The 111,716-nt window shown below is 76.2% G+C and carries 110 protein-coding genes, 3 pseudogenes and 2 riboswitches (2 of these 115 running past the window's edge); of the genes and pseudogenes, 53 read left to right on the top strand and 60 right to left on the bottom strand.

Annotated features, from left to right (window positions below; genetic code table 11):
• The 4 genes and pseudogenes from ACI8AK_RS06915 to ACI8AK_RS06900 all read left to right on the top strand — a co-directional run.
• Positions 1-238, top strand: partial view of a DeoR/GlpR family DNA-binding transcription regulator gene (locus ACI8AK_RS06915; protein ID WP_387991913.1) — the end only. The gene continues 530 nt to the left of window position 1, outside the view; only the last 238 of its 768 coding nucleotides appear in the window; the start codon falls outside the window, past its left edge; its stop codon occupies positions 236-238.
• On the top strand, positions 235-1,245 hold the full coding sequence (locus ACI8AK_RS06910) for a 1-phosphofructokinase family hexose kinase (protein ID WP_387991910.1): 1,011 nt from the start codon (positions 235-237) through the stop codon (positions 1,243-1,245). Before ACI8AK_RS06915 ends, ACI8AK_RS06910 begins: the two co-directional genes overlap by 4 nt.
• 18 nt (positions 1,246-1,263) lie before the next feature.
• Positions 1,264-3,381, top strand: coding sequence for a PTS fructose transporter subunit IIABC (locus ACI8AK_RS06905; protein ID WP_387991907.1), 2,118 nt, complete (start codon positions 1,264-1,266; stop codon positions 3,379-3,381).
• Positions 3,382-3,433: 52 nt separating this feature from the next.
• A pseudogene (locus tag ACI8AK_RS06900) lies at positions 3,434-3,613 on the top strand (HPr family phosphocarrier protein); the annotation flags it as partial.
• Positions 3,614-3,760: 147 nt separating this feature from the next.
• Here ACI8AK_RS06900 and ACI8AK_RS06895 read toward each other — a convergent pair.
• The 4 genes from ACI8AK_RS06895 to ACI8AK_RS06880 all read right to left on the bottom strand — a co-directional run bounded on the left by ACI8AK_RS06895 (position 3,761) and on the right by ACI8AK_RS06880 (position 7,342).
• Positions 3,761-4,228 (bottom strand): SRPBCC family protein, encoded by a 468-nt coding sequence (locus ACI8AK_RS06895; RefSeq protein WP_387992170.1) that lies wholly within the window; start codon positions 4,226-4,228, stop codon positions 3,761-3,763.
• A gap of 78 nt (positions 4,229-4,306) precedes the next feature.
• Complete coding sequence (locus tag ACI8AK_RS06890) at positions 4,307-5,473, bottom strand: AGE family epimerase/isomerase (RefSeq protein WP_456955609.1); 1,167 nt, start codon at positions 5,471-5,473, stop codon at positions 4,307-4,309.
• A gap of 19 nt (positions 5,474-5,492) precedes the next feature.
• The gene (locus ACI8AK_RS06885; protein ID WP_387992175.1) at positions 5,493-6,158 is read right to left on the bottom strand and encodes a response regulator; all 666 of its coding nucleotides are present in this window, start codon (positions 6,156-6,158) and stop codon (positions 5,493-5,495) included.
• Positions 6,155-7,342 carry a sensor histidine kinase gene (locus ACI8AK_RS06880; RefSeq protein WP_456955607.1) on the bottom strand — a complete coding sequence of 396 codons (1,188 nt, stop codon included), beginning with the start codon at positions 7,340-7,342 and terminating at the stop codon, positions 6,155-6,157. The genes ACI8AK_RS06885 and ACI8AK_RS06880 overlap by 4 nt, the downstream gene beginning before the upstream one ends.
• A gap of 198 nt (positions 7,343-7,540) precedes the next feature.
• Here ACI8AK_RS06880 and ACI8AK_RS06875 point away from each other — a divergent pair, with 198 nt between their 5' ends.
• Positions 7,541-8,116 carry a hypothetical protein gene (locus ACI8AK_RS06875; protein WP_456903148.1) on the top strand — a complete coding sequence of 192 codons (576 nt, stop codon included), beginning with the start codon at positions 7,541-7,543 and terminating at the stop codon, positions 8,114-8,116.
• A gap of 57 nt (positions 8,117-8,173) precedes the next feature.
• Here ACI8AK_RS06875 and ACI8AK_RS06870 read toward each other — a convergent pair whose 3' ends face one another.
• Genes ACI8AK_RS06870 through pdhA form a run of 3 tightly spaced genes read right to left on the bottom strand, consistent with a single transcriptional unit; the run spans position 8,174 to position 11,771 of the window.
• On the bottom strand, positions 8,174-9,652 hold the full coding sequence (locus ACI8AK_RS06870) for a dihydrolipoamide acetyltransferase family protein (protein ID WP_456955605.1): 1,479 nt from the start codon (positions 9,650-9,652) through the stop codon (positions 8,174-8,176).
• Positions 9,652-10,632 carry an alpha-ketoacid dehydrogenase subunit beta gene (locus tag ACI8AK_RS06865; RefSeq protein WP_387992187.1) on the bottom strand — a complete coding sequence of 327 codons (981 nt, stop codon included), beginning with the start codon at positions 10,630-10,632 and terminating at the stop codon, positions 9,652-9,654. The genes ACI8AK_RS06870 and ACI8AK_RS06865 overlap by 1 nt, the downstream gene beginning before the upstream one ends.
• Entirely contained in the window at positions 10,632-11,771 is a 1,140-nt protein-coding gene (gene pdhA, locus ACI8AK_RS06860; RefSeq protein ID WP_387992190.1) for a pyruvate dehydrogenase (acetyl-transferring) E1 component subunit alpha, read from the bottom strand. Before pdhA ends, ACI8AK_RS06865 begins: the two co-directional genes overlap by 1 nt.
• 216 nt (positions 11,772-11,987) lie before the next feature.
• Between pdhA and ACI8AK_RS06855 the strand changes: the two genes are divergently transcribed.
• On the top strand, positions 11,988-12,488 hold the full coding sequence (locus ACI8AK_RS06855; protein WP_387992192.1) for an Lrp/AsnC family transcriptional regulator: 501 nt from the start codon (positions 11,988-11,990) through the stop codon (positions 12,486-12,488).
• A gap of 37 nt (positions 12,489-12,525) precedes the next feature.
• Positions 12,526-13,587: a M42 family metallopeptidase gene (locus tag ACI8AK_RS06850; protein ID WP_456955603.1), complete on the top strand. Its 1,062-nt coding sequence runs from the start codon at positions 12,526-12,528 to the stop codon at positions 13,585-13,587.
• On the opposite strand, the gene ACI8AK_RS06845 is transcribed toward ACI8AK_RS06850, so the two are convergent.
• Entirely contained in the window at positions 13,580-13,831 is a 252-nt protein-coding gene (locus ACI8AK_RS06845) for a DUF3253 domain-containing protein (RefSeq protein WP_387992198.1), read from the bottom strand. The two genes, ACI8AK_RS06850 and ACI8AK_RS06845, sit on opposite strands and share 8 nt — an antisense overlap.
• A 54-nt stretch (positions 13,832-13,885) precedes the next feature.
• On the opposite strand from ACI8AK_RS06845, the gene ACI8AK_RS06840 reads away from it, so the two are divergent.
• A complete protein-coding gene (locus tag ACI8AK_RS06840) occupies positions 13,886-14,404 on the top strand; it encodes a hypothetical protein (protein ID WP_387992201.1) in 519 nt (172 codons plus the stop codon).
• Positions 14,405-14,458: 54 nt separating this feature from the next.
• Here the strand turns inward: ACI8AK_RS06840 and ACI8AK_RS06835 are convergent, their stop codons facing one another.
• Both ACI8AK_RS06835 and ACI8AK_RS06830 read right to left on the bottom strand, forming a co-directional pair.
• On the bottom strand, positions 14,459-15,799 hold the full coding sequence (locus ACI8AK_RS06835; RefSeq protein ID WP_456955601.1) for a serine hydrolase domain-containing protein: 1,341 nt from the start codon (positions 15,797-15,799) through the stop codon (positions 14,459-14,461).
• A 15-nt stretch (positions 15,800-15,814) separates the two neighbouring features.
• A complete protein-coding gene (locus tag ACI8AK_RS06830; protein ID WP_456955599.1) occupies positions 15,815-16,132 on the bottom strand; it encodes a DUF3817 domain-containing protein in 318 nt (105 codons plus the stop codon).
• Between the two features lie 102 nt (positions 16,133-16,234).
• On the opposite strand from ACI8AK_RS06830, the gene ACI8AK_RS06825 reads away from it, so the two are divergent.
• Positions 16,235-16,372 carry a hypothetical protein gene (locus ACI8AK_RS06825; protein ID WP_456903152.1) on the top strand — a complete coding sequence of 46 codons (138 nt, stop codon included), beginning with the start codon at positions 16,235-16,237 and terminating at the stop codon, positions 16,370-16,372.
• On the opposite strand, the gene ACI8AK_RS06820 is transcribed toward ACI8AK_RS06825, so the two are convergent.
• Positions 16,345-17,460 carry a C40 family peptidase gene (locus ACI8AK_RS06820; RefSeq protein ID WP_456955597.1) on the bottom strand — a complete coding sequence of 372 codons (1,116 nt, stop codon included), beginning with the start codon at positions 17,458-17,460 and terminating at the stop codon, positions 16,345-16,347. The genes ACI8AK_RS06825 and ACI8AK_RS06820 overlap by 28 nt on opposite strands.
• 11 nt (positions 17,461-17,471) lie before the next feature.
• Positions 17,472-17,604, bottom strand: a riboswitch (cyclic di-AMP (ydaO/yuaA leader).
• Positions 17,605-17,798: 194 nt separating this feature from the next.
• Here ACI8AK_RS06820 and ACI8AK_RS06815 point away from each other — a divergent pair.
• Complete coding sequence (locus tag ACI8AK_RS06815; protein WP_387992213.1) at positions 17,799-18,023, top strand: hypothetical protein; 225 nt, start codon at positions 17,799-17,801, stop codon at positions 18,021-18,023.
• Positions 18,024-18,077: 54 nt separating this feature from the next.
• Positions 18,078-18,893, top strand: a pseudogene (locus ACI8AK_RS06810) (YhjD/YihY/BrkB family envelope integrity protein); the annotation flags it as partial.
• 26 nt (positions 18,894-18,919) lie between these two features.
• Here the strand turns inward: ACI8AK_RS06810 and ACI8AK_RS06805 are convergent.
• A complete protein-coding gene (locus ACI8AK_RS06805; protein WP_456903154.1) occupies positions 18,920-21,421 on the bottom strand; it encodes a transglycosylase domain-containing protein in 2,502 nt (833 codons plus the stop codon).
• 88 nt (positions 21,422-21,509) lie between these two features.
• Entirely contained in the window at positions 21,510-23,561 is a 2,052-nt protein-coding gene (locus ACI8AK_RS06800; protein WP_456955595.1) for a HelD family protein, read from the bottom strand.
• A gap of 150 nt (positions 23,562-23,711) precedes the next feature.
• Between ACI8AK_RS06800 and ACI8AK_RS06795 the strand changes: the two genes are divergently transcribed.
• The gene (locus ACI8AK_RS06795; RefSeq protein WP_387992221.1) at positions 23,712-24,728 is read left to right on the top strand and encodes a zinc-binding dehydrogenase; all 1,017 of its coding nucleotides are present in this window, start codon (positions 23,712-23,714) and stop codon (positions 24,726-24,728) included.
• A 2-nt stretch (positions 24,729-24,730) separates the two neighbouring features.
• On the opposite strand, the gene ACI8AK_RS06790 is transcribed toward ACI8AK_RS06795, so the two are convergent.
• The 3 genes from ACI8AK_RS06790 to ACI8AK_RS06780 form a co-directional block, all read right to left on the bottom strand.
• Positions 24,731-25,396 carry an acVLRF1 family peptidyl-tRNA hydrolase gene (locus ACI8AK_RS06790; protein ID WP_456955614.1) on the bottom strand — a complete coding sequence of 222 codons (666 nt, stop codon included), beginning with the start codon at positions 25,394-25,396 and terminating at the stop codon, positions 24,731-24,733.
• Entirely contained in the window at positions 25,393-26,607 is a 1,215-nt protein-coding gene (locus ACI8AK_RS06785; protein WP_387992224.1) for an MFS transporter, read from the bottom strand. Before ACI8AK_RS06785 ends, ACI8AK_RS06790 begins: the two co-directional genes overlap by 4 nt.
• A gap of 227 nt (positions 26,608-26,834) precedes the next feature.
• Positions 26,835-28,649: a phosphoenolpyruvate carboxykinase (GTP) gene (locus ACI8AK_RS06780; RefSeq protein WP_456955593.1), complete on the bottom strand. Its 1,815-nt coding sequence runs from the start codon at positions 28,647-28,649 to the stop codon at positions 26,835-26,837.
• Between the two features lie 217 nt (positions 28,650-28,866).
• Between ACI8AK_RS06780 and ACI8AK_RS06775 the strand changes: the two genes are divergently transcribed.
• The gene (locus tag ACI8AK_RS06775) at positions 28,867-30,051 is read left to right on the top strand and encodes an NADH:flavin oxidoreductase/NADH oxidase (protein WP_456955591.1); all 1,185 of its coding nucleotides are present in this window, start codon (positions 28,867-28,869) and stop codon (positions 30,049-30,051) included.
• A complete protein-coding gene (locus ACI8AK_RS06770; RefSeq protein ID WP_456955589.1) occupies positions 30,048-30,473 on the top strand; it encodes a hypothetical protein in 426 nt (141 codons plus the stop codon). The genes ACI8AK_RS06775 and ACI8AK_RS06770 overlap by 4 nt, the downstream gene beginning before the upstream one ends.
• On the opposite strand, the gene ACI8AK_RS06765 is transcribed toward ACI8AK_RS06770, so the two are convergent.
• On the bottom strand, positions 30,449-30,976 hold the full coding sequence (locus ACI8AK_RS06765) for an SRPBCC domain-containing protein (RefSeq protein WP_387992236.1): 528 nt from the start codon (positions 30,974-30,976) through the stop codon (positions 30,449-30,451). The genes ACI8AK_RS06770 and ACI8AK_RS06765 overlap by 25 nt on opposite strands.
• A gap of 92 nt (positions 30,977-31,068) precedes the next feature.
• On the opposite strand from ACI8AK_RS06765, the gene ACI8AK_RS06760 reads away from it, so the two are divergent.
• Positions 31,069-31,302, top strand: a complete 234-nt coding sequence (locus tag ACI8AK_RS06760) for a hypothetical protein (RefSeq protein ID WP_387992239.1) — start codon at positions 31,069-31,071, stop codon at positions 31,300-31,302.
• 76 nt (positions 31,303-31,378) lie between these two features.
• Entirely contained in the window at positions 31,379-31,621 is a 243-nt protein-coding gene (locus ACI8AK_RS06755) for an acyl carrier protein (protein ID WP_387992242.1), read from the top strand.
• A gap of 61 nt (positions 31,622-31,682) precedes the next feature.
• Here ACI8AK_RS06755 and ACI8AK_RS06750 read toward each other — a convergent pair whose 3' ends face one another.
• The 3 genes from ACI8AK_RS06750 to ACI8AK_RS06740 all read right to left on the bottom strand — a co-directional run bounded on the left by ACI8AK_RS06750 (position 31,683) and on the right by ACI8AK_RS06740 (position 33,891).
• Positions 31,683-32,375, bottom strand: a complete 693-nt coding sequence (locus ACI8AK_RS06750) for a DsbA family oxidoreductase (RefSeq protein WP_456903159.1) — start codon at positions 32,373-32,375, stop codon at positions 31,683-31,685.
• Positions 32,376-32,404: 29 nt separating this feature from the next.
• Entirely contained in the window at positions 32,405-33,409 is a 1,005-nt protein-coding gene (locus tag ACI8AK_RS06745; protein WP_387992248.1) for a cation diffusion facilitator family transporter, read from the bottom strand.
• 101 nt (positions 33,410-33,510) lie between these two features.
• Positions 33,511-33,891 (bottom strand): FKBP-type peptidyl-prolyl cis-trans isomerase, encoded by a 381-nt coding sequence (locus tag ACI8AK_RS06740; protein ID WP_387992251.1) that lies wholly within the window; start codon positions 33,889-33,891, stop codon positions 33,511-33,513.
• Between the two features lie 117 nt (positions 33,892-34,008).
• Between ACI8AK_RS06740 and ACI8AK_RS06735 the strand changes: the two genes are divergently transcribed.
• The gene (locus tag ACI8AK_RS06735; RefSeq protein WP_456955587.1) at positions 34,009-35,718 is read left to right on the top strand and encodes a glycoside hydrolase family 13 protein; all 1,710 of its coding nucleotides are present in this window, start codon (positions 34,009-34,011) and stop codon (positions 35,716-35,718) included.
• Here ACI8AK_RS06735 and ACI8AK_RS06730 read toward each other — a convergent pair.
• Positions 35,681-37,009 (bottom strand): MFS transporter, encoded by a 1,329-nt coding sequence (locus tag ACI8AK_RS06730; protein ID WP_456903162.1) that lies wholly within the window; start codon positions 37,007-37,009, stop codon positions 35,681-35,683. The genes ACI8AK_RS06735 and ACI8AK_RS06730 overlap by 38 nt on opposite strands.
• Positions 37,010-37,172: 163 nt before the next feature.
• Here ACI8AK_RS06730 and ACI8AK_RS06725 point away from each other — a divergent pair.
• Positions 37,173-38,306: pseudogene (locus ACI8AK_RS06725) on the top strand (MFS transporter); the annotation flags it as partial.
• A 131-nt stretch (positions 38,307-38,437) separates the two neighbouring features.
• Here ACI8AK_RS06725 and ACI8AK_RS06720 read toward each other — a convergent pair.
• A complete protein-coding gene (locus ACI8AK_RS06720; RefSeq protein ID WP_456955585.1) occupies positions 38,438-39,694 on the bottom strand; it encodes an acyl-CoA dehydrogenase family protein in 1,257 nt (418 codons plus the stop codon).
• Positions 39,695-39,860: 166 nt separating this feature from the next.
• On the opposite strand from ACI8AK_RS06720, the gene ACI8AK_RS06715 reads away from it, so the two are divergent.
• From ACI8AK_RS06715 to ACI8AK_RS06705, 3 genes are read left to right on the top strand one after another with little or no spacing between them, the layout of a single operon-like run.
• Positions 39,861-40,661 carry a DeoR/GlpR family DNA-binding transcription regulator gene (locus ACI8AK_RS06715; protein WP_387992265.1) on the top strand — a complete coding sequence of 267 codons (801 nt, stop codon included), beginning with the start codon at positions 39,861-39,863 and terminating at the stop codon, positions 40,659-40,661.
• On the top strand, positions 40,658-41,032 hold the full coding sequence (locus ACI8AK_RS06710; protein ID WP_456955583.1) for a DUF4406 domain-containing protein: 375 nt from the start codon (positions 40,658-40,660) through the stop codon (positions 41,030-41,032). Before ACI8AK_RS06715 ends, ACI8AK_RS06710 begins: the two co-directional genes overlap by 4 nt.
• Positions 41,029-41,733, top strand: coding sequence for an NUDIX domain-containing protein (locus tag ACI8AK_RS06705; protein WP_387992271.1), 705 nt, complete (start codon positions 41,029-41,031; stop codon positions 41,731-41,733). The genes ACI8AK_RS06710 and ACI8AK_RS06705 overlap by 4 nt, the downstream gene beginning before the upstream one ends.
• Here ACI8AK_RS06705 and ACI8AK_RS06700 read toward each other — a convergent pair.
• Positions 41,683-43,662 carry an acetoacetate--CoA ligase gene (locus tag ACI8AK_RS06700; RefSeq protein ID WP_456955581.1) on the bottom strand — a complete coding sequence of 660 codons (1,980 nt, stop codon included), beginning with the start codon at positions 43,660-43,662 and terminating at the stop codon, positions 41,683-41,685. The two genes, ACI8AK_RS06705 and ACI8AK_RS06700, sit on opposite strands and share 51 nt — an antisense overlap.
• A 173-nt stretch (positions 43,663-43,835) precedes the next feature.
• Here ACI8AK_RS06700 and ACI8AK_RS06695 point away from each other — a divergent pair, with 173 nt between their 5' ends.
• The 8 genes from ACI8AK_RS06695 (at position 43,836) to ACI8AK_RS06660 (ending at position 51,147) form a co-directional block, all read left to right on the top strand.
• Positions 43,836-44,726: a hypothetical protein gene (locus ACI8AK_RS06695; protein WP_456955579.1), complete on the top strand. Its 891-nt coding sequence runs from the start codon at positions 43,836-43,838 to the stop codon at positions 44,724-44,726.
• Positions 44,727-44,814: 88 nt separating this feature from the next.
• Positions 44,815-46,215, top strand: a complete 1,401-nt coding sequence (locus tag ACI8AK_RS06690) for a hypothetical protein (protein ID WP_456955578.1) — start codon at positions 44,815-44,817, stop codon at positions 46,213-46,215.
• Between the two features lie 99 nt (positions 46,216-46,314).
• Entirely contained in the window at positions 46,315-46,722 is a 408-nt protein-coding gene (locus tag ACI8AK_RS06685; protein ID WP_456903832.1) for a DUF2237 family protein, read from the top strand.
• A 55-nt stretch (positions 46,723-46,777) separates the two neighbouring features.
• Positions 46,778-47,272 carry a glutathione peroxidase gene (locus tag ACI8AK_RS06680; protein ID WP_387992286.1) on the top strand — a complete coding sequence of 165 codons (495 nt, stop codon included), beginning with the start codon at positions 46,778-46,780 and terminating at the stop codon, positions 47,270-47,272.
• 60 nt (positions 47,273-47,332) lie between these two features.
• Positions 47,333-48,049: a mycothiol-dependent nitroreductase Rv2466c family protein gene (locus ACI8AK_RS06675; RefSeq protein WP_456903834.1), complete on the top strand. Its 717-nt coding sequence runs from the start codon at positions 47,333-47,335 to the stop codon at positions 48,047-48,049.
• Between the two features lie 68 nt (positions 48,050-48,117).
• Positions 48,118-49,188, top strand: a complete 1,071-nt coding sequence (locus ACI8AK_RS06670) for a FecCD family ABC transporter permease (protein ID WP_387992292.1) — start codon at positions 48,118-48,120, stop codon at positions 49,186-49,188.
• 10 nt (positions 49,189-49,198) lie between these two features.
• Positions 49,199-50,308 carry a FecCD family ABC transporter permease gene (locus ACI8AK_RS06665; RefSeq protein ID WP_387992295.1) on the top strand — a complete coding sequence of 370 codons (1,110 nt, stop codon included), beginning with the start codon at positions 49,199-49,201 and terminating at the stop codon, positions 50,306-50,308.
• Positions 50,305-51,147 carry an ABC transporter ATP-binding protein gene (locus ACI8AK_RS06660; protein ID WP_456903837.1) on the top strand — a complete coding sequence of 281 codons (843 nt, stop codon included), beginning with the start codon at positions 50,305-50,307 and terminating at the stop codon, positions 51,145-51,147. Before ACI8AK_RS06665 ends, ACI8AK_RS06660 begins: the two co-directional genes overlap by 4 nt.
• Before the next feature lie 71 nt (positions 51,148-51,218).
• Here the strand turns inward: ACI8AK_RS06660 and ACI8AK_RS06655 are convergent, their stop codons facing one another.
• The gene (locus ACI8AK_RS06655; protein WP_387992301.1) at positions 51,219-52,157 is read right to left on the bottom strand and encodes a siderophore-interacting protein; all 939 of its coding nucleotides are present in this window, start codon (positions 52,155-52,157) and stop codon (positions 51,219-51,221) included.
• 112 nt (positions 52,158-52,269) lie between these two features.
• Here ACI8AK_RS06655 and ACI8AK_RS06650 point away from each other — a divergent pair, with 112 nt between their 5' ends.
• A complete protein-coding gene (locus ACI8AK_RS06650) occupies positions 52,270-53,271 on the top strand; it encodes an ABC transporter substrate-binding protein (RefSeq protein WP_456903840.1) in 1,002 nt (333 codons plus the stop codon).
• Here ACI8AK_RS06650 and ACI8AK_RS06645 read toward each other — a convergent pair.
• Both ACI8AK_RS06645 and ACI8AK_RS06640 read right to left on the bottom strand, forming a co-directional pair.
• On the bottom strand, positions 53,220-54,248 hold the full coding sequence (locus tag ACI8AK_RS06645; protein WP_456903842.1) for an EamA family transporter: 1,029 nt from the start codon (positions 54,246-54,248) through the stop codon (positions 53,220-53,222). The two genes, ACI8AK_RS06650 and ACI8AK_RS06645, sit on opposite strands and share 52 nt — an antisense overlap.
• A gap of 47 nt (positions 54,249-54,295) precedes the next feature.
• Positions 54,296-54,694 carry a VOC family protein gene (locus ACI8AK_RS06640; RefSeq protein ID WP_387992426.1) on the bottom strand — a complete coding sequence of 133 codons (399 nt, stop codon included), beginning with the start codon at positions 54,692-54,694 and terminating at the stop codon, positions 54,296-54,298.
• Positions 54,695-54,819: 125 nt separating this feature from the next.
• On the opposite strand from ACI8AK_RS06640, the gene ACI8AK_RS06635 reads away from it, so the two are divergent.
• The 6 genes from ACI8AK_RS06635 (at position 54,820) to ACI8AK_RS06610 (ending at position 61,082) form a co-directional block, all read left to right on the top strand.
• Entirely contained in the window at positions 54,820-55,179 is a 360-nt protein-coding gene (locus tag ACI8AK_RS06635; RefSeq protein WP_387992310.1) for a hypothetical protein, read from the top strand.
• 43 nt (positions 55,180-55,222) lie between these two features.
• A complete protein-coding gene (locus ACI8AK_RS06630) occupies positions 55,223-56,005 on the top strand; it encodes a thioesterase family protein (RefSeq protein WP_456903845.1) in 783 nt (260 codons plus the stop codon).
• A 70-nt stretch (positions 56,006-56,075) separates the two neighbouring features.
• Positions 56,076-56,966 carry a mechanosensitive ion channel family protein gene (locus ACI8AK_RS06625; RefSeq protein ID WP_387992316.1) on the top strand — a complete coding sequence of 297 codons (891 nt, stop codon included), beginning with the start codon at positions 56,076-56,078 and terminating at the stop codon, positions 56,964-56,966.
• Positions 56,963-57,460, top strand: coding sequence for a hypothetical protein (locus tag ACI8AK_RS06620; RefSeq protein ID WP_387992319.1), 498 nt, complete (start codon positions 56,963-56,965; stop codon positions 57,458-57,460). The genes ACI8AK_RS06625 and ACI8AK_RS06620 overlap by 4 nt, the downstream gene beginning before the upstream one ends.
• A 71-nt stretch (positions 57,461-57,531) precedes the next feature.
• Positions 57,532-59,112: a carboxyl transferase domain-containing protein gene (locus ACI8AK_RS06615; protein ID WP_456903849.1), complete on the top strand. Its 1,581-nt coding sequence runs from the start codon at positions 57,532-57,534 to the stop codon at positions 59,110-59,112.
• A 5-nt stretch (positions 59,113-59,117) separates the two neighbouring features.
• Positions 59,118-61,082 (top strand): acetyl/propionyl/methylcrotonyl-CoA carboxylase subunit alpha, encoded by a 1,965-nt coding sequence (locus ACI8AK_RS06610; RefSeq protein ID WP_456903852.1) that lies wholly within the window; start codon positions 59,118-59,120, stop codon positions 61,080-61,082.
• Positions 61,083-61,189: 107 nt separating this feature from the next.
• Here the strand turns inward: ACI8AK_RS06610 and ACI8AK_RS06605 are convergent, their stop codons facing one another.
• Positions 61,190-62,329 (bottom strand): ROK family transcriptional regulator, encoded by a 1,140-nt coding sequence (locus ACI8AK_RS06605; protein ID WP_456903854.1) that lies wholly within the window; start codon positions 62,327-62,329, stop codon positions 61,190-61,192.
• A 323-nt stretch (positions 62,330-62,652) separates the two neighbouring features.
• Between ACI8AK_RS06605 and ACI8AK_RS06600 the strand changes: the two genes are divergently transcribed.
• From ACI8AK_RS06600 to ACI8AK_RS06580, 5 genes are all read left to right on the top strand, one after another.
• Entirely contained in the window at positions 62,653-63,726 is a 1,074-nt protein-coding gene (locus ACI8AK_RS06600; protein WP_456955612.1) for a YbiU family protein, read from the top strand.
• A gap of 40 nt (positions 63,727-63,766) precedes the next feature.
• Positions 63,767-64,807: an NAD(P)H-dependent flavin oxidoreductase gene (locus ACI8AK_RS06595; RefSeq protein WP_456903856.1), complete on the top strand. Its 1,041-nt coding sequence runs from the start codon at positions 63,767-63,769 to the stop codon at positions 64,805-64,807.
• A gap of 23 nt (positions 64,808-64,830) precedes the next feature.
• A riboswitch (SAM riboswitch) is annotated at positions 64,831-64,947 on the top strand.
• Positions 64,948-64,991: 44 nt separating this feature from the next.
• Positions 64,992-66,284 carry a bifunctional o-acetylhomoserine/o-acetylserine sulfhydrylase gene (locus ACI8AK_RS06590; RefSeq protein ID WP_387992337.1) on the top strand — a complete coding sequence of 431 codons (1,293 nt, stop codon included), beginning with the start codon at positions 64,992-64,994 and terminating at the stop codon, positions 66,282-66,284.
• A 10-nt stretch (positions 66,285-66,294) separates the two neighbouring features.
• Positions 66,295-67,368 (top strand): homoserine O-acetyltransferase MetX, encoded by a 1,074-nt coding sequence (gene metX / locus ACI8AK_RS06585; protein WP_456955576.1) that lies wholly within the window; start codon positions 66,295-66,297, stop codon positions 67,366-67,368.
• A gap of 73 nt (positions 67,369-67,441) precedes the next feature.
• Positions 67,442-68,509, top strand: a complete 1,068-nt coding sequence (locus ACI8AK_RS06580; protein WP_456903861.1) for a threonine aldolase family protein — start codon at positions 67,442-67,444, stop codon at positions 68,507-68,509.
• Between the two features lie 73 nt (positions 68,510-68,582).
• Here ACI8AK_RS06580 and ACI8AK_RS06575 read toward each other — a convergent pair whose 3' ends face one another.
• Complete coding sequence (locus ACI8AK_RS06575; protein ID WP_387992346.1) at positions 68,583-69,170, bottom strand: gamma carbonic anhydrase family protein; 588 nt, start codon at positions 69,168-69,170, stop codon at positions 68,583-68,585.
• Positions 69,171-69,213: 43 nt separating this feature from the next.
• Here ACI8AK_RS06575 and ACI8AK_RS06570 point away from each other — a divergent pair, with 43 nt between their 5' ends.
• Complete coding sequence (locus ACI8AK_RS06570) at positions 69,214-70,248, top strand: uroporphyrinogen decarboxylase family protein (RefSeq protein WP_387992349.1); 1,035 nt, start codon at positions 69,214-69,216, stop codon at positions 70,246-70,248.
• Between the two features lie 8 nt (positions 70,249-70,256).
• Here ACI8AK_RS06570 and ACI8AK_RS06565 read toward each other — a convergent pair whose 3' ends face one another.
• Positions 70,257-70,565, bottom strand: a complete 309-nt coding sequence (locus tag ACI8AK_RS06565) for a hypothetical protein (RefSeq protein WP_387992352.1) — start codon at positions 70,563-70,565, stop codon at positions 70,257-70,259.
• 46 nt (positions 70,566-70,611) lie between these two features.
• Here ACI8AK_RS06565 and ACI8AK_RS06560 point away from each other — a divergent pair, with 46 nt between their 5' ends.
• A complete protein-coding gene (locus ACI8AK_RS06560) occupies positions 70,612-71,190 on the top strand; it encodes a YdeI/OmpD-associated family protein (RefSeq protein WP_456955574.1) in 579 nt (192 codons plus the stop codon).
• On the opposite strand, the gene ACI8AK_RS06555 is transcribed toward ACI8AK_RS06560, so the two are convergent.
• The 7 genes from ACI8AK_RS06555 to ACI8AK_RS06525 all read right to left on the bottom strand — a co-directional run bounded on the left by ACI8AK_RS06555 (position 71,187) and on the right by ACI8AK_RS06525 (position 78,734).
• The gene (locus ACI8AK_RS06555; RefSeq protein ID WP_456903866.1) at positions 71,187-72,668 is read right to left on the bottom strand and encodes an APC family permease; all 1,482 of its coding nucleotides are present in this window, start codon (positions 72,666-72,668) and stop codon (positions 71,187-71,189) included. The genes ACI8AK_RS06560 and ACI8AK_RS06555 overlap by 4 nt on opposite strands.
• Positions 72,669-72,717: 49 nt before the next feature.
• Positions 72,718-73,746: a C40 family peptidase gene (locus ACI8AK_RS06550; protein ID WP_387992361.1), complete on the bottom strand. Its 1,029-nt coding sequence runs from the start codon at positions 73,744-73,746 to the stop codon at positions 72,718-72,720.
• A gap of 175 nt (positions 73,747-73,921) precedes the next feature.
• Entirely contained in the window at positions 73,922-74,377 is a 456-nt protein-coding gene (locus ACI8AK_RS06545) for a hypothetical protein (RefSeq protein WP_456955572.1), read from the bottom strand.
• 237 nt (positions 74,378-74,614) lie between these two features.
• Complete coding sequence (locus tag ACI8AK_RS06540; RefSeq protein WP_387992366.1) at positions 74,615-74,917, bottom strand: hypothetical protein; 303 nt, start codon at positions 74,915-74,917, stop codon at positions 74,615-74,617.
• A 543-nt stretch (positions 74,918-75,460) separates the two neighbouring features.
• A complete protein-coding gene (locus ACI8AK_RS06535; RefSeq protein ID WP_456955570.1) occupies positions 75,461-76,849 on the bottom strand; it encodes a metallopeptidase TldD-related protein in 1,389 nt (462 codons plus the stop codon).
• Positions 76,846-78,357 carry a TldD/PmbA family protein gene (locus ACI8AK_RS06530; protein WP_456955568.1) on the bottom strand — a complete coding sequence of 504 codons (1,512 nt, stop codon included), beginning with the start codon at positions 78,355-78,357 and terminating at the stop codon, positions 76,846-76,848. The genes ACI8AK_RS06535 and ACI8AK_RS06530 overlap by 4 nt, the downstream gene beginning before the upstream one ends.
• Before the next feature lie 38 nt (positions 78,358-78,395).
• On the bottom strand, positions 78,396-78,734 hold the full coding sequence (locus tag ACI8AK_RS06525; protein WP_387992375.1) for a UBP-type zinc finger domain-containing protein: 339 nt from the start codon (positions 78,732-78,734) through the stop codon (positions 78,396-78,398).
• A gap of 219 nt (positions 78,735-78,953) precedes the next feature.
• Here ACI8AK_RS06525 and ACI8AK_RS06520 point away from each other — a divergent pair, with 219 nt between their 5' ends.
• Complete coding sequence (locus tag ACI8AK_RS06520; protein WP_456955566.1) at positions 78,954-79,799, top strand: MBL fold metallo-hydrolase; 846 nt, start codon at positions 78,954-78,956, stop codon at positions 79,797-79,799.
• Positions 79,800-79,843: 44 nt separating this feature from the next.
• Here the strand turns inward: ACI8AK_RS06520 and ACI8AK_RS06515 are convergent, their stop codons facing one another.
• The 4 genes from ACI8AK_RS06515 to ACI8AK_RS06500 all read right to left on the bottom strand — a co-directional run bounded on the left by ACI8AK_RS06515 (position 79,844) and on the right by ACI8AK_RS06500 (position 81,987).
• Positions 79,844-80,251, bottom strand: coding sequence for a VOC family protein (locus ACI8AK_RS06515; RefSeq protein ID WP_387992381.1), 408 nt, complete (start codon positions 80,249-80,251; stop codon positions 79,844-79,846).
• Positions 80,244-80,726 (bottom strand): SRPBCC family protein, encoded by a 483-nt coding sequence (locus ACI8AK_RS06510; protein ID WP_387992384.1) that lies wholly within the window; start codon positions 80,724-80,726, stop codon positions 80,244-80,246. Before ACI8AK_RS06510 ends, ACI8AK_RS06515 begins: the two co-directional genes overlap by 8 nt.
• Complete coding sequence (locus tag ACI8AK_RS06505) at positions 80,723-81,085, bottom strand: ArsR/SmtB family transcription factor (protein WP_387992387.1); 363 nt, start codon at positions 81,083-81,085, stop codon at positions 80,723-80,725. Before ACI8AK_RS06505 ends, ACI8AK_RS06510 begins: the two co-directional genes overlap by 4 nt.
• A gap of 62 nt (positions 81,086-81,147) precedes the next feature.
• Complete coding sequence (locus ACI8AK_RS06500; RefSeq protein ID WP_456955564.1) at positions 81,148-81,987, bottom strand: endonuclease/exonuclease/phosphatase family protein; 840 nt, start codon at positions 81,985-81,987, stop codon at positions 81,148-81,150.
• A gap of 177 nt (positions 81,988-82,164) precedes the next feature.
• Here ACI8AK_RS06500 and ACI8AK_RS06495 point away from each other — a divergent pair, with 177 nt between their 5' ends.
• Entirely contained in the window at positions 82,165-82,638 is a 474-nt protein-coding gene (locus ACI8AK_RS06495; protein ID WP_387992392.1) for a hypothetical protein, read from the top strand.
• Here the strand turns inward: ACI8AK_RS06495 and ACI8AK_RS06490 are convergent.
• Positions 82,635-83,930, bottom strand: coding sequence for an amidohydrolase family protein (locus tag ACI8AK_RS06490; protein ID WP_456955562.1), 1,296 nt, complete (start codon positions 83,928-83,930; stop codon positions 82,635-82,637). The genes ACI8AK_RS06495 and ACI8AK_RS06490 overlap by 4 nt on opposite strands.
• A 90-nt stretch (positions 83,931-84,020) precedes the next feature.
• Between ACI8AK_RS06490 and ACI8AK_RS06485 the strand changes: the two genes are divergently transcribed.
• The 3 genes from ACI8AK_RS06485 to ACI8AK_RS06475 are packed head-to-tail and all read left to right on the top strand — an operon-like array spanning position 84,021 to position 86,001.
• Positions 84,021-84,704, top strand: a complete 684-nt coding sequence (locus tag ACI8AK_RS06485; protein WP_387992397.1) for a DedA family protein — start codon at positions 84,021-84,023, stop codon at positions 84,702-84,704.
• Positions 84,701-85,366 carry an HAD family hydrolase gene (locus ACI8AK_RS06480; RefSeq protein ID WP_456902884.1) on the top strand — a complete coding sequence of 222 codons (666 nt, stop codon included), beginning with the start codon at positions 84,701-84,703 and terminating at the stop codon, positions 85,364-85,366. Before ACI8AK_RS06485 ends, ACI8AK_RS06480 begins: the two co-directional genes overlap by 4 nt.
• Positions 85,363-86,001, top strand: coding sequence for an alpha/beta hydrolase family protein (locus tag ACI8AK_RS06475; protein ID WP_387992403.1), 639 nt, complete (start codon positions 85,363-85,365; stop codon positions 85,999-86,001). The genes ACI8AK_RS06480 and ACI8AK_RS06475 overlap by 4 nt, the downstream gene beginning before the upstream one ends.
• A 78-nt stretch (positions 86,002-86,079) precedes the next feature.
• Here ACI8AK_RS06475 and ACI8AK_RS06470 read toward each other — a convergent pair whose 3' ends face one another.
• The 8 genes from ACI8AK_RS06470 to ACI8AK_RS06435 form a co-directional block, all read right to left on the bottom strand.
• A complete protein-coding gene (locus tag ACI8AK_RS06470) occupies positions 86,080-87,168 on the bottom strand; it encodes an SRPBCC domain-containing protein (RefSeq protein ID WP_456902886.1) in 1,089 nt (362 codons plus the stop codon).
• Between the two features lie 95 nt (positions 87,169-87,263).
• Positions 87,264-88,121: an FAD binding domain-containing protein gene (locus ACI8AK_RS06465; protein WP_387992409.1), complete on the bottom strand. Its 858-nt coding sequence runs from the start codon at positions 88,119-88,121 to the stop codon at positions 87,264-87,266.
• Complete coding sequence (locus ACI8AK_RS06460) at positions 88,118-90,619, bottom strand: xanthine dehydrogenase family protein molybdopterin-binding subunit (RefSeq protein ID WP_456902887.1); 2,502 nt, start codon at positions 90,617-90,619, stop codon at positions 88,118-88,120. The genes ACI8AK_RS06465 and ACI8AK_RS06460 overlap by 4 nt, the downstream gene beginning before the upstream one ends.
• Positions 90,616-91,110 (bottom strand): (2Fe-2S)-binding protein, encoded by a 495-nt coding sequence (locus ACI8AK_RS06455; protein WP_456955560.1) that lies wholly within the window; start codon positions 91,108-91,110, stop codon positions 90,616-90,618. Before ACI8AK_RS06455 ends, ACI8AK_RS06460 begins: the two co-directional genes overlap by 4 nt.
• Positions 91,111-91,329: 219 nt before the next feature.
• A complete protein-coding gene (locus ACI8AK_RS06450) occupies positions 91,330-92,553 on the bottom strand; it encodes an MFS transporter (protein ID WP_456955559.1) in 1,224 nt (407 codons plus the stop codon).
• Between the two features lie 82 nt (positions 92,554-92,635).
• On the bottom strand, positions 92,636-93,958 hold the full coding sequence (locus ACI8AK_RS06445; RefSeq protein ID WP_387992420.1) for a phytochrome sensor protein: 1,323 nt from the start codon (positions 93,956-93,958) through the stop codon (positions 92,636-92,638).
• A gap of 80 nt (positions 93,959-94,038) precedes the next feature.
• Positions 94,039-95,472, bottom strand: a complete 1,434-nt coding sequence (gene mftF, locus ACI8AK_RS06440; protein WP_456955557.1) for a mycofactocin biosynthesis glycosyltransferase MftF — start codon at positions 95,470-95,472, stop codon at positions 94,039-94,041.
• Entirely contained in the window at positions 95,469-96,008 is a 540-nt protein-coding gene (locus ACI8AK_RS06435) for a cysteine hydrolase family protein (protein WP_456955555.1), read from the bottom strand. The genes mftF and ACI8AK_RS06435 overlap by 4 nt, the downstream gene beginning before the upstream one ends.
• Positions 96,009-96,089: 81 nt before the next feature.
• On the opposite strand from ACI8AK_RS06435, the gene ACI8AK_RS06430 reads away from it, so the two are divergent.
• Positions 96,090-97,103: an iron-siderophore ABC transporter substrate-binding protein gene (locus tag ACI8AK_RS06430; RefSeq protein WP_456955553.1), complete on the top strand. Its 1,014-nt coding sequence runs from the start codon at positions 96,090-96,092 to the stop codon at positions 97,101-97,103.
• A 5-nt stretch (positions 97,104-97,108) separates the two neighbouring features.
• Here ACI8AK_RS06430 and ACI8AK_RS06425 read toward each other — a convergent pair whose 3' ends face one another.
• From ACI8AK_RS06425 to ACI8AK_RS06415, 3 genes are all read right to left on the bottom strand, one after another.
• A complete protein-coding gene (locus ACI8AK_RS06425) occupies positions 97,109-98,611 on the bottom strand; it encodes a purine-cytosine permease family protein (protein ID WP_456955551.1) in 1,503 nt (500 codons plus the stop codon).
• A gap of 66 nt (positions 98,612-98,677) precedes the next feature.
• A complete protein-coding gene (gene mftE / locus ACI8AK_RS06420) occupies positions 98,678-99,361 on the bottom strand; it encodes a mycofactocin biosynthesis peptidyl-dipeptidase MftE (RefSeq protein ID WP_456902893.1) in 684 nt (227 codons plus the stop codon).
• Positions 99,362-99,399: 38 nt separating this feature from the next.
• Positions 99,400-100,656 carry a multidrug effflux MFS transporter gene (locus ACI8AK_RS06415; protein WP_456902894.1) on the bottom strand — a complete coding sequence of 419 codons (1,257 nt, stop codon included), beginning with the start codon at positions 100,654-100,656 and terminating at the stop codon, positions 99,400-99,402.
• 90 nt (positions 100,657-100,746) lie between these two features.
• On the opposite strand from ACI8AK_RS06415, the gene ACI8AK_RS06410 reads away from it, so the two are divergent.
• The gene (locus ACI8AK_RS06410) at positions 100,747-101,238 is read left to right on the top strand and encodes a pyridoxamine 5'-phosphate oxidase family protein (RefSeq protein ID WP_387991639.1); all 492 of its coding nucleotides are present in this window, start codon (positions 100,747-100,749) and stop codon (positions 101,236-101,238) included.
• A gap of 265 nt (positions 101,239-101,503) precedes the next feature.
• On the opposite strand, the gene mftC is transcribed toward ACI8AK_RS06410, so the two are convergent.
• From mftC to mftA, 3 genes are read right to left on the bottom strand one after another with little or no spacing between them, the layout of a single operon-like run.
• Positions 101,504-102,739, bottom strand: a complete 1,236-nt coding sequence (gene mftC, locus ACI8AK_RS06405) for a mycofactocin radical SAM maturase (protein ID WP_387991642.1) — start codon at positions 102,737-102,739, stop codon at positions 101,504-101,506.
• On the bottom strand, positions 102,736-103,029 hold the full coding sequence (gene mftB, locus ACI8AK_RS06400; RefSeq protein WP_387991645.1) for a mycofactocin biosynthesis chaperone MftB: 294 nt from the start codon (positions 103,027-103,029) through the stop codon (positions 102,736-102,738). The genes mftC and mftB overlap by 4 nt, the downstream gene beginning before the upstream one ends.
• 13 nt (positions 103,030-103,042) lie before the next feature.
• A complete protein-coding gene (mftA, locus tag ACI8AK_RS06395; RefSeq protein WP_387991648.1) occupies positions 103,043-103,180 on the bottom strand; it encodes a mycofactocin precursor MftA in 138 nt (45 codons plus the stop codon).
• A gap of 133 nt (positions 103,181-103,313) precedes the next feature.
• Between mftA and mftR the strand changes: the two genes are divergently transcribed.
• Positions 103,314-103,925: a mycofactocin system transcriptional regulator gene (gene mftR, locus ACI8AK_RS06390; protein ID WP_456950260.1), complete on the top strand. Its 612-nt coding sequence runs from the start codon at positions 103,314-103,316 to the stop codon at positions 103,923-103,925.
• Between the two features lie 8 nt (positions 103,926-103,933).
• Here mftR and ACI8AK_RS06385 read toward each other — a convergent pair whose 3' ends face one another.
• The gene (locus ACI8AK_RS06385; protein WP_456902896.1) at positions 103,934-105,148 is read right to left on the bottom strand and encodes a cysteine desulfurase-like protein; all 1,215 of its coding nucleotides are present in this window, start codon (positions 105,146-105,148) and stop codon (positions 103,934-103,936) included.
• 58 nt (positions 105,149-105,206) lie between these two features.
• Complete coding sequence (locus ACI8AK_RS06380) at positions 105,207-106,172, bottom strand: oxidoreductase (protein ID WP_456955549.1); 966 nt, start codon at positions 106,170-106,172, stop codon at positions 105,207-105,209.
• Positions 106,173-106,368: 196 nt separating this feature from the next.
• On the opposite strand from ACI8AK_RS06380, the gene ACI8AK_RS06375 reads away from it, so the two are divergent.
• Positions 106,369-106,836, top strand: a complete 468-nt coding sequence (locus ACI8AK_RS06375) for an SRPBCC family protein (RefSeq protein WP_387991660.1) — start codon at positions 106,369-106,371, stop codon at positions 106,834-106,836.
• 39 nt (positions 106,837-106,875) lie between these two features.
• On the opposite strand, the gene ACI8AK_RS06370 is transcribed toward ACI8AK_RS06375, so the two are convergent.
• The 3 genes from ACI8AK_RS06370 to ACI8AK_RS06360 all read right to left on the bottom strand — a co-directional run bounded on the left by ACI8AK_RS06370 (position 106,876) and on the right by ACI8AK_RS06360 (position 111,035).
• Positions 106,876-109,038, bottom strand: a complete 2,163-nt coding sequence (locus tag ACI8AK_RS06370) for a glycoside hydrolase family 15 protein (RefSeq protein ID WP_456955548.1) — start codon at positions 109,036-109,038, stop codon at positions 106,876-106,878.
• Between the two features lie 291 nt (positions 109,039-109,329).
• Complete coding sequence (locus tag ACI8AK_RS06365; RefSeq protein WP_387991665.1) at positions 109,330-109,557, bottom strand: hypothetical protein; 228 nt, start codon at positions 109,555-109,557, stop codon at positions 109,330-109,332.
• 17 nt (positions 109,558-109,574) lie between these two features.
• On the bottom strand, positions 109,575-111,035 hold the full coding sequence (locus tag ACI8AK_RS06360; protein ID WP_456955546.1) for a bifunctional 3-(3-hydroxy-phenyl)propionate/3-hydroxycinnamic acid hydroxylase: 1,461 nt from the start codon (positions 111,033-111,035) through the stop codon (positions 109,575-109,577).
• 53 nt (positions 111,036-111,088) lie between these two features.
• Here ACI8AK_RS06360 and ACI8AK_RS06355 point away from each other — a divergent pair, with 53 nt between their 5' ends.
• Positions 111,089-111,716, top strand: the 5' portion of a protein-coding gene (locus ACI8AK_RS06355) for a class E sortase (RefSeq protein WP_456955544.1). Its footprint extends 167 nt past the window's final position; 628 of the gene's 795 nt are visible here — the first part of the coding sequence; the start codon lies at positions 111,089-111,091; the stop codon falls past the right edge of the window.

Below are 111,716 nucleotides of genomic sequence, written 5' to 3'. Positions count from 1 at the left end.
CATCACCCCCGGCCACGGCCTGACCACCCCGGACGAGGCCGAGGCCTCGGTGAAGCGGGCGATGGTGCGGGCCGGGCAGCGGGTGGTCGTGCTGGCCGACAGCAGCAAGCTCGGCCGCGAGCACCTGGTCCGCTTCGCCTCCCTCGACGACGTCGACGTCGTCGTCACCGACGACGGCGCCGACCCCGCGGTCCTCGACGAGCTGGACGCCGCGGGCGTCGAGGTCGTGGTCGCGTGAGCGGGGGACGGGTCGTCACGCTGACGGCGAACCCCAGCCTGGACCGGACGCTGGCCCTCCCCGGCGCGCTGGCCCGCGGCGAGGTCGCCCGGCTGGGCGCGAGCTCCACCGAGCCCGGCGGCAAGGGCGTCAACGTCGCCCGCGCGCTGGCGGCCGCCGGCGCCGACGTCCTCGCCGTCGTGCCCGCCGACCCCACCGACCCGCTGGTGACCGCGCTGCACGCGCTGCACCTGCCGCTGGTCACCGTTCCCACCGGCGCCCCGGTGCGCACCAACTACTCGCTCACCGAGCCCGACGGGACCACCACCAAGCTCAACGAGCCCGGCACCCCGCTGGACGCCGGCCTGCGCGCCGCGCTCGCCGCCGCCGTGGCCGCGGCCGCCGCGGGCGCCGACTGGGTGGTGCTGTCCGGCTCGCTGCCGCCCGGCACGCCCGAGGACTGGTACGCCGAGCTGGTCCGCGCCGTCCGCGGCACCGGCGCCCGGGTCGCCGTCGACACCTCCGAGGGGCCGCTGCGGGCGCTGCTCGCCGCGGGCGCCGCGTCCGCGCCGGACCTGCTCAAGCCCAACGCCGAGGAGCTGGCCCAGGTCGCCGGCACGACCGAGGCCGCGCTGCTCGCCGACCCCGCCGTCCTCCTCGCGGCGGTGCGGGCCCTGCACGCCGGCGGCGTCGGCGAGGTGCTGCTGACCCTGGGCGGTGCCGGCGCGGTGCTGTCCACGGCCGACGGCGTGTGGTCGGCGCGCGCGCCGCGGATCGCCGTCCGCAGCACCGTCGGCGCCGGCGACTCGAGCCTGGCCGGCCACCTGCTGGCCGACCTGGCCGGCGCCCCGCCCGCCGAGCGGCTGCGCCGCGCGGTCGCCACCGGCTCGGCCGCCGCCGCGCTGCCGGGCTCCGCCGTCCCCACGCCGGAGCAGGTCCACCCGGACGCCGTCGAGGTGTCCCCCGGCCTGCCCGGCACCCCTCCCCTCCCCGAGCCCGTCCCGGCCGCCGGCCGCGACGTCCCCTGACGCCCCGGAAGGTCCGTCATGTCCGCACTCATCACGCCCGAGCTGGTCGTCCTCGACGCCGACCTCGGCTCCGACAAGGCCGCGGTCGTCCGCCGGCTGGCCGGCCTGGTGGCCGACGCCGGCCGGGCCACCGGCGCCGAGGCGCTCGCCGGTGACGCGCTCGCCCGCGAGGCGCAGGCCGCCACGGGCCTGCCCGGCGGCATCGCCATCCCGCACTGCCGGTCGGCCGCGGTCACCCAGGCGTCGCTGGCCTTCGCCCGGCTGACCCCGGGGGTCGACTTCGGCGCCGCGGACGGCGCGGCCGACCTGGTCTTCCTGATCGCGGCGCCCGCCGCCGGCGACGCCGACCACCTCACCCTGCTCTCGGCGCTGGCCCGCGCGCTGGTCCGGCCGGACTTCGTGGCCTCCCTGCGGGCGGCTGGCTCGGCGGAGGACGTCGTCCGGCTGGTCGAGGAGGTCGTCTCCCCGCAGCCGGCGGCCGGCGCGACCGCGGCCCCGTCGGTCCCGGCCCCCGCCACCGCGCCGGCCGCCGCGGCGCCGTCGGCCGCTCCCGCCGACGCTCCTGCCGCCGCCCCGGCCGCGCGGCGGAAGCTGGTCGCCGTCAGCGCCTGCCCGACCGGGATCGCGCACACCTACATGGCCGCCGACAAGCTCACCGCCGCGGCGCAGGCCGCCGGCGTCGACCTGGTGGTCGAGACGCAGGGCTCCTCGGGTTCCACTCCCCTGGACCCGGCCGTCATCCGCTCCGCGGACGCGGTCATCTTCGCCGTCGACGTGGGCGTCAAGGACCAGGAGCGCTTCGCCGGCAAGCCCCTGGTGCAGTCGGGGACCAAGCGGGCCATCAACGAGCCCGACGTGATGGTCCGCGAGGCGCTGGCCGCCGCCGACGACCCCAACGCCCGCCGGGTGCCCGGCACGGCCGCCGCCGCGTCCGACGGTGCCGCCACCGGCCCCAGGCCGAGCCTGGGCGCGGAGATCCGGCGCTGGCTGCTGACCGGCGTGAGCTACATGATCCCGTTCGTCGCCGCCGGGGGTCTGCTGATCGCCCTCGGCTTCCTCCTCGGCGGCTACGACATCACCGCCACCGCCGACGACATCGTCATCAACAACTCGCTGGCGGACCTGCCCGACGGCGGCTTGTCCGCGTATCTCGGCGCCGTGCTCCTCAAGCTCGGCCAGCTCGCGTTCAGCTTCCTCGTCCCGGCCCTGGCCGGCTACATCGCCTACGCGATCGCCGACCGGCCCGGCATCGCCCCCGGCTTCGTCGTGGGCACCGTGGCCAGCTTCGTCAGCGCCGGCTTCCTCGGCGGCATCGTCGGCGGCGTCATCGCCGGGCTGACCGCGCTGTGGCTGTCCCGGCTCAAGGTGCCGGCCTTCGCCCGGGGGCTGATGCCGGTCGTGATCATCCCGCTCGGCGCCACGCTCGTCGCCGGCGGGCTGATGTTCCTCGTGCTCGGCCGGCCCCTCGCCGCCGCGACCGAGGGCCTCACCAACTGGCTCAACGGCCTGTCCGGCAGCTCGGTGATCCTGCTCGGCATCATCCTCGGCCTGATGATGGCCTTCGACATGGGTGGTCCGGTCAACAAGGCGGCCTACGCCTTCGCCACCACCGGCCTGGCCGCGGTCGACCTCGGCGACCCCGGCGCGGACCGCTTCCCGCTGGTCATCATGGCGACCGTCATGGCCGCCGGCATGGTCCCGCCCCTCGCCCTGGCCCTGGCCTCCGCCCTCCGGCCGAAGGTGTTCACCCCGGCCGAGCGGGACAACGGCAAGGCCGCGTGGTTGCTGGGTGCCGCGTTCATCACCGAGGGCGCCATCCCGTTCGCCGCGGCCGACCCGCTGCGGGTCATCCCGTCGATCATGCTGGGCGCGGCGACTGCCGGGGCCATCGTGGCCGGTGCCGGCGTCGAGCTGCAGGCTCCCCACGGCGGGATCTTCGTGTTCTTCGCGATGAACGGGATCCTGATGTTCCTCCTGGCGCTGCTCGTCGGCACGATCGTCGGTGCCATCGCGGTCGTCGTCGCCAAGAACATCGGCCGGCCCAAGGCCGAGGCCGTCCCCGAGGACGCCGTCGACCTGGCGCACGCCCACACCGCGGCGCCCGCCGCGACCGTCGACGCGCCCACGCGCGCCTGACACGGCAGGCTCGACCCCACCACCCACCCCGAGCAGCGAGGACATCCATCCCATGCCCAGTCAGACCGTCACCGTCGGCTCCCGGGTCGGCCTGCACGCCCGCCCCGCCGCGCTCATCGCGGAGGCCGTGGGCAAGGCCGGCGTCCCGGTCACCCTGGCCACCCCCGGAGGCAACCCCGTCGACGCCGGGTCGCCGTTGATGATCATGACGCTCGGTGCCCAGAAGGGCGCCGAGGTCACCGTGACCAGCGACGACGCCTCGGTGGTCGAGCACATCGCCGGCCTGGTGGCCATTTACCTGCACGCCCTTAAGCCGCCCGCCCCCCACACGCCGCCCCCCGCCCCCACCGCCCGGGGGGGACGGGCGCCGTCGTGTGCGCTACTGCTGGTCCGGGCGCGGGACGTCGCCGCGCCAGGCACCGGTCTCGGTGCCGCGGCTCTCGATGAACTCCTTGAACCGCTGGGCGTCGGCCTTGACCTGGCGGTCGTCGAAGCCGAGCGCGGCGCCGGCCTTCTCGATGACGCCCTGCGGCTCCCAGTCGATCTGGATCATGACCCGGGTCTTGTTGTCGTCGAGGCGGTGGAAGGTCACGACGCCGGCGTGCTTGGCCTCGCCGCCGGTGCTGGCCCAGGCCACCCGCTCCTCGGGGTGCTGCTCGGTGATCTCGGCGTCGAACTCGCGCTTGACGCCGTCGATGTTGGTGACCCAGTGGGTGAGCGTGTCGTTCACCTGGGTGATGCGCTCGACCCCGCCCATGAACTGCGGGAAGGACTCGAACTGCGTCCACTGGTCGTAGGCGACACGGATGGGGACGTCGACGTCGACGGATTCCTGCACGCTGGCCACGGGAACGCTCCTCCTTGCTCGGGACTCGTTGCGGTCACGGCTGGCCTACCCATGCCCGCTGGAGTGGACACACCGAGGTCAGCGCAGTGCCGCGGCCACGCTCCCCCGCACCGGGGCGCCCTCGAGCAGCAGCATCTGCGCCAGGTGGTAGGCGTCCGGCTGCCCGGCCCAGGTGCCGGTGGCCACCTCGCCCGACGGCGTGAGCTCGTGGTGCCAGTTGCCGGTGGCGGGGTCGGCGAAGCGCTCCTCGCCGTGCGCCCGCCAGGCCGCGGCCAGGTCGGCGTAGCGGTCCTCGCCGGTGACCGCGCCGAGCACGGTGGCCGCCGCCACCGCCTCGCACAGCACCCAGTGCATCCGCGCGGTCACCACCGGCCGGTCGTCCCAGTCCAGCGTGTACGGGAAGCCCGGCTGCCCGTCCGCGGCCCAGCCCCGGCCGGCGGCCGCCTCGAACAGCCCGACCGCGTCGTCGAGCAGCCAGGCCGGCGCGCCGTCGCCCAGCGCCGCGCGCAGGTGCAGGCACAGCCGCGACCACTCGAACTGGTGCCCGACGGTGACCCCGTAGGGCCGGAACGGGTCGGCCGGGCGGTCCCGGTTGTGCTCGGGCAGCGGCGTCCAGGCGGCGTCGTAGTGCTCGGGCAGCCGCCAGTCCCGCTCGCGGGCCCAGCCGTGCACGATCCGCTCCGTGCTGCGCAGCGCGTGCTGCCGCAGCCGGGGGGCCTCCGCACCGCCGAGGGCGTCGGCCGCGGCGAGGGTCGCCTCGACGCCGTGCATGTTGGCGTTGGCGCCGCGGTAGTCCGACAGCCGGGACCAGTCCGCGGTCCACTCCTCGACGGCGAGGCCCGCGTCGTCGTCCCAGAAGTGCCGGTCCCACACCGCCAGCGCCTCGTCGAGCAGCGCCGGGCCCCCGTCGACGCCCGCGGCGGTGGAGGTCGCGCCCGCGAGCACGGCGAAGGCGTGCACGTACGCGCTCTTCGTGTCGTCGTCCTCCGCCGCCCGCCAGCCGCCGTCCGTGCCGTCGTGCAGGGGCCCCTCGCGCAGCGCCGTGAGGCCGTGACGGGCCAGTTCCTCCGCGCCCGGCCGGTCCAGCAGGTGCGCCAGCGCGAAGACGTGGGTCATCCGCGCGACGATCCAGGTCTGCTGCGGGCGGCCGGGCACGAGGGCGCCGTCGGCGCCGAGGTAGCCGAACCCGCCCTCGGGCACCCGGGCGCGGGCGGCGGCGGCGAGCAGCCGGTCGAGGTCGGTCACCGGCGCACGGTAGCGCCGTTCAGCCGCCGGGGCGGACGAGTCCGGTCTCGTAGGCGCGCACGACCGCCTGCACCCGGTCGCGCACGCCGAGCTTGGCCAGCAGGCGGGTGACGTGCGCCTTGACCGTGGCCTCGGTGACGACGAGCGTGCCGGCGATCTCGGCGTTGGACAGCCCCCGCGCGACGAGCAGCCACACCTCCCGCTCCCGCGGGCTGAGGTCGGCGGCGGGGTCCGGCCCGGTCGCCGGCGCCGGCGCGCGCAGGTGCCGCTCGACGAGCCGGCGGGTGACGGCGGGGGCGAGCAGCGCGTCGCCGTCGGCGACGGTGCGCACGGCGTCGACCAGCCGGCCGGGCGGCGCGTCCTTGAGCAGGAACCCGGCGGCGCCCGCCTCCAGCGCCCGGAAGACGTACTCGTCGAGGTCGAAGGTGGTGAGCACGAGCACCTGCGGGCCGGCCGGGTCCCGGCGCAGCCGGCGGGTGGCCTCGATGCCGTCCAGGCGCGGCATGCGCACGTCCATCACCACGACGTCGGGCCGCACCCGCAGCGCCACCTCGACCGCCTCCACGCCGTCGGCGGCCTCCCCGGCCACCTCGACGTCGCCCGCCTCGAGCAGGCCGGTGATGCCCGACCGGACCAGCGCGTGGTCGTCGGCCACGACGACCCGCAGCCGCCGCGGCGCCGTCACGACGACCCCACCGGGAGGACCGCGCGGACCAGCCAGCCGCCGTCCGGCTCCGGACCCACGGCCAGCGACCCGCCGTACACGCGGACCCGCTCGCGCATGCCCGGGATGCCGTAGCCGCCGGAGCTCAGGCCGGACGGCGCCGGCGGCGCGTCCCCGGACGCCGCGCGGCGACCGTGGTCGCGGACCGCCACGGTGAGCTCGTCCCCGGTGCGGCCGACGGTGACGGCGGTCCGGGCGCCCGGCGCGTGCCGCAGGACGTTGGTGAGGGACTCCTGCACGATCCGGTAGACGGCCAGGGAGGGCCCGTCGGGCACGGTCCCCGCGACGTCCACGGTGAGCGCCACGTCCAGGCCGGCGCCGCGCGCCTCGTCGACCAGGTCCGGCAGCCGCTCGATGCCCGGCTGCGGCAGGTAGACGGCCTCGCCCTCGCGCAGGACGTCGAGCAGGTGGCGCATCTCCGCCATGGCCTCGGTGGCGGTGCGGCGCGCCGTGCCGATGTGGTCGCGGGCGCGGTCCGGGTCGCGGCCGACGAACAGTTCCGCGGCGCCGGTCTGCAGCACCACGACCGACACGGCGTGCGCGACGACGTCGTGCAGCTCCCGGGCGATGCGGGCCCGCTCCTGCGCCACGGCCCGGTCGGCCGCGGCGGCCGAGCCGGCCTCGGCGCGCAGGGCGGCCAGCGCCCGGTGGTGGACGACGCGCCCGCCGGTCCAGGCGCCGGCGACGAAGAAGAACAGCAGGACCAGCGCGCGGGGACGGGACGCCTCGACGCCGAAGTAGCCGAGCTGCCCCGCCGCCGCCATGGCGGCCACCGGCAGCGCGCCCAGGCCCACGGCCGCGGGCAGGGAGCGGACGTGCACGGCGACGGTGAAGGCGGCCAGCAGCAGGCTCGGGAAGGGCGTGAAGGTCGCCGCCGCCTCCGCGGTCGCCGCGTGCACGACGAGCGCGGCCGCGACCACGGCGGTCACCGAGCCGGGGAACCGGCGGCGCACCGCCAGCGGGAGGGTCGACACCAGGACGAACAGCGCGCCCGGGACCGGTGCCAGGCCGGGTGAGAGGACCACCTCGACCAGCCCCCACACGGCCAGGCCCGCGGCGACCGCCAGGTCCAGCCCGCTGGTCCAGCGGGGCACCGCCGCCGCCGCGACCGCGGGGTGCCGGGCGGTCCCGGCGGTCGTCGTCACGGCACGGGAACCTACGGGTCCCGGAGCCGGCCGCGCGTCCCCCGGAAGGCGACACGGGGGTTCGACCGAGGTCGACACCGCGGTCGCGACCCGCCGCCGCCGGATGTGGACCGCAGGCCGACGCCGGCGGGCCCCGGCCGTTCCTAGCGTCCTCGGCGACCGCCTGACCAGGCGTCCCCACCGAGCCGAGGAGCCCTCGTGACCACCACGCTGCCCACCCCCGCCCCCGCCGCGACCCGGCCCCGGACCGGCGCCCGGGCCGGCACCCGGGCCGGCGCCGCCGCCCTCGTCGCCGCCGGCATCTCGGTCGCCGTCGGCGTCACCCAGCTGCTCCACCCGCAGGACACCGACCCGGCGATCGAGCCGCGCACCGCCGCCATCCTCGTCGGCACGGCCGTGATGCTCTGGGCGCTGCCGGTCCTCCACCTGCACCTCGCCGCGCTGGCCGGCACCCGCTGGCCGGCCATCGTGGCCTCCACCGGGACGGTGCTGCTCAGCGGCGGCATGCTGTCCAGCGTCGTCAACGGCGAGGACCTGGCCTTCTTCCCCGCCGTGGCGCTGGTGGCCAACGCGCTGTGGTTCCTCGGCTCGGTCGCCCTGGCCGTCGGCCTGTGGCGCTCGGGGCGGGTGTCCCGCCCGCTGGTCGCGCTGCTGCCGCTGGTGACGCCGGTCTTCCTGTTCCTGTCCCAGACGGGCGGGGGCGTGCCGGTGGGCGCCTACCTGGCCGTCGTCGGCTGGCTGCTGCTGCGCGGGCAGCTCGACCGCCGCGCCTGAGCCCCGGACCGAGGGCCTGCCGACCGGTGTCGGCAGGCCCTCGGCCCGTGCCCGGGGTCAGAACGCGAGCGCCAGCCCGGGGTCGGCCAGGAGCGCGCCGACGTCGGCGAGGAACCGGCTGCCGAGCTCGCCGTCGATGATCCGGTGGTCGAACGACAGCGCCAGCTGCGTCACCTGCCGGACGGCGACCCTGCCCTTGTGCACCCACGGCATCTCGCGGACCGCGCCGAAGGCCAGGATCGCCGACTCACCGGGGTTGAGGATCGGCGTCCCGGTGTCGACGCCGAACACCCCGACGTTGGTGATCGTGATCGTCCCGCCGGTCATGTCCGCCGGCGCGGTCCGCCCCGCCCGCGCCGTCTCGGTGAGCTCGGTGAGCGCCCGGGCGAGCTCGGCCAGCGACAGCCGCCCGGCGTCCTTGACGTTGGGCACGACCAGCCCGCGCGGGGTGGCCGCGGCGATGCCGAGGTTGACCTGCCCGTGGACGACGATCTCCTGCGCCGCCTCGTCCCACGAGCTGTTCACCACCGGGTGGCGCTGCGCCGCGAGCAGCAGCGCCTTCGCCACGAACAGCAGCGGGCTGACCTTGACCCCGGCGAACTCCGGGCGGGCGGCGACCCGCGCGCGCAGCTTCATCGTCCGGGTGACGTCGACGGTCAGGAACTCCGTGACGTGCGGCGCGGTGAACGCGCTGGCCACCATCGCCGCCGCCGTCGCCTTGCGCACGCCCTTGACCGGGATCCGCTGGTCGCCGGCGGCGGGGGCCACGGGCGCGGGCGCCGTGGCGGGGGCCGACGGCGCGCTCGCGGCGGCGGTGACGTCCTCCCGGGTGATGACGCCGCCGGCGCCGCTGCCGGTGAGCGCCGCGAGGTCGACGCCGAGGTCGCGGGCGAGCTTGCGCACCGGCGGCTTGGCCAGCGGGCGCACCGATCCCCGGCCGGGCGCGGCCGGCCGGGACGGGGCGGCCGCCTCGGCGCGGGCGTGCGCCTCGGCCTGCCGGCCCACCTCGAGGCCGCCGTGCCGCACGGGCTTGACCGTGGCGTCGGGGGCGGTGGCCAGCAGCGGCGGCCGCTCGAGGTCATCGGCCGCCCGGGAGTGGTCGGCGCCGGCGGGCGCGGGCGCGGCGGCGTGCACGGCGGGCGCCGACCGGCGCGGGCGCCGGCGGGCCTCGGTGTTGCGCGGCCCGTAGCCGACGAGCACCGCCGTCCGCCCGCCCGGGGCGGCCCCGCCGATCAGCCCGGCCCCGGCCTCCCCGCCGTCCGCGGGAGCCGCGGGGGCGGGGGCGTCCTCGCCGCCGACGTCGATCGTGATGATCGGCGTGCCGACGTCGACGGTCGTGCCCGCCTCGTGCAGCAGCTCGGTCACCGTGCCGGCGTACGGCGAGGGCAGCTCGACGGCGGCCTTGGCGGTCTCCACCTCGCACAGCGGCTGGTTGACCGTGACGGTGTCGCCCACGGCCACCAGCCACTGCAGGATCTCGCCGTCGGTCAGCCCCTCCCCGACGTCGGGGAGCCTGAACTGGCGCAGCTGCCCCATCAGGACGCCACCACCCGGTCGACGGCGTCGAGCACGCGGTCGAGGTCGGGGAGGTACTCCTCCTCCAGCTTCGACGGCGGGTAGGGGGTGTCGTAGCCGCCGACCCGCAGCACCGGCGCCTCCAGCGAGAAGAAGCACTCCTCGGTGATCCGCGCGGCGATCTCCGCGCCGAGGCCGAGGGTCACCGGCGCCTCGTGGACGACGACGCAGCGGCCGGTGCGGCGCACCGACTCGAACACCGGGTCCAGGTCCAGCGGCGAGAGGGTGCGCAGGTCGACGACCTCCAGCGAGCGGCCCTCCTCGGCGGCGGCGTCGGCGGCCTGCAGCGCCGTCTTCACCATCGGGCCGTAGGCCAGCACCGTGACGTCGTCGCCGCCGCGGACCACCCGGGAGGCGAACAGCGGGTCGGGCGTGGCGTCGGTGTCGACCTCGGCCTTCTCCCAGTACCGCCGCTTGGGCTCGAGGAAGACGACCGGGTCGGGGTGGGCGATCGCCTGCTGGATGCCCCAGTAGGCGTCGACCGGGTTGCTGACCGCGACCACCTTGAGCCCGGGGGTGTGCGCGAAGTACGCCTCGGGGCTCTCGCTGTGGTGCTCGACGGCGCCGATGCCGCCGCCGAACGGGATGCGGATGACGATCGGCACGGCCAGCTTCCCGCGGGAGCGGGCGTGGATCTTGGCGACCTGGGTGACGATCTGGTTGTAGGCGGGGAAGACGAACCCGTCGAACTGGATCTCGCAGACCGGCCGGTAGCCGCGCATGGCCAGGCCGACGGCGGTGCCGAGGATGCCGGCCTCGGCCAGCGGGGTGTCGACGACGCGGTCCTCGCCGAAGTCCTTCTGCAGGCCGTCGGTGATGCGGAAGACGCCGCCGAGGCGGCCGATGTCCTCGCCCATGAGCACGACCTTGGCGTCGTCCTCCATGGCGCGGCGCAGGCCGAGGTTGAGGGCCTTGCCGATGGTGAGCGTCTCGGTGCCCATCAGGAACCCGCCCCCTCGAAGCTCGCCTGGTAGGCCTCGAAGGCCTGCTGCTGCGCGGCCAGGTGCGGCGTCTGCTCCGCGTACACCCGGTCGAACATCGCCGTGCCCGGCGGGTCGGGCATCTCCAGCGTGCCCTTCCGGATGCGCGCGGCCAGCTCGTCGGCCTCGGCCTCGACGGCGTCGAAGAACTCCTGGTCGGCGGTGCCGCTGCGGGACAGGTGCGCCTTCACCCGCGCGATCGGGTCGCGCAGCTTCCACTCCTCCAGCTCGCTGGCCAGCCGGTAGCGGGTGGGGTCGTCGGAGGTGGTGTGGGCGCCCATCCGGTAGGTGAACGCCTCGACGAACGTCGGGCCCTGGCCCTCGCGGGCGGCCTGCAGGGCGGCCCGGGTGACGGCGAGGACGGCGAGGACGTCGTTGCCGTCGACGCGGACGCCGGGGAAGCCGAAGCCGGCCGCGCGCTGGTACAGCGGGACGCGGGACTGCCGCTCCAGCGGCACGCTGATGGCGTACTGGTTGTTCTGGCAGAAGAAGACGACCGGGGCCGAGAAGCTGGCCGCCCAGATCATCGCCTCGTTGACCTCGCCCTGGCTGGTGGCGCCGTCGCCGAGGAAGGCGAGCGTGGCGGTCTCCGCGCCGTCGCGCTGCAGGCCCATCGCGTAGCCGGTGGCGTGCAGGGTCTGCGCGCCGATGACGACGGTGTAGAGGTTGAAGCCGGTGGCCACCGGGTCCCAGCCGCCGTTGTCGACGCCGCGGAACAGGCTGATGACGTGCAGCGGGTCGACGCCGCGCACCCAGGCGACGCCGTGCTCGCGGTAGGTGGGGAAGGCCATGTCGTCGGCGGCCATCGCGCGGCCGGCGCCGATCTGCGCGGCCTCCTGCCCCAGCAGCGAGGCCCAGATGCCGAGCTCGCCCTGGCGCTGCAGGGCGGTGGCCTCGACGTCCCAGCGGCGGACCAGCACGAGGTCGCGGTAGAGCCCGCGCAGCTCCTCGTCGCCGATCTCGAGGGGGTAGTCGGGGTGCTCGACCCGCTCGCCCTCGGGGGTCAGCAGCTGCACCAGGTCCGGTTGCTGGGGCAGGTGCGGCGCCGCTGCCCCGGGTACCGGGTCCACCGCCTCCGTGGTCACGCTCGGCACGCTCACGCGCTCCTCCTCGCCGTCGGCCGCGGCTGCCGGGGTCGCCGGCCGGTCGCGGTGCTGGACGTCCTGTGTGCGCCGGGGTGTGGCGGCACTCACACATCGTGGCACGACCGACCCCGTCCGGAGGAGATCACCCCCCTCCCGGATTGCGCAAGGTCGGGACGGCGGACTGCGCAGGATGACGACTGGTAGGACGTCCGAACGTGTCAGACTGAGCAGATGCCGCCCGGTCCGGACCGTCTGGACGCCACCGACGCCCGCCTGGTGCAGGCGCTGACCGACGACCCCCGCGCCACGGTCATGGCCCTGTCCCAGCGGCTGGGGCTGGCGCGCAACACCGTGCAGGCGCGGCTGGCCCGGCTGGAGTCCGGCGGCTTCCTGGCGCCGTTCGACGCCCGGGTGCGGCCCGAGGCGCTCGGCTACCGGCTCGGCGCCTACGTGACCGTGCAGGTCGTGCAGCGCAGCCTCGAGGAGGTCGCGGCCGCGCTCGCGGCGCTGCCGGAGGTGCTCGAGGTGACGGCGCTGTCCGGGGCCGCCGACCTGCTGGTGCGCGTGGTCGCGGTCGACGCCGACGACCTGTGGCGGCTCACCGAGCAGGTGCTCGCGGTCCCCGGCGTGGAGCGCACCGACACCGCGCTCGCGCTGCGCCGCTACGTCGACCACCGGGTCGCCCCGCTGCTGGAGCGGGCTGCGGGGGCGGACCCGGCGCCGGGTGGGTAGGACGGGTCGGACCGCCGTCACCGACCCGAGGAGCCCCGTGGCCACCCCGCTGCCCGACCTGCTCGACGAGCTGCTGCGCACCTACGGCCCCTGCGGGGAGGAGCAGTCGGTGCGCGACCTCGTCCGCCGGGAGCTCGAGCCGCTGGCCGACGAGGTGTCGGTGGACGCCGCGGGCAACCTGGTCGCGCTCCTGCACGGGCGGGACCGGTCGGCCCCGGCCGTCCGCGTCATGGCGCACCTGGACGAGCTGTCGATGATGGTCAAGCGGGTCGAGCCCGACGGCACGCTGCGGGTGAGCTCGCTGGGCGTCATGTACCCGGGCAACTTCGGCCTGGGCCCGGTCGCCGTCCTCGGCCGGCGGGAGACGCTCACCGGCGTGCTCACCCTCGGCTCGGAGCACACGACCACCGACAGCCCGCGGATCTGGGAGACCAAGCCGGACCAGGGCGACAAGGCCATGGACTGGTCGCACGTGTACGTCTTCACCGGGCGCCCGGCCGACGAGCTGGCCGCGGCCGGCGTGCACCCCGGCACCCGGGTGTGCGTGCACGCCGACCGGCGCGGGCTCACCCGCTTCGGCGACTTCGTCGGCGGCTACTTCCTCGACGACCGCGCCGCGCTGACCGCCCTCGTCGGCGCCGCCCGGCTGCTGCGCGGGCGCCCGCACGGCGACGTGCACCTGGTCGCGACCACCAGCGAGGAGATGGGCGGCATCGGCGCCTCCCACGCCGCCCGCACCCTGCCCGGCGACCTCACCGTCGCCCTCGACGTCGGCCCGGCGGAGGCCGAGTACCAGGTCACCGTCGACGGCGGCCCCGTGGTCGCCTACGCCGACGACGCCGTCGTCTACGACCGGGCCGTCGCCGACGCGCTGGTCGACACCGGCCGCGAGCTCGGCGTGGACCCGCAGACGGCGGTGTGGCAGTCCTTCGACTCCGACGCCTCGCAGGCGAAGGCCTCGGGCCAGACGGCGCGGGCGGCGCTGCTCAGCCTGCCCACGCTGAGCACGCACGGGTACGAGGTGCTGCACACCGGCACCGTCGACCGGACCGCCCGGCTGCTCGCCGCCTTCCTCGCCCGCCCGCTGCCGGTCAGCTGACCCGGCGGACGCGCACCGGGCCGCGGGCGGTGGCGACGTCGACCACCGCGCCGCGCTGGGTCACCTCGACCGCGCCCCGCCGTGCGAGCCGGCCCGCGGCGGCGCGGGCCTGCGGCATCAGGTCGCGCCAGCCCTCCGGGTCGACCGCGCGGGCCGCCTCGGAGGGGCAGATCGTGGCGCCCGGTGCGCGGGCGTCGAGCAGCGCGTCGATGGCCCGCTCGAGGGCCGCGCCGGCGTCGTCCACTCCCCCAGGATGCGCCCGTTTGCCCTGGTGAGCGCGGCGGGTACCGCGGGCGGCATGGCGAGACGCACCCCGGTGGGGACGTTCGGCAAGGGCAGGCGGGGCATCAGCACGCTCGGCTGGGCGCTGCGCGGTGCGGCGGCCGGCGCGGCGGGCTCCACCGCGCTCAACGCCGTCACCTACCTCGACATGACCGTCCGTGGCCGCGGGACCAGCTCGACGCCCGAGCAGACCGTGGAGAAGCTCGCCGAGAAGGCGCACGTGCCGATCCCCGGCGACGAGGAGCACCGGCAGAACCGGGTCCAGGGGCTCGGGCCGATGACCGGCCTGGTCGCGGGCGTCGGCGTGGGCGTCGTCGTCGGGCTGGCCCGCGCCTCGGGCTTCCGGTCGCAGCCGCTGGTCGGGACGCTGCTCACCACGCTCGGCGTCCTGGTGGCGGCCAACGGCCCGATGACGGCGCTGGGCATCACCGACCCGCGCACCTGGTCGGCCACCGACTGGGTGAGCGACCTCGTGCCGCACCTGGCCTACGGCGCCGTCGTCAAGACCACGATGGACGCCTTCGACCGGCCCTGAACGGCATGGGGAGCTCTCCGCGCGTACGGGCCGTCGACACGTGCGGATCGCTTCCTACGCCTCGCCGGCCCTCGCCGACCAGCCGCGGGGGTCGACGTCGCCGGGGACGGGGGCGGCGGGGTCGTAGGGCGAGCGGGTGAAGACGAACGTGCCCAGGTCCAGGTGGTCGCCGGCGATCCGCAGCGGCTCGCCGGCGTAGTAGCCGTCCAGGCCCACCCAGGTGCCGTCGGCGTCGCGGCGGAAGCGGCTGGCCCGCCCCGACCGGCCGGGCAGCGGGCCGAGGTGCAGCAGGCCGCCGTCCACCGCGCGCAGGGCGTGCGGCGCGGGGCCCCAGTACCAGACGCCGAGCTGCTCCAGCGGCACCGGCGGCTCGGCCGGGCGCCACGGCTCGGCCACCCGCGGCTCGGCCGCGCGGAGGTCGGCCAGCAGGCCGGGGACGAGCACGTCCAGGCCGCTGGTGGTGTTGGCCAGCGAGACGCCGCCGGTCCCCTCCTCGCGGTCGACGAAGACGCCGGCCAGGAAGCCGGGCATCGAGCCGCCGTGACCGGTGAGCGTGCGGCCGTCGACCCGCAGCACCTGCAGGCCCAGCCCGTAGGCCGACCAGGCCGGTGAGGAGCCGTCGACGCCGGCCGGCACGGCCATCTCCTCGAGCGTCGCCGGGGACAGCACGTCGCCGGTGTCGCCGAGCAGGAAGGCGGCGAAGCGGGCGAGGTCGGCCAGCGTCGCCCACAGCTGCCCGGCGGCGGCCATCACGCCGGCGTCGTGCTCGGGCTCGGGCAGGACGACGTCGGCCCACGGGTGGACGGCGTAGCCCTGCGCGGCGCGGCCGGAGGGGCGCGGCGTCGTCCGGGTCATGCCCAGCGGCCCGAGCACCTCGGCGGTGACGACGTCCTCCCACGAGCGCCCGCGCAGCCGGGCCACGAGCTCGCCGAGCAGGCCGAAGCCGAGGTTCGAGTAGTGGAAGCGCCGGGCCTCGCCCAGGACGACGTGCTCCCCGGACAGCCGCAGGTCGGCCAGCGGGCCGCCGGGCACCCGCTCCCACCAGCCGCCCGGGCTCTCCGCGGCGGCGCCGGCCAGGTGCGAGAGCAGCTGGCCGACCGACCGGTCGCCGAACGGCGTGCCGGGCACGTGCCGGTCCAGCGGGTCGTCCAGCGCCAGCCGGCCCTCGTCGCGCAGCCGCATGACCGCGACGGCGGTGACGGTCTTGCTGATGGAGCCGAGCCGGTACTGGACGTCGGTGTGCGGCTCGGCGACGTCGCCGCGGCCGGCCGACCAGGCCAGCCCGCCGTCCCGGACCACCCCGGCGACCAGGCTGGGCGCCCGCCCCTCGCGCTGCACCCGGGCGGTGCGGGCCAGCAGGGTGCGGGCGGTCGAGGGCAGCACGGGCTCCGGCATGACCGGAACGGTAGGTCAGGCGCGGACGGGCGCCGCCAGCCGCCCGGTGCGCCCGGCCCAGCGCTCGAACACCACGGTGACCAGCGGCGGGATGGAGGCGGCCAGCGCGAGCAGCGTCGTCCACCGGGACCAGCCGAGCACCCGCGCGGCGACCAGCGCCACGACCACGTAGGCGATGAACACCGCGCCGTGGACCGGCCCGAACACCTGGACGCCGGCCTCCGAGGTCTCCGGCACGTACTTGACGTACATGCCGGCCAGCAGGCCGATCCAGGAGAGGGCCTCGGCGACGGCGACGACGCGGAAGGCCAGGACGACGGTGCGGGAGTTCATCGGTGCGCGGTCCTCGGGTCGGGGGCGGTTCCGGAGGGTCAACGCGGCAGCGGGCGCCGGCGTCCCGGTCGCGGGGTGTGAGGTGCGTGGCAGGGTCGGGTCGTGCGGGGTCCGGCGCGGCGGGGGTCCCGTCCGGTCCTGCTGCGCCGGCTGGCCGACCTGCGGCCGGACCCGGTGGCCGCGGCGCTGCCCCGGCTGGAGCGCGACCCGCGTCAGCCGATGCGGCGAGCGCCGGCGTAGCCGCCCATCGCGTCGATGCTGGCGACCTTGACGACGTCGCCCGACGTCGGCGCGTGCACCATCTGGCCGTTGCCGATGTAGATGCCGACGTGGCTCACCGGGCTGTAGAAGAAGACCAGGTCACCGGGCTGCAGGTTCGCGCGGGAGACCGCGGTGCCCATCGTCGACTGCATCCTGCTGGAGTGCGGGAGGCTGATCCCCGCGGCGCGGAAGGCGTACTGGGTGAGGCCGGAGCAGTCGAACGAGCTCGGGCCGGCGGCCGCCCACACGTAGGGCTTGCCGCGCTGGGCCATGGCGGTGGCGACGACGGTCCCGGCGACGCCGCTGGGCGGCGCGGCCGCCGCGGCCGGCTCCTCGGCGGAGGAGGACGCGGAGGACGACGCGGTGTCCTCGCGCTCCTCGTCCCGGCTGGCGCGGGAGTCCTCGGCGGCGTGCGCCGCGGCGGCGGCCTCGAGGGCGGCGCGCCGCTCCTCGGCGCTCAGCCGGGCGTAGTCGGCCTGGTAGGCGGCGATCTGCGCCTCGAGGTCGGCCTGCTGGGCGGCGACGGCGTCGTACTGGCGCTGCGCCTCGGCGGCGGCCGCGGCGGCGGCGGCCTGCGCGGCGGTGGCGGTCTCGGTGGCGGCCGCGGCCTGGCCGAGCAGCTCGCCCTGGTAACCGGCGACGCCCTGCAGCAGGGTGACGCGGTTGACGAACTCGTCGGCGTCCTCGCTGGTCATGAGCGCCTGCAGCGAGCCCATGCTGTCGCCGGTGTAGGCCGACCGGGCGATCCCGATCACCTGCTGCCGCGCGGTGTCCACGGCGGCCTGGGCGGCGGCCAGCTGCGCGGCGGCGGCGCCGGCGGCGGCCTGCTGGGCGGCGAGCGCCTCGCGGGCCTCGTTGAACTGCTCGGTGACGGCCTCGAGCTCGTGGCCCCGGGCGGCGACCAGCTGCGCGGCCTCGGCGGCCGACGTCGGCTCCTCCGCCCGGGCCGGCGCCGGGACGGCCCCCAGCCCGAGACCGATGCCGAGGGCGCCGACGAGCGCGAGGGCGGCGCGGCGGCCGCGGCCGGTCGCGGGCGTGCCGGGGACGGACGTGCGCAGGGACGCCACGCGGCGGTCTCTCCTTCTCCCAGGCCGCCTACCGGGTTAGCTGACGGGTTCGGGCGTGGAGTCGCCCGGCGCGTGCGGACACGCGCTACACCCCAGGACTGCGATGGGTCCCCGGCCCGGTCTCCGCTGCGGGAGGACCGGCTCGACGGCGTCCACGGGGTGTCACCCGGACTGGTGACGGAGCGCCCCGTTGGACACACTCAGCGTAAGGTCCGTGACCGGCGTGTGACAATCACCCCGGTGTAATTACATCAGTCACGAACGGTGACCAGGCGACTCCGGGAGGTTCCCGACCCCCGCCGGTTTGCGCGGCCGTGGGGACGTGTACCGATTGCTGCATGTCCTCTTCCACGCGGATGCGCCTGGCCCGGCCGCTCGTCGTGCTCGCCCTGCTCGGCTCCCTGGTCGCCTGTGGCGACAACACCGACTTCTCCCGCGGCCCGACCAACTGCGACTCCGCCGGCGGCAACGCCAGCAACGAGAACGACGCCAGTTGCCAGGAGACCGGCCAGAACCCGGGCAACGACGCCCCCACCACCGACGACGCGAGCACCGACGACTGAGCGCCGTCCGGTCCCCGGCGGGCGCCGGGCCGCCGGGACTGGTGGCATGGGCGGGTGAGCCCGGCACGCAGGTGGACGGCGGCCCGGTTGCGGGTCGAGACGCGCGCGCTGCTGGCCGGTGCCCGGCGCCTGCTGCGCGGCCGTGACCTCGCGCTGATCGGCGCGGGCCTGACCTTCTACGCCGGCATCGCGGTGGTGCCGCTGGTGCTGGTCTCCGTCCGGCTGACCGCGCTGGCCACCTCGGCCGGGGAGGTCCGCGCGCGCAGCGAGCGGCTGGCCGAGCTGCTGCCGGAGTCACTGGGCGCGCCGGACGCGGTGGCCCGGCTGGTCGACGCCGGCGTCCGGCTGGACCTGCTGGGGTTCGCGCTGGCGCTGCTGCCGCTGTCGCTGTACGGCGAGGGGCTGCGGCGGGCGCTGATGCGGTTCAGCCAGCGGCGGGAGAACCTCACCGGCTGGCGGGGCCGGCTGCTCACGCTGCCCCTGGTCGTGGTGACGCCCCTGCTGCTGTACCCGCTGCTGCTGGCCGCCACGGCCATGGCCGACCTGGCCCGCGAGGACGGCGCCGGGCCCCTGATCGGGCGGTTCGCCGTCGGCTACTACTCGGTGCTGTTCGTGCTGACCGTGCCCATCCTCTGGGGCTACGGCGTGGTGGCCGGCGGCCGGCGCCGGTGGGGCGCGCTGGTCAGCGGCGCGCTGTTCACCGCGGCCTGCCTGTCCGGCTTCCTGCAGGGCTTCGTGCTGTTCCTGTCGCTGCCCCTGGACCTCGGCGCGCCCTTCGGCGGCCTGGTGGTCGTCGGTGCGGTGGTCGCCATCGGCCTGTGGCTGTTCCTGCTGCACCTGGTCCTGCTGGCCGGGTGGCTGCTCACCCAGTCCCTCGACGCGCGGCTGGGGCGGCGTCAGGCCGTCGGCCGCCAGGGGGAGCCGGGCGGCGGGGCCTCCGTGGCGGGCGCGGCGGGCGGGGGCGGCGGCGTGGCCGGTGCGGTCGGCGGCTCCGTGGCCGGTGGCGGCGGCTCCGGCGTCTGGGGCGGCTCCGGCGCCGGGGGCGGGGGCGGGGACGTCGGCGGGGTCGTGCCGGGCGGCGTCGTCCCGGGCGCGGGCGGCGGCCCGGTCGGGGGCGCGGGCGCCGGCTCCGTGGGGGGCGCGGGCTCGGGCGCCGGTTCCACGTAGTCGCTGCCGTTGCTCACCAGGATCGACACCAGCTGGCCCGGCACGGCGCGGCCGCCGCGCGGCGGGCTGGTGCCCAGGAGGGTGCCGGCCGGCTCGTCGCTGTCGACGCGCACCGTCCGCGCGGTGAACCCGGCGTCGGTGAGGGCCCGCTCGCAGGCCCGGACGCCGGAGCAGCCGGGCACCGGGCGGGTGTTGCCGTTCTGCACGGTCTCGTCCGCGGGCGGGAACTCGCCGCTGCCGCGCGCGGTGAGGATCGGCTCCATCGCGTCGTGCCAGATGGTGGCGCCCTTGCCGCCACCGAAGCCGCCGACGTCCTCGTTGCGCTTGGGGTTGAGGACCATGACGCTCGCGGTGATCTCGGGCGTGTAGCCCACGAACGCCACCGAGTAGTTGTCCTGCGAGGTGCCGGTCTTGCCGGCGATCTGGTGGCCGCGGACGTAGGCGCGCGCCCCGGTCTGCCCCGGGTTCCCCGGCTCGACGTCCTTGCGCAGCATCTGGTTCATCGTGTTGGCCACGCCCGGTGGGATCGCCTCGGGCGTGCACCGGTCGCCGACCGCGAGCGGTTCGCCGTCGGCGCCGACCGCCGGCTCCCCGTTCCGGTCGAGGACGGCGGTCACCGGGACGACGTCGCACTGCGTGCCGCCGGCGGCGAACGTCGAGTAGGCGCTGGCCAGCGCCAGCGGGCTGGTCGCCTCGGCGCCGAAGGTGAACGACCCGCGGTTCTCGTCGATGATCTGCTGGGCCAGCCCCGGCGGGCTGAACTGGAACAGCCCCGCCGCCTCGGCCATCCGCACCGGCTCCTCGACGCTGCCCAGGGCGTCCTCGAGCGCGAGGAAGTAGGTGTTGGAGGACTGGTACAGCGCCGTCGTCAGGTCCAGCGTCGAGCGGTAGCCCGACCCGGCGTTGCGGACGCAGTACCGGCCGTCGGTGTCCCGGCCCTCGCACGGGCCGGAGTAGACCCGGGAGACGTAGGGGTCGGGTGCGGTGAGCGTGTAGTAGGACGAGTAGCCCCGGGCCAGGGCCGCGGCGGCGACGAACACCTTGTACGTGGAGCCCGAGCCCTGGCTGGGCGCCACGTTGAGGTTGAACGACTCCTGGGTGCGGTCGGCGAGGTCGTAGCCGAAGGTCCGGTTGACGCTCATCGCCAGCAGGTGGCCGGTGCCGGGCTCGACGGCGGTGAACATCGCGGCCAGCGAGTCCTCCCGCGGGAGCGTCTCGAGCACCGCGGCGTCGCCGGAGCGCTGCAGCTCGGGGTCCAGGGTGGTCTGGACGGTGTAGCCGCCGTTGTCCAGCTGTTCCTGGCTGAGCCCGAGCTCCTGGATCAGGTACCGCTGCACGAAGTCGCAGACGAACGGGCCGACGCTCGCCTGGACGCAGCCGCGGGGCGGGGCGGGTGCGGGTGCCAGCCCGAGCGGCGCGGCCGCGGCCGCCGCCGCCTCGTCGGCGGGGACGAGGCCCTGCTCGGCCATCCGGGACAGCACCTCGTTGCGCCGCGCGGTGGCCGCCTCGGGGTCGGTGAACGGGTCGTCGTTCACCGGGCTCTGCACGAGGCCGGCCAGCAGGGCCGCCTGTGGCAGGGTGAGCGCCGCGGCGTCGACACCGAAGAAGGCGCGGGCGGCCGGCTGCACGCCGTAGGCGTTCTGGCCGAAGTAGACGGTGTTGAGGTAGCGGGTGAGGATCTCGTCCTTGCTGTAGAGGTCCTCCAGCGCCAGGGCCAGGCGCGCCTCGCGCAGCTTGCGGCCCACCGTCTGCTCGGTGGCGGCGGTCCGCTCCTCGGGGGTGTCGGCGGTCTGCAGCAGCGTCTGCTTGACCAGCTGCTGGGTGAGCGTCGAGCCGCCCTCGGCCACCTCGCCGGCGGCGATGTTGGTGACCAGCGCGCGCAGCGTCCCCTGCACGTCCAGACCGCGGTGGCCGTAGAAGCGGGAGTCCTCGATGGCCACCATCGCGTCCTTCATGACGTCCGCGATCTCGGCGGGCTCCACGGGGTCGCGGTTCTCGTCGTAGAAGTACGTGATCGGCTCGCCGTCGGCGGCGAGCAGCACGGTGTTCCCCGGCGGCGAGGGGTCGGTGAACTCGGTGGGCAGGTCGCCGAGCAGCCCGGTGGACTGCTGGGCGGCGATCGCGGGACCCCCGATCCACGGGAGGAGCAGGCCCGCCACCAGTGCCCCGGCGACCACGATCGTCGCGGCCAACCGGAGCAACGTGCCGGCCCGGCTGTCCTGCCGGTCCATGGGCCTCCCTCCCGTGCGCGCACACTGCAACAGAGATCACGTCCGGCCACAACGACCCGCGCCGTGCGGTCCCGCGGTCGGGGGACGCTCAGCCCTCCAGCAGGGCGGGCAGGTCGTCGCGGTGCAGCACCACCAGCGTGCTCACCGCCCGGGTGAGCACGACGTAGAGCCGGGACAGCCCCCGCGGCTCGGCGGCCACGATCGCCGCCGGGTCGGCCACCACGACGGCGTCGAACTCCAGCCCCTTCGCCAGCGCGGCGGGCACGACGGCGACCCGCCCGGCCGCCGAGCCGTCGTCGGCGAGCACCGACGCCGGCAGGCCCGCGGCGGCCAGCAGCCGCGCCACCTCGGGGACCGCGGCGTCGGCGCAGACGACGCCGACCGACCCGGGGCCGGCCGCGAGATCGGCGACCACCTCGGCCAGCGGCCCGGCGAGGTCGGCGACCGGGCGGACGGCGAGCGCACCGGGGTCCCGGCGCACGGCGGTGGCCGCGGGCAGGCCGGGCGCGATCGCCGGCAGCAGCCGGTTGGCGTAGTCGAGGACCTCCCCCGGGACCCGGTAGCCGCGGGTCAGCGGCCGGACGGCGGTGTCCGGGCGGCCCAGGCCCGCGAGCGTCGGCGCCCAGTCGGCCGGCGACCACGGGCTGGTGGCCTGCGCGAGGTCGCCGAGCACGGTGAGCGAGCCGGCGGCCAGCCGGCGGGCCACCGCGCGGCACTGCATGGGCGAGAGGTCCTGCGCCTCGTCGACGACGACGTGCCCGTAGCCCGCCGTCCGCTCGAGCAGCCCGGCCACCTCGTCGACCAGGACGGCGTCGGCGGCGGTCCACGGCGCGGTGCCGACCGAGCGCGGCGCCGGGCGGAGCAGCAGCGCCTGCTCGTCGTCGCCGAGCACGCCGCGGGCGGCGCGGGCCAGGACCGCGGGGTCGCCGAGCAGCTCCAGGACCAGGCCGGCCGGGTCGCGGGCGGGCCAGACGGCGTCGCAGAACGCGCGGACCTCGGGGCTGCGTGCGGCCCGGCGGGTCTCGGCGTCGGTCGGGCTGCCGCCGGCCTCCTCCTGCTGCCGGCGGGCGTCCTCGGCGAGCAGCAGCGCCAGCCGCTCCCGACCGGCGGTGTGGTGCAGCCGCTGCTGGTCGTCGGGCACGCGGCCGCGCCGCCGCAGGTCGTCGACGTACCGCTTGAGCCGCTCCACCGGCACCCGGTAGCGGCGGCCGGCCAGCGGCACCAGGACGTCGTCGGCGGGCTTGGCGATCGCGCCCCACAGCGCCCGCTCCAGCACCTGCGCCATGCGGGCGTCGCCCTTGAGGGCGGCGACCTCCGGGGCGTCCTGCGCCCGCACCGGCACCCGGCCGGTCAGCTCGGCGACCGTGGTCTGGTCGACGTCGACCTCGCCGAGGGTGGGGAGCACCTGCTCGACGTAGCGCAGGAACGCCCGGTTGGGCCCGACGACGAGGACGCCGGTGCGGGCCAGCTGCCCGCCGTGCGTGTAGAGCAGGTAGGCGGCGCGGTGCAGGCCGACGGCGGTCTTGCCGGTGCCCGGCGCGCCCTGCACGCACACCGACTCGGCCAGCGGGGCCCGGACGATCTCGTCCTGCTCGGGCTGGATGGTGGCGACGATGTCGCGCATGGGGCCGGAGCGCGGGCGCTCGATCTCCTGGAGCAGGACCCGGCTCGACGTCTCCGCCCGCGGCAGGGCGCCGTCGCCCTCCTCCCCCGCCCCGAGCAGCTCGTCCTCGTAGGAGGTCAGCTCGCCCCCGGAGAAGCCGAACCGGCGGCGGCGGACCAGGCCCTGCGGATCGGCGGCGCTGGCCCGGTAGAACGGCCGGCTCATCGGCGCGCGCCAGTCGATGACCACCGGCCGCCCGGCGGCGTCGCGCACGTGCCGCCGGCCGATGTGGAAGGTCTCCCCGTCGCCGTCGGTGCGGCCGAAGAACGGCGGCACGCCGGGGTCGGCGGCCAGCGAGCGCAGCCGCTCGGCGCGGGCGGCGCCGAGGCGCTCGGAGGCCCAGGCGTCGACGCCGGCGTCCACGACGGCGGAGGCGGCGGCGCGCATCCCGGCGAGGCAGTCCCCGGCGAGGGCCAGGTGGGCGCGCTCGGCGGTCAGGACGGGGTCGGCCCCCGCATCGCTCGGAGTGGCGGTCACGGTCGTGTCGGTCGGTGTCGCTGACACGGCCGGTGGACCTTACGCCGTCGTGTGCCGTGGGTCACGTCCGCCCCCGGGGTCGTGCGACTCCGCGGGCGTGCACCGGAGGCGGCGGTGTGGTCCCGCGGGCCGGTGGGGAGGATGCGGGACATGCCCGACTCGATGCTCGCCGGCCGGCTCAACGTGCGCACCAAGCAGTTCGAGGTCAAGGAGGTGCCGCGCCCGGTGCCCGGGCCGGGGCAGGTCCTCGTCGAGGTCCGCGCGGCCGGCATCTGCCTGTCCGACGTCCACCTCGTCGACGGCACGCTCAACCCGCTGTTCCTGCAGGGCGAGGAGGTCACGCTCGGCCACGAGGTGGCCGGCGTCGTCGCCGGGCTCGGGGACGGCGTGACCGGCTGGCAGGCCGGGCAGCGGGTCCTCCTGCAGGCCGGCGAGGAGGTCGACGGCTGGATCCACACCCGCGGCGTCGACTACGACGGCGGCTGGGCGCAGTACGCGCTGGCCACCGTCGAGACCCTGGTCCCCATCCCCGACGAGCTGCCCTTCGAGCAGGCGTGCATCGTGCCCGACGCCGTGTCGACGCCGTGGGCCTCGATCGTCAAGACGGCCGGGGTGCGCGCCGGGGAGCCGGTGGGCGTGTGGGGCATCGGCGGTCTCGGGGCGCACGCGGTGCAGCTGCTGCGGCTGGCCGGCGCGGCGCCGATCGTCGCCGTCGACCCGGTGGAGTCCGCCCGGCAGCGGGCCCTGGACCTCGGCGCCGACCTCGCCCTGGACCCGTCCGAGGACGTCGCCGGCGGGGTGCGGCAGCTCACCGGCGGCGCGGGCCTGTCCTGCGCGTTCGACTTCGCCGGCGTGGCCGCGGTGCGCGAGCAGGCGGTGCGCTGCCTGGAGCGCGAGGGCAGGCTGGTGCTCGTCGGGCTCACCGACCAGCCGCTGACCATCCGCAACGGCACGCAGTTCAGCTACTTCTCGCAGCAGGTCCTCGGCCACTACGGCTCCGAGCCCGGGCACGTGCAGCAGCTGGTCGGCCTCGTCCGGCACGGCCGGCTGGACCTGTCCCGCTCGATCTCCGGCACCCTGCCGCTCGAGGACGCGGCGAAGGGCATCGAGATGCTCGAGCGCAAGGAGGGCAACCCGATCCGCCTGGTCCTGCTCCCGAACGGCTGAGCTCAGGGCCGGTCGCCGGGTTCCACGACGTGCACCCGCACGGCGCGGAACCGGGCGGGGGTGGCCAGCAGGACCTCCTTCGTCGGCTCGCCGACCTCCAGCGCCGGTTCCCGGCGCAGCGCCGCCAGCGGGGCGAGCCGGGGGTCGGCGAGCACGGCGTCGACCATCCCCCGGTCCCCGCCGGTGAACAGGGCGTCGACCCCGCCGGCGTGCGGCAGCAGCACCCGGGCCGCGGTGTCGGCGGCCGCGGCGACCACGGCGTCGGCCTGGTTGCCGCGGCGCCGGGCGAAGCGCTGCTGGCTCCAGCCGCCGGCCGCGCTGCGGCCCTGCACCAGCCGGCTGTCGACCTTGGAGACGACGAGGTCCGCGCCGTCGAAGACGCCGGTGGCCCAGCGGCCGCGGCGCACCAGCAGGACGGCGGCCCGCCGCGGCCGGCGTGCGGCGGCGGTGAAGGTGGCGAGCGGCGCCGGGCCCGGGGTCCAGCCGAACGGCGCGCGCAGCGTCACGGTCGTGCCGTCGGCGCAGGTGATCCGCACGGTGCCGTCGTCGTCGACGGCCGTGTCGAAGGCGCCGTGCCGGGTGGCGACGCCGTCCAGCCACCGGCCGAGCCGCTCGGGCGCGACGCCGAGGACCCGGCCGCCGCCCGCGGCGGGACGCGGCCGGGTCAGCGCGCCATCGCCGGCTCGGCGGCGTGCTCGGCCGGCACGTGCAGCAGCCGCTGCGCGGCGAGCACGACGACGGCGGCGATCCCGGCCGAGACCGTGGCGACGAGGAACGCGGCGTTGGCGCTGACGGTGTCGACGACCTTCCCGGCGATCGAGGTGCCGACGGCGACGCCGAGGCCGAGCGCGGTGCCGATCCAGGTGAACGCCTCGGTCACCGCCACCCGCGGCACGATGAGCTCGGCGAGGGTGAACGAGCTGATCAGCGACGGCGAGACGGCCACCCCGGCCACGACGACGAACGGGATCATCACCCAGACGTTGCCGATGAGGACCAGCGGCACGGTGAGCACGGTCAGCGTCGCGAGCACGACCAGCAGCCGGTGCCGCAGCGGGTGCCGCCAGTGCACGGCGCCCCAGCCGATCCCGCTGATCATCGAGCCGAGCGCGAGGCCCGCGATGAGCACGCCGGACAGGCCCATCGCGCCGACCTCGTCGGCGAAGGCGACCAGCGCGATCTCCAGCGTGCCGAGGATCGACCCGACGGCGGCGCCGACGACGAACAACACCCGCAGGCCCGGCGTGCGGATGGCCGAGGGCCCCTTGCGCGCCTCGTGCCCGTGCGGCGGCGGCTCGGTGCGCCCCTGCGCGGCGAACAGCAGCGCCCCGACGACGGCGAGGGTGAAGGCGGTGACGACGCCGGAGGTCGAGTGCCCGGTGGTGGACAGGAAGGTCACCAGCACCGGCCCGACGATGAACACCAGCTCGTCGACGACGGACTCCATCGCCAGCGCCGTGTGCAGGCGGTGGGTGCCGCGCAGCAGGTGGGTCCAGCGCACCCGGATCATCGAGGCGACCGGCGGGATGCACGCCCCCGCGACGCCGGCGGTGACGAAGAAGGTCCACCGCGGCCAGTCCTCCTTGACCGCGGCGAGGAACAGCGCCCCGGCCGCCGCGAACACCGCGACGACGGGCAGCAGCGTCCGGCGCTGGCCGAAGGTGTCCGCCAGCCGGCCGATGACCGGGCCGGCCAGGGCGGTGGTGACCGCGCCCGCGGCGGCGACCACGCCGCCCAGGCCGTAGGAGCCGGTCTCGTCCGCGACCAGCAGGACGCACCCCAGGCCGACCATCGACAGGGGCAGCCGGCCGATGAAGGCGGCGAGCACCATGGGCAGCGCGTGCGGCGTGCGCAGCACGTGCAGGTAGGGATTGGGCACCGGGGAGCGAACCTGTCGTCAGGGGGACGCGGGACCGCCAGCCACGCTAACCGACGTCCGCACGCTCGGCTGGCAGACGGCTCCGTTCCGTGCACGGACCGGCACGGACGAGCACGGGCCCCGCCCCGGACGACGCTGTCCGGAACGGGGCCCTGGACCCGCGCGGGTGGCCCCCCTGCAGGCGCCCGCCGCGAGCGTGCGAGCGGCGGGGGCAGGGGGTCCTCCTCCTAGGCGAGCCGGCTCTTGAGGATCTCCAGCTCGTCCCACATGGTGCTGGGCAGCTTGTCCCCGAACTTCTCGAACCACTCGGTGATCTGCGGGATCTCCGCGCGCCACTCGTCCTTGTCGACGGCGAGCGCCTTGCGCACCCGGTCCTCGGTCACGTCCAGCCCGGAGACGTCGAGCGAGCCGGTCGTGGGCACGTGGCCGACGGCGGTCTCCTCGGCGGCCGCGGTGCCCTCGATGCGCTCGACGACCCACTTGAGCACCCGGCTGTTCTCGCCGAAGCCCGGCCACAGGAAGCCGCCGTCCTCGTCGCGGCGGAACCAGTTCACGTAGAAGATCCGCGGCAGCTTGGTCGAGTCGTGCGCCTTGCCGGTCTCGACCCAGTGCCGGAAGTAGTCACCGGCGTTGTAGCCGATGAACGGCAGCATGGCGAACGGGTCGCGGCGGACGACGCCGACCGCGCCGGTGGCCGCAGCGGTCGTCTCCGAGGACAGCGTGGCCCCCATGAAGACGCCGTGGTTCCAGTCCCGCGCCTCGGTGACCAGCGGGATCGTGGTCTTCCGGCGGCCGCCGAAGAGGATCGCCGAGATCGGCACGCCCTTCGGGTCCTCGTACTCGGGCGCGAGGATCGGGCACTGCTCGATCGGGGTGCAGAACCGCGAGTTCGGGTGCGACGAGGGCTCGTCGGAGTCCGGCGTCCAGTCCTGCTTCTTCCAGCTGGTGAGGTGCGCCGGCGGCTCCTCGGTCATGCCCTCCCACCAGACGTCGCCGTCGTCGGTGAGCGCGACGTTGGTGAACACCGAGTTGCCCTTGTCGATGGTGCGCATCGCGTTGGGGTTGGTGTCCCAGCCGGTGCCCGGCGCGACGCCGAACAGGCCGAACTCGGGGTTGAGCGCGTAGAGCCGGCCGTCCTCGCCGAACCGCATCCAGGCGATATCGTCGCCGAGGGTCTCGACCTTCCAGCCGGGGATGGTCGGCTCGAGCATCGCCAGGTTGGTCTTGCCGCAGGCGCTCGGGAAGGCCGCCGCGACGTAGTACGTCTTCTGCTGCGGGCTGGTCAGCTTGAGGATCAGCATGTGCTCGGCGAGCCAGCCCTCGTCGCGGGCCATCACCGAGGCGATCCGCAGCGAGTAGCACTTCTTGCCCAGCAGGGCGTTGCCGCCGTAGCCCGAGCCGTAGGACCAGATGGCCCGCTCCTCGGGGAAGTGCACGATGTACTTGGTCTGGCTGCAGGGCCAGGGCACGTCCTCCTGGCCCGGCTCGAGCGGGGCGCCCAGGGAGTGCATGGCCGGCACGAACGGCCGGTCGGTGCCCATCGCCTCGAGGATCCGCGAGCCGATGCGCGCCATGACCCGCATGGAGACGACGACGTACTCGGAGTCGGTGAGCTCGACGCCGAACATCGGGTTCTCGGCCTCGACCGGGCCCATGCAGAACGGGATGACGTACATCGTCCGGCCGCGCATGCAGCCCCGGTACAGCTCGGTCATGATCGACTTCATCTCGTCGGGGGCCATCCAGTTGTTGGTCGGCCCCGCGTCGGCCTCGTCGACCGAGCAGATGAAGGTGCGGTCCTCGACGCGCGCGACGTCGCTGGGGTCGGACGCGGCCCAGAACGAGTTGGGCTTCTTCGCCAGGCGGGTGAAGGTGCCGGCGCCGACCAGCCTCTGGGTGAGCCGCTCCCACTCCTCGTCGCTGCCGTCGACCCACACGACCTCGTCCGGGGTGGTCAGCTCCGCCATCTCACGCACCCAGGCGAGCAGCCGGGCGTGCGTGGTGGGGGCGTTGTCGAGACCGGGGGTGGTCACGGAGGTCACGGCGTCTCCATCCTCTGGGCACGCCGGGTGTCGGGACACCGGCGCCGGTGCGTGCTGTCTCCCGGGCCGGCGGAACGGGTCCGGCCGTCGGGTTCGGGAAGCGTACAAGCGGGGACACCCGCCTGTAACGGTGAGAGATGTTACGTCTAGGACGTCTACGTCCGCGCAGGGTCGGCACCGGGAACACCGCAGGTGGGAGCGGTGTTGGTTCCATGGCGTGACCAGTCTCACGAACGGCTCCGCGCCCTCCCCGGCCCTGCTCACCCCCCTGACGCTGCGCGGGGTGACCCTGCCGAACCGGCTCGTCGTCGCCCCGATGTGCCAGTACTCCGTGACCGACGGGCTGGTCGGCGACTACCACCTCGTGCACCTCGGCCGGTTCGCGCTCGGCGGCTTCGGCACGGTCGTCGTCGAGGCGACGGCGGTGACGCCGGAGGGGCGGATCAGCCACGGCGACGTCGGCCTGTGGTCCGACGCGCACGTGCCCGGCCTCGCCCGCGTCGCCGGCTTCCTGCACGCCGCCGGCGCGGTCGCGGGCATCCAGCTCGCCCACGCCGGCGCCAAGGCCAGCAGCCACCGCCCGTGGGAGGGCGGCGGCCCGGTGACGGCCGACGACGCGCGACCGGGCGAGCAGCCGTGGCCGACCGTCTCGGCCAGCGCGGTGCCCGCCGGCCCCGGCTGGCCGGTGCCGCACGAGCTCACCGTCGAGGAGCTGGCCGGGGTCCGCGAGGCGTTCGCCGCGGCCACCCGCCGGTCGCTCGACGCCGGGTTCGACGTCGTCGAGGTGCACGCCGCGCACGGCTACCTGCTGCACCAGTTCCTCTCGCCGCTGTCCAACCGGCGCACCGACGGCTACGGCGGCTCGCGGGAGGCGCGCTGGCGGTTCCCCCTGGAGGTGGTCGAGGCCGTCCGCGCCGCGTGGCCCGCGGACCGGCCGCTGTTCGTGCGGGTCTCCGCCGTCGACGGCACGCCCGACGGCATCACCCTCGAGGACACGATCGCCTTCGCCCGCGAGCTGCGCGCCCGCGGGGTCGACGTCGTCGACGCCTCCGGCGGGGGCCTGGGCGGCTGGGAGCACCCGCTGGGCTACGGCTACCAGGTGCCCTTCGCCGCCGGCATCCGCGAGGGGGCGGACGTCGCCACGATGGCGGTGGGGCTGATCGTCGACGCGCGCCAGGCCGAGGCCGTCGTCGCCGGGGGCCTGGCCGACCTGGTCGCCGTCGCGCGGGAGGCGCAGGAGGACCCGAACTTCGCCGTCCACGCCGCGCGGGACCTCACCGGCGCCTACGACGCCTACCCGGTGCAGGCCGGCCCGCGGCTGGGCCGGCGCGACGCCCTCCTCGGCACCCTGGGGCCGTGGACCGGCCCGGCGCCGGTGCAGGTGCACGAGCGCGCCCGGTGACGGGCCGCCGCGGGGCGCTGCTCGCCGCGTCCGCCGTCCAGCTGGCGGCGAGCCTCGCCGGGACGGCGCTGTCGCTGCGCCGGCGGCACGCGTTCGACACGCCGGTGCTCTCCGGGCGCGCGGCGACCGTCGGCCGCGACGCCTGGTGGGCCGGGACGGCGCTCGGCCCGCCGGCCTGGACCCTCGCCGTCCACGGCTGGGCGCTGGCCCGCCTCGCCGCCGGCGACGACGGGCACGCCCCGCGGGTCCTCGCCGCCACCGGCGCCGCCCTCGTGCCCGGCTACCTCGCGGAGCGGCTGGTGCGGCGACGGCTGACCCCGGCCGGCGCCGAGCCCGTCGAGACCGCGGTGGTCGCCGCCGGGCTGGTCACCGCCGCCGCCATGGCGGCGCTCGGCGCTCAGCCCTCCGGCGTCCGCCCGTAGTCGGGCCCGACCCGGGCGAGGAAGGTGTCCCAGTCGCCGGGGTCGGGGTGCCCGCCCATCTCGGCGTCGAGCTTGTCGAGGTACCAGTGCCAGCCGAGCGCGTGGTCGGTGACGTCGGTGCCGGCGGCAAAGTCCTGGGTGAGGTGCAGCGTCGTCCGGCCGCTCTCCACGACGACGGCGAGCCCGACCCGCCAGTCCTGCTGCTCCGGCCACTCGACGACGAGCTCCCGCGGCGGGTCGCACTCGGCGATGCGGGCCTCCGTCGCCGCCGGCTCCGGCTCGTGGGTCATCGTCAGCGTCCCCCGGCCGCCGGGGACCCGCTCGCCCTCGTAGGTGCCGAACCAGCGGGCCAGCCGGTCGGGCTCGGTGAGCGCGGCCCAGACGGCGTCGGGCCCGTCGCCCCAGGAGCGGCGGAACTCCAGCCGGAGGCGGCCGTCGGGCAGCTCGGCGACCGCGCCGGTGCGGTGCGTCGGCGGGTCGACGGGGGTCGCGGGGTCGGTCACGGGGCGTCTCCGTCCGTCGGGGGACCCGTCGCGCCGACCCTGCCGCACGTCGCGCGGGGTTGCCAGCCCGCCGCCCCGGGCAGGGACGGGCCATGACCGTCACCGACCCCGACGTCCCGGACCCGCTGAACGACCCCCGGACGACGCAGGCCGACCCCGGCGCCTACGCCCAGGGCGCGGACCTGGCCTCGACCGACGACGACCCGGCGTCCACCGGCGAGGAGGAGCTCGCGGCCGACGACGCGGAGACGACGGCCGGGCGGACGCTCGCCGACGACGCCGGCGGCGGGGACGTCACGGGAGGCGCGGTCACCGGCGCGTCGTGACGGACCGGCCCGTTTCCGTTGCCGGCCTGCGGGGAACCCGTGCGGACGCCACTCTCCGACGACGAGGAGGTCCGACATGGCCACGGGTGAGACCGGATTCGAGGACGTCGCCTACGACCTGATCTCGGTGCAGTACCACTCGCTGAAGGCCGGGCACGACTACGGCCAGTACGTCCGGGACGCGGAGAACGCGGGCCTGGACGACATCGCCGGCTTCTTCCGCGAGGTGATGGAGCAGGACTCGGAGCGCGCGAAGCGCTGCCACGAGTTCCTGAGGAACCTGTCGGGCACCGAGCAGGGCGGCCCCGCGATGGGTTGACCCGCACGACGACGGAGGGCCCCTCACCGGCTGCGGTGAGGGGCCCTCTGTCGTGGCGGGCCTAGACCGCGCAGGAGCCGTCCTCGCAGCCCTCGGCGGCGGGGACGGTGACCAGCGGGTGGGCGTCGGCCCAGGCCCGCTCCAGCACCTGCAGCAGCAGCTCGGCCGGCTGGGCCCCCGCGGCGCCGTACTTCCGGTCGACCACGAAGAACGGCACCCCGGTGGCGCCGAGCGCCTGGGCGGTGGCGGCGTCGGCGAGGACCGCGGGACGGAACCGGTGGTCGGCGAGCGCCGCCCGCACCTCGGCCTCGTCCAGGCCGACCTCGACGGCCAGCGCGGCCAGCGAGTCGACGTCGAAGACCGAGCGGCCCTCCTCGAAGTGGGCGTGCAGCAGCCGCTCCTTCACCGCGCCCTGCAGGCCGCGCTCGGCGGCCAGGTGGAGGAGCTCGTGGGCGAGCAGCGTGTTGCCGCTGACGCCGTCGGCGAGGTGGTACTCCAGGCCCTCACCGGCGGCGGTCTCCTCGACGTGCCGCATCACCGCGCGCATCTCCTCGACCGGGCGGCCGTACTTGGCGGCCAGCGCCGGGAGGGTCGCGTGGGTCTCGCCCTCGGGGATCGTGGGGTCGAGCTGGAAGGACCGCCAGACCACCTCGACCTGGTCGCGGTGCGGGAACCGCTCCAGCGCGGTCTCCAACCGGCGCTTGCCGATGTAGCACCACGGACAGACGACGTCGGACCAGACCTCGATGCGCACGGCATCCCCCAACTCCGGGCCGGCCGCCGTCATTCCGGGCGGTGGGCCTCCGCGCGGGCGCGCCCGTCGCCGGGGGTCGGGTCGAGGAAGACGAAGCGGACGCCCCCGTGGCGGGCGACCAGCCGCCGCTCGGCCTCGTCGGAGGCCCGCTCGATGTCGGCCACGGTCGCGCTGTCGGCGAAGTCGACCTTGGCCATGACGGCCAGCTGCCCGGGACCGATGACGGTGGTGAGCAGCACCGGGACGTCGTCGACCTGGGGCAGCCCGGCGATCTCCTCGCGGAGCTGGTCCTGCAGCCGGCGCGGGATCGACTGGCCGATGAGCAGCGAGACGTTGGCCCGCGCCAGCGACCCGGCCACGAGGAGCAGCAGCACGCCGATGAGGATCGCGGCGATGCCGTCCCACACCGGGTCGCCGGTCACCTGCTCGAGGAACAGCCCCAGCGCGGCGAGGACGAGGCCGACCAGGGCCGCGCTGTCCTCGAACGTCACGGCCTTGACCGTGGTGTCGGTGGTCTCGGCCAGGTAGCGGCGGGGCGTCGTCCCCCACGTGCGGGCGGCCCCGCGGACCTGCCGGACGGCCTTGAGCCACGAGGCGCCCTCGAGGACGAAGGAGACCGCCAGGACGACGTAGGCGATCAGCGGGGAGCCCTGCTCCTCGCCCTCGAGGATGGTCTCGATCCCCTGGTAGAAGGAGAAACCGGCGCCGAGGGTGAAGGTCGCGAGGCAGGCCAGCAGCGCCCAGAAGTAGGTCTCCCGGCCGTAGCCGACCGGGTGGCGGGCGTCGGGCGCCTTGTCGCCCCGCTTGAGCGCGACGAACAGCAGCACCTCGGTGATCGTGTCGGCCAGCGAGTGCGCGGCCTCGGACAGCATCGCCGAGGAGTGGCTGACCAGCCCGCCGACCAGCTTGGCGACGGCGATGCCGAGGTTGGCCAGGCCCGCGACGACGACGGTGCCGGTGGACTCGCCGCCCGTCTCGCCGCCGGCGCCCTGCTTCGCGCGGACGTGCTCACGGGTGGGGACCGGCTCGCTCATGGCCGCACCGGTGCCCCGCGGTTGTCCGGCGCAACCACGTGCCGGTCAACGGCGGGTCGTGCCCTGCCCCGAGCGGAGCGGGGCACGACCGCGCGGAGGACTCAGCGCACGCCGACGAGGTCGACCACGAAGACGAGCGTCGCGCCCGGCTTGATGACCCCGCCGGCGCCGCGGTCGCCGTAGGCCTTGTGCGGGGGGATCGTCAGCCGGCGGCGGCCGCCGACGCGCATGCCCTGGATGCCCTCGTCCCAGCCCTGGATGACCATGCCGACGCCGAGGCGGAACTCCAGCGGGTCGCCCCGGTCCCACGAGGCGTCGAACTGCTCGCCGCCGTCGTGGGTGACGCCGACGTAGTGGGCACTGACCAGGACGCCGGCGGTGGCCTCGGGGCCGTCGCCGACGACGAGGTCCTCGATCACCAGGTCGTCGGGCGCGGGCCCGGTGGGCGGCTCGACGTCGGGGCGGCTCAGGGGCTCGGCCATCGGTCCTCCTCGGATCAGGGGTGCCGGGGAGTCCCCCGACGGGTCCCGACCATCCAAGCAGCGGGCCCTCGGGGCCGCGCAGGTGCGGAGCGGGGCCAGGGGTGCTGGGCTGGTCCGGTGACCCCCGCTGACGCGCCGTGGTGGACGCGTGCCGTCGTCTACCAGGTCTACCCGCGTTCCTTCCAGGACTCCGACGGTGACGGGATCGGCGACCTCGGCGGGGTCCTGCAGCGGCTGGACCACCTCGCCGACCTCGGCGTCGACGTCGTCTGGCTCTCCCCGGTCTACCCCTCGCCGCAGGCCGACAACGGCTACGACATCAGCGACTACCAGGACGTCGACCCGCTGTTCGGCACGCTGGAGCAGCTCGACGAGCTGGTCGCCGGGCTGCACGCCCGCGGCGTGAAGCTGGTGATGGACCTGGTGGTCAACCACACCAGCGACGAGCACCCGTGGTTCGTCGAGAGCCGGTCGTCGCCGGACTCGCCGAAGCGGGACTGGTACTGGTGGCGGCCGCCCAGGGCGGGCCTGGCGCCCGGCGACCCGGGCGCCGAGCCGACGAACTGGCACGGCTTCTTCTCCGGCTCGACCTGGGAGCTCGACGAGGCCAGCGGCGAGTACTACCTGCACCTGTTCGACCGCAGGCAGCCCGACCTGAACTGGGAGAACCCCGAGGTCCGGCAGGCGGTCTACGCGATGATGCGGTGGTGGCTCGACCGCGGGGTCGACGGGTTCCGCATGGACGTCATCAACCTGATCAGCAAGGACGTCGGCCCGGACGGCGAGCTGCACGACGGCCCGCCGCTGCCCGGCCTGCCCTACGGGGACGCGACCGCGTCGGTGGTGTGCGGCCCCCGCATCCACGAGTTCCTGCAGGAGATGCACCGCGAGGTCTTCACCGACCGGCGCGAGCAGCTGCTGCTGGTCGGGGAGACGCCGGGCGCGACGGTGGAGGACGCGCTGCTGTTCACCGACCCGGCACGCGGGGAGCTGGACATGGTGTTCCAGTTCGAGCACGTGGGCCTGGACTTCGAGGGCTCGAAGTTCCACCCGCGGCCGCTGCGGATGCGCGACCTCAAGGCCTCCTTCGGCCGCTGGCAGACGGGACTGGCCGACGTCGGCTGGAACTCCCTCTACTGGGACAACCACGACCAGCCGCGGGCGGTGTCCCGCTTCGGCGACGACTCGCCCCGCCACCGCCGGGACTCCGCCACCTGCCTGGCCACGCTGCTGCACCTGCACCGCGGGACGCCCTACGTCTACCAGGGCGAGGAGATCGGGATGGCGAACTTCCCGTTCACCGACCTGGCCCAGTTCCGCGACGTCGAGTCGATCAACCACCAGGTCCAGGCCGTGGCGCACGGCGCCGACCCCGACGAGGTGTTCGCCGCGCTGCGCCGGATGAGCCGGGACAACGCGCGCACACCCGTGCAGTGGGACGCCTCGCCGAGCGCCGGGTTCACCACCGGGACGCCGTGGCTGGAGGTCAACCCCGACCACGCGGAGTGGAACGCCGCCGCCCAGCGCGACGACCCCGCCTCCGTGCTCGCCCACCACAGGCGGCTGATCGCGCTGCGGCACGAGGACCCGGTGGTGGCACTGGGCTCCTTCACCATGCTGCTGCCCGACCACGACCAGGTGTACGCGTTCACCCGCGGCCTCGACGGCGACACGCTGCTCGTCGTCTGCAACCTCGGCGCCGAGGAGCAGGACCTCGCCGGGCTGCTGCCGGAGACGGTCGGCGCGGAGGTCGTCCTCGGGAACCTGCCCGAGGACGACCCCGCCGTGCTCAGGCCCTGGGAGGCCAGGGTCCTGCGCCTGCCGTAGGCAGTTCCTCCGGCTCGTCGACCGTCCCGGGCCCCGCCGGCTCCTCGGCGGGGACGTCGAGCGGGTGGGCGACCTCGTCGGCCGGCAGCCGCCAGTACAGGATCGCCGCGATCGCCAGCAGCGGCGGCACCAGCCCGGTGAGCAGGAACGTGCCGGTGAGCCCGACGACCTCGCTGACCGGCCCGGCCAGCGCCATCGACAGCGGCATGAACGCCAGCGAGACGAAGAAGTCGAGGCTGGACACCCGGCCGAGCAGCGCCGGCGGCACCCGCCGCTGCAGCAGCGTCCCCCAGATGACCGTGCTCGACTCGAACGCCGCGCCCAGCACCCCGGCCGCGGCGATCATCACCCACAGCGACGACGTCCAGCCGAAGACGACCATCGGCACGCAGCCGAAGCCCCACAGCAGGTTCATGACCGTCAGGTAGCGCCGCGGCAGCCGCAGCGAGGCGACGACCGCCGACCCCAGCGCACCGCCGATGCCGAACGCGGCCAGCACCCAGGCGTGCTCGGTCGGGCCGCCGCCGGTCCGGTCGCGGACCGCGAAGGGGACCAGCACCTCGAACGGGCCGATGAACACGAGCACCATGAGCGAGGCGAACAGCAGCGTCGCCAGCAGCCACGGCGTGCGGACCATGTAGGCGACGCCCTCGCGGACGTCGGCGAACAGGCCCGAGCCGACCTCGTCGCGGCGCACCGGCACCGTCGGCAGCGCCGCCACGCACGCGGCCGAGACCGCCGAGGTCAGCGCCGTCGCGAGCAGCGCCGCGCCGGGTGAGAACGCGCCGACCAGCACGCCGCCGGCGGCGGGCCCGATCGCCATCGCCAGCGCCGGGCGGACGACGCCCTCGAGGCCGTTGGCGGCGAGCAGGTCGCCCGCCGGCACCACGCTCGGGACCAGCGCCGAGTAGGCCGGGTAGTACAGCCCCGTCGCGACGCCCTGGGCCAGGGCGGCCGCGGCCAGCGGACCGAGCGCCGGCGCCCCGGCCAGCGACAGGACGGCGACCAGCCCGACCGCCGCCGTCTGCAGCAGCGCCACGCCGAGCAGGATCCGCCGCTGCGGCACGCGGTCGGCCAGGGCGCCGCCGAGCAGCGTGCTGGCCAGCATGCCGCCGGCGGACAGGGCGGTGGCGAGGGAGAGCGCGGCGGGCCCGCCGCCGAGGTCGACCACCTGCCAGACCAGCGCGACCGTCCACAGCCCCTGGGCGAGCAGCGACAGCCCCATCGAGGCGGCCAGCAGGCGGTAGTCGCGGTGCCGCAGGGGCGCGAGCGCGCGCGGCAGGCCGGCCATCTCGGGTCCTCCTCGGGAGTCGGCGCACCGTCGGCGCCGCAGGCCCCATGCTCGCCGACGGGGCCGACAGGAGTCAGCCGGATTACCGGGAGACCGCAGGAACGGTCACGTCTACAGTCCCGTTCCCGTGGGCCGGGTGGTCGAGGCGGTGCTGCCCGCCCGGATGGGGACGTCGTTCCGCTGGCTGATGGCGTCGTCGTGGGTGAGCAACCTGGGTGACGGCGTGGCGCTGGCGGCCGGGCCGCTGCTGGTGGCCGCCCGGACCCAGGACCCGCTGCTCGTCGCGCTCGGCGCCCTGCTGCAGCAGCTGCCGTGGCTGCTGTTCGGCCTGCACGCCGGCGTCCTGGCCGACCGGGTGGACCGGCGGCTGCTCGTCGCCGCCGTCGACCTGGCCCGCGCCGGGGTGCTCGCCGTGCTGGCCGCCGCCCTGTTCACCAGCGACGTCGGGCTGGTGCCCGTGCTCGCCGCGCTGTTCGTGCTGGGCACCGCCGAGGTCTTCGCCGACACCGCGGCCGGCACGCTGCTGCCGATGGTCGTCGACCGCGCCGACCTGGGCATCGGCAACGCGCGCCTGACCGCGGGCACGCTGACGATGAACCAGCTCGCCGGGCCGGCCGTCGGGGGCCTGCTGTTCGTCGCCGGCGCCGCGTGGCCGTTCCTCGCCCAGGCGGTGCTGGTGGCGCTGGGCGCGGTGCTGATCACGCGGATGCGGGTCCCGCCGCCGGAGCGGCCGGCACGGCGGGGACGGATCGGCCGGGACGTCGCCGAGGGGCTGCGCTGGACCTGGGGCCACCCCGCCGTGCGGACGCTGACCGTCACGATCGTCCTGTTCAACGTCACCTACGGCGCGGCCTGGTCGGTGCTGGTGCTCTACGCCGACCAGCGGCTGGGCCTGGGCGCGGCCGGCTACGGCCTGCTCACCACGGTCGGCGCGCTGGGCGGCATGGTCGGGACGGCGTCCTACGACTGGCTCGAGCGGCACGTCGGCATCGCCACGCTCATGAAGGCGGGCCTGCTGTTCGAGACGCTCACCCACCTGCTCCTGGCGCTGGCCACGACGCCGTGGGTCGCCGTCCCGGTGCTGTTCGTCTTCGGCGCGCACGCGTTCATCTGGGGGACGACGTCGCGCACGGTGCGGATGCGCGCCGTGCCGGCCGGGCTGCAGGGCCGGGTCGGGAGCCTCTACGCGATGGGCGTCTTCGGCGGCATCCTGGCCGGCCAGGCCGTCGGCGGGGTCGTGGCCCGCGCCTGGGGCGTGACCGGCCCGTTCTGGTTCGCGTTCGCCGGGTCGGCGGTGCTCGTGGCGGTGATGTGGCGAGAGCTGGACAACGTCGCGCACGCCGAGCACCCCGCCGTCGCCGGGGCGGGGTCAGGCACGGGGCGGCGTCCGGGTCCGCCTTCCGCGCGCGGAAGGCGGAACCGGGTGGCTCAGGTGAGCGGTGACCGGGGCAGCAGGCGGTCGCTGATGATCCGCTTCTGGATCTCGCTGGTGCCCTCGAAGATCGTGGTCAGCCGGGCGTCGCGCCAGTGCCGCTCGACCTGCCGCTCGGTGGTGTAGCCGTTGCCGCCGTGCAGCTGCATGGCCTGGTTGGTCACCCGTACCGCCATCTCGGTGGCCTCGAGCTTGACCATCGAGGCCTCCCTCTCGCAGCGCACCCCGAGGTCGACGAGGTGGGCGACCTGCCGGTAGAAGGCGCGCGACTGCTCGATCTGGGCGGCCATCTCCGCGACGGCGAAGCGCAGCGCCTGGAAGTCGCCGATCGGGTGGCCGAACTGCTCGCGCTCCTGCAGGTAGACGATCGAGTCCTCGAGCGCGGCGCGGGCCAGGCCGACGGCGCGGGCGGCGGTGTGCACCCGCGCGGTGTCGAGGAATCTCTGCGCCTGCGCCCACCCGGCACGCTCGGCCGCCTCGCCCTGCTCGTCGCTGGCCGCCGCCTGGTCGACGACGTTCCCCCGCGGGATGCGGACGCCGTCGAAGACCAGGTCCCAGGTGAGGAAACCGTGGTAGCCGATCTTGTCGATCGGGGTCCCGGTGAGCCCGGGCGGGAACGAGCCGCGCTCCTTCTCCAGCAGCAGGTTGACCAGCCCGGCGGAGCGCGACTCCCCCGGCCCGGGGTCGCGCTCCCGGACGAGGACCTGGATGAAGTCGGCGGCCTCGGCGTTGCCGCACCAGCGCTTGTGGCCGGTGACCACCCACTCGTCGCCGTCGAGGACCGCCCGGGTGGAGACGCCGGCGAGGTCGGAGCCGGCGTCGGGCTCGGACAGCGCGATCGCGCCGATCCACTCGCCCCTCGCGCTGCGGCGCAGCAGCTCCCCGCGCCGGGCGGGATCGGCCACCGCCGTCCCGAGACCCTGCGCGCGGGCGAGGATGCTCGCGCTGCTCATCCAGGCGCGGGCCAGCTCCTCGGAGACCATGCAGTACTCGAAGACGCCGAGGCCCAGGCCGCCGTGCTCGGCGGGCACCGTGATGCCGAACCAGCCGAGCTCGGCCATGCGGGCCAGCAGCGCCTCCGGCAGCAGCCCCTTCTGCGGGTCCAGCTCGTTCGCGACCGGCAGCACCTCGTCGTGGGCGAACCGGCGGGCCCGCTCCTGCAGCGCCTGGCGCTCGGGGGTGTGCCACGGCGGCAGCAGCGCGGGCGGCTGGGGCTCGAGCAGGTCGGCGGGGCGCTCCTGGGTCGACGTCATCGTCGCGGGGCCTCTCTCCGTCGTCGGTGGTCGGTCCCGGTCCACCTTGCGGGCCGCTCCCGTACCCCGCACGGCGCCCCCGCGGGAGCGTGACCGACGGCACGCCCGTCCGGGCACATCGCACAACGTCTTCACAGACCTCACATGATCCTGGTAGGAATCCGCCGTGGCCGTCCCCGACCGACTCGACGTGACGCTGCGGCTGGTGCGCAACGCCGGCCGGGCCTCGCTCGGCGACCTCGCCGCCCGCCTGGGCGTCTCCGAGATGACCGTGCGGCGCGACCTCGACGCGCTGCAGGCCCGCGGCCTCGTCGAGCGCGTCCGGGGCGGCGCGGTCGCCGTCGCGGGGCCGGAGAGCTCCGCGGGCTTCGGCGCGCGGGCCGGCTGGCAGGCCGGGCTCAAGGACCGGATCGGCCGCGCGGCCGCCGCCCTGGTCGAGCCGGGCGCGACGGTGCTGCTCGACGCCGGGACGACGACGGTGCACGTGGCCCGCGCGCTGGCCGACCGGGCGGCCGCGGGCGAGGGACCGTTCACGGTCGCCGTCGTGAGCCTGCCGGTGGCCGACGCGCTGGCCGACCGGCCGGGGATCCGCCTGCTCGTCGTCGGCGGGGAGTCCCGGCCCGGCGAGCGGAGCCTGGCCGGCCCGCTGACCGCCGCGGTGCTGCGGCAGCTCACCTTCGACGTCTTCGTCATGTCGATCGGGGCGGTGAGCGCCGCGGCCGGCTGGTCGGAGTTCACGCTCGAGGACGCCGCGGTCAAGCAGGTCGGGCTCCAGCAGGCCCGCAGCGCGTTCGTCGTCGCCGACGCCTCGAAGCTCGGCGTCCGCGCCTTCGCCTCGGTCGCCCCGCTGGACGCGGTCGGCCGCCTGGTCACGGACGCCAGCGCCCGCGACCCCCAGCTCACCCCCGCGGCGCAGGAGACCCTCGCCGCGCTCGACGACGCCGGCGTGGAGGTCGACCTCGCATGAACGGACAACCCCTGATGATCCTGGTCGCCGGCCCGTACCGCGGGGGCACCGGCGACGACCCGGAGAGGATCGCGGCCAACCACCGGGCCATCCAGCGGGCCTGCCTGGAGCTGTTCCGCGCCGGCCACCTCGCCGTCAACGGGGAGGACCTCGCGCTGCCGCTCGCCGCCCTCGCCGGGTCGACGCGGGTCGGCGACGCCGCCTTCGACGAGGTGTTCCACCCGATGGGCCGGCGGCTGGTCGCCCGCGTCGACGCCGTGCTGCGGCTGCCCGGCGCCTCGGCCGGCTCCGACGAGATGGTCGCGCTGGCCCGCGCCCGCGGCGCCGCGGTCTACACCAGCGTCGACGAGGTGCCGGCGGTGGCCCGGTGACCGGCGTCCTCGGCGTCGACGTCCCCGACGCGCGGGGGCGGACCGGGCTGGACCGGGCCGGGCGCGACCTCACCGGCAACCCCGACGTCGTCGTCCGCGACGTCGAGGTGCTGTCCAGCGCCTGGTACGTGAACCGGCGGACGACGTTCGCCCGCCGCGGCCGCGACGGCGTCTGGCGCACCGAGCAGCGCGAGACCCACGACCGCGGCAACGGCGCGACGGTGCTGCTGTACGACGCCGCCCGCCGCGCCGTGCTGCTCACCCGGCAGTTCCGCTTCCCCGCCTACGTCAACGGCTCCCCCGACGGGATGCTCGTCGAGACCGCCGCCGGGCTGCTCGACGAGCAGGACGCCGAGGCCGCGGTCCGGCGCGAGGCCGAGGAGGAGCTCGGCGTCGCCGTCGGGGCGCTCGTCCGGCTGCCCGACCTGTTCATGAGCCCCGGGTCGGTGACCGAGCGGCTGGCGTTCTTCGCCGGGCCCTACACCCCGGCCGACCGGGTGTCGGCCGGGGGTGGGCTGGCCGAGGAGGGTGAGGACATCGAGGTGCTCGAGCTGCCGTTCGACGAGGCGCTGGCCATGGCCGGCGACGGCCGGATCGCCGACGCCAAGACCGTCCTGCTGCTGCAGTGGGCGGCGCTGCGCGGACCGTTCTCAGCGGGCGCCGCGCTCCCGGGCCAGGGCGACGTAGTGCTCGACCAGTGACGCGTCGTCGACCGCCCCGGGGTTGACCGCCTTGTCCGGCGGCACCCCCTGGAACAACCGCTTGAGCGGCACCTCCAGCCGCTTGCCGGTCCGGGTGTGCGGGACACCGGGGACGACGAGGATCTCGTCGGGCACGTGCCGCGGGCTGGCCGAGCTGCGGATCGCGGCCCGGATGCGGTCGGCGAGCTCGCCGGTGAGCTCGGCGCCGGGCGCCATCTGGACGAACAGCGGCATCCAGTAGCCGCCGTCGCGCTGTTCGACGCCGAGGACGACGCAGTCGGCGACCTCCGGGAAGCTCTCGACGGCGGCGTAGATGTCGGCGGTGCCCATGCGCACGCCGCCGCGGTTGAGGGTGGAGTCCGAGCGGCCGGTGATGACGCAGGTGCCGCGCTCGGTGACCTCCATCCAGTCGCCGTGCCGCCACACCCCCGGCCACGGCTCGAAGTAGGCCTCGCGGTAGCGGCTGCCGTCCGGGTCGTTCCAGAAGTACAGCGGCATCGACGGCATCGGCTCGGTGATCACCAGCTCGCCGAGCTCGCCGGTGACCGGCTCGCCGTCCTCGCCCCACGCCGCCGCGGCGACGCCGAGCATCGGCCGCTGCAGCTCCCCGGCGGTCACCGGCAGCAGCAGCGTGCTGCCGATGAAGCCGGTGGCGACGTCGGTGCCGCCGGAGACCGAGGCGAGGAAGACGTCGCGGCCGACCGCGTCGTAGACCCACTCGAACGCCGAGGCGGGCAGCGGGGAGCCGGTGGACCCGATCGTCCGCAGCGACGAGAGGTCGTGGGTCTCCCCCGGCCGGATCCCGGCCTTCTCGCACGCGACGAGGTAGCCGGCGCTGGTGCCCAGGTAGGTCAGGCGCGTGCGCGCGGCGAGGGCGAACTGCGCGTCGACCGAGGGGTACGCCGGGGCGCCGTCGTGGACGACCACGGTCGCGCCGCGCAGCAGCGCCGAGGTGGCGATGTTCCACATGATCCAGGCGGTGGAGGCGTACCAGTAGAAGCGGTCGCCGGGGCCGACGTCGCCGTGCAGGCCCAGCTGCTTGTGCTCCTCGAGGACCACGCCGCCGTGCCCGTGCACGATCCCCTTGGGCAGCCCGGTGGTGCCCGACGAGTAGACGATCCACAGCGGGTGGTCGAACGGCAGCGCCTCGAACTCGGGCTCCTGCCGGTCGGCGACGGCGTCGGCCCAGCCCAGCGCGCCGTCGGGCAGCTCGCCGGGGAACAGCCGGGGGACGGCGATCGTCGCCGTCACGGTCGGCAGGGCGGCCCGGAGCTCGGCGACGACGCCGCGCCGGTCGTAGGGCCTCCCGTTGAAGCGGTACCCGTCGACGGCGACCAGCACGGTCGGCTCGATCTGGGCGAACCGGTCGAGCACCGCGCGGGTGCCGAAGTCCGGCGCGCAGGAGGACCACACCGCCCCGATCGACGCCGCGCCGAGGAACGCGACGACCGCCTCGGGGACGTTGGGCAGGTAGCCGGCGACCCGGTCGCCGCGCCGCACGCCCAGCCGGCGCAGGGTCGCGGCGAACGCGCCGACCTGCGCGCGCAGCTCGGCCCAGGAGACCTCGACCGGCTCGGCGTCCTCCGCCACCGCGATGAGCGCGGGGTGCTGGTCGGTGGCGTGCCGCAGCGCCTGCTCCGCGTAGTTGAGGGTGGCGTCCGGGAACCACTCGGCGCCGGGCATCTCCCGCCGGGTGAGCACCCGGTCGTCGGGGACGCCGGGCAGCACGCCGGACCACGCGGCGACGTCGGCCCAGAACTGGTCGAGGTGCTCGACCGACCAGCGCCAGATCGCGTCGTAGTCGGTGGCGTCCAGGTCCAGCCCGCGGCGGGCGGCCACCTCGCGCGCGAAGGCCGCCAGCCGGGTCGCCTCCCGGACCTCCCGGGTGGGCTGCCAGAGCACCGGTGCGGGAGAGGTGTCAGCGGTCACAGCGGCACCCTGCCACTCCTCCCGCGTCCCCGGACCGGGTGGGTCGCCTCACGGGACGTGACCGTCCGGTCCCGTCTCCACCCGATCGGAGGACGGCGTTCGCCTGGCCACTTCTGTGACGGACCGGTTCCAATGAGTGAGCACTGTGTCGGACGACACCGGGGGGAGGTGCGATGGACGAGCGTTCTCCGCTGCCGTGCCGTCGCACCCGCCTGCGCCGGTGGGGCGGCCGCCTGGCGGTCCTCGCCGGGACCGCCGCCGGTATCTGGCTGGCCGGCGCGTCCACCGCCTCGGCCGACGAGCCCCCGCCCGCCGGCCTGCTGGGCGCGGTCACCGCGCCGGTGGGTCAGGTGGTCGAGTCCGTCACGCAGCCCGTCGTCGCGCCCGTCCTGACGCCGGTCGCCGAGGCGGCCGCGCCGGTCACCGCGCCGCTGCGGGACGTCGTCGCGCCCGTCGGCCGGGCCCTCGAGCCGGTGACCGACGTCGTCGCGCCGGTGACGCAGGCGCTGTCCCCGGTGACCGGGGCGCTGCGGCCGGTCCTGGCGCCGGTCACCGAGGCGCTGTCGCCGGTCACCGGGGCCCTGGCGCCGGTCACCGGTGCGCTCCCGCCGGTCCCGGACGTGCCGGCCCCCGTGACCGACGTCCTCGCACCCCCGGCCGCCGGGGTGGTCGACACCCCGGCCGGCGCTCCCGCGGCCGGCGCCGGTGCGCCCGTCGTGGCCGCCCCGGTCGTCCTCGCCCCCGGCACCGACGTCGCGGGCGCAAGGGTCCCCGCATCGGCCGAGCGGTCCGCGGACGTCACCGGTCCCGCGCCCGCCGCGGCGCCGGTCGCGGTCCCGACGCCGTCCGTGCCGGTCCCGCCGCTCGCGCCCGCCGTCCCCGCGGTACCGGCCCTGCCGGCGTCCGCGGGCACCGCCTCCGGCACCGCCGGTGCCGACCAGCCCACCGCCGACCTCGGCGCGACCGTCCCCGTCGCGCAGCAGGCGGCCGCCGTGGCGGCCGCTGCCGAGGCCCGGGACGCCGCCGCCGGCGACCCGGTCGACCCCGCCACCTCCCCCGACTGAGGACGCGCCCCCCGGCCACGGGCCGGGCGAGCGCAGTCCCCGCCGTCCCGTCCGGGACGCGGTCCCGTCCTCAGTCAGGAGTCCTCCCATGCACCCCTGGGCCACCCGCGCCCTGCGCGTGGCACTGATGACCGGCGGCCTGCTGGCCGCCGGCACCGGTGTCGCCGCCGCGTCCGACGACCTCGACGTGACGGTGCCGGTCACCGTCACCGACAACGCGCTCGGTGTCCTCGACACCGGCACCCCGATCGGCGGGCTGGAGCTGCCCGCCGTCTCGCAGGACCTCTCCCTCGACGTGGGCCCGGTCGACGTCTCGGTGCCCGTGACGATCGGCGGCAACGACGCCTCGGTCGCCGGCGGCACCGCCACGCAGGAGCCGGCCGCGCCCGCCCCGGGCAGCACCGACCCGGCCGACGTCGTCGTGCCGGTGACCGTCGTCGGCAACGGGATCGGCGTGCTCGGCGACGCCGCCGCCGAGGGCACCGCACCTGCCGCTCCCGAGGGCGCGGTGACCGTGCCGGTCACCGTCTGCGGCAACGGCGTCGGCGTCCTGGGCGACGCGCTCGGGGGCTGCACCGCCGCCACGGAGCCGGCTCCCGCCCCCGTCGACGGCGGCCCGCTCGGCGACCTGCTCGACGTCGACGTCCCGGTCACCGCCTGCGGCAACGGCGTCGGCGTGCTCGGCGACGCCGCCGGGGAGTGCAGCCCCGCGGTGCCGACCGGGGACCCCGGCACCGGGGCCGACGGCGGCCTGCTCGACGTCGACCTGCCGGTCACCGTCTGCGGCAACGGCGTCGGCGTGCTGGGCGACGCGGCCGGCGACTGCACCCCCGCCACCTCCGGGGACGGCAGTGGCTCCGGCGGCGACTCCGACGGCGGCCTGCTCGACGTCGACCTGCCGGTCACCGTCTGCGGCAACGGCGTCGGCCTGCTGGGCGACGCGCTCGGCGGGTGCTCCTCCGAGGGCACGGAAGGCCCCGGCGGCCCTGGTTCCGGGGACGACGGCTCCGACGGCGGCATCGACGTCGACGTGCCGGTGACCGTCTGCGGCGCGGGCCTGGGCCTGCTCGGCGACGCCCTCGGCGACTGCACGCCGCCGACCCGGCCGGTGGACCCGACCGACCCCACGGACCCGACCGACCCGGCGGACCCCACGGACCCGACCGACCCGCAGCACCCGGGCGCGCCGCAGGACTGCCCGGGCCACGGCACGGGCCACGGCACGGGTGACGGCACGGGTGACGGCACGGGCCACGACCGGGGTCACGGCCCGGGGAACGCCTGGGCCCACGGGGCCACCCGCCCGGCGTCGGCGGCCGGCTCCTGGACGGCCGGCTCCTGGACGGCGTCCGACCGCTCCGCGGGCACCGGGGAGCTCGCCTACACCGGCACCGAGACGGTCACCGCCCTCGGCGCGGCCCTGCTGGCCCTCGCACTGGGGACCGGGCTGACCCTCGCCGACCGGCGTCGTCGCGAGGACGCCGTCTGACCGGCACCGGCTGACCGCCTTCCGCGGGCCCGGCCGGCAGCGCCGCCGGCCGGGCCCGCGGACGGGCGCGTCCGCGAGCACCTCTGCCACGATCCCGTCGTGACCGAGCCGGAGCCGGGGACCGAACGCAACGTGCTGGGCGGTCCCCTCGACCCCTGCGGCACCGAGCCGCTGACCGGCTTCTACCGCGACGGGTCCTGCCGCACGGGCCCGGACGACACGGGCAGCCACACGGTGTGCGCCGTCGTCTCCCGCGAGTTCCTCGCCCTGCAGCGCGAGCTCGGGAACGACCTCACGACCCCGCGGCCGGAGTTCGGGTTCCCCGGGCTGCGGCCCGGCGACCGCTGGTGCGTCGTCGCCACCCGCTGGCTGCAGGCCTACCGTGCCGGCGCCGCGGCCGGGGTGGTCCTCGCGGCCACGAACGCGCGGTCGCTGGAGGTCGTGCCGCTCGCCGCGCTGCGGCAGCACGCCGTCGACGTCCCCGACGACATCAGCGACCTGGAATGAGCCCGGCACCCCGCGCGCTGGTGCCGTCGACCCGCCCGGCCCGCGAGGAGCGCCCGTGACCGACCTGCTCGACCTGCCCGTCTCGACCCTCCGGGGCGAGGACACCACGCTCGGCGCGCTCACCGGCCGCCGTCCGGCCCTGGTGGTCAACGTGGCCAGCCGCTGCGGCCTGACCCCGCAGTACACCGGGCTGGAGGAGCTGCAGCGGGAGTACGGCCCGCGCGGGTTCACCGTCGTCGGCGTGCCGTGCAACCAGTTCGCCGGGCAGGAGCCGGGCAGCGCCGAGGAGATCGAGTCCTTCTGCTCGGCCACGTACGGCGTCACCTTCCCGATGACGGGGAAGGTCGACGTCAACGGCGAGGGCGCGCACCCGGTCTACCAGCGGCTCACCGAGGCCCCCGACGCCGCCGGTGAGGCCGGGCCGGTGCGGTGGAACTTCGAGAAGTTCCTGGTCGACGGCGACGGTGCGGTCGTCGCGCGGTTCCGCCCGACGACCGAGCCGGGCGCGCCGGAGGTCCGGACGGCGATCGAGGCGCTGCTCGCCGGCTGACCCGGGGCCGCTCCGGCGGCGGCGGATGCCGGGGCCGCGCCGGCGGGGCAGCATCGGGCCATGGCCGACCTGCACTTCTACTTCGACCCGGTGTGCCCGTTCGCGTGGCTGACCAGCCGGTGGGTGCGCACCGTCGCGTCCCGGCGCGAGTACGACGTCGACTGGCGGTTCATCTCGCTGCGCCTGCTCAACGCGCACGTCGACTACGACGCCCACTTCCCGCCCGAGTACGAGGCCGGCCACACCGCGGGGCTGCGACTGCTGCGCGTGGCCGCCCGCACCCGCGAGGAGCACGGCCGCGCGGCGGTGGGCACGCTCTACGAGGCCCTCGGCCGGCGGGTCTTCGAGACCGAGCCCGACCGGCCCGGCACGGCCGGCGAGCGCGGCACGCGGGCCTACCTCGAGCCGGTGCTGGAGCGCGCCGGGCTGCCGGCCGACCTCGCCGACGCCCTCGACGACGACCGCTGGGACGGCACGATCCGGGCCGAGACCGACGAGGCGCTGGCGCTCACCGGCAAGGACGTCGGGACGCCGATCCTGCACTTCGAGCCGCCCGGGGGCGTCGCCTTCTTCGGCCCGGTCATCAGCCGGCTGCCCGCCGACGACGACGCGGTCGAGCTCTGGGACGCCGTCGTCCGCCTGGCCCGCTTCCCCGGGTTCGCCGAGCTCAAGCGCAGCCTGCGCGAGCGCCCGCAGCTCCTCGCCGCGGGGGTGCAGCCGGACGAGGTCGGGGTACAGGAGGACTGGCACGGCGGGAGCCGCCGCACGAAACGGTGAGCGTGACCCGCACCGGAGCGGGTACTAAGGTGAGCCTTGCCTGATCTCGACCCGTCCGGAGCTGCCCGGTGTCCGTCCCCAGCGTCACCCGCGCTCCCGCGGCGACCCGGGCCACCCCGGCGCGCCCGGCAGGGACCGCCCGGACGCGACGCCGCGTGCTCGGCCTGGCCGGGCTCCTGGTCCTCGTGGTCGCCGCCTGCGCGGCCAGCATCGCGATCGGCACCCGCCCGCTCGGCCTGGGCACCGTGTGGGAGGTCCTCACCGACCGCTCGCTGCGGACCGAGGAGGCGGTCATCGTCTGGGACCTGCGGGTCCCGCGCACCGTGCTCGGGCTCCTGGTCGGGGCGTCGCTCGGGGTCGCCGGCGCCCTGATGCAGGGCCACACCCGCAACCCGCTGGGCGACCCCGGCCTGCTGGGCGTCACCGCCGGCGCCTCCTTCGCCGTGGTCCTGGCCATCGCGCTGCTGGGGATCAGCACGCCGTCGGGGTACGTGTGGTTCGCCTTCGCGGGGGCGCTGGCCGGGACGGTCGCCGTGTACGTCCTGGGCGCGGCCGGCCGCGGCGGGGCCACCCCGGTCACCCTCGCCCTGGCCGGCTCCACGCTGTCCGCGCTGCTGTACGCCCTCGTGCGCGCCGTGCTGGTCAGCGACTCGAACTCGCTGGACGCCTTCCGCTTCTGGGTGGTCGGCGCGCTGGCCGGCCGCGGCGCCGACATCGCCTGGCAGGTGCTGCCCTTCGTCGTCGCCGGCCTGGTGCTCGCCCTGCTCAACGCGCCCGCCCTGGACCTGCTCGGCATGGGCGAGGACGTGGCCCGCGGCCTCGGCCAGCGGGTGTGGCTGGCCCGCGCCGTCGGCCTGGTGGCCATCACGCTGCTGGCCGGCGCCGCGACGGCGGCCTGCGGGCCGATCGCCTTCGTCGGGCTGGTGGTCCCGCACGCCGTCCGGGCGTTCACCGGGCCGGCGCACCGGTGGCTGGTCCCCTGCGCGGCGCTGGCCGGGGCGTTCCTGCTGCTGACCGCCGACGTCGTCGGCCGGGTGATCGCGCGTCCCGGCGAGGTGCAGGTCGGCATCGTGCTCGCCCTGCTCGGCGGGCCGTTCTTCATCGCGCTCGTGCGCCGGCGGCGGAGCGCGACGCTGTGAGGGCCGCCGCGTGACCGCCACCGTCGACACCATCCGCGAGACGACCCCGCCCGACCCCGGCGGGCGCGCGGCCGGCCGCGCGGTCGTCCTGCGCCACGGGCCGGTGTCGGTGCGGTTCCGGTGGCGGTCGGTCGTCGTGCCGCTGGTCGCGCTGGCCGTCGTCGTGCTGCTCGGGGCGGTCGCGCTGGGCCGGGGCGACTACCCGATCGCGGTCACCGACGTGCTGCGCACGCTCGTCGGAGCCGGCGAGCAGGGCCAGCGGTTCGTCGTGCTGGAGCTGCGGGCGCCACGGGTCGTCGTCGGCGCGCTGGTCGGGCTGGCGCTCGGCGTGGCCGGCGCCCTGTTCCAGACCTTCGCGCGCAACCCCCTGGCCTCACCGGACATCCTGGGGATCACCTCGGGGGCCTCGGTGGGCGCCGTCGTCGCGATCGTCGCCACCGGCACCTCGTCGGCCGGCGCGGTCCTCGGCGGCGTCGGCGTCCCGCTCGCGGCCCTCGCCGGGGCGCTGGGGGCCGGGCTGCTGCTGTTCCTGCTGGCCTACCGGTCCGGCGTCGACGGCTACCGGCTGGTCCTCGTCGGCGTCGCGGTGTCCTCGATCTCGCTGGCGGTGGTCGACTGGCTGCTCACCCGGGCGGCCATCTACGACGCCGCGGCCGCCTACGTCTGGATCGTCGGCTCGCTCAACGCCCGCACCTGGGGCCAGGCCGTGCCGCTGGCCGTGGCCCTCGCGGTGCTGGTGCCGCTGGCCCTCGCGGCGGGGCGGGTGCTCGGCGTGCTGCAGTTCGGTGACGACACCGCGCGCGGGCTGGGCGTCCGCCTGGCCGCGGCGCAGGCCGCCGTCGTCCTCGTCGCGGTCGTGCTGGTCGCCGCGTCGGTCTCGGCGGCCGGGCCGATCACGTTCGTCGCGCTGGTCGTCCCGCAGATCGCCGTCCGGCTGACCGGCGGCTCGCGCCCGCCCCTGCTGGCCTCGGGCCTGCTCGGCGCGGCGCTGGTCGTGCTGGCCGACCTGCTCACGCGCACCGTCCTGCCCGAGGCCCTGCCGGTGGGCATCCTCACCGCCGTCGTCGGCGCCCCGTACCTGCTCTGGCTGCTCGTCCGCGGGAGGCGGACCATCGCATGACGACTCCCACCACCGACGCGCCCCCGGTGCCCGCCGCCGCCGGCGAGGGCCGGGTGCGCCTGGCGGCCGAGGGGCTGCGCCTGGCCTACGACGACCGCGTCGTCGTCGACGGGCTGGACCTCGCGCTCACCGACGGCTCGTTCACCGCCGTCGTCGGGCCGAACGGCTGCGGCAAGTCCACGCTGCTGCGGGCGCTGGGCCGGCTGCTGCGCCCGGCGGCGGGTCAGGTGCTGCTCGACGGCCGGGCGATCGCCAGGACGCCGACCCGCGAGGTCGCCCGCGTACTCGGGCTGCTGCCGCAGACGCCGGTGGCCCCCTCGGGGCTCACCGTCGCCGACCTCGTGGCCCGCGGCCGCCACCCGCACCAGAGCTGGCTGCGGCAGTGGTCGACCGAGGACGAGGCGGTCGTCGCCGAGGCGCTGACCTGGACCGACATGGGCGACCTCGCCGACCGTCCGGTGGACGAGCTCTCCGGCGGCCAGCGGCAGCGGGCCTGGATCTCCATGGCGCTCGCCCAGGGCACCGACCTGATCCTGCTCGACGAGCCGACGACCTACCTGGACCTGTCGCACCAGATCGACGTCCTGGAGCTCGTGGCGCGGCTGCACGCCGAGCGGGGACGGACGGTCGTCGTCGTGCTGCACGACCTCAACCTCGCCGCCCGCTACGCGCAGCGGCTGGTGGCCATGCGCGACGGCGTCCTGGTCTCCTCCGGCACGCCGCACGAGGTGCTCACCGAGCAACTGCTCGCCGACGTCTTCGACCTCGAGGCCCGCGTGGTGCCCGACCCGGTGGCCGGCACCCCGATGGTCGTCCCGGTCCGACGGCTCCCCCGGTGAGCTGATGGAACGGCCCCGCTGCAGGGGCCCGCCGCGAGCGTGCGAGCGGTGGGGGGCAGCGGGGTCCTCCCTCAGTTCTCGGCGCGGCCCTCGCGCCAGTAGCCCATGAAGGCCACCGAGCGCCGGTCGACGCCGAGGTCGCCGACCAGGCGGCGGCGCAGCTGCTTGACCATCCCGGCCTCGCCGGCCAGCCAGGCGTAGCAGCCCGCCCCGGCCGCGGGGTCCTCGGGGACCTCCCACAGCAGGCCGGTGTCGAGGTCGACGTCCTCGGGGGTGGGCGCCGGCGCGGCGCAGATCCCCAGGTCCACCAGCGCGGCGTGCACCGCGGGTACCAGCAGCTCGCCGCGGGGGCGGTCGGCGCGGGCCAGCCAGCGCACCTGCACGCCCTCGGGCAGCCGCAGGTCCTGCAGGTCCCCGGCCTCGGGCACCTCGAGGACGGCGACGGCGCGGCGGCCGGGCGGCAGCGCCTCGAGGATCGCGCCGACGGCGGGCACCGCGGTCTCGTCGCCGGCGAGCAGCAGGCAGGAGGCCGTGGCCGGCGGTGCCCACTCGACGCCCCACGCGCGGCCGCGGCCGGGACGGTCGGGGCCCATGAGCACCATCGGGTCGCCCGGGCGGGCCTGCGCGGCCCAAGTGGCGGCCGGGCCGGCGTGCCCGTCGGCGACACCGTGCAGGACGACGTCGAGGTCGACCTCGGACCGCTCGGGGCGGGCCGCGCGCACGGTGTAGGTGCGCAGGACCGGGCGCCGCTCCTCGGCCAGCGCGCAGTAGGCGGGGTACCACTCGGCGCCGGCGGCCTGCAGCTCGGCCAGCGCGGTCGGGTCGGGGGCGAGGACGAGCTTGACCCGCTGGTCGTCCCCGGCCACGCCGAAGCCCTCGAGCTGCGGGCCGGTGAGCGTGATCCGCACCATCGACGGACCGAGGGAGCGGACGCGGGCGACGACGGTCTCGAAGAACAGCCACTGCGGCAGCTCGGCCACCGCCGCTGCCGGGGCCTCGGTCGTCGTCACGCGGGTCTCCGCTCCGCTCGGGGACGGCCCCTGCGGACCGCTTGTAAGGCAAGGCTAACCTCCCCTCGCCCGCAGGGGGAAGCCCCCTGCCCGAACCGGAGGAGGACCCCCGGTGTCCCGACCCCCGCGCCTGCTCGGCGCCTCCCTCGCGCTGGCGGCCCTGCTCGCCGCGAGCGCCTGCGCCGGATCCGGCACCGACGACGAGGCGGAGGCCGCGACGGGAGGCTGGTCGTTCACCGACGACGTCGGCACCACCGTCGAGCTCGACGCCGCGCCGGAGCGGGTGGCCGGCCTGAACGACGTCGCGTCGTCGCTGTGGAACCTCGGCATCGAGCCGGTGGCCACCTTCGGCCAGACCTCGGCCGCCGACGACGTCCAGTTCGAGGGCCGCGACCTCGACGGCGTGGAGATCGCCGGCGAGAGCTACGGGCAGATCGACCTCGAGGCGCTGGCCGCCGCCGACCCCGACCTGATCGTCACCACCGTCTACCCGGTGGACTCCGAGGGGACGCTGGACGACACCCAGCCCCTGTACGGCTTCGAGTCGCTGGAGCAGCAGGAGCAGGTCGCGCGGATCGCGCCGGTCGTGGCGATCGCCTGGCGCGGCTCGGCCGCCGACGTCATCGAGCGCACCGCCGAGCTCGCGGAGGCCCTCGGTGCGGACGTGGACGGCGACGAGGTCAGCGCGGCCCGGCAGGACTACGAGGACGCCTCCGCGGCGCTCACCGAGGCCGCGTCCTCCGGGGTCACCGTGCTGCCGGTGGCCGCCTACCCGGACGAGGGCTTCTACATGGCGAAGGCCCACGACGACCCGTCGCTGCGCCTGTACCAGGACCTCGGCGTGCAGTTCGTCGACCCGGGCGGCGACGGCTACTTCTGGCAGACCGCGAGCTGGGAGCAGGTGCCGCAGTACCGCAGCGACGTGATCCTCTACTCGCTGCGCGGCGCGATGACCCCCGAGGAGATGGCCGGCCAGCCGACCTACGGCCTGCTGCCGGCCGCGCAGGCGCAGCAGGTGCACCCGTGGGAGTACGTCGGCATGGACTACGCCGCCCAGGCCCGCTACATGGAGCGCCTGGCCGGCTGGCTGGCCGACTCCGACAAGGTGTCCTGAGGCGCGAGCGGCGCCGGCGCCTCGGGGACGGGCGCCGGCGCCGGGGCCGGCCGCGCGGCGGTGCGGGCGGTCTGGGCGAGCGCGATGCCGCCGAGCACCACCAACCCGCCGGCCACCTGCCAGCCGGTGAGCACCTGCTCCACCCACAGCCAGGCGACCACCGAGGCGAACACCGGCTCGACGGTGGCGACCAGCCCGGCCGTCGTCGGCGGCAGGTGGCGCAGCGCGGCGATCGACAGCCAGAACGGCGTGATCGCCCCGAGGACGACGATCCAGGCCACGAGCACCCACAGCGGCAGCTGCGCGGAGCCGAGCGAGACCGGCACCCGCTCCCCCAGCACGCCGGCGTCGAACGACGCGGTGAACGGGGCGACGACCGCCCAGAACAGCGCGGCGGCGACGAACGTCCAGGTGGTGAGCGCGACCGGGTCGCGGGTGGCCGTCCCGCGCTCGCCCATGAGGTAGTAGGTCGCCAGGCACACGGCGGCGGCCAGGCCCGCGGCGACGCCGAGCGGGTCCAGCGAGCCGCCGCCCTCCCACACCTGCGCGACGAGGACCAGCCCCGACAGCGACAGCGCCAGCGCCACCCAGATCCGGGGGCGCACGGGTTCCCGGCGCACCAGCCGGACCCACAGCGCGATCCCGACCGGCGCGGTCATCTCGAAGACCAGCGCGATGCCGACGGGCAGCCGGCCGATGGCCACGTAGTAGAGGAACTGCGTGAGCGCGACGCCGACCACGCCGAACACCGCGAGGAAGGGCACCTCGCGCCAGGTGAGCCGCAGCCGCCGCGGGGAGACGAGCGCCAGCGCGGCCAGCAGGCCGACCGCCGCCCCGCCGCAGCGCATCGCCGTCAGCCAGGTGGGCGGGACGCCGGCCTGCAGCGCGAGCGTGGAGACGGTGCCGTTGACGGCGAACAGCCCCGCCGCCGCCACGGTGGTCAGGTAGCCGATGGCTGGGCGGCGGGTGTGCGGCACCCGTCCGAGCGTAGTGGTCGTCGAGTCGTACGCCACCTACCGACGCGTCACTGGGCGTACGCCGGGTCCATCCACACGACCTCCCAGACGTGGCCGTCCGGGTCGGTGAAGCTCGAGCCGTACAGGAATCCGTGGTCCTGCGGCGGCATCCACTTGTCCCCGCCGGCACCGAGGGCCCGCTCGACCATCGCGTCGACCTCCTCGCGGCTGTCGCACGACAGCGCGTACAGCGCCGCCGTCCCCTGCCGCGGGTCGGCGATCCGCGTGCCCTCGGGGACGAAGCCGGCCATCTTCCCGCGGCTCAGCAGCTGCAGGCGGATCGTGTCGCTGACGACCACCGAGACCGACTCCTCGTCGCTGAACTGCTCGTCCACCGTGAACCCGAGGGCGGTGTAGAAGGCCCGGCCGGCCGCCACGTCGGCCACCGGCAGGTTGAGGAAGACCATGCGCACGGTCGCGCTCCCGTCGTCCGGGGCCCTCGGCCCGGGCCCGTCGAGGGGGGAGACGGCGCGGCCGGGCGGAACTCATCGGCCGCGCGTGGCTCCCGGGGAGGGCGGGCACCCTCGACGGCGTGACCGAACCCCGCCCCCCGTGGTCCCGACGGCGCCGCCGCCTGCTCCTCTGGCTGGGCGCGGGGGCCGTCGTCGGCGGGGTCGGGGCGCTCGTGCTGCCCGCGGAGTTCGGTGTCACCGCGGCCTACCTCGGGGCGCTGTGCGCGTTCCTGCTGGTCGCGGCGGCGGTGGTCTTCGTCGCCTTCCCCGGGCCGGACACCGCCGGCGCGCTGCTGCGGTCGACGCCGGTGGCCGGCGCGGTCCTCGTGGTGGGGGTCCTGATCTCGCTGTCGGCGGAGGGGCAGCCGCTGTGGTGGGTGGCCGCGGGAGTGGGCGCGGTGTGGCTGGTCTCCGCGCTGTGGCTGGCCCGCTCCGGCTGACCCGCGGGAGGGCCCCGACTCCGGCCGGGCGAGACTGCGGGACGTGCACCTGCCCTCCGCCTGCTACCTCCCGGACGGCGACGGCTACGTCGCGACCGCGCTGACCATCGGGCCGTGGGACCCGGGCCTCCAGCACGCCGGGCCACCGGCGGCGCTGCTCGCCCGCGAGGTCGAGCGCACCGGCGGCATCCCCGGCGGGCAGACGGTGCGGCTGGCCTACGACGTCCTCGGGCCGGTGCCGGTGGGACCGGTGCGGGTGGAGGCGCGGGTGCTGCGCCCGGGCCAGCGGATCGAGCTGGTGGAGGCCACGCTCACCGCGGGCGGGCGCACGGCGATGCGGGTGACCGCCTGGCGGATGCGCAGCCGCGACGCGGCGGACACCGCCACGCCCCCGCAGCCGGCCGCCGTCGGCCCGGAGGACGCCCGCCCGGCGGTGTTCGACGTGTTCCGCGAGGAGGTCGCCTACCACCGCGCGCTGGACTGGCGGGAGGCGTCGGGCTCGCTCACCGGCACCGGGCCGGCCGCGGCCTGGACCCGGCCGCTGTGCGCGCTGGTCGAGGGCGAGCCGATGACGCCGCTGGAGCACCTGCTGGTCATGACCGACGCGGCCAGCGGCATCTCCGCCGAGCTCCCGTGGGACCGGGCGACCTTCGCCAACGTCGACCTCGTCGTCGCGCTGTTCCGGCAGCCGGCGGGCGAGTGGCTGGGCATGGACGCGACGACGACGATCGGGCCCGGCGGCGTCGGGCAGTGCGCGGCCGAGCTGCACGACACCACGGGGCGGATCGGCCGCTCGGTCGCCTCGCTGTTCGTCGAGCCGAGGTAGCGGCAACTCCGAGCCGCACCGGGTTGGATGGGCACCGACCCCCACGAGCCACCGGAGGACCGGATCCCGCATGGCACCGTTCACCGACCTGCTCGACTGGCTGGCCGGCCGCGGCCTGGAGATCGTGCTGATCATCCTGGGCTCGGTCCTGGTGGCCCGGTTCGTCAGCTGGGTGGGCGACCGGATCACCAGCCGCATCGACGCCCGCTCCACCGGGGGTGACGTGCTGGTCCGCTCCGAGGCGGCCAAGCACCGGCACTCGCTCACCCAGGTCGTCACCTGGACGCTCATCGTGATGGTCTACGCGGTGGCGGCGTTCTACGTGCTCGACCGCCTCGGCGTGCCGGTCACCGGCCTGGTCGCCCCGGCCACCGTGCTCGGCGTGGGGCTCGGCTTCGGCGCGCAGCGGATCGTCGGCGACGTCCTGGCCGGGTTCTTCCTCATCACCGAGCGGCAGTACGGCTTCGGTGACGTCGTCTCGATCCAGGTGGTCGGCGGCGGCGACCCGGCCGACGGCACCGTCGAGGACGTCACGCTGCGGATCACCCGGCTGCGCTCGGCCGACGGCGAGGTGGTCACCATCCCGAACGGGCAGATCGTCAAGGTGGTCAACCTGTCCCGCGACTGGGCGCGCGCGGTGGTCGACGTCCCGGTGCCGACGACGGCCGACGTCACGCGGGTCAACGAGATCCTCCGCGAGGTGGGCCGGCAGGCCTTCGCCGACCCCGACCTGCGCCGCCTGCTGCTCGACGAGCCGAGCGTGATGGGCGTCGAGAGCATCGACCTCGAGCAGGTCAACGTGCGGGTGGTCGCCCGCACGCTGCCCGGCCGGCAGTTCGAGGTGAGCCGCGACCTGCGCGCCCGGATCGTGCTGGCCTTCGGCCACGCCGGCCTCAACGTGACCCCGGAGCCGGCACCCGCACCGGCGCCCGCCCCGGTCCGGCAGGGGGCGCAGCAGTGACCGTCCCGGGCGCGCCGCGTCCCGAGGAGACGGGCGGCGGCGACCCCGCCGGCCGCGGCCGCTTCGGCCTGTCGAACGTCTTCCGCCGCTCACCCGGGCACATCGGCCGGGCGCGCACCTCCACGCTGGTGCTGGCCGCGCTCTTCGTGGGCCTGGGCGTGCTCTACCTGTACGTGAAGCCGCCGGACCCGGCGACCGTCCCGGCCGGCGGCACGACGGAGGTCACCACCCCGGCGCCCGCGCCCGCGCCGGAGACGACGGCACCCCCGACGACTCCCGAGCCGGAGCCGACGACGCCGGAGGAGACGACGACGCCCGAGGAGACGACGGCGCCGACGCCGGTCCCGACGACCACCGCGCCGGCTCCCCCGACCCTGCCGACGACGACCACCCCGCGGACGACGGAGCCCGCGACGGAGACGCCGACGACGCAGCAGCCGCCGTCCCCCGCCGAGGAGCCCCCGCCGACGACGGACACCACCCCGACCACCTGACGCGGCGCGTGGACAGCCGATGTGAACGACGGTTAACGTCCGGGGCGGAGATCCCACACAGGAGGCACAACATGGCGGTGGCCGCGCCGGAGTCGTCGCGCGCCCGGCACGAGGACCTGGTCGCCGAGCTGCGCGAGCGGCTGGCCCGGCGCGCGCTCGGCGGCTCCGAGGCCGCCCGCGCCCGGCACGTCGAGCGCGGCAAGCTGCTCCCCCGCGACCGCGTCGCGCACCTGCTCGACCCCGGCAGCCCGTTCCTCGAGCTCTCGCCGCTGGCCGCCGAGGACATGTACGACGGCGACTCCCCCGGCGCCGGGATCATCACCGGCGTCGGCCGGGTCGCGGGCCGCCCGTGCGTCGTCGTCGCCAACGACGCCACGGTCAAGGGCGGCACCTACTACCCGGTGACGGTGAAGAAGCACCTGCGGGCGCAGGAGGTGGCGCTGCAGAACCGGCTGCCGTGCGTCTACCTCGTCGACTCCGGCGGCGCGTTCCTGCCGATGCAGGACGAGGTCTTCCCCGACCGCGAGCACTTCGGCCGGATCTTCTTCAACCAGGCCACGATGAGCGCCCGCGGCATCCCGCAGGTGGCCGCCGTCCTCGGCTCCTGCACCGCCGGCGGCGCGTACGTGCCGGCGATGGCCGACGAGTCGGTGATCGTCCGCGAGCAGGGCACGATCTTCCTGGGCGGGCCGCCGCTGGTGAAGGCCGCCACCGGCGAGGTGGTCAGCGCCGAGGACCTCGGCGGCGGCGACCTGCACAGCCGCGTCTCCGGCGTCACCGACCACCTGGCCGACGACGACGAGCACGCGCTGGAGATCGTCCGCGGCATCGTGTCCACGCTGGCCCCGCCCGCGCCGCCGGCCTGGGAGGTGGCCCCGCCGCGGGACGCCGTCCGCCCGCAGACCGACCTCTACGACCTGGTGCCGGTCGACCCCCGCACGCCCTACGACGTCCGCGACGTCGTCACCACGCTGGTCGACGGCGGCGAGCACCAGGAGTTCAAGGCCCTCTACGGGCCCACGCTGGTGACCACCTTCGCCCGGCTGCACGGGCACCCGGTCGGCATCGTCGCCAACAACGGCGTGCTGTTCGGGGAGTCCGCGCTCAAGGGCGCGCACTTCGTCCAGCTCTGCGACCAGCGGCGCATCCCGCTGCTGTTCCTGCAGAACATCACCGGCTTCATGGTCGGCCGCGACTACGAGGCCGGCGGCATCGCCAAGCACGGCGCCAAGATGGTCACCGCCGTCGCCTGCGCCCGGGTGCCCAAGCTGACCGTCGTCATCGGCGGGTCCTACGGCGCGGGCAACTACTCGATGTGCGGCCGGGCCTACTCCCCCCGCTTCCTGTGGATGTGGCCCAACGCCCGCATCTCGGTGATGGGCGGCGAGCAGGCCGCGTCGGTGCTGGCCACCGTCCGCCGCGACGGGCTGGCCGCCCGCGGCACCGACTGGCCCGCCGAGGAGGAGGAGGCGTTCAAGGCGCCGATCCGCGGCCAGTACGAGGCCCAGGGCAACCCCTACTACTCGACGGCGCGGCTGTGGGACGACGGCGTCCTCGACCCCGCCGACACCCGCACCGTCCTCGGCCTGGCGCTGTCCGCGTGCGCGCAGGCCCCCCTCGACGACGTCGCCTACGGCGTCTTCCGGATGTGACCGCCGTGTTCGACACCGTCCTCGTCGCCAACCGGGGCGAGATCGCCGTCCGCGTCGTCCGGACGCTGCGCCGGCTCGGCATCCGCTCGGTCGCCGTCTACAGCGACGCCGACGCCGGCGCCCCGCATGTCCGCGCCGCCGACGTCGCCTACCGGCTCGGCCCCGCCCCGGCCGCGGAGAGCTACCTGTCGGTGGAGCGCGTGGTCGAGGCGTGCCTCGCCACCGGCGCGCAGGCCGTGCACCCCGGCTACGGCTTCCTCTCGGAGAACCCGGCCCTGGCCGCCGCGCTGGCCGACGCCGGCGTCGTGTTCGTCGGCCCGCCGGCCGAGGCGATCCGGGTGATGGGCGACAAGATCACCGCCAAGAAGACCGTGGTCGCCTCGGGCGTGCCGGTCGTCCCCGGCATCGCCGAGCCCGGCCTCACCGACGACGACCTGGTGGCCGCCGCCCCCGGGATCGGGTTCCCGGTGCTGGTCAAGCCCTCGGCGGGCGGCGGCGGCAAGGGCATGCGGGTGGTCGAGGACGCCGCCGGCCTGCCCGCGGCGCTGGCGTCGGCCCGCCGGGAGGCGCGTGCGGCGTTCGGCGACGACACGCTGTTCCTCGAGCGGTTCGTGCAGCGGCCGCGGCACGTCGAGGTGCAGGTGCTCGCCGACGCGCACGGCGCGGTCGTGCACCTCGGCGAGCGCGAGTGCAGCCTGCAGCGGCGGCACCAGAAGGTGGTCGAGGAGGCGCCGTCGCCGCTGCTGGACGCGGCCACCCGCGAGCGGATCGGCGCGGCGGCCTGCGCCACCGCCCGCAGCGTCGGCTACACCGGCGCGGGCACCGTGGAGTTCATCGTGTCGGCCGACCGGCCCGACGAGTTCTTCTTCATGGAGATGAACACCCGGCTGCAGGTCGAGCACCCGGTCACCGAGCTGGTCACCGGCCTGGACCTGGTCGAGCAGCAGCTGCGGGTGGCGGCCGGGGAGCCGCTGCCGTTCACCCAGGACGACGTCGCGCTGACCGGCTGGGCGGTCGAGGCGCGGGTCTACGCCGAGGACCCCGCCCGCGGCTTCCTGCCCACCGGCGGGCGGGTGCTGGCGCTGGCCGAGCCCGCCGGCGCCCGCGTGGACTCCGGTGTCGCCGCCGGCACCGTCGTCGGCTCGGACTACGACCCGATGCTGGCCAAGGTGGTCGCCGCCGGCCCCGACCGCGCCACGGCACTGGCCGCGCTGGACCGGGCGCTCGCGGAGACCGCGGTGCTCGGCGTGACCACCAACGTCGGGTTCGTGCGGTCGCTGCTCGCCGAGCCCGCGGTCCGCGCCGGGGACCTGGACACCGCGCTGCTCGACCGGTTCGCCGCCGCCTGGGAGCCGCCCGCCGTCCCCGACGACGCCGTCCTCGCCGCCGCCGCGCACGTGTGGCTGGCCGCCTGGGCCGCCGCCGACCCGGCCGACCCGTGGAGCGCGCCCACCGGCTTCCGCGCCGGCGCGCCGTCCGCGCCGTTCGTCGTCCGGCTGGAGGCCGGCGGCCGGCAGCGGACGGTGACGCTGACCGGCACGCCCGCCGCCGCGCGCGCCGGCCTCGACGGCGCCGACGCCGGGCCGCTGAGCTGCGCGCCCGAGGACGGCGGCCTGGCGCTGGTGCGCGCGGGCGTGCGGTCGCACTGCCGGGTGGCCGAGGACGGCGACGCGCTGTTCGTGCACGCCGGCGGCGCCGACTGGCCGCTGCGCCGGGCCCGGCGGCCGGTGCTGCGGCCGGACGCCGCCGCGCACGCCCCCGAGCTGACCAGCCCGATGCCCGGCACGGTGATCGCCACCCCGGCGTCCGGCGGGCAGCCGGTCGGCGCGGGCGACCCGGTGGTCGTCGTCGAGGCGATGAAGATGGAGCACACGCTGCGCGCCCCGGCCGACGGCGTCGTCGACCTGCTCGTCGCCCCCGGCGACCGCGTCGCCCTCGACCAGGTGCTGGCCCGGCTCACCCCGGCCTGAGTTCCGCGGCCAGGGGTGCGCCGGGTCGGGAGGTCCCGACTGCGTGCCGCCCGGGACCGCGACGGGCCGCGACGGGGACCAGCCCGGCACGGGTCGCTCGATCGGCCCTACGCGGGCACCGGCCGCGACGCCAGGATGGAGGTCCGGAGATCGTCCAGGGCACGGTGCCGGGCGCCGGCCAGCGACGGTTCCGCCGTGGCCCGGGCGACCTGGAGCGGCACGCCCCGCGGCTGGTGTGCCAGCGCCTCCGACACGGCCCTCACGACGGCGGGACGCGGGCCCCACGTACCACCGAGGACGATGAGCCGGGGGTCGGTGAGCGCGACGACGGCCCCGAGTACGCCGCAGATCGCCTCCGCCAGGGCGGCGAGCACGCGGCCCGGCCGGTCACCGGGAGCGTCGACCACGCCCAGCAGGGCGTCGACGTCGACGGCGGTGGAGTCCGGCCGGCGCAGCTGCAGCTCGGCGAAGACCTCGGTGAAGGCGACGGCGCGGCCGTCGGGGCTGCGAGTGAGCACGTGGGCGATCTCGCCGGCGAGGCCGCCGTGCCCGCGGCGGACCTCGCCGTCGGCGACGACGGCGCAGCCGAGTCCCTCACCCAGGTACAGGTACGCGAAGTCCTCGAGCTCCCCCGGGGCCGCGGCCGCGCGCTCGGCGCGGGCGGCCCAGTTGACGTCGTTGTCCACGGTCACCGGCCCGGCGACCAGCGGGGCGAGGACCTCGACCGGGGAGAGCTCACCGACCAGGAACGGCGCGTCCGGCAGGTGCACCAGCCGGCCCGAGCCCCGGTCGACCGGGTCGGCGGCGCTGACCACGGCCGACCGGGCCGGGCCCGGGCCGCCGTCCACGGCGCGGCGGGCCGCCGCCCGCAGCGCCCGAGCCACCTGGTCCGGCTGCGCGGGGCGGCCGACCGCCTCGGCCTCCCGGGCGACGACCCGGCCGTGGACGTCGACGGCCTCGGCGACGACACCCTCCGGGGCGATGCCGAGGACCAGGGCGACCCCGAGGTCGCCGGCGAGCGCGTAGTACGTGCCGATCCGGCCGCGGCCGGTGGTGCGCTCACCGGTGTCGCGCAGCAGCCCCGCCTCGGTCAGCCGGCGCACGCTCTCGCCGACGGTGGGCTTGGAGATGCCGGTGCGGGCGGCGATCTCGGCGCGGGTCAGCCGGCCCCGGTCGATCAGCGCGCGGAGGACGTGCTCGTCGGTCAGCGAGCGGAGCAGCTCCAGCGACGGCTTGGCCGGGGTCATGCGGACGAGTCTAGTAAGGACTGTTGCCTGGAACGCGCGGCTGCTCTAGGGTCCCACTCAAGTAAGGAGTCCTTCCTGAACGGAGTGAGCACCGTGACCCTCACCGCCTCCCCCACCCCGTACGCGCGGCACCTGCCGCCGCTGCCGCACTGGGAGACCCCCCCGGAGGACCTGAAGGCCGCGATCCGGGAGATCAAGCCGGCGCTGCGGGCGCGCATCGCCGCCTCCGGTCGCACGGTGGAGGAGGTCTTCGCCGTCGTCGAGGCCCGCATCGCCGCCGCGGTCGCCGAGATCGAGGCGGCGAAGGCGCGCGGTGAGCAGATCTGGCCGGTTCTCGACTACGCCGACATCGAGGCGGGACGGTCTCCGCCGACGAGCTCGCGACGCTCCGCCGCCGCGGCTGCCTGGTCGTCCGCGGGCACTTCCCCCGCGAGCAGGCGCTGGCCTGGGACGCCGGCATCGTCGACTACGTCGAGAGCAACCGCTTCTTCGAGGACTACCGCGGCCCGGGCGACGACTTCTTCGGCAGCGTCGGCTCCAAGCCCGAGATCTACCCCGTCTACTGGTCCCCGCCCCAGATGGAGGCCCGGCAGAGCGACCGCATGGCCCGGGTGCAGGGCTTCCTCAACGCGCTGTGGACGTCCGAGTCCGACGGCGTCCGGTGGTTCGACCCGGACCGCGACTCGCTCTACCCCGACCGCATCCGCCGCCGCCCGCCGGGCGCGGACTCCGGCGGCCTGGGCACCCACCTCGACCCCGGCACGCTCGACCTGTGGATGACCGAGGCCTACCAGAAGGCCTTCCGGCACCTGTTCGACGGCACCGTCGAGGCCTACGACCCGTACGACGCCGCCTACCGCACCGCCGGCCCGCAGTACCCCGGCTCCACCATGTGCTCGGCGTTCCGCACCTTCCAGGGGTGGACCGCGCTGTCGGACATGGACCACGACCAGGGCGTGCTGCACACCGTGCCGATCCCCGAGGCGATGGCCTACCTGATGCTGCGCCCGCTGCTGCCCGACGTCCCCGACGACGACATGTGCGGCGTCACCACCAACCAGGTCTTCCCGGCCAGCGAGAAGTGGCACTCCCTGCTGCTGCGCGCCGCCAGCGGCATCCCCGACGTCCGCGCCGGCGACTCCGTCTGGTGGCACTGCGACATGATCCACTCGGTCGCCCCGGTCACCGACCAGCAGGGATGGGGCAACGTCATGTACGTCCCCGCCGCCCCCTGGTGCCCGCGCAACGAGGCCTACGCCGCCTCCGTGCGTGACGCGTTCCTCACCGGCTCCAGCCCCACCGACTTCCCCGCCGAGCACTACGAGCGCACCTGGGCGAACCGGTTCACCCCCGACCAGCTCAACGACACCGGCCGGCGCGGGCTCGGCCTCGCCTGACCCACCCCCGCCCGAGCCGCGGCGCGGCAGGATGCCCGGCATGGTGCTGGGGCTGCGACGACCGGTCGTGCAGGCGCCGATGGCCGGCGGGCCGTCGACGGTGGAACTGGCCGCGGCGGTGTCCGGGGCCGGTGGCCTGGGCTTCCTCGCCGCCGGCTACCGGACGCCGGACGCGGTGCGCGAGGAGGTCCGCGCCGTCCGGGCGCGGACCCGGGAGCGGTTCGGCGTCAACGTCTTCGTCCCGGGGCCGCCCGCCGACGAGGGCGCCCTGCGCCGCTACGCCGAGCGGCTGCGGCCCGAGGCGCGGCGGTGGGGCGTGGACCTCGGCGAGCCCCGCGCCGACGACGACGCGTGGGAGGCCAAGGTCGCCGTCCTCGCCGAGGAGCGGGTGCCAGTGGTGTCGTTCACCTTCGGCCTGCCGCGGCCGGACATGGTCGCCGCGCTGCACGACGCCGGCGCCACCGTGCTGGTCACCGTCACCTCGCCGGAGGACGCCCTCCCCGCCCGCGACGCCGGCGCGGACGCGCTGGTGGTGCAGGGGGTCGAGGCCGGCGGCCACCGCGGCGGCCTCCGCGACGAGGACGGGGCGGGCGAGTACGGGCTGCTGCCGCTGCTGCGGCTGGTCGCCCGGGCGGTGGACCTGCCGATGGTCGCCGCCGGCGGGATCGTCGACGGCCCCTCGGTCGCGGCGGTGCTCGTCGCGGGCGCGGAGGCCGCGCAGCTGGGCACGGCGTTCCTGCTGTGCCCCGAGGCCGGGACCGGCGCGGCGCACCGGGCGGCGCTGGGCGCCGGCCGGCCGACGGCGCTCACCCGCGCGTTCAGCGGCCGGCGCGCCCGCGGGCTGGTCAACCGCTTCCTCGCCGAGCACACCGCCGCGGCTCCGGCCGCCTACCCGCACGTCCACCACCTGACGACGCCGTTGCGCGCGGCGGCCCGGCAGGCCGGCGACCCGGAGGCCATCAGCATGTGGGCCGGGCAGGCGTACGCGCTGGCCGAGGCGCTGCCCGCCGGGGAGCTGGTCGCCCGCCTCGCCGACGACGCCGCGGCCGCCCTCGCGCACCCCCGGCCCAGCACCTCCTGACCGGGCGCTAGGGTTCCGCGCAGGCTCACGAGAGGCAGCGACAAGTACCTGGCTGGCTGCCCGGCAACCTCTCCTCCGTCCGAGGTGCTCCCAGGGGAAGAGCCGGCCGCGCGGCGCCCGCCGCGCGGCAAGACGGAGCCCTCCGTGCGCCGCGGGGTCTCCGCGAGCGAGAGGAGACGGCGCCGTGCCCGACCAGCAGAGCTGGAGCTTCGAGACCCGGCAGATCCACGCCGGGACCAGCCCCGACCCCACCACCGGGGCCCGCGCCCTGCCGATCTACGCCACGACCAGCTACCAGTTCCGCGACGCCCAGCACGCCGCCGACCTGTTCGCGCTGGCCGAGATGGGCAACATCTACACGCGGATCATGAACCCGACGCAGGACGCGCTCGAGCAGCGCGTGGCCTCCCTCGAGGGCGGCGTCGCCGCGCTCGCGGTGGCCAGCGGCCAGGCCGCCGAGACCCTGGCGATCCTCAACGTCGCCGAGGCCGGCAGCCACGTCGTCGCCTCGGCGTCGCTGTACGGCGGCACCTACAACCTGCTGCACCACTCGCTGCCCAAGCTCGGCGTCGAGGTGTCCTTCGTCGAGGACCCCGACGACCCGGAGAACTGGCAGTCGCTGGTCCGCGAGAACACCAAGGCGTTCTACGGGGAGTCGATCGGCAACCCGAAGGGCGACGTCCTCGACATCTCCGCGGTGTCGGAGGTGGCGCACCGCAACGGCGTGCCGCTGATCGTCGACAACACCATCGCCACGCCGTTCCTCGTGCGCCCGCTCGAGCACGGCGCCGACGTCGTCGTCCACTCGGCCACCAAGTACCTCGGCGGCCACGGCACCGCGATCGCCGGGGTCATCGTCGACGGCGGCAACTTCGACTGGACCCGCGGCCGGTTCCCCGGCTTCACCACGCCGGACCCGACCTACCACGGCGTCGTCTACGCCGACCTCGGCGCGCCCGCCTACGCGCTCAAGGCCCGGGTGCAGCTGCTGCGCGACCTCGGCCCGGCGATCAGCCCGTTCAACGCGTGGCTGGTCGTGCAGGGCATCGAGACCCTGTCGCTGCGCATGGAGCGGCACGTGGCCAACGCCCAGCGGGTGGCCGAGTTCCTCGAGGCGCACGACGAGGTGGAGTCGGTGCACTACGCCGGCCTGCCGTCCTCGCCGTGGCACGCCGCCCAGCAGCGCTACGCCCCGCGCGGCGCCGGCGCGGTGCTGGCGTTCGAGATCCGCGGCGGCGTCGAGGCCGGCAAGCGCTTCGTCGAGGCGCTGGAGCTGCACAGCCACGTGGCCAACATCGGCGACGTCCGCAGCCTGGTCATCCACCCGGCGTCGACGACCCACTCGCAGCTGACGCCGGAGGAGCAGCGGACCACGGGCGTCACGCCCGGCCTGGTGCGCCTGGCCGCCGGACTGGAGGGGATCGAGGACATCCTCGCCGACCTCGAGGCCGGCTTCCGCGCCGCGAAGGGCGCCTGACGTGGGCGGGGTGCGGGACCTCCCGGGGTCCCGCACCCCGCCGCGCACCGGCGGGTGGCGCGACGGCGACCCCGCCGGGGACCGGCTGTTCCTGGACCTGGACGGACCGGTCCGGCTCGAACGCGGCGGGGTGCTGCCCGGCGTCCGGGTGGCCTACGAGACCTGGGGCACGCTCGCCCCCGACGGCGGCAACGCGGTGCTGGTCGAGCACGCGCTCACCGGCGACAGCCACGTCACCGGTCCGGCCGGGCCCGGCCACCCGACGCCGGGCTGGTGGGCGTCGCTGGTCGGACCGGGCGCGGCGCTGGACACCGACCGGTTCTTCGTCGTCTGCGCCAACGTGCTCGGCGGGTGCCAGGGGACGACCGGCCCGTCCTCGACCGCGCCCGACGGCCGGCCGTGGGGACCGCGGTTCCCCGAGGTGACCGTCGGCGACCAGGTGCTGGTCGAGGCGGCGCTGGCCGACACGCTCGGCATCGACCGGTGGGCCGCCGTCGTCGGCGGGTCGATGGGCGGGATGCGGGCGCTGGAGTGGGCGGTCGCGCTGCCCGACCGGGTGGCCGGGCTGTTCTTCCTCGCCTCGGGCGCGGCGGCCACCGCCGACCAGATCGGCACCCAGACCACCCAGCAGGCCGCGATCCGCGCCGACCCGGTCGCCGGGCTCGGCGTCGCCCGGCGGATCGCGCACCTGACCTACCGCAGCGCGTTCGAGCTGGAGGAGCGCTTCGGCGCGGCCGTGCAGGCCGACGGCCGGTTCGCCGTCGCCTCCTACCTGGACCACCACGCCGACAAGCTCACCCGCCGCTTCGACCCCGGCAGCTACCTGGTGCTCACCGAGGCGATGAACACCTGGGACGTCGGCCGCGGCCGGGGCGGGGTGGAGGTGGCGCTGGCCCGGGTGACCGCGCGGGCGGTGGTGGCCGGCGTCGACTCCGACCGGCTCTACCCGCTGGAGCTGCAGCGGCGGGTGGCCGACGCGCTCGGGGTGCCGCTGCGGGTGGTGTCCTCGCCGTACGGGCACGACGGCTTCCTCATCGAGGCGGCCGCCGTCGGCGCGCTCCTCCGCGAGCTGCTCGACGCCTGACGGGGCCGGGGTCCCGGAGCCAGGGCCCCGGGCCCGGTCCGCCGGGATCCCGGGCTCCCGACAGACTGGGCCCGTGGACGACGACCTCGACGCCCTGCGGCCGGCCTGCGACCGCGCCCTGACCGGCCACGGCCCCCAGCGCGCCGCCGACCTGCTGGCCACCATCCCGCCGGACACCGCGCTGGACCGGTACGGCGCGGGCGGCGTCGTCGCGGAGCTCGAGGCGGAGGTCGCGCAGCTGCTGGACAAGCCGGCCGCGGTCTACCTGCCCAGCGGGACGATGGCGCAGCAGGCGGTGCTGCGGGTGCACGCCGGGCGCAGCGGCCGCGCCACCGTCGTCGCCCACCCCGAGTGCCACCTGTTCCGGCACGAGGGCGGCGCGCTGGCGCGGCTGCAGGGCCTGGTCGAGCGCCCGGTCGGCGACCGGCACCGGATGCTGCTGCGCGCCGACCTCGACGGCGTCGCCGAGCCGCCGGCCGCGCTGGTCGTCGAGCTGCCGCAGCGGGACCTGGGCGGTCCGCTGCCGCCGTGGGACGACGTCGTCGAGCAGGCCGCGTGGGCGCACGACGTGCACTCGGTGGCCCACCTCGACGGCGCCCGGCTGTGGGAGGCCGCCGCCGGCTACGAGATGCCGCCGTCGGACGTCGCGGCGCCGTTCGACACCGTCTACGTCAGCTTCTACAAGGGGGTCGGCGCGCTGGCCGGGTGCTGCGTGGCCGGGCCCGCGGACGTCGTCGCCGAGGTCCGGGAGTGGCGCGGGCGGATGGGCGGCACGCTGTTCGGCCTGTGGCCGGGCGCGGCCTCGGCACTGTCGTGCCTGCGCCGCCGGCTGCCGCTGTTCCCCGCCTACCTCGAGCGGGCGCGGGAGGTCGCCGAGACCGTCCGCGGCCTGCCCGGGGTGCGGGTGGTGCCCGACCCGCCGCAGACGCCGATGCTGCACCTGCTGCTGTCGACCACCCCGGACGCCTTCCGCGCTGCCGCCCGCGCGCTCGCCCAGGAGGGGCTGTGGACCTGGGCGCGGGCAGGCGTCACCGGCGACCCCACCGTGGTGCGGGTCGAGCTCCCGGTGGGCGACGCGACGCTGGCGCTGTCCCTCGACGAGGTCCGCGACGCCGTCGCCCGCCTCGCCGGCGCCGTCTGAGGTGACGTGATGGGCCGCCCTCCAGGGGGCCCGCGCCGAGCGTGCGAGGCGTGGGGGGAAGGGTGGTCCTTCGTCAGTCGGCGGCGTCGCCGGGGGTGTAGCCGGCCGGCGGCAGCGGACGGCGCACCACCGGCCGCACCTTCCGCGCCGCGTCGAGCCGCTCGGTGTAGCTGGCCGCGTTGAGCCGGATGTGCGCGAGGTCGTCGTCGGTGGTCGGCCGCAGCACCTTCGCCGGGACGCCGGCCACCAGCGACCCCGGCGGCACGACCGTCCCCTGGGTGACGACGGCGCCCGCGGCCACGATGGACCCCGACCCGATGTGCGCGCCGTTCATGACGATGCTGCCCATGCCGACCAGCACGTCGTCGTCGACGCGGGCGCCGTGCAGGACGACGCGGTGCCCGACGGTGACGCCGCGGCCGAGGACCAGCGGGAAGCCGGGGTCCGAGTGCAGGGTGCTGCCGTCCTGCACGTTGGAGCCCTCGCCGATCTCGATGACCTCGTGATCGGCCCGGGCGACCGCGCCGTACCAGATGCTGGAGCGCGGTCCCATCGTGACCGCGCCGACCACCACCGCCGTCGGCGCGACGAAGGCCTCCTCGTCGATGGCCGGGGCGCCGAAGGGCAGTTCCGCGATGTAGTTGTCCGCCACGGCGTCCACCCCAGCACACCCGGAGCCCCGTCGGCGCGGGCAGGATCACCCCGTGTCCGCTTCCCTGCCGCCGCTGCCCACCACGGTCGTCGGGAGCCTGCCCCAGCCCGGGTGGCTCATCGACCACGACCGGCTGGCTCACCAGTTCCCGCCCCGGGTCCGCGCCCGGGAGCTGTGGCGGCCGGCGCCGGACCTGCTGGAGGAGGCGCAGGACGACGCGACGCTGCTGGCGGTCCGCGCCCAGGAGGCGGCCGGCCTGGACCTGGTCGGCGACGGCGAGCAGCGGCGGGAGTCCTACTCGAACCACTTCGCCACCGCGCTCGACGGGGTCGACGTCGACACCCCCGGCACGGTGCTCAACCGCTCCGGGAAGCCGATCCCGGTGCCGCGGGTGGTCGGCGAGCTCCGCCGCCGCGGCCCGATCCAGGCGCGCGACGTGCGCTTCCTCCGCGCCGCCACCGACCGGCCGGTCAAGATCACGCTGCCCGGCCCGTTCACCATGGCGCAGCAGGCGCAGGACGAGCACTACGGCGACGACCGCGCCCTGGCGCTGGCCTACGCCGACGTCGTCCGCGAGGAGATCGCCGACCTGTTCGCCGCGGGCGCCGACGTCGTGCAGATCGACGAGCCGTGGCTGCAGGCCCGGCCGGAGGTGGCCCGCCGCTACGGCGCCGAGGCGGTGACCCGCGCGGTGGAGGGCGCGCCCGGTCCGGTGCACCTGCACCTGTGCTTCGGCTACGCGGCCATGGTGAGCGAGCGCCCGGAGGGCTACTCGTTCCTGCCCGAGCTGGCCGACACCCCGGTCGACACGGTGTCGGTGGAGACGGCGCAGTCGCACCTGGACCCGGCGCAGCTGCGGCCGCTGCGCGGCAAGGGCATCGCCCTCGGCGTCCTGGACCTGTCCACGCCGGAGGTGGAGACGCCGGAGGTGGTGGCCGACCGCGTGCGGCGGGCCCTGGACGACGTCGACGTCGCGCGGCTGGTCCTCACCAGCGACTGCGGCCTCAAGTACCTGCCGCGGGCGTCCGCCGAGGGCAAGATGCGGTCGCTCGCGCGGGCGGCGGAGGTGCTCCGCACGGAGCTCTGAACGCGGGATCAGGGCGTGCGGACGCTCCACCGGTCGAGGAACTCCCCGGGGCCGACGGCGTCGAGCTCGTCCCGGATCGCGGCCAGCAGGTGTCCCGGCGCGTGCGGGTCCTCGGCGGGCACCCGCAGGACCTCCCCGCCGTCGGCGCGGCGGCGCACCACCACGTCGTGCACCGTCGGCGCGGGGACCAGCCCCTGGGCGAGCTCGGCGGCGAGGGCACCGGTGACGCGGACCCAGTGCCGCAGCCGCCCGCCCGGCCGGGGCTCGAGGTCGGCGGCGTAGACCTCACCGGCCCGGACGGCGTCGGTGCTCCCCACGCCGACAGGGTGGCGCACCGGGGGACGTCCCGGTCAGGATCCCGGCGTGACCCTGCCGACCGACCTGCCGGTCCGGGCCTTCCCCGACCAGGCCGCGTTCGAGGCGTGGCTGGAGGCCGAGCACGCCACCGCGCCGGGCTGCTACGTGAAGCTGGCGAAGAAGGGCGCGGGCGTGCCCTCGCTGACCCGCGACGAGATGGTCGAGTCGCTGCTGTGCTTCGGCTGGATCGACGGCCGCAGCAACAGCGTGGACGACCACTGGTACCTGACCCGGGTCACGCCACGGCGGCCGCGCAGCGTGTGGTCGCAGAAGAACGTCGGCATCGTCGCCGGGCTCGTCGCGGCCGGCCGGATGCGGCCCGCGGGTCTGGCGCAGGTGGAGGCGGCGCAGGCCGACGGCCGCTGGGACCGCGCCTACGCGGGCCCGGCCACCATCACCGTCCCCGACGACCTCGCCGAGGCGCTGGCCGCCGAGCCCGCCGCGCAGGAGGCGTTCGCGGGGCTGGACGGCACCAACCGCTACGCCGTCCTGTGGCGGGTGCACACCGCCGCCACCCCGGCCACGCGGGCGAAGCGGATCGCGGCCCTGGTGACGATGCTCGCGGAGGGCCGCCTGCTGCACTAGCCGAGGGGGTCGGCGTCCTCGGGGGCCACGCCGGGGCGCTCGCGCCAGAAGCGGGCGTCGCGCCACCGCCACAGCAGCATGAGGCCGATCCCGGCCACCATGATCCCGACGCCGATCACCAGCGGCGGGCCGAGGCCGAGCCAGGCCTGGCCGGTGTAGCTGTTCGCCGGGTCGGCGAGGTCGCGCACGGAGAGCACCAGCAGCCAGCCGAGCATCGCCGCCCCGACCAGCGGACCGACGCCGAGCAGCAGCGCGTCGCGCACGCTGCGGGCCAGCCGGCGGCGGAAGTACCAGGCGCAGGCCAGGCCGGTGAGCCCGTAGTACAGCGCGATCAGCAGCGACAGCGCGGTGATCGAGTCGAACAGCGCGTTCTCGCTGACCAGGTGCACGCCGACGTACCAGGCGACCGCCACGCCGGCGACCCACCAGGTGGAGACGTCCGGCGTCCGGAACCGCTCGGACACCGACCCGAACCGCGCCGGCAGCGCCGCCCGCCGCGCCATCGACAGGCCGGTGCGCGAGGCCGGGATGATCGTCGTCTGCGTGGAGGCGATCGCCGAGGTGGCGACGGCGGCCAGCACCACCCAGTCCCAGCCGCCCAGCGCCTGCGTGGACAGCAGCGCGAAGACCGCCTCCTCCTCGTCGGCGTTGCCGGCCAGCCAGGACGTCCCCGCGAAGGAGACGACGGCGACCGCGACGCCGACGTAGGTGAGCAGCAGGACCACCGTCGACAGCACGCCGGCCCGGCCCGGGGCGACCCGCGGGTCGGTGGTCTCCTCGGTCAGGTTGACCGCCGACTCCCAGCCCCAGTAGGCGAAGACGCCGAGCAGGAGACCGCCGGTGAGCGCGGCGCCGCCGGCGCCGAAGGGGTCCAGCCAGTCCCAGGACGGCGTCAGCCCGCCGAAGGGCGAGTCGCCCCGGACGCCGCGGACGACCGCGACGACGGCGAACACCAGCAGCGCCGCGGTCTGGGCGAGGATCAGCCCATTCTGCAGCCGGGCGGAGATCTCGGTGCCGAGCACGCAGATCGCCGACATGACGACGACCAGCAGCACGCTCAGCGCGACGACCGCGGGCGTGGAGTCGGCCAGGGCGTCCAGGCCCAGCACCAGCAGGGTGAACCGGACGCCGACCTCGGCCAGCGACCCGACCACCAGGACGCCGGTCATGGTGATCGCCCAGCCGCCGATCCAGCCCGCCGTCGGGCCGAAGGCGCGGGTGACCCAGGAGAACGTCGTCCCGCAGTCCGGGTCGGCCCGGTTGAGCGCGGCGAACGCGCCGGCGATGAGCAGCATCGGCACGAACGACGCCAGCATCACGCCGGGGGCGTGCACCCCGACCAGGGCGACGACGGGGCCGATGACCGCCGCCAGCGAGTAGGCCGGCGAGGTCGCGGCCAGGCCGATGACCAGCGAGTCGAGGAAGCCGATGGCCTCGGGCCGCAGGGCGGGTTCCTCACGCGGCAGTGCCCGGGTCACGGACGGCAACGGTACGGCCCGCCCCGGGGGACGGCGCGCCCGGCGGGCGCTAGGCCACGCGGACGGCGCCGCGGTACCCCGACTGGTCGACGCTGGTCACCGCGACCGGCTGGCCGTAGGTGCGCGCGTGCACCATCTTGCCGTCGCCGATGTAGAGGCCGACGTGGCTGACCGGCGAGTAGAAGTAGACGATGTCCCCGGGCATGAGGTCCGCCCGCGCCACCGGCGTCCCCAGCGTCGACTGCGCCTTGCTCGAGTGCGGCAGCGCGATGCCGGCGGCGGCGTAGGCGTAGGAGGTCAGCCCGGAGCAGTCGAAGCCGTCGGGTCCCGAGGCGCCCCACACGTAGGGGTCCCCGATCTGGGCCAGCGCCGTCTGCACGGCGATCGCGGCGGCGGGGCCGGGGGCGGCGGCCGCGGCGGCGGCCGCCGACGGCGCGTCGAGGACGGGGCCGGCCAGTGCGGTGGTGACGCGGGCCTGCTCGGCCGCCGTCAGCCGCTCGAAGTCGGCCTCGTACGCGTCGGCCTGCGCCCGGACCTGCGCCTGCTGGTCGTGCAGGGCGGTCAGCGCGGCGGTGGCCTCGGCGGCCGCGGCGTCGGCGTCGGCCCGGGCCTGCTCGGCCGCGGCCTGGGCGGCGGCCACCTCGGTGAGGACGCCGTCGGTGTGGTCGGCGATGAGGTCGATCATGGTCATCTGGGCGACGAGGTCGTCGGCGGAGTCGCTGCCCAGGAAGGCGGCCACGCGGGACCGGGTGGTGCCGGTGTAGCCGCTCTGCGCGATGGCGCGGATGGCCGGGGCGTACTGCGCGAGCGTCGCCTCGGCGGTGTCGGCGGCGGCGTCGGCGGCGGTGGCGGCCTGCTGCTGCGCGGCGACCGCGAGCTCGGCCTGGTGCACCTGCTCGTCGAGGGCGGTCAGCTGCCGGCCGGTCTCCTCGACCAGCTGCGCGGCCTCCGCGGCGGTGGCCGGCGGCGTGCCGGGCTCGGCGGAGGCGGACGAGGGGGCGAGCACGAGGGCCACCAGGCCGGTGGCGGCGACGACCGCACCCGTCCAGCGCCGTCCCGTCGTCCGGTTGCGCTGCACGATCGGCCTCCCCCTGCCGCCTCCCGGCGGCGCTCCCCTGGTCTCGTCTCGGTACGGACCGTAGGGAGGTCGTCAGCGGAGCGTGTGCAGGGCGCGCGGTACCCGGGGCGGACGGGACCCCACGCTCCCCGTCCGTCCCACCCGTCCCGGCCGTCGCGCGACCGGGCCGGTCCTGTCAGGGGGAGGTGCTGCGGCGGCGGTCGGGGGCGAGCGGGACCAGCGCGTCGGACACCACGCCGGTGACGAGGGAGTACAGGGCCTTGCCGGCGACGTCGACGACGCGGTCCTGCCGCGACCAGGTCCACGGCGGGTCGCCGACGCCGGTGGCGTTCTCCAGCGTCTGGTCGGTGGCCAGCCGGACGGAGGTGTGCCAGACCGAGGCGCGCCAGCCGCGCAGGCCGCTGGCCGACCAGATCCCGCGGAGCGCGCCGACGGCGGCCCCGGTGCCCCAGTGCATGAGGTGGTTGCGCACGAACGGCCGCTCGGACCCGGGCGGGCGGCGCCGGGTGGCCAGCGCGGTGAGCGTGCGGGCCGGCACGTAGGAGTCCGGCCGGCCGGTCACCTGCTGCTCCACCTTCTCGGCCAGTGTCATCGCCGCGGTGCCGGCCAGGCCGGCCAGGGCACCGCGCATCGCAGCTCGTCCCAGCACGGGGTCCGCATACCCCGCGGGGGGGGGGGGGGCCCGGGGCGCCCCCGCGCGCGGCGGCGGGGGCTCACCCCCCCCCCCGCCCCCCCCCGCGCCCCCTCGCGGGGGGGGGGCCGGGGGGGGGCGCCGAACGGCGCCCGCCCCGCGGGCCGGTGTCCGTACGCCCCCTCCGCAGGGCCCCGCCGCGAGCCTGCGAGCGGCGGGGGGCAGGGGGGTCCTCCCTCAGCCGGCGAGCGGCTCCTCGGCGTCGAGCCCGGCCACGCGCTGCAGGTCGCGCAGGACGGCGGACAGCTCGTCGGCGGTCCACGGCTCGCAGCAGTCGCAACCGTCCTCGTCGAAGCACCGCAGCCCCAGCGTGCCGCCGGCCTGGTCCTCGTCGATGGCCAGGTGCCCGCCCATCGGCGAGCGGTGGCAGGCGCAGGCGGAGGCGCACAGCCCGATGCCCCACCCGGAGACGACGATCGTGCGGCCGTCGTCCCAGATCTTGCCCACCTGGAACACGGAGGGCTTCTGGTTGCGGGTCATGGCGTGCTCCCCTCGCGCCCCCGGGGACCCGGGGGCTCTCTGCTGTCCGCCGGAAAAATATCCGGGATCCGTGTTTGGGGGGAGCAGCTGTGCGGTATGGGCGCCCCTCGCCACTCCTGCGTCACAGCCGCCCCACGAGCCCCCGTCGGGACGCGCCGCCAGTGCGCGAGGACCCCGCACCGGGCGGCCACGAGGGTCGCTCCCGCGGTCCCGGGATGCTGCAGGACCGCGGGAGCACGGACTCGACCCGAGGAGCCGGTCCTCTCGCGGCGTTCGCGGTGCTCCTGCGGTGTCGCGGCACCGCAGGAGCACGCAGGACACCGCAAGAGCCGACGTCGATGCGCAGTGCAGACATTCCCCGAGCCGGCCGCTGGGGCGCTGTTCGATGTTCTGGGGTGGTGCAGGCCCTCAGGAGCACAGGGAGGACCCCAGGAGGTGGGCTCCCGCGGTGTTCCCGGTGCTCCTGCGGTGTCGCGGCACCGCAGGAGCACGCGGAGCACCGCACGAGCCGGCGGTGCGGCGGCCGGCGGGAGCCGACGGCGCCTAGCTGGCCGGGGACACCGAGCTCATGTTGAAGTCCGGCACGCGCACCGGCGGCATCGCGGCGCGGGTGAACCAGTCGTTCCACTCGCGCGGCAGCGTGCGCTCGGTGCGCCCGACCTCGCCGATCCGCGCCAGCAGGTCCACCGGCGACTCGTTCCACCGGAAGTTGTTCACCGCGCCGGTCACCTCGCCACCCTCGACGAGGAACACGCCGTCGCGGGTCAGGCCGGTGAGCAGCAGCGTCTGCGGGTCGACCTCGCGGATGTACCAGAGCGTGGTCAGCAGCAGCCCGCGGTCGGTGGCGGCGACCATGTCCTCCAGCGACGCCGTCGCGCCGGGCTGCTCGAGGATCAGGTTGTCGACGGCGGCCACCGCGGGCGCCGTCGTCTTCAGCGCCCAGGCCCGCGGGCGGATCAGGTTGGTGAGGACGCCGTCGCGGATCCAGTCGACGGCGGGCGTCGCCATCCCGTTGTCGAACACGCTGGCCGAGCCGGACGAGGTGCTCACCACCTGGAACGGCGCCGTCTCCAGCCCGGGGGCGTGCGGGTCGCTGCGCAGGGTCAGCGGGAGCTGGGCCAGCCGGTCGCCGATCCGGTTGCCGCCGCCGGCCTTGGCGTAGACGTTGCGGCCCTCGTCGGCGTCGCGGGCCTCCATCGTCCAGTAGGCGTAGATCATCAGGTCGCTCACGGCCGACGGCGGCAGCAGCGTCTCGTACCGCCCGGCCGGCAGCTCGACCCGCCGCTGCGACCAGCCGAGCTTGCGCTCCACGTCGGCGGCGAGGTCGGCCACCGACACGTCGCGGAAGTCGCGGGTGCCGACGCCGGACCACACCGACCGCGAGAAGTCGGTGCTCTTGCCGTTGAGCTCCACGCGGCCGCTGGGCTGGTCGGTGCGCAGCCGCAGGCCGGTGGAGGTGCCCACGTACGTCGTCGTCAGCGCGTGCTCGGCGTAGCCGAAGAGCAGGTCGCCGCGGCCGCGCGCGGCCCCGAACGCCTCCCCCAGCGCCGGCGCGAACTCGGCGAACACCTCGATCGAGGTCTCGGCCGGCTCGGCGTCCCAGTCCCCCGCGTCCGGCGGGGCCTCGCTGATCAGCGGCACGGCGTCCTCGGCCGGGCCGGCGTCGCGGGCGGCCTGCTCGCTGGCGGCGACCAGCTCGGCGACGTCGGGCGTGCCGGTCCGCGCGACCGTGCCGGTGGCCATCCCGGCGCCGCCGTCGACGAACGACACGACGACGACCTGGCGCGAGCGCATCGCCCCGTTCGTCGTCAGGCTGTTCGACGCCCACCGCAGGTTGGCCTCGGTGCTCTCGACGACGTAGGCGACGCAGCCGTCGGCGGTCGAGGCGGCCAGCGCCTTCTCGACCAGCTGCTGCGCGGTCAGCTGGCTCATCGCCCGCCCTCCTGGACCGTGTTGAGGATGGTGACGCCCTCGAAGAGCGCGGCCGGGCAGCCGTGGCTGACCGGCGCGACCTGCCCGGGCTGGGCCTTGCCGCAGTTGAACGCGCCGCCGAGGCGGTAGGTGGAGGGCCCGCCGACGGCGCGCATCGAGCCCCAGAAGTCCGTCGTCGTGGCCTGGTAGGCGACGTCGCGCAGCTGCCCGGCCAGCCGCCCGCCCTCGATGCGGTAGAAGCGCTGGCCGGTGAACTGGAAGTTGTAGCGCTGCATGTCGATCGACCAGCTCTTGTCGCCGACGACGTAGATGCCGCGCTCGACCCCGCCGATCAGCCCCGCGAGGTCCGGCCCGTCGGCGGCCGGCTGCAGCGACACGTTGGCCATCCGCTGCACCGGCACGTGCCGCGGCGAGTCGGCGAACGAGCAGCCGTTGGAGCGGGCCATCCCGCCGAGCCGGGCGGTGTTGCGGTCGACCTGGTAGCCGACGAGCACGCCGTCGCGGACGATGTCCCACTGCTGGGCCTCGACGCCCTCGTCGTCCCAGCCGATGCTCGACAGCCCGTGCTCGACCGTCCGGTCGCCGGTGACGTGCATGAGCTCCGACCCGTAGCGCAGGCTCCCCAGCCCGTCGACGGTGGCGAACGACGTGCCGGCGTAGGCGGCCTCGTAGCCCAGCGCCCGGTCCAGCTCGGTGGCGTGGCCGACGGACTCGTGGATCGTCAGCCACAGGTTGGAGGGGTCGACGACGAGGTCGTAGCGGCCCGGCTCCACCGACGGCGCCTTGGTCTTCTCCCGCAGCAGCTCGGGGATCTGCGCCAGCTCGGCGTCCCAGTCGAAGTGCCCGCCGGTCAGGTACTCCCAGCCGCGGCCGGCCGGCGGGGCGAGGGTCCGCATGCTCTCGAAGGCGCCCGTGGCCCGGTCGACGGTGAGCGCGGTGAACTCCGGCGTGATGCGGACCCGCTGCTGGCGGGTGCGGGTGCCGTTGGTGTCGCCGTAGTACTTCTGCTCCTTGACGTGCATGCAGCCCGACTGCACGTGCTCGACGCCGTCGGCGGCCAGCAGCCGCTCGGACAGCTCGGTGAGCAGCGCGGTCTTCTCGGCGTCGGGCACCTCGAACGGGTCGACGTCGTAGGACGACACCCAGGAGCCCTCGTGCCGGGGCTCCGGCGCGAGCTCGACCCGGTCGGTGGCCAGCGCCGCCGACACCTGCGCGACGGCGACCGCCTGCTCGGCCAGCCGCACCGCCTCGGCGGCGGTGAGGACGACGCCCGCCGCGAACCCCCAGGTGCCCTCGTGCACCACGCGCACGGCCAGGCCCAGGTCCTCGCCGTCGGCCAGCGCCTCCAGCCGCGCGTCGCGCAGGCTGATCGACTGGGTGCGGATGCGCTCCACCCGGATGTCGGCGTGCTCGCAGCCGAGGTCGACCGCTCGGGTCAGCGCCGCCTCGGTGAGCGCGGACAGGGGCAGGGCGAGGAAGGACTCGTCGACGTCCCGGGACTGCACCACCGCCCCTGTCTACCAGCCGGGCCCGCCCCGGCCCGCCCTCAGTGCAGGTGGCGCTGCCAGTCCGCGGGCACCCGGCCGGCGGGCCCGGGCGCCGGCTGGGTCACCGGGTGCGAGGTCGGCGGCGCGAGCCGGAGGTCCCCGCCGAACTCCCCGGCGGCGTAGTCCCAGGTCCAGTCCTCACCCGGCTCGAAGCTCTGCGCGACCCGGTGCCCGGTGGCCGCGGCGTGCGCCGAGGCGTGCTGCGACGGCGAGGAGTCGCAGCAGCCCACGTGGCCGCAGGCGGCGCACCGGCGCAGGTGGAACCACCAGCCGCCGGTGGCGTCGCAGTCGGCGCAGCCGGTGCCGCTCGGCGGGACGGACGGGTCGACCTGGCTCATCGCGGCTCCTCGGGTCCTGCGGTGGGTGCGGCCCGGACCCGGTCCCGGCCGCCGTCGGGCACCGGCTCGGTGCCGGTCGTGACGCTGCTCCGGTCGGAGGCGGGGGACAAGGCCCGCGGCGGTCTCCTGCAGCGGACGGGCGGCCACGGCCCGGCCACCGGCCCGCCGACACCGCCGGCCGGGGTTGCAGGACGACGGCCGGCGGGTAGCCGCCCGGGCATGACCGCCGACCCGGGCAGCGCCGACCGCAGCACCGCGCCCACCGACGAGAGCGCCGCCGACGTCACCCTCACCTTCGGCGGCAACGCGACGACGCTGCTGCGGCTGGGCGGGTTCACCCTGCTCACCGACCCGAACTTCGTCCGGCGCGGGGAGCGCGTCTACCTTGGCAAGGGCCTGTTCGCCCGGCGGCTGACCGACCCGGCGCTGCTGCCCGAGGACCTCCCCGACCTCGACGCCGTCCTGCTGTCCCACCTGCACGGCGACCACTGGGACCGGGTCGCCTACGCGACCATCGACAGGGCCACGCCGGTCGTCACCACCCCCGCGGCCGCGCGGACGCTGTCCTCGCGCGGCTTCTCGGCGACCGCGGACCTGCGGCCGTGGCAGGTGCACGAGATCGGCCGCGGCGACGAGACGCTGCGGATCACCTCGGTGCCCGGCGTCCACGGCCCCGGCCCGCTGGCGCGGGTGCTGCCGCCGGTGATGGGCAGCGTGCTGGAGCTGCTCCGCGACGGCGAGGTGTCCTGGCGCGGCTACGTCACCGGCGACACGCTGTTCCGGCCGTGGCTGGGCGAGGTGCTGCAGCGCTGCGGGCCGCTCGACGTCGTGATCCCGCACCTGGGCGGGACCAGGGCGCTGGGCGTCACCGTGACCATGGACGGCCGGCAGGGCGCCGACCTGGTGGAGCTGCTGCAGCCGCCGGTGACCGTGCCGGTGCACTACGACGACTACGACCGGTTCGCCTCGCCGCTCGGCGACTTCGTGCGGGAGGTCGCCGAGCGGCGGGCGCCCGGGCAGCTGCGGACCGTCGTGCGCGGGGAGACGATCTCGCTGCGCGCCTAGGAGGCTGCGCGCCTAGGAGGCTGCGCGCGTAGAACGCTGCGCGCCTAGAAGGCTGCGCCCGTCCGCCAGGCCATCTCCTGCAGGGTCAGGGTGTTGCCGTCCGGGTCGGTGATCGCCGCGTACTTCACCCCGCCCCCGACGTCCACCACGGGCCCGACGTCGGCACCGCGGCCCACCAGGTCCGCCCGGGCGTGCTCGATGTCCGCGACGACGAGGTGCAGCGCCCGGACGGAGCCGGGAGCGCCCTCGTAGGCCGCCAGGCCGGTGCCGAAGCCGACGGAGCAGGCCGAACCCGGCGGGGTCAGCTGGACGACCCGCACGCCGTCGGCCGGTCGCACGTCGACGTCGACGGTGAAGCCCAGCCGGTCGGCGTAGAAGGCCTTCGCCCGGTCGACGTCGGCGACCGGTATGGGTACGAGCTCCAGCTTCATCTCCACGGCGCGCTCAGCCACGGGCGAGCACCTCGTCGAGCCGCTCGTAGCCCTCGACGACGCCGACCTCCATGCCGCCGGCGATCATCGCGTCCCGGTCGGCGAACGAGTCGCACAGCGAGGTGACGGTCAGCCGGGTGCGGCCGTCGCCGAGGTCCTCGAGCACCAGCTTCTCCAGGGCGACGCCGTCGGGCTGCCCCTCGAAGGTGAACGTCTGCACGATGAGCTCGTCGGGCCGGACCTCGTGGAAGCAGCCGCGGAAGGCGTACTCACCGTCGGCGTCGCTGTGCACGTAGCGGTAGGAGCCGCCGGTGCGGCAGTCGTAGTGGTCGATGCGCATCTCCAGCCCGCGCGGGCCCAGCCACCGCACGAGCAGCTCAGGGTCGGTGTGCGCGCGGAACACCTTGCCGCGCGGGGCGTCGAACTCGCGGGTGATGCGGACGAGCGGGACCTCGGGGTCGGCGACGATCTGCGTCTCACGGGTGGCGGTGCTCATGACCGGTTCTCCTCCTGCGCGGTGGGCGGTGTCGCGTCGTCCGGCATGGACCGGAGGACGTCGTCGAGGCGGCGGTAGCGCTCCTCCGCCTGACGGCGGTAGCGCTCGATCCACTTCGTCATCAGGTCGAACACCTCCGCCTCGAGGTGCACCGGGCGGCGCTGGGCCTCCCGGCTGCGGCTGACCAGGCCGGCGTCCTCGAGCACCTTCAGGTGCTTGGAGACCGCCTGGACGGTCACGTCGTAGGGGGCGGCGAGCTCGCCCACCGTCGCGTCGCCGACCGCCAGCCGCGCGACCATGTCGCGCCGCGTCGGGTCGGCCAGCGCCGCGAACACCCGGGAGAGCGGATCCGCTGCCACCTGCGACCTCCTTCATCAACCTCTCGGTTGAACACGACGATAGGACCCGTCGGGGACGCTCGTCAACCGGTCGGTTGAGGAGCCCACGAGCCCGGCGGGTGGCCGGGCAGGTCGAGGTCGGCGACGACGCCGTGGTTGTCGCTGGCCCAGACGCCGGCGACCGGCTCGTCCAGCACCCGGGCGCAGGAGCGGACCTGCAGCGTCGGCCCGTGCACGCCGCTGCGCACCAGCACCCAGTCGATGCGCCGGCTGACCGCGGTGGCCACCTCCCCCGCCCGCACCAGCGGGTTCCGGGCGTCGAAGGTGAACCCGGGATCGGCCGGGTGCAGGGTCTCCCAGGCGTCCTGGAAGCAGACGCTCGTCCCGTCCAGCGACCGGCGTCCGCGCAGGAACTGCGTGCTGGCCGCGTCGGGCGTCGCGTCGAGGTCGCCGAGGACGACGGCGTGGTCCACCCCGCCGGCCCGGCGCTCGACCGCCCGCGCGGCGGCGAGCGCCTGCTGCTCGCGCTCGTACTCGTACCCGAACTGCCAGCTGGGCTTGTGGTGGGCGACCAGCACGCGGCCGACCGCGGTGTCCACCTCGGCCAGCAGCGTCGCGCACCACGGGAAGTCCCGTGCCCGCGGCGTGCAGCGCTGGTCGACCTCCTCGACCACGCGGTGCGGGGCCCGGGTGGCCAGCACGCCGCCCACCCCGTCCTCGGCGGCCCGGGAGAAGGGGGTCACGGACCAGCCGGGGCCGAGCAGCTCCTCGACGGTGCCGTCGGCGACGGGCACCTCCTGCAGCGCGACGACGTCGGCGTCCAGCCGGCGCAGCGTCTCCCCGATCAGCGCGCTGCGGCGGGCCCAGTCCGGGTTGGCCGGGCCGAGCACGTTCATGGTCAGGACCCGCAGGGACGCCGCCATGCGGCGCAGTCAACCGCCGCACGGCACGGTCCTCCAGCCCACGTCGCACCCGGTGTCCTCCCCCGGGTGGACGACCGGCCCCCGGCGGGATCAGCCCGGGCGCCGACGCCCGCGGACGGCCTCCGGACCGAGGCTCGTCCCGCCACCGGCCGGTGGCCCGACGAGAGGAGGCCCGCGGTGCCCGGCACGGCGGTGAAGGTGGTCCTGGGCACGCTGGCGGGGACGGTCGCGCTCGGCGCGGCCGCGGGAGCCGGCGTCCTGGTGACGATGCCCGCCGGCGTGCACGGGTTCGGCGCGATGGTGGCCGAGCTGCAGGGGCACACCGACACCCGCGACGTCGCCGAGGCCGCCGGGGCGCCGCGCGGCGCGGTGCCGTGGTGGACCCGCGGGGTGGGATCCGGCGTCACCGTCGTCCGGCCGGGGGAGGCGTACGGGCCCGCCGACGGCAGCGTCCGGGCCGACATGGCCCTCGCGCCCGGCGCCGTCCCGCCCGCGGACTGCACGCCGCTGCCGCGGCCGGGCATGCCGTGGGACGGCGGCGGCGCCTGGCCCGACCTCACCGGCGAGCCCGCGCTGCTGTGCGAGGGCTGGGTCACCGTCGTGGTCGACGGCCACCTCTACACCTGGACCGGTCCCGCTCCGCAGGCCTAGCGGGCGAGCCGCGCCGCCCGCTCGGCGACCTCGGCGCGCAGCGCGTCCACGTCCACGGTGGTCACCGCGCCGTCGGCGACCACCTGCCGGCCGCCGACCCACACGTCGCGGACCAGCCGCGAGGCGCCCGACCAGACCAGGTGGGTGAGCAGGTCGGCCTGGTCACCGACCGGCTCGAAGCCGAGGTCGCGGGTGTCCACGTGCACGAGGTCCGCGCGCCGGCCCGCCTCGACCTGGCCGAGGTCGGGGCGGCCGATCGCCTCGGCGGCGCCGCCGGTGGCCAGCCAGAACGCCTCCGCGGCGGGAAGCGCCGTGGCCGCGGACTCCCGCAGCCGGGCCAGCCCCGCGGCCAGGCGGACGTCGGCGAGCAGGTCCAGCCCGTCGTTGGACGCCGGCCCGTCGGTGCCCAGGCCGACCCGGATCCGGCGGTCGAGCATCGCCCGCACCGGCGCGATGCCGCTGGCGAGCTTGGCGTTGCTGGCGGGGCAGTGCGCCACGGCGACGTCGTACTCGGCCCACAGCTCCAGGTCGGCGTCGTCGAGGTGCACGCAGTGCGCGGCCAGCACCCGCCCGCCCAGGACGTCGTGCGCGGCCAGCAGCGCGGGCACCGACAGCCCGTGCGCTTCGAGCAGGCCGTCGCCCTCGGTGGCGGTCTCGGCCACGTGCAGGTGCAGCAGCATCCCGTGCTCGCGGGTGATCTCGGCGGCGCGGCGCAGCAGGGGCAGCGGGACGGTGTAGGCCGCGTGCGGGCCCAGGCCGTACTCCACCAGGCCGTCCGCGTCGGCGCGCCCGGCCAGGTCCACCGCGGCGGCCATCTGCTCCTCCAGCGGCGGCATGCCCGGCAGCGGCACCATCGGCGCCGCGACCACCACCCGGGCGCCCGTGGCCCCGACCGCCGCGGCGATCCGCTCCGGTGAGAAGTACATCTCCACGCTGGCGGTGATCCCGCCGCGCAGCATCTCCGCCGACGCGGCGGTCATCGCCACCTCGACGTCGTCCCCGGTCAGCCGCGCCTCCCGCGGCCACATCACCTCGCGCAGCCAGCGGTCCAGCGGCAGCCCCTCGCCCTGGCCGCGGAACAGCACCATCGGCGCGTGCGAGTGGGCGTTCACCAGCCCCGGCACGAGCAGGCCGGGCAGCGCCACGACCTCGGCGTCCCCGGCCGGCGGGGCGTCGGCGGCCGGGCCGGCCCACGCGATGCGCCCGTCCTCGACGTCGACGACGGCGTCCGGCACGACGGTGCCCGCCCGGTCCCCCACGACGACGGCCCGGGCGGTGAGTCGCTGACGCATGGCGGCACGCTAACCCCATCCGTCCCGGCCGTCCGGGCAGCGCCCCGCAGGTCCGGGCGACGTCCGGACACCGCCCGTACCGTGGGAGCCATGTCCTTCCTGGCCGCTGCGGCATCCTCCGACCAGGGTGGGCTCACCGCCTGGCTGCTCTCCCTCGTGGACTCGCTGGGCCCGATCGGCGTCGGCTTCAGCATCCTGCTGGAGACGGTCATCCCGCCGATCCCCAGCGAGGCCGTCCTCGGGGCGGCCGGTGTGCTCATCGACAGCCCGTTCGCATTCGTGGCCGTCGTCGGCTGCGCCACCATCGGCTCGATCCTCGGGGCGATCTTCTTCTACTACGTCGGCCGGGCGCTGGGCCCGCGACGGTCGCACGCCTTCCTCGACCGGCTGCCGCTGGTCGAGACCGCCGACGTCGACAAGACCTTCGCCTGGTTCGAGCGGCACGGCCGCTCCGCGGTGTTCTTCGGCCGCATGGTGCCGATCGTGCGCAGCTTCATCTCCGTGCCCGCGGGCGTGGTGCGGATGCCGTTCGGCCAGTTCCTCCTCTACTCCGCGGCCGGCAGCCTGATCTGGAACACCGTCCTGGTGACGCTGGGCTGGCTGGCCCGCGACTTCATCGAGGCGAACCTGCACTACCTGGACTACGTCGTCGTCGCCGTCGTCGTCCTGGCGGTGGGCTACCTGGTCTACAAGCGGGTGAAGGACATCCGCTCCCACCGGCGGCGGCAGACCACCGCGGGCCGCGCCGAGGACGCCCGCAGCGCCGACGCGTGACACGCCCCCCGCGCCCCGAGGTCGTCGCGTTCGACGTCAACGAGACGCTGCTCGACCTCGCCCCCGTCGCCGCCGCGCTCGTCGAGCACGGGCAGCCCGCGGAGCTGCTGCCCACCGTGTTCGGCCGCACCCTGCACACCGGGACGGCGGCCACGGTGGCCGGCGTCTGGCTGCCCTTCCGCGCCGCCTTCGACTCGGCGCTGGCCCAGCTCACCGACCTGCCCGACGGCGCCCGCTCGGAGGTCGCCGACGCCTTCCTCGAGCTGTCGCCGCACCCCGACGTCGAGCCCGCGCTGCGCCGCCTCCACGACGCCGGCGTGCGGGTGGTGACGCTGTCACACGGCTCCCCCGGCGTGGCCGAGGCGGGGCTGGAGCGCGGCGGCGTCACGCCGCTGGTCGAGCGGACGCTGACCAGCGAGACGGTGCGCACCTGGAAGCCCTCCCGCGCGGCCTACCTGTGGGCCGCGGGCGCCTGCGGGGTCGAGCCGGCGCGGATGGCACTGGTCGCCGCCCACGGCTGGGACGTGCTCGGCGCCGAGCGGGCCGGCCTCACCGGGGCGTGGTTCCCGCGCAGCGAGCGCGTGTACCCGCCGGGCTACCCGGCGCCGGCCGTCGTCGCCCCGGACCTCGCGGGGGCGGTCGACGCGCTGCTGGCGCCGTGAGCTCCCCCGCGCCCGTCGGCACCCCGCTCGGCCCGGCCGCGGTGCACGCCGACGGCCCGGCCGACGGTGCCCGCGGCACGCTCGTGCTCGGGCACGGCGCCGGCGGTGGCGCCGGGTCGGCCGACCTCGTCGCCGTCACGACCTCGGCCGCCGCGGCGGGCTGGCGGGTGCTGCGGGTGGAGCAGCCGTGGCGGGTGGCCGGCAAGCGGATCGCGCCCGCGCCGCCGCGCCTGGACGTCGCCTGGACCGCCGTCGTCGAGGCGCTGCGGGCCGGCGGCGCGCTGACCGGGCCGCTGGTGTTCGGCGGCCGCAGCGCCGGGGCGCGGGTGGCCTGCCGGACGGCGACGGCGCTCGGGGCGGACGGCGTGCTGGCGCTGGCGTTCCCGCTGCACCCGCCGGGCCGTCCCGAGCGCAGCCGCGCGGGCGAGCTCACCGGCGCCGGCGTGCCGCTGGTCGTGGTGCAGGGGGAGACCGACGCGTTCGGCCGGCCCGCGGAGCTGGTCGTGGCGCTGGACGGGGTGCCGTCGGCGTCGGTGTGCGCGGTGCCGGGCGACCACTCCCTGGGGAGGGCACCGGGGGCCGTGGCCTCCGCGGCGCTGGCCTGGCTGGAGGAGCTCGCCGCCGTCAGGAGTTGACCACCGGATGCGTGCACGAGGGCCCGGCGTGTCCCGCCGTGTCGCGAGCACGCACCCGGTGATCGACGGAGCGGGCCGTCAGCGGCGGCGGCGGGCCGCGAACAGGATGAGCAGCAGCACCGCGAGGACGGCGGCGCCGGGGCCGGCGTAGCGGGCGAGCGCGGCGCCGCCGGCCACCTCGAGCAGGTCGATCGGCTCGGGCTCCGCGGCCGGCTGGGGGCGCGCCGGAGCCGCGGCGGGCGTGCTGCGCGGCGGGGCGCCGGTGCCCGGCCGGCTCGGCGGGGCGGTGTTGCGCGACGGCGGCGTGCTCGGCACCGGCCCGCCGACCGCCGCGGCCGGCGCGGTGTCCGAGGCCGACGGGGCGAGGTCCGCCGCGGCCGGCGCGGTGTCCGACACCGCGGGGATCGAGACGGTGTCGGTGGCGCCGGTGACCGGGGCGGTGATCGGCGCGGTCTCCGTGGGCGACGGGGACGACGCCGCGGCGGCCTTCTTCGCCGGGGCCTTCTCCGCGGGCTTGCGCGCGGCGTCGCCGGCGGACGCCGCGGCCTCCCGCGCCGCGGTGCCGGCCTCGCGCACCGTCTCCGCGACCGCGTTGTCGCCGGGCACCTGCTCGACCGACTGGGCGACCTCCTCGGCGACCCCGGCCGCGGTGGCCGCAACCTTCCCGGCGACGGTCGGCTCCTGCTGCTCCGCGGCGGCCGCCCGGTCGACGGTCAGGTCGTCGCCGCTGGCCAGCTGGGCGGCGAGCTTGTCGGCGAACTGGCCGAGCAGCTTGTTGCCGACGTCGGTCATGACGCCGCGGCCGAACTGGGCCGGGCGGCCGGTGATGTTGAGGTCGGTGAGGACGTCGACCCGCGTCGTCGTCCCCTCGCCCTGGAGCTGGGCGGTGATGGTGGCCGCCGCCGTCCCGTTGCCCCGCTGGTCCTTGCCGCGCGCGTCGATGACGGCGCGGTGCGCGGCCTCGTCCTTCTCCACGAACGACGCCTTGCCCTGGTAGGTCAGGTTGATCGGACCGAGCTTGACCTTGACCCGGCCGGTGAAGTCGTCACCGGAGACCGAGTCGAGCGCGGCGCCGGGCATGCACGGGGCGATCCGCTCGATGTCGAGCAGGACCCGCCAGGCCTCGTCGACGGGCACGGGGACGGTGAACGAGTTCTCCAGCTGCACGGTGCGACCTCCGGGTGGGGAACGGACCTCGGCCGGTCCGCCCGGGAGGGCGGGCCGGCCGAGGGAACGGGCGGGAGCCGGGGTTGTGCCGGACGTTACAGCCCGGCCGCGGCGGTGACCGCGCGGCGGGTGAGCACCTGCGCGAGGTGCTCGCGGTAGTCGGCCTGGGCGTTGAGGTCGCTGCTCGGGCTGGTGCCCTCGGCCGCCGACCGCGCCGCGGAGGCCACCGCGTCCGGGGACGCGGCGGCGCCGGACAGCGCGGCCTCGGTGGCCGACGCCCGCAGCGGGGTCGGGCCCATGTTGGTCAGCCCGATCCGCGCCTCGGCGATGTGCCCGTTCTCGCGCCGCACCGCCGCGGCGACCGCGACGATCGACCACGCCTGCGCCACGCGGTTGAACTTCTCGTAGCGCACGCCCCAGTCGCCGGTCAGCTTGGGCACCCGGATCTCGACCAGGACCTCCCCCTCGTCGAGGGCGGTGGTCAGGTAGTCGACGAAGAACTCCCGCGCGGGCACCGTGCGGCGCCCGTCCGGCCCGGCGATCACCATCTCGGCGTCCAGCGCGAGCGCCACCGCCGGCAGGTCACCGGCCGGGTCGGCGTGCGCCAGGGCGCCGCCGAAGGTGCCGCGCCGGCGGGTCTGCCGGTCGGCCACCGTCTCGGTCGCCTCCGCGACCAGCTTCGCGTGCCGGGCGATGAGCGGGTCGGTGAGGACGTCGGCGTGCGTGGTCATGGCGCCGATGACCAGGGAGTCGCCCTCCTCGCGGACGCCGCGCATCTCCGCCACCCGGCCGAGGTCGACGATCGTCTCCGGCGCGGCCAGGCGCAGCCGCATGACCGGGATGAGCGACTGCCCGCCCGCCATCACCTTGACGTCCTCGCCGCCGTCGGCGACCGCCTGGACGGCCTCCTCGACCGTCGTCGGCCGGACGTACTCGAACGGGGCGGGGATCACCGGTCACCTCCGAGAGCGGACTGCGGGGTCGAGACACCGGCGGTGGTCTCGGTCTGGGCGCCGCCGTAGGCGTTGGACCCGGCCGTGGCCCGGTCCCCGCCGTCGCCGCCCTGGTGGATGGCCCGCCACACCCGCTCCGGGGTCAGCGGCATCCGGATGTCCTCCACACCCAGGTGCCGGACGGCGTCGAGCGCGGCGTTGACCACCGCCGGGGTGCTGGCGATGCAGCCGGCCTCGCCCACGCCCTTGGCGCCGATCGGGTTGCCCGGCGCCTCGTGCACCGTGTTGCCGGTGTCGAAGTGCGGCAGGTCGGCGGCCGACGGGACCAGGTAGTCGACGAAGGTGCCGGTGGTGAGGTTGCCGTCGGCGTCGTAGACGGCCTCCTCGTACAGCGCCTGCGCGATGCCCTGGGCCAGGCCGCCGTGCACCTGCCCCTCGACGATGAGCGGGTTGACGATCGTGCCGACGTCGTCGACGCAGGCGTACTTGCGGATCTTCACGAACCCGGTCTCGGTGTCGACCTCCATGGCGCACACGTGCGTGCCGTGCGGGAAGGAGAAGTTGACCGGGTCGAAGGTGGCGTCCGCGTCGATCGAGGGCTCGATGTCCTCGGGGTAGTCGTGCGCGGCGAAGACGGCGAGCGCGATCTCCTGGATCGACATCCCGGTACCCGGCGTCCCGCGGACGGTGAACTTCCCGCCGGAGAAGTCCAGGTCGTCCTCGTTGGCCTCGAGCAGGTGCGCGGCCACCCGGCGGGCCTTGGCGATCACCTTGTCGGCGGCCTTGACCACCGCGGTGCCGCCGACGACCAGCGAGCGCGAGCCGTAGGTGTCCATGCCCTTGTGGGCGACGGCGGTGTCGCCGTGCAGCACCTCGACGTCCTCGAACGGCACGCCGAGCTGGTCGGCGACCAGCTGGCTCCACGCCGTCTCGTGGCCCTGGCCGTGCGGCGTCGAGCCGGTGACCACCTCGACCTTGCCGGTGGGCAGCATCCGGATCGACGCCGACTCCCAGCCGCCCGCGCCGTAGGACAGCGAGCCGAGCACCCGGGAGGGCGCCAGGCCGCACATCTCGGTGAAGGTGGAGAAGCCGATGCCCAGCTGCACCGGGTCGTTCGCCTCGCGCCGGCGGCGCTGCTCCTCGCGCAGCTCCGTGTAGCCGAGCAGGTCCAGCGCCTGCTGGGTGGCCGAGTCGTAGTCGCCGCTGTCGTACTCGAGGCCGGCGACGGTGGTGAACGGGAACTCCGCGGCGTCGATCCAGTTCCTGCGCCGCAGCTCCAGCGGGTCCATGCCGAGCTCGACGGCGAGCTCGTCCATGATCCGCTCGACGGCGAAGGTGGCCTCGGGCCGGCCCGCGCCGCGGTAGGCGTCGGTGGGGACCTTGTTGGTGAAGACGCCGTCGCACTCGAAGCGGTAGGCCGGGAACTTGTAGATGCCGGGGAACATGAACGCGCCCAGCGCCGGCACGCCCGGGGTGATCAGCCGCAGGTAGGCGCCCATGTCGGCGAGGATCCGCACGCGCAGGCCCTTGACGTCGCCCTCCCGGGTGGCGGCGACGTCGACGTACTGGATCTGGTCGCGGCCGTGGTGGGCGGTCATCAGCGACTCGCTGCGGGTCTCGGTCCACTTGACCGGCTTGCCGAGGCGGCGCGCGATCAGCAGCGCGAGGACCTCCTCGGGGTTGACCTGCAGCTTGCCGCCGAAGCCGCCGCCGACGTCGGGGGCGACGACGCGCAGCTTGTGCTCCGGGATGCCGGTGACCATCGCCAGCATCACCCGCAGCACGTGCGGGATCTGGGTGGCCGACCACAGCGTGAAGTTCTCGCCCTGGGGCTGGACGACGACCGAGCGCGGCTCCATGAACGCCGGGATCAGCCGCTGGTTGACGAAGCGCCGGCTGACGACGACCTCGGCGTCGGCGAAGGCCTGCTCGGTGTCCACGCCCGTGCCGGCCTCGCCGGCGTCGAAGACGAAGTGGTAGCTGGTGTTGGTGCCGAGCTCGTCGTGCACCAGCTCGGCGCCGTCGCGGACGGCCTCCTCCATGTCGAGGACCGGCGGCAGCGTCTCGTAGTCGACGTCGACCAGCTCGACGGCGTCGGCGGCCGCGGTGCGCGAGCGGGCGGCGATGACCGCCACCGCCTCGCCGACGTGGTTCACGCCGTCGACGGCGATCGAGGGGTGGCCGGGGTTCTTCATGTCCGGGGTGACCGGCCAGGCGCAGGGGATGGAGCCCTGCTCGTCGGCGAGGTCGCGGCCGGTGAACACCGCGACGACGCCGGGGGCCTCCTTCGCCGCGGAGACGTCGATCGAGGTGATGCGGGCGTGCGCCACGGGGCTGCGCACGACGCTGAGGTGCAGCATCCCGGGCAGGACCATGTTGTCGGTCCAGGTGGTGCGCCCGGTGATGAGGCGGGCGTCCTCCTTGCGGCGGCGGGCCTTGCCGACCTCCTTGTCCGGGGCCGGGGTCTGGGTGGTGGCCGCGTCCTCGGTGACGGTCATGCCTGCGCCCCCAGGGTCTCGGCGGAGCCGGACATCTCCCCCGCGGCCTGCTGCACGGCGCGGACGATGTTCTGGTAGCCGGTACAGCGGCAGAGGTTGCCCTCGATGCCCTCGCGGACCTCGGTCTCGCTGGGGTTCGGGTTCTCCCTGAGCAGGTCGATCGAGGCCATGATCATCCCGGGCGTGCAGTAGCCGCACTGGAGACCGTGCATCTCGTGGAAGGCCTTCTGCACCGGGTGCAGAGCGCCCTCGCTGCCGATGCCCTCGATGGTGGTGACCTCGGCGCCGTCGGCCTGGACGGCGAGGACGGTGCAGGACTTCACGGCCTGCCCGTCCAGGTGCACGGTGCAGGCGCCGCAGTTGCTGGTGTCGCAGCCGACGACGGTGCCCACCTTGCCGAGGGCCTCGCGCAGGTGGTGGACCAGCAGGGTCCGGGGTTCGACCTCGTCGGTGTAGGTCACGCCGTCGACCCTCATGCTGACCTGGGTCATGGATCCTCCGCTCCGTTGCAGGGGGCGATCGCGCCCGGCTCCGCGGGCGCTCCGCGGCGGAGTCTGTCAACGGCGGAGTGACTTAGGCCACGCTTACCTCTGACCGGGTGACCTGCCGGTCCGCAGGTGCGGAGACTGCTCGGTCATCCCTCCGCGGGCGCGGCTGGATGCACGCTCATTGGCCGCAGCGGAGAGGTTGCAGGGCCGTTGCAGCGCGCCTCAGGCGGCGACGGCGCGCAGCTCCCGCCGCCGCAGCGCCGCGCTGCCGGCCAGCGCGACCAGGCCGAGGACCGCCAGCCCGACGCCGACCACGCTCGGCGCGGTGTAGCCGTACCCGGCGGCGATGACCACGCCGCCCAGCCACGCGCCGAGGGCGTTGGCCGCGTTGAGCGCCGAGTGGTTGAGCGCGGCGCCGAGCATCTGCGCCTCCCCGGCGACCTCCATCAGCCGCAGCTGCAGGCAGACGACCAGCGTCGACGCGGCGACCGCGAGCAGGAAGATCGCGGCCAGCAGTGTGGGGCCGGTGGCGGCGGCGGGGCCGACCAGGGCCAGCAGGACGGCGAGCGCGACGAGGGTGGCGACCAGCGAGCGGAACAGCGCGATGTCGGCCAGCCGCCCACCGAGCGCGGTCCCCACGACGCCGCCGATGCCGAAGGCGAGCAGCACCCACGGGACGACGCCGCGCGAGAGGCCGGTGACCTCGGTGGTCAGCGGCGCGACGTAGCTGTAGACGGCGAACATGCCGCCGAACCCGACGGTGGCCACGGCCAGCGTGAGCAGCACCTGCGGGCGGCGCAGCGCGCCGAGCTCGGCCCGCACGCTGGCCTCGCGGGCCCCGGGCGTGGAGGGGACGACGGCGAGCACGGCCGCGACGGTGAGCGCGGCGAGGACCACCACGGCCCAGTAGGCCGAGCGCCAGCCCAGCGTCTGCCCGAGCCAGGTGGCCGCGGGGACGCCGGCGACGTTGGCCACGGCCAGCCCGAGCATCACCGTGCTCACCGCGCGGCCGCGCAGCGACGGCGGCACCAGCGACGCGGCGACCAGCGAGGCGACGCCGAAGTAGGCGCCGTGCGGCAGGCCGCTGACGAACCGGGCCAGCAGCAGCGACGCCGACCCGGGGGCGAGCGCGCTCAGCGCGTTGCCGGCGAGGAAGGCGGCCATGAGCCCGACGAGCAGGGCGCGGCGGGGCAGCCGGGCGCCCAGCGCGGCGATGACCGGCGCGCCGACGACGACGCCGAGCGCGTAGGCGGAGATGACGTGGCCCGCCGTCGGGATGTCCACGCCGACGCCGTCGGCGATGTCGGGCAGCAGCCCCATCGTGACGAACTCGGTGGTGCCGATCGCGAACCCGCCGAGCGCGAGCGCGACCAGCGCGACGGCCACGCGCGGCGTGGCCAGGGACGGGGTCGCGGGAACGGGCGGGGCGGCGGTGCTGGCACTCACGTGACCCTGCCAAGTGAACGTCGCCGGTCCGTATTCCCCGGGGTGGCGGAGATGACCGTTTCCGCCCCACGCCCCCCAGGGGTCAGGCGCGGGAGGTCCGCCGCAGGGCGAGCAGGTGGGCGGCGACCGCGCCGCGGCGCGGGGACCCGGCCGGCAGCGCCTCGAGGCAGGCCTGCCAGGCGGCGGCGTCGTCGCGGGCCTCGGGCAGGGCGGTCCAGCGCAGCAGCAGCTCGGGCCGGCGGCTGGCGACCACGGCGCCCCGCAGGGCGGTGACGAGGCGGCGCCGGGCGAGGGCGACGCCGGGCGCGGTCGAGCGGGGCAGGACGGGGCCGGGGTAGCGGTCCAGCGCCGCGGCGACGGCGCCCCGGTCGAGCAGCCGGCGCACCGCCTCCAGGTCGGTCTCCAGCGGGCGCAGCAGCCGGTAGGGGCGCGAGCCGACCAGGTCGTCGCCGACCAGCCGGCGCAGCCGGGACAGCTCGGCGCGCACGGTGACCGCGGCGGTGTCGCCGGCGTGGCACTCGGCGGCCAGCTGCTCGGTGCTGCGGCCCTCCCCCGCGGCGGCCGCCTCGGCGAGCAGGAGCAGCAGCTCGGAGTGGCGCAGCGAGAGCTCCACCGGGCCGCCGGGCAGGGTCAGCCGGGCGCGCTCGCGGCCGAGCACGTCCAGCCGGGGCGCGGCGGGCCGCACCGGCGGCGCGGGCCGGGGGCCGCGGGCGGCGTCGCGCTGCTCCTCGCGGTGCAGCCAGCGCAGCTCCGACTCGACGGCGGCCACGGTCGCGCGGACGAGGGTGAGCACGTGCGGGCTGGCCACGTGGTCGCCGCCGGTGACGTCGATGGCGCCGAGCAGCACCCCGGTGACCGGGTGGTGCACCGGCGCGGCCGAGCAGCTCCACGGCTGCACCGGGCGGCGGTAGTGCTCGCTGCCGTAGATCTGCACCGGGTGGTCGAGGGCGAGCGCGGTGCCGGGGGCGTTGGTGCCGGCGACCTCCTCGGACCACCGGGCGCCGGCGACGAAGTTCATGGTCTCGGCCAGCGAGCGCAGGCGGCGGTCGCCCTCCACCCACAGCATCCGGCCGTCGGCGTCGGTGACCGCGACGATCATCCGGTCCGCTTCGGCGTCCTCGACCAGCAGCCGGCGGATCACCGGCAGCACCGGGGCCAGCGGGTGGGCGGCGCGGTAGGCGGCCAGGTCGTCGTCGAGCAGGTCGACCGGCGGGCCCTGCCCGTCCGGGTCGACGCCGCTGCCCAGGCTGCGCCGCCAGGAGTCCCAGACCACCGACCGCACGTCCGGCCGGGGCGGCGGGGCGCCGCGCGTCACCAGCGTCTCGTGGGCCGCGCGGAGGCGGCGGGTCAGCCCGGGCGTGGGACGCCCCTCGGGCAGCGCGAGCCACGGGCTGGCGCCGGTCACGGCGTTCTCCCCTGGCTGAGAGTCATGGCCCGCCCATGGTGACCCGGATCGCACGATTGCACCAGGCAACGGTCCGCAGCTCAGACACGGGGCGGCGCCGCCGGGAGCAGCGCGGCCGGGTCGCGGCGGCGCAGCGCGCCCGCCCACAGCCCCGCGCCGTAGGCCAGGTCCTCCAGCCGGCGGGCGGCGGCGAAGCGCACCGGGTCCACCTCCGCCCGGTGCGGCCACCAGGCGAGGACGGCGTCGGCGGCGGCGACGGCCAGCGCGGCCCGCCGCGCGCGGGGGGAGACCAGCGCCGCGACGGCGGTCAGCGGCCAGTGGTGCCGGGTGGCCGAGCGGGCCAGCGTGCGGCCGGCCGCGGCCGTGCCGCGCAGCACCAGCGCCGCGGCCAGGCCGTACGGCGGCCGGCGGCCCGGGCCGGCGACGCGGTGCGCCAGGCGCACCGTCGCGTCGCCGAGGACGGCGGCCGCCAGCACCCGGCCCCCGCGCCCGCCGGCCAGCGCCAGGACCAGCGCGGCGGCCGACCACGGGCTCACGACCACCGGCGCGACGGCGCGGCCGTGCCGGGCGGCCAGCGGCGCCGCCCCGGTGCCGTAGACCGCCCGCCGGCGCAGCCACGCCCCGGTGGCCGAGGGGTGCTCGTGGTCCACGCGGGCGGCCGGCTCGTAGCGCACCCGCCAGCCGGCCGCGGCCAGCCGCCACACCAGGTCGACGTCCTCGGCCACCCGCATGCCGGCGTCGAACCCCTCCCCCAGCGCCGCCCGCCGGACCAGCAGCGCCGCGCTGGGCAGGTAGGACAGGCCCGACAGCGGCGCGACCGGCCCCGGGTCCGGGCCCATGTCCAGGGCGCTGACCGCCGTCTCGTAGGCGGTCACCCACCCGGGGTCGGCGGCCGGCAGGGCGGTGATCCGCGGGGCGACGACGGCCAGCCGCGGGTCGGCGAGGTGGGGGAGCAGCGTCGCCAGCCAGCCGGGCCGGGGCACGCAGTCGGAGTCGAGGAAGGCGACGGCGTCGGTCGTCGCGGCGCGCAGCCCGGTGTTCCGCGCGGCGGCGGGCCCGAGCGAGCGGTCGTGCCGCAGCACCTCGGCCCCGCCCGCGGCGGCCGCCGCCGCCGTCGCGGCGGTGTCGGCCGAGCCGTCGTCGACGACGAGCACGCGCACGGTGGCGGTGTCCGGGTCGGCGCGCAGGGCGGCCAGCAGGCGGGCGACGCCGGCGGCGCGGTCGCGCACGGGGACGACGACGGTGACGCCGTCCGGGCCGGGTGCGGGGCCGGCGGGCTCGGGGACGGCGACCCCGGCGTCCTGCAGGCGCGCCGCGAGCGCCGCCGACGCCGGGCCGGTGACGACGAGGCGGTCGCCGGCGAGCAGGTCGCGGGCCCGCGGCGCCAGGCGCAGCAGCCGCAGCGGCGAGCCGCCCAGCAGCGCCGCGCCGTCCTCCAGCCGGCGGGTGCGCGGGTCCAGCCGCACCGCCCAGCCGTCGGGCAGCCGGGCGTCCGGTGGCGGCGGGAGGCTCACCCCGCCAGCACGTCGTCGGTGGTGGTGACCTCGACCAGCGGCGCGTAGAGGCCCATGAGGTCCAGCGCCTTCCGGTGGTCGTCGTCGGTGCTGCCGGCGCAGGCGTCGGCGACCACGCGCACCGGCACGCCGGCGTCGGCGGCGGGCAGCACCGTGGAGACGACGCAGCAGTCGGTGGCCACACCGGCCACGGTCATCGGCCCGGCGCCGACCACCTCCGCCAGCTCCGGGCCCCACTTGCCGAAGGTGGTCGCGGTGAGCACCCGGGCCGGGCCGGGGTCCTCGACCAGGTCCCACAGCGGGGCGTCGGGCGGCTGCAGCGCGAACGGGAACCGCTCGTAGTAGTCGACCCAGGCGCCGGCGGGCTCCCGCGGCGCCACGAACCGGGTGAGGACGACGCGGTCGCCGAAGGCGGCCACCAGGCGCCGGATGCGCGGGCGCACCTCCTCGTAGCGGGGCGCCGCCCACGGGGAGCCGGGGTCGGCGAACACCCGCTGCGGGTCGACGACGACCAGCCAGCCGGAGGGGTGCGTCACGGCCGGACCCTAACCGCCCGCGGCGCGGTGGCCAGGTTTGGTCAGGCTAGCCTTACCCGGACCGACCGAAGGAGACCGTCCATGTCCCGTCCCCTGACCCGGCGCGCCGCCCTGGCCGCGGCCGCCCTCACCACCGCCGCGGCGCTGGCCGCCTGCGGCTCCGACGACGGGGGCTCGACGGCGGACTCCTCGGCGTCCTCCCCCGCGGCCGGCGGTGACGGCGCCTTCCCCGTCACCGTCAGCACCGCCTTCGGCGACGTCGAGATCGAGGAGGAGCCGCAGCGCGTGGTGGCCCTCGGCTGGTCCGACGCGGAGACGGCGCTGGCGCTGGGCGTGCAGCCGGTCGGCGCGAGCGACTGGCTCGGCTTCGGCGGCGAGGGCGTCGGCCCATGGGCCGAGGGGCTCTACGACGAGGCGCCGGAGATCATCGAGACGCTCGAGCCCAGCCTCGAGGCGATCGCCGCGCTGGAGCCCGACCTCATCCTCGACACCCGCTCCGACGGCACCCGGGAGCGCTACGACTCCCTCAGCGCGATCGCGCCGACCGTCGGGATCCCCGAGGGCGCCGAGCAGTACGTGACCACCTGGCAGCAGCAGCTCGAGCTGGTCGGGCAGGCGCTCGGGAGGAGCGACGAGGCCGCGCAGCTGCAGAGCGACCTCGAGCAGCGCTTCGCCGACGCCGCCGCGGCCAACCCGGCGTTCGACGGCACCGAGGTCGCCGTCGGCGCGTACACCTCCGAGGGCTTCGGCGCCTACGTCCGCGGCGACACCCGCGTCGACTTCATGGAGGCGCTGGGCTTCGCCAACAAGCCGGCGATCCAGGACCTCGCCACGGAGGGCTTCTTCGTCCCGGTCTCCGACGAGCAGGTCTCGCTGCTCGACGCGCCGCTGACCGTCGTCTTCCCGATCTTCGTCGACCCGGCGCAGATCACCTCGAACCCGCTGTGGCAGACGCTGCCGTCGGTGCAGCAGGGCAACGCCGTCGTGCTCGAGGACGAGACGCTGGTGAGCGCCTTCTCCAGCGGCTCGGTCCTCGGCACCCGGTACGCCCTCGAGAACGCGGTGCCGCTGTTCGCGCAGACGCTGCAGGGCTGACCGGTTCAGTACGCAGGAGGCCGTCCCGGCGCCGCCAGGGCGGCCTCCTGCGTCCGCACCGCACCCCGGCGCAGCGCGAGGGTGCCGAGCAGCCCGACGAGGAAGGCGGCCAGCACGCCGAGGTTGGCGAAGGCCCAGTCGCCCTCGCGGCCGCCGAGCCCCAGCGGGCCGAGCAGGTAGCCCTGCCAGTCCAGCCAGCCGGCGTAGGTGTTGGTGACCAGCCCCCAGCCGAGCACGGTGCCCACCGCGAGCAGCACCAGCGGCACCGGCGGGACGGCGCCGTAGCGGCCGCGCGCGTCGTAGAGGTCGGCCTCTGCGTAGTCGCGGCGGCGCAGCGCGAGGTCGCCGAGGAAGATCCCGCACCAGGCGGCGATCGGCACGCCGAGGGTGATGAGGAAGCCCTGGAACTGGACCGAGAAGCTGGCGTCGGCCAGGAACACGACCCAGATCGCCCCCAGCACCATGAGCGTGCCGTCGATGCCGGCGGCGACCGGGCGGGGCACCCGCACGCCGGCGGCCAGCAGCGACAGCCCCGACGAGTAGATGTCCAGCAGCGCGCCGCCGACCAGGCCGAGCACCGCGACGACGACGAACGGCACGAGGAACCAGGTCGGCAGGATCGCGCCGAGCGCGCCGATCGGGTCGGCGCCGATCGCGCCCGACAGCTCCGGGTCCGAGGCGGCCAGCAGCAGGCCGGTGCCCAGCAGGACCACGGGGGCCAGCGCGCCGCCGAACGTCGTCCAGCCCACGACGCCGCCGGTCGACGCCGTCCGCGGCAGGTAGCGCGAGTAGTCGGCGGCGGCGTTCACCCAGCCGAAGCCGTAGCCGGTCATCGCCAGCACGAGCGCGCCGACGACGGCCGCCGTCGAGCCGCCCGGCACCGCGGTCACCGCCGACCAGTCGACGTCGTCGGCCACCAGCACCACGTAGACGACGGTCAGCACGCCGCTGACGACCGTGATGACGGCCTGCATGCGCATGATCGCGTCGAAGCCGAGCACGCCGCCGGCCACGACCAGCGCGGCGACGACGAGCAGCGCGACCACCTGGGTCGCCGTCCCGCCGCTCCACCCCAGCTGCCCGAACACCGTCGCCGTCGCGAGGGTGGCCAGGCTGACCAGCACCGTCTCCCAGCCGACGGTGAGGACCCAGGACAGCGCGGCGGGGACCCGGTTGCCGTGCACGCCGAACGCGGCGCGGCTGAGCACGAGGGTGGGTGCCGAGCCGCGCTTGCCGGCGATCGCGACGAGCCCGCAGAGCAGGAACGAGACGACGATGCCGACGGTCCCGGCGACCAGCGCCTGCCCGGCGGAGATGCCGAAGCCGAGCAGGAACGAGCCGTAGGCCAGGCCCAGGACGCTCACGTTGGCGCCGAACCACGGCCAGAACAGCTGGCGCGGGCGGCCGCGGCGCTCCTCCTCGGCGATGACGTTGATGCCGTTGGTCTCGACGGCGCCGCGCCCCGCGGTCACCTCCGCGCCCCGGTCGACGGCCGGCTGCTGGGTCATCGGCGGCTCCTCCCCGTGTCGTGTCCCCGCCATCCTGGCGCGCCGGGGGGACAGCGGCCCGCGGGACTAGTGCAGCCGCCCGTCGTCGCCCACGTCCCAGCGGGCCACCGCCGCCGCGAGGCGGACCGCCAGGCCGGCCAGCAGGCGGGAACCCTCCTCCGCCGAGGCGCCGGCCGGGTCACCGAGCACGCCGGTGGGGCTCACCCCGCGCACGCCCTCGGCGCGCAGCCGGGGGAGCAGCTCGCCGATCGGGGTCGTCACGCCGGCGACCAGGGCACCGGACCGCACCGACGCCGGTTCCACGTGCAACAGCAGCGAGGTCTCGGTGCGCCCGGCGTGCGCGTCGCCACCCGGGACGCCGCAGGGGAACCAGGCGGCGTCGCGGCCCTCGGCGCGCAGCAGCGGCACGGCCCGGCGCAGCGCGTCGAGGTTGCCGCCGTGCCCGTTGACGACGAGCAACCGGCCGGCCCAGCGGCAGGCCGAGCGGCCGTACTCGACCAGCAGGGTGGTCAGCGCCTCGGTGCCGATGGAGACGGTGCCGGGGAAGCCCTCGTGCTCGCCGCTGGCGCCGTAGGGCAGGGCGGGGGCCAGCACGCCGTCGAGGTCCGCGGCCCGCGCCACCGCCCCGGCCACGACCGTGTCCGTGGCGAACGGCAGGGCGGGCCCGTGCTGCTCGACCGAGCCGAGCGGGACGACCAGCAGCGGGCGCTCGGGCAGCTCCGGCCACGCGGCGCCGGCCAGGTCGGGCACCGGGTCAGCCTAGGCAGATCCCCCCGCGGCCGGGCGGGTCAGGCGGGGACGGCCTCGGTGTCCACGGGCAGCCGCCACGGCCGGACGACGAGCAGCAGCACCGCGATCGCCACGACCAGCGCGGCCAGGACGACGACGCCCATGGCGACCGCGTCGTTGCCGAGCACGCCGACCAGCGGCGCCACCGCCGCGCCGACGCCGAACTGCACCGCGCCGAGGAGCGCCGCCGCGGTGCCGGCCGCCTCGCCGTGGCGGGCCAGCGCGAGCGCCGGGGCGTTGGGCAGCGCCAGGCCGGAGGCGAACAGCACCGCCCACAGCGGCAGCGCGATCGCCCACAGGCCGCCGGTGCCCGTGCCCGCGAGCACGACCAGCACCGCGCCCGCGAGCGCGCCGACGACGACGCCGGCCACGAGCACCTGCGCCGGGGAGAACCAGCGCAGCACCACCGGGTTGAGCTGGGTGGCGGCGATCAGCCAGACCGCGCCGGCACCGAAGAGCAGGCCGAACTGCTGCTCGTCCAGGCCGAACTGGTCCTGGAAGACGAACGAGGAACCCGACACGTAGCTGAACAGCCCGGCCATCGTCAGGCCGGCGACCAGCACCAGGCCGACGTAGGCCCGGTCGCGCAGCAGCTCGCGGTAGCCGCGCAGCGTCCCGGCGACGCCGCTGCTGCGCCGCCGCTCGGCCGGCAGCGTCTCGCGCACGGCGAACCAGCCGACGGCCAGCAGCGCCAGGCCGTAGACGGCGAGCAGCAGGAACACACCGCGCCACGAGGTGACCCGGAGGACCTCCCCGCCCACCGTCGGCGCGAGTACCGGCGCCGCGCCGAGGACGAGGAACAGCCGGGAGAGCATGGTGGCCGCGGCCCGCCCCTCGAACAGGTCCCGCACGACCGCGAGCGCGATGACCGCGCCGGCCGCCGTCCCCACGCCCTGCAGGAAGCGCAGCGCGCCGAGCACCGCGATGGACGGCGCGACGAGCACCAGCAGCGAGGCGACGACGTGCAGCGCCGTCCCGGCCAGCAGCGGACGGCGGCGGCCCAGGGCGTCCGACAGCGGCCCGAGCACCAGCTGGCCCAGCGCGAGGCCCACCAGCGTGCCGGTGAGGGTCAGCTGCACCGTGGCCGAACTGGTCCGCAGGTCGTCGGCGATGGTGGGCAGCGCCGGGAGGTACATGTCCACGGTGAGCGGCCCGAGGGCCACGAAGGCGCCGAGGGTGAGCGCGGTGCGGGCGGTCCCGGGCCGGTCGGGGGTCGTGGCCGGCACGGTCGCCGGCCGGTCCTGGATCGTCGTCACGACGTTGCGCAAGGCAACCGGCTGCCGGTCCATTCCGGGACGCCGGGGTGTCGCCCGTGTCGCGCGGCCGATCCGGGGAAGGGCAGGGGCATGACCACCGACTCGCAGGACGCCATCGCCAAGGTCGCCGGGCTCATCAAGGGGCAGAGGTTCGGCTTCCTCACCACGACCATGCCCGACGGCCGGCTGACCAGCCGGCCCATGGCGCTGCAGGAGGTCGAGTTCGACGGCGACCTCTGGTTCTTCGCCGAGCACGACGCCCCCTGGCTCGGCCACGTCCAGGCCTCGCCGCAGGTCAACGTCGGCGTCGGCTCGGGCGGCACCTGGGTGTCGCTGACCGGGACCGCGCGCGTCGTCGACGACGTCGCGAAGAAGAAGGAGCTGTGGAACAGCGGCGTCGAGGCGTGGCTGCCGCAGGGGCCCGAGGACCCCTCCGTCGTCCTGGTGAAGGTCGACGGCGACACCGCCGAGTACTGGGACAGCCCCGGCAACCGGCTGGCGACGGCGCTGAGCTTCGTCAAGGCCAAGGCCACCGGCTCCCGGCCCGACACCGGCGAGAAGGACGTCGTCGACCTGCCCTGATGCAGGACCCCCTCGCCCCCGGCCCACGCTCCGCGCGGGCCGGGACCCTGCGAGGGGGCCAGGGGCACCCAGCGGACTCCCAGGCAGGTCACCGGGCCCGGTCAGGGACGGCGGTCAGCCTGGGGGCACGTCACCCGGAGGTGCCCCGTGCTCACGCTCGCCCTGCTCGTCGCCCTGTTCCTGACCATGACCCTGGCCGACCTCGCGCCCGGCCTGCTCCCCGACGGGCCCGGACCCGCCGGGGTCGCCCCGATCCGCTGAGACCTCAGCCCGGTTGCAGCCCGGCCAGCGGGGACTCGTCGCAGGCCTTGGCCGGGACGGCGGGCATGCCCAGCAGCGTGGGCTGGCCGCGGACCGGGCCGGTGTGCGAGTGGTCGAGGTGGCTCCTGGGCGTGACCAGGTCGAGGTCGCGGGCGGCCAGCGCGGTCTCGCCGTACCCCTGCACGCACTCGGGGTCCGGGCCGTCCAGCGGCAGGCCGGTGAAGAACTTGGCCGCCATGCAGCCGCCGCGGCAGGCGTCGAAGTGCGCGCACCTGGTGCAGGCGCCGCCGGTCTGCGGGCTGCGCAGCTCGGCGAACAGCTCGGACTGCTGCCAGACCCGCTGGAAGCCGCCCTCGCCCCGGACGTTGCCGGCGAGGAACTGCTCGTGGATGGCGAACGGGCAGGCGTAGACGTCGCCGACCGGGTCGATCAGGCACACCACCCGCCCGGCGCCGCACAGGTTCAGCCCCGGCAGGGCCTCGCCGTAGGCGGACAGGTGGAAGAACGAGTCGCCGGTGAGCACCCGGTCGCCGTTGGCCAGCAGCCAGGCGTAGAGCTCGCGCTGCTGGGCCTGGGTGGGGTGCAGCTGGTCCCAGACGTCGGCGCCGCGGCCCGACGGGCGCAGCCGGGTGATCCGCAGCTGGGCGCCGTAGCGGTCGGTGAGCGCCCTGAACTCGTCGAGCTGGGAGACGTTCTCCCGCGTCACGACGACGGAGACCTTGAAGTCCTCCATCCCGGCCTCGGCCAGGTTCTCCAACGCGCGCACGGCGGTGGCGAACGAGCCGGTGCCGCGGACCCGGTCGTTGACCTCCGCGGTGGCGCCGTCGAGGGAGATCTGCACGTCGACGTAGTCGGTGGCCGCCAGCTGCTCGGCGCGTGCCCTGTCCAGCTTCACGCCGTTGGTGGAGAACTTGACCCCGACGTCGTGGCCGATGGCGTAGTCCAGCAGGTGCCAGAAGTCCGGCCGCACGGTCGGCTCGCCGCCGCCGACGTTGACGTAGAAGACCTGCATCCGCTGCAGCTCGTCGATCACCGCCTCGGCCTCGGCGGTCGTGAGCTCCCGGGGGTCGCGCCGCCCCGAGGAGGACAGGCAGTGCACGCACGCCAGGTTGCAGGCGTAGGTGAGCTCCCAGGTCAGGCAGATCGGGGCGTCCAGGCCGTACTCGAACTGGTCGACCAGGCGCCCACCGGTGGGGCGGGTGGCCGGCGCTGCGGGCCGCTGGGGGACGACGGCGGTCATGCGCGCACCTCGATCATCTGGGAACGGGCGAGGTCGGCCAGCGCCTTCACGTAGGCGGGTCGCTGGGCCTCGGGGACGCCGCACGCCACGAGGGCGGCGTCGGCGCTGGGGTGGTCGGCGAGGGTCTCCACCACGCTGACCAGCGTCTTCGACTTGAGGAAGGACAGCTTCCGGTTGCCGAAGTGGTACACCAGCGCCCCGAACGGCTCCGGCCGCAGCGCCACCGACCGGGCGCGCCGCCAGGGTCGGGCCGGGTCGAAGGCGTCCGCGGCCGGAGCGGCGGGGATCACGGGACCGGTCGGCTCAGTAGACGCCGCACATGCCGTCGATGGAGACCTCCTCGACGAGGGACTCCTCGACCAGCGCCTCCTCGGCTCCCGCCTCGCGAGTGGCCGCCTGGGCCACGTCCTGGGTCTCGGTCTGGGCGGTCGTCTCGGGCATGCGGGGCCTCCGGAGGACGGCGGGACGGGATGCGGGGGACGTTAGAGACACCGGGTGCCACCGGCAAGCGAGGGGGTGGGCCGCCGGCCGGCGAGGGGCTGACCGGCGCGGCCGGGTGGGACAGGATGGGCGCGTGAGCCCGCCGACGATCACCGCCGTCCCGCCGGCCGTGGGCGACGGCCTCGGCAGCACCCGCGCCCGGATCGAGCGTGCGGCCCTGGAGCTGTTCACCGCCGAGGGCTTCGAGCAGGTGACCATCGAGGAGATCGCCGCCGCCGCGGGCACCAGCCGGCGCACCTTCTTCCGCCACGTGGGCGGCAAGGCCGACGCCGTGTGGGGCGACTTCGCCGGCCACGTGTCCCGGCTGGCCGCCCTGCTGGACGCCGCCGGCGACGACGTCCCGGTGCTGCCCGCCGTGTTCGGCGCCTACGTCGAGGTCAACGACTACGCCGAGGCCGACCTCCCGGTGCTGCGCCAGCGGATGCGGCTGATCCTCACCGAGCCGGCGCTGCTGGCGCACTCGCAGCTGCGCTACGCCGAGGTCGACGAGGCGGTGGCGCGCTACGTCGCCCGCCGCCGCGGCCAGGACCCCGCCGACCTGCTCCCCCGCCTGGTCGCCACCGCGACCCGCGCGGCGGCCACCACCGCGTTCGAGGTGTGGCTGACCGGCGGCGACGGCTCCCTCGCCGAGGCGCTGCGCACGGCGTTCGCCCAGCTGGCGGAGGGCTTCCCCGACCTGCGCTGAGGGAGGTGTCAGAGCGCGGCGCGCAGACCCTCGAGCAGGCGGTCGACGTCGGCGTCGTCGCTGTAGGGCGCCAGCCCGACCCGCAGGCCACCGGCGTCGCCGAGCCCCAGCCGCCGGGACGCCTCGATCGCGTAGAAGTTCCCCGCCGGGGCGTTCACCCGCCGCTCGGCCAGCGCGCGGGAGACCTCCGCGGCCGGCCGGTCGGCGAAGGTGAGCAGCAGGGTCGGCGTCCGGTGCCGGGCGCGGGACCACAGCGTGACGCCCGGCAGCTCCGCGATCCCCTCCTCGATCCGCTCGCGCAGCCGGTCCTCGTGCGCCTCGACGGCGGCCATCCCGGCGGTCAGCCGGGCGCGCCGGTCGCCCCCGGGGCCGCCCAGGGCGGCGAGGTAGTCGACGGCCGCGGTGGTCCCGGCCAGCAGCTCGTAGGGCAGCGTGCCGAGCTCGAACCGCTCCGGGACGGCGTCGGTCGAGGGGAGGAGCTTGTCCGGGTGCAGCGTCTCCAGCAGCGCCGGCGCGGCGGTGACGCAGCCCAGGTGCGGGCCGAGGAACTTGTACGGCGAGCAGGCGTAGAGGTCGGCGCCGAGCGCGGCGACGTCGACCGGCGCGTGCGCGGTGAGGTGCACGCCGTCGACGTAGGTGAGCGCCCCGGCGTCGTGGGCCAGCGCGGTGAGCGCCGCGACGTCGGGCCGGGTGCCGATGAGGTTCGAGGCGCCGGTGACCGCGACCAGGCGGGTGCGGTCCGACAGCACCGCGCGCAGCGCCCCGGCGGTCAGCTCGCCGGTGTCCGGGTCCAGGTCGGCCCAGCGGACGGTGGCCCCGCGGGCGGCGGCGGCCTGCACCCACGGCCGGACGTTGGCGTCGTGGTCCAGGCGGGTGACGACGACCTCGTCGCCGGGGCCCCAGGAGGCGGCCAGCGTGCGGGAGAGGTCGTAGGTCAGCTGGGTCATCGAGCGGCCGAAGACGACGCCGCCCGGGTCCCCGCCCACCAGGTCCGCGACGGCGGCGCGGGCGGCCAGGACGACGTCGTCGGCGTTGCGCTCGGCCTCGGTCAGCCGGCCGCGGTTGGCGATCGGGGAGCCGAGGGTGGCCGCCACGGCGTGCGCGACCTGGCGCGGCACCTGCGAGCCGCCCGGCCCGTCGAAGTGGGCGGCCCCGGCACGCAGGGCCGGGAAGTCCGCGCGGACGGCGGCGACGTCGTAGGCGGTGCTCGCGGCTGAGGTCACCCCCGCAGCATGCCCGCCACGGCCGCCGCTCCCGCGACGGGACCGGCGATCCCGTCGCTCACGGGCTCGTGGCGCGGCCCCGCACAGGGCGGCTCGCGCCGCCCACCGGCGGGCCGCCGGGTGGCGGTCCTCCCGACGCCGCGATGCGGTCCAACTCCTCGACGTCCGCGGGGCCGAGTGCCACGTCGCCCGCCGCGAGGAGGTCCTCCAGCTCGTCGACCGAGGTGGCGCTCGGGACGACCAGCACGTTCGAGGAACGGGCCAGCAGCCACGCGATGGCCACCTGCACGGGGGCCACACCGAACCGCCGGGCGACGGCGTCCAGGGCCGCCGCCTGCGCCGGGCCCATCTCCCCCACCGGGAAGAACGACGTGTAGGAGACCCCCTCCAGCGCGGTGTAGGCGATCCCGTCCCGGGCCAGGTCGTCGACCAGGGCGTCGTCGGTGCGGTGGATCAGGTTGTAGTGGTTCTGCACGCAGGCCAGCGGCGCGATGCCGCGGGCCTCGGCGACCTGCCGGGTGGTGACGTGGCTGATGCCGAGCTCACGGACCAGCCCCTCCTGCCGCAGCCGGTCCAGCGCCTCGAGCGGCTCCCCGAGCGGGCGCTCCGCGGGTTCCCCGAGGCCCGGCATCCGCAGGTTGGCGACGTGCAGCGCGTCGAGCCCGAGGTGCTCGAGGTCCTCCTCCACCGACCGGCGCAGTTCGCCCGGCGTCAGCGCCTCGTCCCAGCCGCCGTCCGGCGTCCGGCGGGCGCCGACCCTGGTGGCGATGACCAGGTCCTCGGGGTAGGGGTGCAACGCCTCGCGGATCAGGTCGTTCACCACGTGCGGCCCGTAGAGGCCGCTGGTGTCGACGTGGTCGACACCCCGTTCGACGGCCCGGCGCAGGACGGCGAGCGCCCTGCCCCGATCGGCCGGGGGGCCGGTGACCCGTGGCCCGGTGAGCTTCATGCCGCCGAACCCCACGCGGTGCACCGCCCGGCCTCCGAGGAGGACCCGTCCGGCCCTCGTCGTGGTGGTCCTCATGCCCCGCGAAGCTAGGGTCGGCCGGACGCCGGCCGACACGGCCCGAGGGCGCCGCCCGGCGCGTCCGTCACGGGTCGTGGAACGGGATCGGGCGTGTCGTGGACCGCTCCGAGCGTGTCACTGGCGTGTCGCCGGCGTGTCACCGCGAGGCCGGCGCACGGGGACCGCCGCGTCGGGGCGGTGCGAGACTCCCCGGGTGACCACCTCGCTGACGCACTCGGACTCGGTCGTCGTCGCCGCCTCCCCGGAGGAGGTCTACGACCTGGTCAGCGACGTGACCCGCACCGGCGAGTGGAGCCCGGTCTGCGCCGCCTGCTGGTGGGACGAGGGCGCGACGGGCGCGGTGGGCGACTGGTTCACCGGCCGCAACGTCACCCCGGAGCGCACCTGGGAGAGCCGCAGCCAGGTGGTGGCGGCCGACCGCGGCCGGGAGTTCGCCTGGCTCGTCGGCGGCCGGTTGGTCCGCTGGGGCTACCTGATGGAGCCGGTCGACGGCGGCACCCGGCTGACCGAGACGTGGGAGTTCCTGCCCGCCGGTCAGGAGTTCTTCGCGGAGCGCTACGGCGAGGACGCGCAGCGCCAGATCGAGCAGCGCACCCGCGCCGCGCACGAGGGCATCCCCGCCACGCTCGCCGCCATCAAGCGGATCGCGGAGCACGCCTGATCCGGTGCCCTCCCGCGGGAGGGCACCGGACCGAGCGCGTCAGTCGGGGCAGAGCGACGTCCCGTACCGGCAGGCCACGACGTCGGGCGTGTCCACGGGACGTCCGGCGTCGACGGCGTGCGCCAGCCGGATGAAGCCCGCGTGGCTCCAGGACAGCGGCGTCGCGGAGAACGTCGGCTCCCCCGGCACGAACTCCGTCCCCTCCGCCGACGGCGGCTGGTCGTCCCACACCTGCTCGGCGAGGAAGGAGGAGGCGTCGTCGGCCGAGCGGGCCATCGTGTCCAGCCGCTCCTGGGCACTCGCGGCGGCGTCGCCACCGAGAGCCAGCTCGTACTCCCCGCGCTCACCGGTGAGCAGCGGCCAACCACGGCCGATCGTCTCCCGCGAACCCGGGTCCACCGACTCCCACGGGGTGCCGTCGGCCTTCTCCCCGTACCCGTCGAAGCTCGACCGGTGCCAGAACCGGCCGTTGGCCGTGTCGTAGGCCAGCTGCTCGTCGATCAGCCGCAGGGTGTTCGCCACGACCGGGTCGTCGGCCGGCACGATGCCCAGCCGGACCAGGTCGAGGAAGCTCGGGTCGAGCACCTCCCGCTGGTCGACCAGCGGGCCGCCGTCGGCGATCTGGATCTGCGTGCCGGCGTCGGCGTCCCCGTCGGCGGTGATGCGGAGGTAGTACGGCTCGGGCGACAGCGGGCCGGTGGTCGTCACCGTCCACTCCGCCAGCCCGGCCCGCCACCCGTCGGCCGTGGCCAGGTAGGTGTCGGCGCGGGCGTCGTCGCCGTTGCCGCGGGCGATCTCGGCCGCGGTCACCAGGCCGGCGATCTCGGCCGCGATGGTGTTCGGCGACCACCCGCTCAGGTTCTCCCACCGCTCCTGCTCGGTGGCCGGCCCCTCGGCCACCAGGAAGTCCGCCGAGAGCCGCACCCGCTCCCAGTCCTCCGGGCCCGTCCGGCCGAGCTGCCAGGCGAGCACGATCGGCAGGGCGACCTCGTCCATCTGCAGCCCGCCGAAGACCGCCTCGCCGTCGAGGCGCGCGTTCTGCGGGAACGACCCGTCGGGACGCTGCTGCACCGTCCACAGGTGGTCCAGCGCGCGCTCGGCGGCCGCCTCGTCGCCCATCGCGATCAGGGCGGTCGCGTGCTGGTACAGGTCGCGGGACCAGACCTCGTGGTAGACGGGGAAGTGCTGCAGCTCGTCCGCCCAGGCCCACGGCTTGCCCGGGGAGGCGATGAACCCGCCGCGGAAGGTCTTGTCCTCACTGGCCGCGACGACCATGGCGGACACGTCGTACTCCGTGCGCCACCGCTCGGCGCTGGCCGGCACGGGCGCCAGGCCGTCGAGGTAGTCGTGCCAGCCTGCGGTGTAGGCGGCCAGGGCGTCGTCGAAGCCGCGGTCCAGCGCCCGGTCGGCGGCCTGCGCGGCGTCGTCCTCCGTCGTCCCGAAGCCGAGCGACAGGGTGAGTCGCTGCCCGCCGCCGGTGCCGGTGAGGCCGGTGCGGCCGATCTGCACCACGTTGCCGGGGGTCGGCGCGTCCCACCTGTCGTCGAGGACGAAGTCGTCGCGCAGGTCCGACCAGCCGTCGCTGCGCTCGAGGTAGCCGCTGGAGGTGTCGGTGAGGCCGCCCGAGACGGTGACGGCGCTGCTCAGCGCGCCGTCGGTCGCCAGCAGCCGCCCGTCGGCGGAGCGGCCGGTGTCGTCGTTGGCGTTCAGGCCCAGGCCCACGTCGTGGAGCAGGTAGACCTGGTACGGCTGACCGTCCAGGGACTCGAAGCGGACGTCGACGAGCACCGCGGACCGGTCGGGGTCGGTGGTGTAGGTCTTGGTGATCCGGTAGCGGCCGCTCTGCGCGGTGTTGACCTGGCGGTAGACCAGGGCCCGCGGGTCGACCAGCTCGACGACGGAGTCGGTGGCCTCGTCCTCCCGCTCGGCGAAGGTGGCGCCGTCGGTGACGACGAACTGGGTGTCCCGGGAGCTCGGCGTGTCGATCCGCGGGGCGTAGACCTCGCTGAGCGTGCCGTCGTTCAGCGTGTACCAGACCGTGCTGTCGAGGGCGCCGATCGCCGTCCCGAAGCCGTCCTTGTCCCCCGGCGACCAGGTCGCCGCCTCCCCGGGGTACCCGGGCGCCGCGTCCGCCGCCTGCGCCGACGCGGGGACGACCACACCCAGCACGAGGACGCCGGCGACCACTGCGCCGCCGACCACCGGCCGCCTCCCGGACCCCCTCGGCCGTGCCGCTCCGCGGAGGCGCCTGCGGCGCGGCGGGGTGTGGGGCAGGTCGTACGGGCTCACCGGCTGTCCTCCGTCCCGGAACCGGCCGGTGGAGCGCCGCCGTCGTGGTGCCGCGGCCGGCCGGGCACGACCGGCCCCCGTCCGGCCGTCGTCGTGTGGTGTGCACCACACCGTAGGAGAGCCGGGGTGGCCACGACCACCGGCCGGACCGCACGCACTCCCGCGGAGACGCCCGGGGTGTCTGCGCGGGAGTGCACGGCCGGCTCAGCGGCCGAGGATCCCGCCGATCGCGCCGCCGAGGCCGCCGCCCTGGCCACCACCGCCGCTGATCATCTTGATCAGGTCGCCCGGGTCCAGCCCGAGCTTCTGCAGGATCCCGGCGTGCTGGTCGGTGTCGACCTGGCCGGGCAGGTCCTGGTCGGCCTGCTGCGCCTTGGCGTCGTCGCCCTGGGAGCGCAGCAGCTGGAGGATCTGGTCCTTGTCGATCTGCATGACGCCCCGCTACCCACTCACCCCGCGGCTCGCACCACCCGGTCGGGCCGGACGACGGCGAAGCGGGCCCGTCCCGCCCGCAGCCACGCGGTGAGCGCGCCGTCGACGTCGTCGAGCTCGGCGCGCCGGCCCGCCGCGGTGACCGCCACGCGCCCCGGCGCCGCCAGCGCCACGACCGCGGTGCCGGCGCCCAGGACGTCGTCGAGCCGGCACTCCCGCCCGCCGGCGCGGACGCGCGCCCGCGGCACGAGGGTCCCGGCCAGCCGCCGACCGGCCGGGCCGCGCCGCTCGACCAGCGGCCCGGCGCGCAGCGCGGGCGTGCGGCTGTCCGTGGCGTAGGCAGCCAGCGCCGGCACGCCCGCGACCGCGGCCAGCACCGCCCGCCGCACCGGCACCGCGCCCGCTCCCCCGCCGGTCATCAGCCGCCCGACCACCGCCGCGAGCCGGACCAGCGCCCGGGCGTGCGGCTCCCGCTCGGCGCGGTGGGTGTCGAGCAGCTCCTCACCCGCGGCGCCGGTGACGACGGCGGCCACCTTCCAGGACAGCTGGTGCACGTCGCGCAGGCCGAGCCCCAGGCCCTGGCCGACGAACGGCGGGGTGAGGTGGGCGGCGTCCCCGGCCAGCAGCACGCGGCCGCGCCGCCAGCGGTCGGCCACCTGCGCCCGGTAGACGTACTCGGCCGCGCGGACCACCTCGGCGTCCTGCGCCCCGAACGGCGCGAGCAGGGCGGGCAGCGCGGCGCCGGTGAGGTCCGCGGCCGTCTCGCCGGGCCGCAGCCGCGCCTCGAAGCGGTAGCGGTCCCCGCTGACCGGCATGAACGTCGCCGCGCGGTCCGGGTCGCACACCTGGTGCACGCCCGGCCACACCGGCAGCGGCACCCGCGCGCGCAGGTCCACGACCAGCCAACGGTCGGGCCGGCCGAGGTCGACCATCCGCGCGCCCACCAGGCCCCGGACGGTGCTGTTCGCCCCGTCGCACCCGAGCACGGCCGAGGCGACGACGTCGCGACGCCGCCCCGTGGCCCGCTCCAGCACGGCCACCGTGACGGAGCGGTCCGCCTCCGCGAGCCCGACGACCTCCTCGCCGCCGCGCAGCTCGATGCCCGGGGTGTCGCGCACCGCGGCGCGCAACAGCCGCTCCAGGTCGGGCTGGTGGAACATCGACGCCTGGGGCCAGCCGTGCCGCCCGGCGTCCCCGGCGCGGCGGAACTCGGCGAGCGTGCGGTGCCGCGCGTCGAGCAGCCGCAGCCCCGCCATCGGCCGGCTGACCTCCAGGAACGCCTCGACGACGCCGGCGTCGGCCAGCACCCGCAGCGCCTCGTCGTCGAGGTGCACCGCGCGCGGCAGCCCGTACGGGCGGGGCTGGCGGTCGAGCAGCAGGACGGGCAGGCCGCGCCGGGCGAGCAGCAGCGCGGCGGTCGTGCCCACCGGCCCGGCGCCGACCACCACGACAGGCGGGATGACCGGCTGCGACGACACGCCGCCCAGTGTCGCCGACCGCGCCGGGTCCGGGCTGGCACAGTGGCCCGGCGATGGCCCCGACAGACGCCCCCGCGCCGCCGGCCGCGCGGCGCCGGTCCGGCCGGACGCGCGGGGACCGCCGGCGCACCCTGGTCGGCGGGCTGGGGCAGACGCTGGTCACCGCCGGCGTCGTGCTGCTGCTGTTCGTGGTCTACGAGCTGTGGGTGACCGACCTGTTCTCCGCGCGCGACCAGGACCGGCTCTCCGACCGGCTGCGGACGGAGTGGTCCGCCGAGCCGCCCGCCTCCGGGGTGCCCACCGTCCCCGCGCAGGTCCCGGTGGGCGAGCCGTTCGCGGTGCTGCACGTCCCCCGGCTGGGCGCGGACTGGTCGCGCGTCGTCCTCGAGGGGACCAGCGAGGACCAGCTGTCCCAGGGGCCCGGCCACTACGCCGGGACGGCGATGCCCGGGGCGCCCGGCAACGTCGCGCTCGCCGGGCACCGGGTGGGCCGGGGCTCGCCGTTCCTCGACCTGGACCGGCTACGGCCGGGCGACCCGGTCGTCGTCGAGGTGGCCGACGGGTGGTTCACCTACCGCGTGCTCGGCGACGCCTCCGGGGACCTGACGGCGCAGGACCCCAACGGCGTCCCCGGACAGCGGATCGTGACGCCGGCCGACGTCGACGTCATCGCCCCGGTCC

The organism is Geodermatophilus sp. SYSU D00867, assembly GCF_054050315.1.
This window is presented reverse-complemented; position numbering and strand designations above follow the sequence as displayed.

What these genes read in the sequence shown, in the direction of transcription:
- ACI8AK_RS06640 (WP_387992426.1), bottom strand. Translation starts at nt 54,694, where the DNA reads ATGGTCTTCCTCAACCTGCCGGTGGCCGACGTGGCGGCCGGCCGGGCC.
- ACI8AK_RS06605 (WP_456903854.1), bottom strand. Translation starts at nt 62,329, where the DNA reads ATGACCCCGGCCAAGCCGTCGCTGGAGCTGCTCCGCTCGCTGACCGAC.
- mftA (WP_387991648.1), bottom strand. Translation starts at nt 103,180, where the DNA reads ATGCCCGAGACGACCGCCCAGACCGAGACCCAGGACGTGGCCCAGGCG.
- ACI8AK_RS06380 (WP_456955549.1), bottom strand. Translation starts at nt 106,172, where the DNA reads ATGAGGACCACCACGACGAGGGCCGGACGGGTCCTCCTCGGAGGCCGG.
- mftC (WP_387991642.1), bottom strand. Translation starts at nt 102,739, where the DNA reads ATGACCGCCGTCGTCCCCCAGCGGCCCGCAGCGCCGGCCACCCGCCCC.
- ACI8AK_RS06365 (WP_387991665.1), bottom strand. Translation starts at nt 109,557, where the DNA reads ATGCAGATCGACAAGGACCAGATCCTCCAGCTGCTGCGCTCCCAGGGC.
- ACI8AK_RS06815 (WP_387992213.1), top strand. Translation starts at nt 17,799, where the DNA reads ATGTCCTCTTCCACGCGGATGCGCCTGGCCCGGCCGCTCGTCGTGCTC.
- ACI8AK_RS06490 (WP_456955562.1), bottom strand. Translation starts at nt 83,930, where the DNA reads ATGCGTCAGCGACTCACCGCCCGGGCCGTCGTCGTGGGGGACCGGGCG.
- ACI8AK_RS06905 (WP_387991907.1), top strand. Translation starts at nt 1,264, where the DNA reads ATGTCCGCACTCATCACGCCCGAGCTGGTCGTCCTCGACGCCGACCTC.
- ACI8AK_RS06710 (WP_456955583.1), top strand. Translation starts at nt 40,658, where the DNA reads ATGAACGGACAACCCCTGATGATCCTGGTCGCCGGCCCGTACCGCGGG.
- ACI8AK_RS06660 (WP_456903837.1), top strand. Translation starts at nt 50,305, where the DNA reads ATGACGACTCCCACCACCGACGCGCCCCCGGTGCCCGCCGCCGCCGGC.
- ACI8AK_RS06410 (WP_387991639.1), top strand. Translation starts at nt 100,747, where the DNA reads ATGACCACCGACTCGCAGGACGCCATCGCCAAGGTCGCCGGGCTCATC.
- ACI8AK_RS06865 (WP_387992187.1), bottom strand. Translation starts at nt 10,632, where the DNA reads ATGGGCACCGAGACGCTCACCATCGGCAAGGCCCTCAACCTCGGCCTG.
- ACI8AK_RS06460 (WP_456902887.1), bottom strand. Translation starts at nt 90,619, where the DNA reads ATGACCGTCACCGAGGACGCGGCCACCACCCAGACCCCGGCCCCGGAC.
- ACI8AK_RS06690 (WP_456955578.1), top strand. Translation starts at nt 44,815, where the DNA reads ATGCACCCCTGGGCCACCCGCGCCCTGCGCGTGGCACTGATGACCGGC.
- ACI8AK_RS06760 (WP_387992239.1), top strand. Translation starts at nt 31,069, where the DNA reads ATGACCGTCACCGACCCCGACGTCCCGGACCCGCTGAACGACCCCCGG.
- ACI8AK_RS06745 (WP_387992248.1), bottom strand. Translation starts at nt 33,409, where the DNA reads ATGAGCGAGCCGGTCCCCACCCGTGAGCACGTCCGCGCGAAGCAGGGC.
- ACI8AK_RS06805 (WP_456903154.1), bottom strand. Translation starts at nt 21,421, where the DNA reads ATGGACCGGCAGGACAGCCGGGCCGGCACGTTGCTCCGGTTGGCCGCG.
- ACI8AK_RS06870 (WP_456955605.1), bottom strand. Translation starts at nt 9,652, where the DNA reads ATGGGGCAGCTGCGCCAGTTCAGGCTCCCCGACGTCGGGGAGGGGCTG.
- ACI8AK_RS06540 (WP_387992366.1), bottom strand. Translation starts at nt 74,917, where the DNA reads ATGACCCGCAACCAGAAGCCCTCCGTGTTCCAGGTGGGCAAGATCTGG.
- ACI8AK_RS06625 (WP_387992316.1), top strand. Translation starts at nt 56,076, where the DNA reads ATGGCACCGTTCACCGACCTGCTCGACTGGCTGGCCGGCCGCGGCCTG.
- ACI8AK_RS06500 (WP_456955564.1), bottom strand. Translation starts at nt 81,987, where the DNA reads ATGGCGGCGTCCCTGCGGGTCCTGACCATGAACGTGCTCGGCCCGGCC.
- ACI8AK_RS06595 (WP_456903856.1), top strand. Translation starts at nt 63,767, where the DNA reads ATGGTGCTGGGGCTGCGACGACCGGTCGTGCAGGCGCCGATGGCCGGC.
- ACI8AK_RS06695 (WP_456955579.1), top strand. Translation starts at nt 43,836, where the DNA reads ATGGACGAGCGTTCTCCGCTGCCGTGCCGTCGCACCCGCCTGCGCCGG.
- ACI8AK_RS06545 (WP_456955572.1), bottom strand. Translation starts at nt 74,377, where the DNA reads ATGCGCGGTGCCCTGGCCGGCCTGGCCGGCACCGCGGCGATGACACTG.
- ACI8AK_RS06485 (WP_387992397.1), top strand. Translation starts at nt 84,021, where the DNA reads ATGTCCTTCCTGGCCGCTGCGGCATCCTCCGACCAGGGTGGGCTCACC.
- ACI8AK_RS06830 (WP_456955599.1), bottom strand. Translation starts at nt 16,132, where the DNA reads ATGAACTCCCGCACCGTCGTCCTGGCCTTCCGCGTCGTCGCCGTCGCC.
- ACI8AK_RS06525 (WP_387992375.1), bottom strand. Translation starts at nt 78,734, where the DNA reads ATGAGCCAGGTCGACCCGTCCGTCCCGCCGAGCGGCACCGGCTGCGCC.
- ACI8AK_RS06430 (WP_456955553.1), top strand. Translation starts at nt 96,090, where the DNA reads ATGTCCCGTCCCCTGACCCGGCGCGCCGCCCTGGCCGCGGCCGCCCTC.
- ACI8AK_RS06535 (WP_456955570.1), bottom strand. Translation starts at nt 76,849, where the DNA reads ATGAGCCAGCTGACCGCGCAGCAGCTGGTCGAGAAGGCGCTGGCCGCC.
- ACI8AK_RS06740 (WP_387992251.1), bottom strand. Translation starts at nt 33,891, where the DNA reads ATGGCCGAGCCCCTGAGCCGCCCCGACGTCGAGCCGCCCACCGGGCCC.
- ACI8AK_RS06520 (WP_456955566.1), top strand. Translation starts at nt 78,954, where the DNA reads ATGACCGCCGACCCGGGCAGCGCCGACCGCAGCACCGCGCCCACCGAC.
- ACI8AK_RS06840 (WP_387992201.1), top strand. Translation starts at nt 13,886, where the DNA reads ATGGCGAGACGCACCCCGGTGGGGACGTTCGGCAAGGGCAGGCGGGGC.
- ACI8AK_RS06755 (WP_387992242.1), top strand. Translation starts at nt 31,379, where the DNA reads ATGGCCACGGGTGAGACCGGATTCGAGGACGTCGCCTACGACCTGATC.
- ACI8AK_RS06510 (WP_387992384.1), bottom strand. Translation starts at nt 80,726, where the DNA reads ATGAGCACCGCCACCCGTGAGACGCAGATCGTCGCCGACCCCGAGGTC.
- ACI8AK_RS06455 (WP_456955560.1), bottom strand. Translation starts at nt 91,110, where the DNA reads ATGACCCAGGTCAGCATGAGGGTCGACGGCGTGACCTACACCGACGAG.
- ACI8AK_RS06795 (WP_387992221.1), top strand. Translation starts at nt 23,712, where the DNA reads ATGCCCGACTCGATGCTCGCCGGCCGGCTCAACGTGCGCACCAAGCAG.
- ACI8AK_RS06425 (WP_456955551.1), bottom strand. Translation starts at nt 98,611, where the DNA reads ATGACCCAGCAGCCGGCCGTCGACCGGGGCGCGGAGGTGACCGCGGGG.
- ACI8AK_RS06730 (WP_456903162.1), bottom strand. Translation starts at nt 37,009, where the DNA reads ATGGCCGGCCTGCCGCGCGCGCTCGCGCCCCTGCGGCACCGCGACTAC.
- ACI8AK_RS06615 (WP_456903849.1), top strand. Translation starts at nt 57,532, where the DNA reads ATGGCGGTGGCCGCGCCGGAGTCGTCGCGCGCCCGGCACGAGGACCTG.
- ACI8AK_RS06855 (WP_387992192.1), top strand. Translation starts at nt 11,988, where the DNA reads ATGCCGCCCGGTCCGGACCGTCTGGACGCCACCGACGCCCGCCTGGTG.
- ACI8AK_RS06835 (WP_456955601.1), bottom strand. Translation starts at nt 15,799, where the DNA reads ATGCCGGAGCCCGTGCTGCCCTCGACCGCCCGCACCCTGCTGGCCCGC.
- ACI8AK_RS06675 (WP_456903834.1), top strand. Translation starts at nt 47,333, where the DNA reads ATGGCCGACCTGCACTTCTACTTCGACCCGGTGTGCCCGTTCGCGTGG.
- ACI8AK_RS06720 (WP_456955585.1), bottom strand. Translation starts at nt 39,694, where the DNA reads ATGACGTCGACCCAGGAGCGCCCCGCCGACCTGCTCGAGCCCCAGCCG.